At 64.8% G+C, this 82,928-nt stretch carries 68 protein-coding genes, 1 tRNA gene, 1 pseudogene and 1 riboswitch (1 of these 71 running past the window's edge); of the genes and pseudogenes, 60 read left to right on the plus strand and 10 right to left on the minus strand.

The annotated features are described in order from the left end of the window. Positions 1-1,106, plus strand: partial view of a branched-chain amino acid transport system II carrier protein gene (brnQ, locus tag CAP13_RS07740; RefSeq protein WP_245798959.1) — the 3' portion only. It extends 223 nt beyond the left edge of the window; the window shows 1,106 of its 1,329 coding nt (coding positions 224-1,329); its start codon lies off the left edge, out of view; the stop codon is at positions 1,104-1,106. A gap of 65 nt (positions 1,107-1,171) precedes the next feature. Here brnQ and CAP13_RS07745 read toward each other — a convergent pair whose 3' ends face one another. Then, on the minus strand, positions 1,172-2,035 hold the full coding sequence (locus tag CAP13_RS07745; RefSeq protein ID WP_085831026.1) for a MurR/RpiR family transcriptional regulator: 864 nt from the start codon (positions 2,033-2,035) through the stop codon (positions 1,172-1,174). Between the two features lie 561 nt (positions 2,036-2,596). On the opposite strand from CAP13_RS07745, the gene CAP13_RS07750 reads away from it, so the two are divergent. The 12 genes from CAP13_RS07750 (at position 2,597) to CAP13_RS07805 (ending at position 14,056) form a co-directional block, all read left to right on the plus strand. Then, positions 2,597-3,148, plus strand: a complete 552-nt coding sequence (locus CAP13_RS07750) for a hypothetical protein (RefSeq protein ID WP_085831027.1) — start codon at positions 2,597-2,599, stop codon at positions 3,146-3,148. Between the two features lie 203 nt (positions 3,149-3,351). Next, positions 3,352-4,179 (plus strand): PRD domain-containing protein, encoded by an 828-nt coding sequence (locus CAP13_RS07755; protein ID WP_085831028.1) that lies wholly within the window; start codon positions 3,352-3,354, stop codon positions 4,177-4,179. Between the two features lie 69 nt (positions 4,180-4,248). Further along, positions 4,249-5,694: a PTS transporter subunit EIIC gene (locus CAP13_RS07760; RefSeq protein ID WP_085831029.1), complete on the plus strand. Its 1,446-nt coding sequence runs from the start codon at positions 4,249-4,251 to the stop codon at positions 5,692-5,694. A 671-nt stretch (positions 5,695-6,365) separates the two neighbouring features. Further along, positions 6,366-7,808 (plus strand): glycoside hydrolase family 1 protein, encoded by a 1,443-nt coding sequence (locus CAP13_RS07765; protein ID WP_085831030.1) that lies wholly within the window; start codon positions 6,366-6,368, stop codon positions 7,806-7,808. A gap of 3 nt (positions 7,809-7,811) precedes the next feature. Next, positions 7,812-8,195 carry a VOC family protein gene (locus tag CAP13_RS07770; protein ID WP_085831031.1) on the plus strand — a complete coding sequence of 128 codons (384 nt, stop codon included), beginning with the start codon at positions 7,812-7,814 and terminating at the stop codon, positions 8,193-8,195. Positions 8,196-8,278: 83 nt separating this feature from the next. Beyond that, the gene (locus tag CAP13_RS07775) at positions 8,279-9,133 is read left to right on the plus strand and encodes a Cof-type HAD-IIB family hydrolase (RefSeq protein ID WP_085831032.1); all 855 of its coding nucleotides are present in this window, start codon (positions 8,279-8,281) and stop codon (positions 9,131-9,133) included. Between the two features lie 86 nt (positions 9,134-9,219). Beyond that, on the plus strand, positions 9,220-9,762 hold the full coding sequence (locus CAP13_RS07780; RefSeq protein WP_085831033.1) for a PTS sugar transporter subunit IIA: 543 nt from the start codon (positions 9,220-9,222) through the stop codon (positions 9,760-9,762). A gap of 640 nt (positions 9,763-10,402) precedes the next feature. Next, positions 10,403-10,654 carry an HPr family phosphocarrier protein gene (locus tag CAP13_RS07785; protein WP_085831034.1) on the plus strand — a complete coding sequence of 84 codons (252 nt, stop codon included), beginning with the start codon at positions 10,403-10,405 and terminating at the stop codon, positions 10,652-10,654. Between the two features lie 502 nt (positions 10,655-11,156). Next, complete coding sequence (locus CAP13_RS07790; protein ID WP_085831035.1) at positions 11,157-11,573, plus strand: hypothetical protein; 417 nt, start codon at positions 11,157-11,159, stop codon at positions 11,571-11,573. A gap of 84 nt (positions 11,574-11,657) precedes the next feature. Further along, positions 11,658-12,395 carry an Ig-like domain-containing protein gene (locus CAP13_RS07795; protein WP_218775332.1) on the plus strand — a complete coding sequence of 246 codons (738 nt, stop codon included), beginning with the start codon at positions 11,658-11,660 and terminating at the stop codon, positions 12,393-12,395. After that, the gene (locus tag CAP13_RS07800) at positions 12,396-13,445 is read left to right on the plus strand and encodes a Cna B-type domain-containing protein (RefSeq protein ID WP_085831037.1); all 1,050 of its coding nucleotides are present in this window, start codon (positions 12,396-12,398) and stop codon (positions 13,443-13,445) included. Continuing rightward, positions 13,424-14,056: a Cna B-type domain-containing protein gene (locus tag CAP13_RS07805; protein WP_245798960.1), complete on the plus strand. Its 633-nt coding sequence runs from the start codon at positions 13,424-13,426 to the stop codon at positions 14,054-14,056. The genes CAP13_RS07800 and CAP13_RS07805 overlap by 22 nt, the downstream gene beginning before the upstream one ends. Positions 14,057-14,351: 295 nt before the next feature. On the opposite strand, the gene CAP13_RS07810 is transcribed toward CAP13_RS07805, so the two are convergent. Next, the gene (locus CAP13_RS07810) at positions 14,352-15,296 is read right to left on the minus strand and encodes a type I phosphomannose isomerase catalytic subunit (RefSeq protein WP_085831039.1); all 945 of its coding nucleotides are present in this window, start codon (positions 15,294-15,296) and stop codon (positions 14,352-14,354) included. A gap of 85 nt (positions 15,297-15,381) precedes the next feature. Continuing rightward, the gene (locus tag CAP13_RS07815) at positions 15,382-16,104 is read right to left on the minus strand and encodes a GntR family transcriptional regulator (protein ID WP_085831040.1); all 723 of its coding nucleotides are present in this window, start codon (positions 16,102-16,104) and stop codon (positions 15,382-15,384) included. A gap of 163 nt (positions 16,105-16,267) precedes the next feature. On the opposite strand from CAP13_RS07815, the gene CAP13_RS07820 reads away from it, so the two are divergent. The 7 genes from CAP13_RS07820 to nhaA all read left to right on the plus strand — a co-directional run bounded on the left by CAP13_RS07820 (position 16,268) and on the right by nhaA (position 25,073). Beyond that, entirely contained in the window at positions 16,268-17,668 is a 1,401-nt protein-coding gene (locus CAP13_RS07820; protein ID WP_085831041.1) for a glycoside hydrolase family 1 protein, read from the plus strand. Between the two features lie 120 nt (positions 17,669-17,788). Further along, on the plus strand, positions 17,789-19,156 hold the full coding sequence (locus CAP13_RS07825) for a PTS sugar transporter subunit IIC (RefSeq protein ID WP_085831042.1): 1,368 nt from the start codon (positions 17,789-17,791) through the stop codon (positions 19,154-19,156). A 61-nt stretch (positions 19,157-19,217) separates the two neighbouring features. Continuing rightward, entirely contained in the window at positions 19,218-19,523 is a 306-nt protein-coding gene (locus CAP13_RS07830; RefSeq protein WP_085831043.1) for a PTS sugar transporter subunit IIB, read from the plus strand. 7 nt (positions 19,524-19,530) lie between these two features. After that, positions 19,531-19,869: a PTS sugar transporter subunit IIA gene (locus CAP13_RS07835; RefSeq protein WP_085831044.1), complete on the plus strand. Its 339-nt coding sequence runs from the start codon at positions 19,531-19,533 to the stop codon at positions 19,867-19,869. Between the two features lie 426 nt (positions 19,870-20,295). Beyond that, positions 20,296-22,464, plus strand: a complete 2,169-nt coding sequence (locus CAP13_RS07840; protein ID WP_097677698.1) for a C69 family dipeptidase — start codon at positions 20,296-20,298, stop codon at positions 22,462-22,464. A gap of 203 nt (positions 22,465-22,667) precedes the next feature. Further along, entirely contained in the window at positions 22,668-23,609 is a 942-nt protein-coding gene (locus tag CAP13_RS07845; RefSeq protein WP_085831046.1) for a DHH family phosphoesterase, read from the plus strand. A 111-nt stretch (positions 23,610-23,720) separates the two neighbouring features. Next, on the plus strand, positions 23,721-25,073 hold the full coding sequence (gene nhaA / locus CAP13_RS07850; RefSeq protein ID WP_085831047.1) for a Na+/H+ antiporter NhaA: 1,353 nt from the start codon (positions 23,721-23,723) through the stop codon (positions 25,071-25,073). 410 nt (positions 25,074-25,483) lie between these two features. On the opposite strand, the gene CAP13_RS07855 is transcribed toward nhaA, so the two are convergent. Continuing rightward, complete coding sequence (locus CAP13_RS07855) at positions 25,484-26,431, minus strand: helix-turn-helix transcriptional regulator (RefSeq protein ID WP_085831048.1); 948 nt, start codon at positions 26,429-26,431, stop codon at positions 25,484-25,486. Between the two features lie 324 nt (positions 26,432-26,755). After that, complete coding sequence (gene pyk, locus CAP13_RS07860; RefSeq protein WP_085831049.1) at positions 26,756-28,216, minus strand: pyruvate kinase; 1,461 nt, start codon at positions 28,214-28,216, stop codon at positions 26,756-26,758. 635 nt (positions 28,217-28,851) lie between these two features. Between pyk and CAP13_RS07865 the strand changes: the two genes are divergently transcribed. The 35 genes and pseudogenes from CAP13_RS07865 (at position 28,852) to CAP13_RS08030 (ending at position 72,616) form a co-directional block, all read left to right on the plus strand. Next, complete coding sequence (locus CAP13_RS07865) at positions 28,852-31,527, plus strand: cation-translocating P-type ATPase (protein ID WP_085831050.1); 2,676 nt, start codon at positions 28,852-28,854, stop codon at positions 31,525-31,527. Positions 31,528-31,786: 259 nt separating this feature from the next. Then, complete coding sequence (rsgA, locus tag CAP13_RS07870; protein WP_245798961.1) at positions 31,787-32,965, plus strand: ribosome small subunit-dependent GTPase A; 1,179 nt, start codon at positions 31,787-31,789, stop codon at positions 32,963-32,965. A 240-nt stretch (positions 32,966-33,205) separates the two neighbouring features. After that, positions 33,206-33,904 (plus strand): SAF domain-containing protein, encoded by a 699-nt coding sequence (locus tag CAP13_RS07875; RefSeq protein WP_085831051.1) that lies wholly within the window; start codon positions 33,206-33,208, stop codon positions 33,902-33,904. Beyond that, positions 33,904-35,418: a nucleotide-binding protein gene (locus CAP13_RS07880; RefSeq protein WP_085831052.1), complete on the plus strand. Its 1,515-nt coding sequence runs from the start codon at positions 33,904-33,906 to the stop codon at positions 35,416-35,418. Before CAP13_RS07875 ends, CAP13_RS07880 begins: the two co-directional genes overlap by 1 nt. Further along, on the plus strand, positions 35,415-36,737 hold the full coding sequence (locus tag CAP13_RS07885) for a TadA family conjugal transfer-associated ATPase (protein ID WP_085831053.1): 1,323 nt from the start codon (positions 35,415-35,417) through the stop codon (positions 36,735-36,737). The genes CAP13_RS07880 and CAP13_RS07885 overlap by 4 nt, the downstream gene beginning before the upstream one ends. 402 nt (positions 36,738-37,139) lie before the next feature. Further along, the gene (locus CAP13_RS07895; RefSeq protein ID WP_085831054.1) at positions 37,140-37,343 is read left to right on the plus strand and encodes a Flp family type IVb pilin; all 204 of its coding nucleotides are present in this window, start codon (positions 37,140-37,142) and stop codon (positions 37,341-37,343) included. A 317-nt stretch (positions 37,344-37,660) separates the two neighbouring features. Next, positions 37,661-37,840 carry a hypothetical protein gene (locus CAP13_RS09745; protein ID WP_143764930.1) on the plus strand — a complete coding sequence of 60 codons (180 nt, stop codon included), beginning with the start codon at positions 37,661-37,663 and terminating at the stop codon, positions 37,838-37,840. Between the two features lie 17 nt (positions 37,841-37,857). Next, positions 37,858-38,187 carry a hypothetical protein gene (locus CAP13_RS07905; protein ID WP_085831056.1) on the plus strand — a complete coding sequence of 110 codons (330 nt, stop codon included), beginning with the start codon at positions 37,858-37,860 and terminating at the stop codon, positions 38,185-38,187. A 31-nt stretch (positions 38,188-38,218) separates the two neighbouring features. Next, positions 38,219-38,686 carry a TadE/TadG family type IV pilus assembly protein gene (locus CAP13_RS07910; RefSeq protein ID WP_245798962.1) on the plus strand — a complete coding sequence of 156 codons (468 nt, stop codon included), beginning with the start codon at positions 38,219-38,221 and terminating at the stop codon, positions 38,684-38,686. Then, positions 38,655-40,784, plus strand: a pseudogene (locus CAP13_RS07915) (hypothetical protein); the annotation flags it as partial. The gene CAP13_RS07910 and the pseudogene CAP13_RS07915, both read left to right, overlap by 32 nt. Before the next feature lie 2 nt (positions 40,785-40,786). Then, positions 40,787-41,251 carry a hypothetical protein gene (locus tag CAP13_RS07920; RefSeq protein WP_245798973.1) on the plus strand — a complete coding sequence of 155 codons (465 nt, stop codon included), beginning with the start codon at positions 40,787-40,789 and terminating at the stop codon, positions 41,249-41,251. Next, positions 41,248-41,598 (plus strand): DUF192 domain-containing protein, encoded by a 351-nt coding sequence (locus CAP13_RS07925; protein WP_085831059.1) that lies wholly within the window; start codon positions 41,248-41,250, stop codon positions 41,596-41,598. Before CAP13_RS07920 ends, CAP13_RS07925 begins: the two co-directional genes overlap by 4 nt. Positions 41,599-41,883: 285 nt before the next feature. Beyond that, positions 41,884-41,956 (plus strand) — tRNA-Phe (locus tag CAP13_RS07930). A gap of 68 nt (positions 41,957-42,024) precedes the next feature. Further along, positions 42,025-43,143: a glycoside hydrolase family 5 protein gene (locus CAP13_RS07935; protein ID WP_085831060.1), complete on the plus strand. Its 1,119-nt coding sequence runs from the start codon at positions 42,025-42,027 to the stop codon at positions 43,141-43,143. Positions 43,144-43,379: 236 nt separating this feature from the next. Continuing rightward, positions 43,380-44,240, plus strand: a complete 861-nt coding sequence (gene rsmI, locus CAP13_RS07940; RefSeq protein WP_085831061.1) for a 16S rRNA (cytidine(1402)-2'-O)-methyltransferase — start codon at positions 43,380-43,382, stop codon at positions 44,238-44,240. 149 nt (positions 44,241-44,389) lie between these two features. Further along, a complete protein-coding gene (locus CAP13_RS07945) occupies positions 44,390-45,577 on the plus strand; it encodes a BglG family transcription antiterminator (RefSeq protein WP_085831062.1) in 1,188 nt (395 codons plus the stop codon). Further along, entirely contained in the window at positions 45,574-46,395 is an 822-nt protein-coding gene (locus tag CAP13_RS07950; RefSeq protein WP_085831063.1) for a BglG family transcription antiterminator, read from the plus strand. Before CAP13_RS07945 ends, CAP13_RS07950 begins: the two co-directional genes overlap by 4 nt. Before the next feature lie 50 nt (positions 46,396-46,445). Next, complete coding sequence (locus CAP13_RS07955) at positions 46,446-46,754, plus strand: PTS lactose/cellobiose transporter subunit IIA (RefSeq protein ID WP_085831064.1); 309 nt, start codon at positions 46,446-46,448, stop codon at positions 46,752-46,754. Between the two features lie 47 nt (positions 46,755-46,801). Next, positions 46,802-47,122 carry a PTS sugar transporter subunit IIB gene (locus CAP13_RS07960; RefSeq protein ID WP_085831065.1) on the plus strand — a complete coding sequence of 107 codons (321 nt, stop codon included), beginning with the start codon at positions 46,802-46,804 and terminating at the stop codon, positions 47,120-47,122. Positions 47,123-47,136: 14 nt separating this feature from the next. After that, entirely contained in the window at positions 47,137-48,528 is a 1,392-nt protein-coding gene (locus tag CAP13_RS07965; RefSeq protein WP_245798964.1) for a PTS sugar transporter subunit IIC, read from the plus strand. A gap of 10 nt (positions 48,529-48,538) precedes the next feature. Then, positions 48,539-49,633: a DUF871 domain-containing protein gene (locus CAP13_RS07970; RefSeq protein ID WP_085831066.1), complete on the plus strand. Its 1,095-nt coding sequence runs from the start codon at positions 48,539-48,541 to the stop codon at positions 49,631-49,633. Between the two features lie 203 nt (positions 49,634-49,836). After that, positions 49,837-51,435, plus strand: a complete 1,599-nt coding sequence (metG, locus tag CAP13_RS07975; protein ID WP_085831067.1) for a methionine--tRNA ligase — start codon at positions 49,837-49,839, stop codon at positions 51,433-51,435. 9 nt (positions 51,436-51,444) lie between these two features. Further along, positions 51,445-52,326 (plus strand): 16S rRNA (adenine(1518)-N(6)/adenine(1519)-N(6))-dimethyltransferase RsmA, encoded by an 882-nt coding sequence (rsmA, locus tag CAP13_RS07980; RefSeq protein WP_085831068.1) that lies wholly within the window; start codon positions 51,445-51,447, stop codon positions 52,324-52,326. Between the two features lie 255 nt (positions 52,327-52,581). After that, positions 52,582-53,586 (plus strand): TatD family hydrolase, encoded by a 1,005-nt coding sequence (locus tag CAP13_RS07985; protein ID WP_085831069.1) that lies wholly within the window; start codon positions 52,582-52,584, stop codon positions 53,584-53,586. A gap of 952 nt (positions 53,587-54,538) precedes the next feature. Further along, positions 54,539-55,885 (plus strand): D-alanyl-D-alanine carboxypeptidase family protein, encoded by a 1,347-nt coding sequence (locus CAP13_RS07990; RefSeq protein ID WP_085831070.1) that lies wholly within the window; start codon positions 54,539-54,541, stop codon positions 55,883-55,885. A gap of 78 nt (positions 55,886-55,963) precedes the next feature. Beyond that, positions 55,964-56,674: a response regulator gene (locus CAP13_RS07995; protein ID WP_085831071.1), complete on the plus strand. Its 711-nt coding sequence runs from the start codon at positions 55,964-55,966 to the stop codon at positions 56,672-56,674. A gap of 817 nt (positions 56,675-57,491) precedes the next feature. Then, positions 57,492-58,805 (plus strand): sensor histidine kinase, encoded by a 1,314-nt coding sequence (locus CAP13_RS08000; protein ID WP_245798966.1) that lies wholly within the window; start codon positions 57,492-57,494, stop codon positions 58,803-58,805. Positions 58,806-59,083: 278 nt separating this feature from the next. Continuing rightward, positions 59,084-59,764 carry a winged helix-turn-helix domain-containing protein gene (locus CAP13_RS08005; RefSeq protein ID WP_085831072.1) on the plus strand — a complete coding sequence of 227 codons (681 nt, stop codon included), beginning with the start codon at positions 59,084-59,086 and terminating at the stop codon, positions 59,762-59,764. 1 nt (position 59,765) lies between these two features. Continuing rightward, entirely contained in the window at positions 59,766-61,214 is a 1,449-nt protein-coding gene (locus CAP13_RS08010) for a sensor histidine kinase (RefSeq protein WP_085831073.1), read from the plus strand. A gap of 691 nt (positions 61,215-61,905) precedes the next feature. Beyond that, entirely contained in the window at positions 61,906-63,471 is a 1,566-nt protein-coding gene (locus CAP13_RS08015) for a bacterial Ig-like domain-containing protein (protein WP_179185004.1), read from the plus strand. An 18-nt stretch (positions 63,472-63,489) separates the two neighbouring features. After that, entirely contained in the window at positions 63,490-63,657 is a 168-nt protein-coding gene (locus tag CAP13_RS10535; protein WP_143764932.1) for an LPXTG cell wall anchor domain-containing protein, read from the plus strand. Positions 63,658-64,247: 590 nt separating this feature from the next. Continuing rightward, positions 64,248-67,415, plus strand: coding sequence for an ATP-binding cassette domain-containing protein (locus CAP13_RS08020; protein WP_085831075.1), 3,168 nt, complete (start codon positions 64,248-64,250; stop codon positions 67,413-67,415). A gap of 757 nt (positions 67,416-68,172) precedes the next feature. Then, positions 68,173-70,095 (plus strand): molecular chaperone HtpG, encoded by a 1,923-nt coding sequence (htpG, locus tag CAP13_RS08025; RefSeq protein ID WP_085831076.1) that lies wholly within the window; start codon positions 68,173-68,175, stop codon positions 70,093-70,095. A gap of 348 nt (positions 70,096-70,443) precedes the next feature. Further along, a complete protein-coding gene (locus CAP13_RS10105; RefSeq protein WP_218775333.1) occupies positions 70,444-70,932 on the plus strand; it encodes a hypothetical protein in 489 nt (162 codons plus the stop codon). Between the two features lie 34 nt (positions 70,933-70,966). Beyond that, positions 70,967-72,616 (plus strand): hypothetical protein, encoded by a 1,650-nt coding sequence (locus CAP13_RS08030; RefSeq protein WP_281249008.1) that lies wholly within the window; start codon positions 70,967-70,969, stop codon positions 72,614-72,616. Between the two features lie 118 nt (positions 72,617-72,734). On the opposite strand, the gene CAP13_RS08035 is transcribed toward CAP13_RS08030, so the two are convergent. The 4 genes from CAP13_RS08035 to CAP13_RS08050 all read right to left on the minus strand — a co-directional run bounded on the left by CAP13_RS08035 (position 72,735) and on the right by CAP13_RS08050 (position 76,650). Further along, positions 72,735-73,079 carry an AEC family transporter gene (locus CAP13_RS08035; RefSeq protein ID WP_085831077.1) on the minus strand — a complete coding sequence of 115 codons (345 nt, stop codon included), beginning with the start codon at positions 73,077-73,079 and terminating at the stop codon, positions 72,735-72,737. Continuing rightward, positions 73,076-73,660: an AEC family transporter gene (locus CAP13_RS08040; protein ID WP_085831078.1), complete on the minus strand. Its 585-nt coding sequence runs from the start codon at positions 73,658-73,660 to the stop codon at positions 73,076-73,078. The genes CAP13_RS08035 and CAP13_RS08040 overlap by 4 nt, the downstream gene beginning before the upstream one ends. A 34-nt stretch (positions 73,661-73,694) precedes the next feature. Beyond that, the gene (locus CAP13_RS08045; protein ID WP_085831079.1) at positions 73,695-75,155 is read right to left on the minus strand and encodes a glycoside hydrolase family 1 protein; all 1,461 of its coding nucleotides are present in this window, start codon (positions 75,153-75,155) and stop codon (positions 73,695-73,697) included. Positions 75,156-75,240: 85 nt separating this feature from the next. Then, positions 75,241-76,650 carry a PTS transporter subunit EIIC gene (locus CAP13_RS08050; RefSeq protein ID WP_085831080.1) on the minus strand — a complete coding sequence of 470 codons (1,410 nt, stop codon included), beginning with the start codon at positions 76,648-76,650 and terminating at the stop codon, positions 75,241-75,243. A 164-nt stretch (positions 76,651-76,814) separates the two neighbouring features. On the opposite strand from CAP13_RS08050, the gene CAP13_RS08055 reads away from it, so the two are divergent. From CAP13_RS08055 to CAP13_RS08065, 3 genes are all read left to right on the plus strand, one after another. Then, complete coding sequence (locus tag CAP13_RS08055; RefSeq protein ID WP_085831081.1) at positions 76,815-77,684, plus strand: MurR/RpiR family transcriptional regulator; 870 nt, start codon at positions 76,815-76,817, stop codon at positions 77,682-77,684. A gap of 510 nt (positions 77,685-78,194) precedes the next feature. Beyond that, on the plus strand, positions 78,195-79,076 hold the full coding sequence (locus CAP13_RS08060; protein WP_097677699.1) for an aldo/keto reductase: 882 nt from the start codon (positions 78,195-78,197) through the stop codon (positions 79,074-79,076). 156 nt (positions 79,077-79,232) lie between these two features. Then, complete coding sequence (locus tag CAP13_RS08065; RefSeq protein ID WP_085831082.1) at positions 79,233-80,201, plus strand: SMP-30/gluconolactonase/LRE family protein; 969 nt, start codon at positions 79,233-79,235, stop codon at positions 80,199-80,201. Positions 80,202-80,254: 53 nt separating this feature from the next. On the opposite strand, the gene CAP13_RS08070 is transcribed toward CAP13_RS08065, so the two are convergent. Beyond that, on the minus strand, positions 80,255-80,833 hold the full coding sequence (locus CAP13_RS08070; protein WP_085831083.1) for a TetR/AcrR family transcriptional regulator: 579 nt from the start codon (positions 80,831-80,833) through the stop codon (positions 80,255-80,257). A gap of 181 nt (positions 80,834-81,014) precedes the next feature. Between CAP13_RS08070 and CAP13_RS08075 the strand changes: the two genes are divergently transcribed. Together CAP13_RS08075 and CAP13_RS08080 are read left to right on the plus strand one after the other, a co-directional pair. Further along, complete coding sequence (locus CAP13_RS08075) at positions 81,015-81,905, plus strand: tetratricopeptide repeat protein (protein WP_179185005.1); 891 nt, start codon at positions 81,015-81,017, stop codon at positions 81,903-81,905. Positions 81,906-82,228: 323 nt separating this feature from the next. Continuing rightward, a riboswitch (TPP riboswitch) is annotated at positions 82,229-82,340 on the plus strand. Between the two features lie 70 nt (positions 82,341-82,410). Beyond that, the gene (locus CAP13_RS08080; RefSeq protein ID WP_085831085.1) at positions 82,411-82,722 is read left to right on the plus strand and encodes a thiamine-binding protein; all 312 of its coding nucleotides are present in this window, start codon (positions 82,411-82,413) and stop codon (positions 82,720-82,722) included. Positions 82,723-82,928 lie beyond the last annotated feature (206 nt).

Below are 82,928 nucleotides of genomic sequence, written 5' to 3' on the forward strand. Positions count from 1 at the left end.
ATCGGGTGCATCCGCTGTACAGCCGCGTATTCGTGGCTGCGGTCTACCTGGCGATCGGCCCCTGTCTGGCGATCCCGCGCACCTCCTCGACCTCGTTCGAGATGCTCGTCCCCCTGCTGCCCGACGGCCTGCCCATCGAGGCCGCTCGCCTCGTCTTCTCGGTGCTCTTCTTCGGCGTCGCCTTCATGCTGGCGCTTCATCCCGGTCGGTTGACCAAGCTACTCGGTCGCGTGACCGGCCCCGCCCTCATTCTGCTCATCGTCGCGGTGACCGGTGCGGCCATCTTGGATCCCGGTGCCTCGGTCCTCGCTGCGCAGGCACCGTATGACAAGGGCCCCGTCCTGCAGGGCTTCCTGACGGGTTACCAGACGATGGACCTTTTGGCCTCGCTCACCTTCGGCATCGTCATCGCGACGAACATCCGGGCCCTCGGCGTGACCGACGGTCGCGGCCTCACCCGCGAGATCTGCCGTGCCGGCGTGGTGGCGGGCCTGCTCATCGGCATCATCTACATCGGCTTTGCATTCACGGGCATGCAGCTCTCCGCAGTGATACCCGACGCCACCAACGGCGCTTTGGTGCTCACTGAGTCGGCAACGCGCCATTTCGGCAGCGTCGGCGTGTCCATTGCCGCCGCGATCTTCCTGCTCGCCTGCCTGAACGTCTGCATCGGCCTCATCAGCTGCTGCGGGACCTACTTCTCCGAGGATATCCCACACACGAGCTATCGGGCCTGGGCGCTTGGCATCGCGATCTTCTCCTGCGTCGTATCGAACTTCGGGCTCGACGTGATCCTCGCGTTCTCCGTCCCGCTGCTGAACGCCCTCTACCCGGTTGCGATCTGCCTGGCCGTCATGGGCATGTTCCATCGCGTTTGTGATCGCGTGCCGGGGCTGTGGGCGTGGGTCATCGGCGTGGTGACGGTGGTGAGTGTGTCCATGAGTCTCCGCGACGCAGTGGCGCCTGAGCTCTGGCTCCCCTTCGATGCGCTCCCGCTTGCAGCCGAGCAGATGGCCTGGGTGGTTCCCGCGCTGGTAGCGGCGGTCGTCGCCGTGGTCCTCGGCCTCGTGCGTGGCGATCGCCCCGATACGGCTGCGGCTGCGTAAGGAAGTCGACTTCTCTTGCAGGCCTCCGCGTGGAGGCCTGATCTGGGATCGGCCTGCCGAGCCCTTCAGCCCTCGTCGGTGCCGGGCAGGCGCGTGTAGGGGAGGGATTTCACGAGGAAGGCGTAGCTGTCGTCGAAGGTGCGGGAGAAGACGCAGCTGAACAGGACGTCGAGGGTGTATTGGACGGAGAGGTGGCTTGCGAACTGGGTGAGCCGGTTCTGCAGGCTCTCGCCATCGCCCACGCAGAGGTATGCGGCAAGGCCCGGATGGCGCCGCGCCGAGCGGGGCGTTCCCACGAGGATGGTCGGCACACTGCGCTCGGCGAGGAGCGGCAGGGTGACGCTCAGGTTCTGCGCCAAGCCCGAATAGGAGATCGCGAGGCGCACGCGGCCGGGGCCGGACGCCATGGCGGTGCGCATCTGCCGCTCGACGCCCTCGTGGCAGGTGGCCGCGTGCCCGATGGACAGCAGCCGGTCGCAGAACATCTGCGCAGGATACAGGTTATGCGATTGCGTGTAGATGTCGACGACCTCGGCGTCCGCCAGCAGGGTGGCCGCTCGGTCGAGCGCACCGGCGTCGAGCGCCTCGCGCGTGGCCTCAAGGGTGGTTTCATACAGGAGCTCCATGCGCGGCGCGATGGCGGCGGCCTTCTCGCCGCCCATGAAGGGGAAGTTGATGTCCACGGGCTCGGGCCGTTCGAGCCGGGCCGCAGCGCTGCGCGCGAGCTCGACTTTGAGCTCCTTGAAACCGGTGAGGCCAAGTTTCTTGCAGAGCCGGTGGATGCTCGCGATCGAGGTGGTCGACGCATGGGCGAGTTCCTTGATCGAGGTGCTCCGGATGCGCTCACCCATGGCGATGATCGTGTGGGTCAGCTGCTGCTCCGTGGGCGTGAGGTTTTGCGCCTGCCGCATGCGCGTCTCGATATCCATGGGTCTCCTGACGTCTTGCCGCCGACGGGCCGGTGCCGGCGGACGTGGTCTCACTATGGTGGCATATCGAAGGGGTGCCCGCGCGGAAGGTCGCTCTGAAATGTCTACATCAAGGGGCGCGTGCATGGTGGGCTTCGGGGCCTTTTTGCATTTTTGCGAGCTATGAATAGACAAAACCCCGAACAGCGTGTATCGAAAATAAAACCGCAGGTCATGAGTGGTGCATTTTTGGCCGCTTTGCACAGTCGGGTCCAGATCTCGGCCATTTGACGGGCGAATCTATGCATAGCGTAGAAAAATGCAAAACGATTTTCCGTTCTGCTGGTATGGCGCTTGATAGTGACTCTCCGCACCACTAGCTCGGCGCTTGACAGCGGCTCCCGTCCCACTGACTCGGCGCTTGACAGCACGCTGGCGACACGTGCCGAGCCGAAGACGAACGGGGGAGGTGACGCCGCGCCGCCTACCGCGCATGTTGAACCGTCTGCGTCGCATGCCCCTGCAGTTTGCCGTATGCTCAAGCAACGCGTATCGAGCAAGTCAGCCAAGGAGGAGAGCGCCATGGGACACGGCAGCGGTTTCACACGCCCTGGCCGAATCCTGCGCCTCGCCTATCTTGGCCAGGATATCGATACCGCCCGCGCGCTCGCGGAAGCCCTGCCTGAGGTGACGCGAGCGCATGGCCCGATGGAAGACGCCCTCGCATCACCTGCCCCCGCTCCCGTAGCGGAGGTCACGGTGTTCGCGGATGACGGCGGCGTCGAGCTCGCCCAGGCGATCGCCTGCGTTTGTGAGACGGCCTGGGCATCAGGCCGGTTCGCGGGCCTTGCCCATGCGGTATCCGAGCGCCATAAGGCCCTCATCGGCGCCGATATCGTGGTGGACGCGACCGAGCTGGATGGAGGGCCCGGCCCAGCGCGCTGCGACGACCCCGCCCAGGCCGACCCATCTGCCAGCTCCCTGCCGCCTGACACCGACCGCGGCATCCTCATCCTCGACATGACCCTCCTCGCCCCCGATGCCGTACTCGTAGGGCTGCATGCGGGCGCCCCGGTGGCGGACGCGCTCAGCCGGGCCCTCGATGACCGCCTGCGCAAGGAACCGTCCCTCTGAGTCGTACGCGCCGCCCAGGACCGGTGAACGGTCGCGAATTCCCGTTGAACGGTCATGCCTGCCCGATCTTCCAGGCGCCCCGGTCCCCGGTGCTATGATTTTCACAGCAAGGTTGTTACTCCTCTGGAGGCATTACTTGTGAATGCAGAGACGTTCGTCAGAATGCCTCCGCAGGATCATGGGGATGCCGGGGGAGTTTTTTCATGCTCATTACCAAGAAGATCAACAACAACGTCGCCATGGCGCGGGATGACCGCGGCAACGAGTTGGTCGTCTTCGGCAAGGGCGTCGGCTTCCCCAAGACCCCGTACCTGCTCACCGATGAGTCGGCGGTCCAAGGCGTCTTCTCCAATGTCAACGACGGTATCCTCTCACTCGTGCGGAGCATCTCCGGCGAGGTGATCGACGCCTCCCTCGAGATCATGGACGCCGCCCGCACCGAGCTCGAGGTCGAGCTCAACCCCAACGCCTTCCTCACCCTCGCCGACCACCTGCAGTTCGCAGCTGAGCGCGTTGAGGGCGGTTACGAGATCGGCAATCCGCTCGCCGGCACCGTGAAGGTCGTCTACCCCCGCGAGTTCGCCCTCGGCGAGCGCGGCCTCGCCATCGTGCGCGACACGGCCGGCATCGAGCTGCCCGCATCGGAGGCGACCTCCATCGCGATGCACATCGTGAACGCCGAGGACGGGGCGGCCGCCGACATGGACGAGATCATGCGCACGCTCAAGACCATCGACGGGGTCACCGCCATCATCGAGCGCAGCTTCGAGACCGAGGTGGACCGCGGCTCGTACAGCTACGCCCGCTTCACCACGCACCTGCGCCTCCTGATCCGCCGCCTGCTCGACGGCGACATCAGCGACGCCTCAAACCCCGAGCTCCTCTCCCGCATCGCCGAGGATTTTCCCGCATTCAGCTCGTGCGCGGACGAGATCTGCCACTACCTGGGCGAGCGCTACGCGCGCCCGACCGGCGACGAGGAGAAGCTCTACCTCATGATGCACATCAACCGGTTCATCTCGAGCCGCTGATGGGCACGGCATCCAAGGCGCCGGATGCCGTGCGATACCGCAGACGACCATCTGAGAGGAAGGAACACGATGGCTGCAAAAGACTGTGACGATCTCAGCCGCGAGATCCTGGAGCATGTGGGCGGTACGTCCAACATCAGGTCGGTGGCGCACTGCATCACGCGCCTGCGCTTCAAGCTGAAGGACGTGTCGAAAGCTGATACCGAGGTCATCGAGGCCCTGCCCGGCGTCATCAAGGTCATGAACGCAAACGGCCAGTACCACGTGGTCGTGGGCAACAAGGTCGAGGACGTCTACGACAGCTTCCTCGCGGTCTCGGGTCTCACCGGCGGCGGCGAGGTCGCAGCCGACGATGGCGAGGACGAGCACAAGACCGTGGCCGCGATCGCCATCGACCTCATCTCCGGCATCTTCCAGCCCATGCTCGGAACCTTCGCGGCCGCCGGCATCATGAAGGGCATCCTCGCCTGCATCGTGCAGCTCTGGCCTGAGTTCCAAAACGACGGCGCCTACACGATGCTCTACACGGTGGCGGACGGCTTCTTCTACTTCCTGCCGGTGATCCTCGCCTACAACGCGGCGAAGAAGTTCAAGATGAGCGAGTTCAACGCCATGGCGATCGCGCTCTCGCTCGTCTACCCCACGATGGTGGGGCTCACCTCAGGTGAGGTGATAGGGAGCATCAGCCTGGGCTTCCTGGGCACCTTCTCCTGGTACGCGACCTTCCTCGGCATCCCCATCATCATGCCCGCTGCGGGCTACACGAGCTCGGTCATCCCCATCCTGCTGATGATCGCCTTCGCCGCGCAGCTCGAGCGCTGGGTGAAGTCGTGGATGCCGGCGTCGGTCCGGATGTTCTTCACCCCGCTCGTGGTGGTCACGGTGTCGGTGGTTCTGGGCTACCTCGTCATCGGCCCGGTGGCGACGGCCATCACCAACCTGCTCGGTGCCTTCTTCCAGCTTATCTTCAGCCTGCCGGTGGTCGGCAGCGTGCTCGGGTGCACGGTGGTCGCCGCGGTGTGGATGGGTCTCGTGATCTTCGGCTTCCACTGGAGCCTCGTGCCGATCGCGATCATGAACATCACGAACCCCGACCTCGGTCAGGACTTCATCCTCGCGTCCATCATCGCGCACTCCTTCGCGCTCGGAGCGGTGGTCTTCGCGATGTACCTCAAGAACAAGGACCCGAAGTTCCGTGCCATCGCCCTGCCGGCCATGATCTCGTCCTTCTTCTTCGGCGTGACCGAACCGGCCATCTACGGTGTCGCCCTGCCCGATAAGCGCGCCTTCGTCGTGGCCTCGATCGGCTCCGCCGTGGGCGGTCTGATCATCGGCCTCACGGGCTCGGTCATCTACGTGGTCGGCGGTCTCGGCGTGTTCAACTGGCTCAGCTTCGTGGGTGGCACCACCGGGTTCACCTACATGATCTGGGCGATCGTGGCCTCGCTCGTGGCGGCTGTCTTGGCTTTCGGCATCGAGTTCGCGATCTACAAGCCTGAGGAGTCCGCGCAGTAGCGCTTGGTGCTTGTGCGGGCAGCGGTGCCCGGTGTTTCGCATGTTTGGTTGCTTGAACGGCCGGCACGGCACGGGGTTTTGCATTTTTGGGCGCTGTGCATAGGCGAATCGCAGTAGGCGTTTATCTAATCGCAAAGATGCAGGTCAGATATGGTGTAAAAAGGGGCGCTGTGAATAGATGGGTTCACAGCGCCCCCGAAGCCTCCGGAAATCTATGCATAACGTCGCAAAACGGATTTTAGCGACGCGGAGTCTTGGCACCAGACGCCCCGGCCGTGCCCGTATCTGAACCCGATGGGCCCGCCTCGCGCGCGCCGTCCTGATGTTTCGAGCGTGTGCACGCCTGGGGAGCGTTCCCGCGCAGTCTGCTTATCTGGAGGGGCTTCCGCCTTGTGCGCCAGCATCCGAGTTACGCGCGGACATAGAGATACGTAGGCCATCCGCCAGACCTGCATGATAGGTATCAAAACATTCCAACTCGCGCAGGGCATGCTTGAAAAGAAGTGTCTGAACGTGCAGGTATTCTTGAGACCGTGAGAGCATACGGGCATACTGAATGTGTCAACAGGGGCAGGACCGGTATCTCGGCGCACGCGGGGTGACGGCCTAGGCTCCAAGGCAGACCGGCGGGCCCATCAAGGGGCTTGCAAGGAGCAAGGAAAGGATGAAGCATGACGAAGAGTTTCCCGGATGGCTTCTTCTGGGGCGGCGCCACCGCCGCCAACCAGTTCGAGGGCGCATGGAACATCGACGGCCGCGGCCCGAGTGTCGACGACCACTTCACGGGCGGCACCCATGAGCGCGCCCGTGAGATCACCATCGACATCAAGCCCGACCTGCTCTACCCGAACCACGACGGCATCGACTTCTACCACCGCTACGAGGAGGACATCGCGCTCTTCGCCGAGATGGGCTTCACGATGTTCCGCATGTCGATCTCCTGGAGCCGTATCTTCCCCAACGGCGACGATGAGACCCCCAACGAGGCCGGCCTCGTCTTCTACGACCGCGTGTTCGACTGCCTGCGCTCGCATAACATCGAGCCGCTCGTGACCCTCTCGCACTATGAGATGCCCTACCACCTCGTCGAGAAGTACAACGGCTGGGCCTCGCGCGAGCTCATCGGCTTCTTCGAGCGCTACTGCGCCACGGTCTTCGAGCGCTACCAGGACAAGGTCCGCTACTGGCTCACCTTCAACGAGATCAACTGCGGCACCATGCCGTTCGGCGCCATGCTGGAGACGGGTCTCATCCAGGGCTTCGAGGGTCCGGCCACGGCGATCGAGACCTCTCTGCAGGACCGCTACCAGGCCCTGCACCATCAGTTCGTGGCCGCGGGCCGCGTCACGCGCCTCGCGCACGAGCGTTATCCGCAGTTCAAGATCGGTAACATGGACTGCTTCATCCTCTCCTACGCAGCCACCTGCGACCCGGCCGACATCATCCTGAACCAGCAGGCCATGCGGCAGATGAACTGGTTCTGCTCCGACATCCAGGTGCGCGGGGCTTACCCGAGCTATGCCGCCCGTTTCTTCGAGGAGAACGGCGTTTCCCTCGCGATGGAGGACACCGACCTCGCCGATATCGCCGACGGCAAGGTGGACTTCTACACGTTCAGCTACTACATGAGCAACGTGGTGAGCACGCACGAGCTCGAGCAGACCTCGGGCAACATGACCCGGGGCGGCAAGAACCCCTACCTCAAGGCCACCGACTGGGGTTGGCAGATCGATCCGGAGGGCCTGCGCTTCAGCCTGAACGAGATCTACGACCGCTACCAGATCCCGCTCATGGTGGTTGAGAACGGCATGGGCGCCTACGACACCGTGGAGGAGGACGGCTCCATTCACGACCAGTACCGCATCGACTACCTGCGCTCCCATGTGCTCGCCATGCGCGAGGCCGTGGCGGACGGCGTCGACCTCATCGGCTACACCTGGTGGGGTCCGATCGACCTCGTCTCGGCCGGCACCGGTGAGATGCGCAAGCGCTACGGCTTCATCCACGTGGACAAGCACGACGACGGCAGCGGCACCTATGAGCGCCGTCGCAAGGACAGCTTCTTCGCGTACCAGAAGATCATCGCGAGCAACGGCGCCGAGGGCCTGGAGTAACCCATGCGTATCGAGCACGCAGCCGTCTACGTGCGCGATCTCGCGGCGGCGCGGGCGTTCTTCGTCGAGCGCCTGGGCGCTGTGGCGGGGCCTGAGTACCACAACCCGCGCACGGGCTTTCGGTCGCACTTCCTCACCTTCGAGGGCGGGGCGCGGCTCGAGATCATGGCGAAGCCCGGCGTGGAGGAGGCCGACCCGGCGCAGGAGCGGATCGGCTTCTCGCACCTCGCCTTCGCCGTCGGGAGCGCCGAGCGCGTTGATGCGCTCACCGCCGATCTCGCCTCAGCTGGCTACGAGGTGGTGAGCGGGCCCCGCACCACGGGGGACGGCTACTACGAGAGCTGCGTGCTCGGACCCGAGGGCATGCGGCTTGAGCTCACGGTTTAGGCGCGCACGCGCCATCTCATCACGCGGCCCCGGTTGCAGCCCCTTGAGCCGGACCAGGGTCGTATTCGTAGAAAGGGTTTGCCATGCCTGGCACCAAGGTCGTCTTCCTCGATGTGGACGGCACCATCACCACATACGAGAACGTGATCCCCGAGAGCGCCCGCGCTGCCATCCGCGCCGCTCGGAGGCGGGGGCACACGGTGCTCATGTGCACCGGTCGCAGCAAGGCGGAGAACCCGCCCGAGCTCGTGGAGATCGGCTTCGACGGCATGATCGGCGGCAACGGCAGCTACGTCGAGCTGCACGACGAGGTCGTCATGCATCAGCATCTCTCCCGCGAGCAGTGCGGCCGCATCGTCGACTGGCTGTACGCCCGGGGCCTGGAATTCTACATCGAGAGCAACAGCGGCCTCTTCGCGAGCGAGCACTTCCGCGAGCGCTCGCAGCCGGCGATGCGGGAGTACATGGCGCGCAAGGGCAAGGCGGTCGACAGCGACGAGGCGCTCGAGATGCACGGCATCGTGTACGGCGCCGAGCTCGTGCGCGACGATGTGAACAAGATCAGCTTCGTGCTCGACAGCTATGAGGATTACCTGGCCGCCCGCGAGATCTTCTCCGATATGAAGGTGGGGACCTGGGGCGGGGCGGGGGAGACCGCGCTCTTCGGCGACGTGGGTGTGGCCGGCATCGACAAGGCCCACGCCGTGCGCGTTGCCGTGGAGCACCTCGGGGCCAGCATGGACGATACCATCGCCGTCGGGGACGCGAAGGTCGATATCCCCATGCTCGTGTGCTGCGCGGTGGGCGTCGCCATGGGCAGCGGTGGCGATGAGATCCGCGCGATGGCCGACTACGTGACCACCGCCGTGGACGACGACGGCCTGATGAACGCCTTCCTCCACCTCGGCCTCATCGAGGCGGGGGAGGTTCCCGTGTAGCAGCGGGCCGCTCGGGCGCGCCGGAGTTCACATTGCTACAATAGACCTATCTCATGTTCAGTTTGGAACGTTAGGAGAGGACGCTCATGGGTCTGTTCGACATGTTCAAGAAGAAGGATGCGCCCGCCGCCTCCGCTGCGCCGGCAACGCCTGCGGATGTCAGCGCCGAGACCGGCGACGATGTGCTCAGCGCGCCGGTCGCGGGCCGTGTCATCAAGATGACCGACGTGCCCGACCCGGTCTTCTCCGGTGAGGTGCTCGGCCGCGGCTGCGCCATCTGGCCCGAGGACGACGTGGTGTACGCCCCCGTCTCGGGCACGGTGACCGTGTCCATGGGCCACGCGGCGGGCATCCAGGGCGACAACGGCATCGAGGTCCTCGTCCACGTGGGTGTCGATACCGTCAACCTGCAGGGCAAGGGCTTCACGGGCTTCGCGAAGCAGGGCGACACCGTGCGCGCGGGCCAGCCGCTGCTCAAGATGGACCGCAGCGTGATCGCGGACGCCGGCTACGCGGACTGCGTGGTCCTCGCGGTCTCCAACACCGCGGAGTTCTCGGACATCGAGCTCGCCGTCGAGCCCGATTCGACGATCCCCGCCGGTGCCCAGGTGCTGAAGGTCACGAAGTAACATCGGTTCGTCTGCTCCACGCGCCTTTCGCTTGTCGGCAGCCAGGCCAACCAGCGGGTTGAGGACGTGGAGCCAGCACAGCTTGGCCCCCCTCCTTATAGGTGAGTCGTCAACCCATATGGCGCGCATCGGGCGTTCGGCTTCAAGCCGGGCGCCCGTTCTCATGCGTCGAGTGCGGTAGCAGCCACCACCGTGCCAAGCCGGCGCGCTGACACATCGGGCATGCGGGCACATCGGTGCCCCGTAGTGCGTGGCCGCGCTGCGCAAGAGGCGAGTAAAACGTCATCTCGAGGCGCTCTCGAGGGCATTCTGCCTGAGAGCGTGGTTGAAAGTAGGTTTTCGAGCTCTTGCGAACCGGCGGGCCGGCGCACCGGGCACGCGAGATGCGGCGGCACGCGCACGACGCGCAGCCACGCGCGAGGAGCGGCCATGTGCGCAGAGCAGGGGCAAAACATCATCTCGAGGCGCTCTCAAAGGCATTCTGCCTGGAAGGGCAGTCGTGAATACGTTTTCTAGCCCATATCGACCAACGGCGCGGAGCGACGGGCGCCGGAAGGCGGGCTGTCGGCACCGACGAGGTGCAGCGCACGGTTCCGGCTACGGTAGTATGGAAGCCGGGATGGGTGCTGGAAGGGGCGATATGGTCGAGTTCACGTATGTTGTCCGCGGGGCCGAAGGCCTGCATGCGCGACCGGTTGCGACCATCGCCGCCGAGGCCCGCATGTGGGAGAGCGAGATCACTGTGACCTGCGGGGAGCGTCATGCATCCGCCCGCGACCTCATGGGCTTGATGGCCCTCGCCGCGCGGCACGGGGATGAGCTGACCGTATCCATAGCGGGCCGCGATGAGGATGCTGCGGCTGCAGCCTTGAGGACCGCCTTCGATTTCTAGGTCCGCTTCACGTCATCGCCGCGCGACTCAGGGGCGACATGACAAAACTGTCATGTCTCCGCATAATTCCTCAAGCGAGAGGTCATATTTATAGCTCTTATGGGACCGGAGGCAAATCTCATGTCCGGTTGTCATCTGCGCGCCTCCATGAGTCCAGTTCCCCCACCTTCTGCCAAACTCATCCTTATTTCCCCTGAGTAACCGTAAAGGGGGGGGCGAGCATCTGCTCAATGAGCAAACAGCACTTCACCCCTGCGGGGCAGCGTCATTCCCGTGCGATAGGGGGCTGTATCTTATTATCGATATATACGTTTGTTTTTTCGAATATAGATAAAAAACTACAAACCTATGTGAAAAATCAGTCCTCAGCAAATTCTATGAACAGAGCCATCCTATATGTCACACTCCTTTACATTTCCCTTACTTGCGACCTGGATCGCTATGTCGAGGGCCCTTATGCATGAACGAGCAAGTCGACGAGGGCCCTAGAAAAGGAGTGCACATGAAGAACAGACTGCGGTGGATCGTGAGCCTGCTGCCCATGGTCGGACTCTGCATGCCCACCGGCATGACGCAGGCGCTGACAAGCACGCAGCAGGCTACGGCGCCGTCGGCGACCGCAAGCTCGACAGGGACCGAGGAGGACTCCCGGTCCCGTGCCGCTGCGGTGAAGGAGGAGCAGGCCGAGGAATCCGCTCCTTCCTCGGACGATCAGTCCACTGCGACGTCTTCCAAGGAAGACCAACCATCCGGCGAGGCCGCGCGGGCGAACGCCACCAGGGGTAGCCCCGCCGAGGCTGCTTCCGAGGTCACCGCCGTGTCGACGGCGGCCTCCGCCACCGCCTCGACGGCCGCGGAGCCGGTCCTGCGCGCCCAGGCAGACGGCGCGTCTGCCCCGGCCGCCGATCAGGGGCCGTAGGCCCAGCGCGCCCCGGTGGTGGCCGCGAACGTCACAGTTACCAAATTCGAGATCCAAAACACCCGGAACCAGACCACGGACTCGATGTTCTACTCGGACACGTTCAACCTCGTGATGGATTGGGACGCGAGTTCGAACGGGATCAACATCCACGAGGGCGATTTCTTCGATATCACCCTGCCCGACAACATGAGGTTCCCGTCGGGGACCACGGCGCGCGACTTCGAGATCAAGGACTCCGAGGGCAACGTCGTGGCGCACGCGCATGTCACGCCGGGGCCCGGTGATGCGGGCGGCACCGTTCGCGTCACCTTCACGAACGCCATCGAGAACCGCTACAACGTGAAGGGCTCGATCCGTTTGGCTGCGAAATTCGCCATCCGACAGTCGGAGACGAACAAGAAGCACACTTTCAAGGTGACCGCGAACGGGAAGACCATCGAGAAGGACATCGAGGTCACAGGCCCGAAGGACCTCCATGACGAGCACATCGCGAAATGGGGCCAGGGGAATTTCGATCCTGAGGGTAACCCCGCTGAGCGCGAGGCGCGCTGGATCATGCGCATCAACCATGGGAAGGCGACGCTCTCAAACGTCGTGGTCGAAGATAAGCTCACCGGCGGCACGGGCACCGAGCGCTACATCTCCAACAGCTTCTCGCTCCGCCGCGTCGTGATGGACCAGAAGGGGAACGTGACCGACTGGGGCACGAGCATGGACATCGACGACAAGCTCGAGATCGCCCCGGACGGGCGCTCCTTCAAGCTCAAGCTCGGCAACATCAACGGTGAGCAGTACCGCCTGGAGTACGTGAGCACCTAAGTGCCTGGGTCGACGCTGCGCAACTCGGCGTCCATCACCTCCATCGGCTATGAGAAGAAGACCTTCACGAGCTGGTATCATGCCGCCTCCTCTGGTGGATCGGCCGAGAGCGACCTTGCGAGCAAGATCAAGCTCATCAAGCTCGATGAAGACGGTGTCACGCCGCTCGCCAACGCGGTGTTTGAGGTGACGCGCCCCGATGGCACCACCTTTGATCTCACCACCGGCGCCGACGGCACCGTGACCTCAGGCATTCTGGTTCAGGGCACCTACAAGGTCAAGGAGAAGACTCCGCCCCGCGGGTACCTGTTCAGCGAGGAGGAGCACACGCTCACGGTCACCCCAACCGGCGGAGCGGTCAAGACCATCACCAACAAGCCGATTCGGATCAAGATCGACGTCAACAAGGCGTGGGTGGGTCCGGCCCGAAACTCCGTGACCGTGCGCCTGATCGCCGACGGTGCCGACACCGGCAAGCGGCTCACCTTGAACGGCGACAACGACTGGTCAGGCTCGTTCGAGGATCTGCGCCTGTATCATCCGAACGGTACGGGGATCAAGTATGAGGTGGTGGAGGACGAGGTCCCCGGATATCGGAGTGAGGTTTCCGGCACCGCGGTCGGCGGCTTCACCATCACCAACACCAATATCGAGACCGTGCGGGTCGCGGGCAACAAGACCTGGGACGACGGCGGCAACCGCGATGGCAAGCGCCCGTCCGCCATCACCGTGAACCTCCTGCAGAACGGCCAGAAGATCGCGAGCAAGACCGTCACCGCCGCTGACAACTGGGAGTACAGCTTCGCGGGGCTCGCCCGGTACGATGCGCGCGGCAACGAGTACGTCTACACGGTGACCGAGGACGCGGTGCCGGATTACTCCACCGATATCGACGGGCCTTCGATCACCAACCGGTACACGCCGGGCAAGACGTCCGTCTCGGTGATGAAGGCTTGGGACGATGCCGACAACCAGGACGGTATCCGCCCACCTCGATCAAGGCGCAGCTCTACGCCGATGGGGAGGCCGTGGGGGCCCCGGTCACCCTGAGCGCCGAGAACGGATGGACGCACACCTGGTCTGATCTGTTCCAGACGAAGGACGGGCGGCGGATCGAGTACACCGTCCGCGAGGTGGGCGCGACTGCGGGCTACGAGTCCACGGTTACGGGCGATGCGACAGCCGGGTTCACGATCACCAACGCGTACACCCCCGAGGTGCGCTCCATTCCGGTGACCAAGACGTGGGTGGGCCCTGCGGCCGGTCCGGTTACCGTTCGCCTGCTCGCGGATGGTGTCGACACCGGCAAGACGCTCACGCTGGATGAGGCGGGCAACTGGACCGGGCCCTTCGAAGACCTGCCTCGCTACCGCAACGGCCAGGAGATCGCCTACACCGTGGTCGAGGACGCGGTGAGCGGTTACACCTCCGAGGTGTCCGGCGACGCCGCTTCCGGCTTCACGGTGAAAAACACGAAGAACGAGGACCCCCCGGCGCCGCCGCAGGAGAAGCCGAAGAAACCCAAGACCCATCGTAAGAAGCGCGCGGCCCTGCCGCAGACCGGCGATGGCGCGCCGGCGGCCATCGGCCTGCTCGCAGCTGCCATCGCGGCAGCTTCAGCCGGTGTCGTCATGCGCCGCAAGAAGGCCGCCGATCGATAAAGGGCACAAGGCCCGTCTGAGCTTGCGCCGCGGGCCTTCGCCCATACGGCTGCGAGATGGAGCCGGCGGCTGAAAACAAGACCGCCCGTCCGGATGCGAGGTGACCGCATTCTGGACGGGCGGTTTTTCATGCCGCATGCGTTTTCCAAAGACACCGCTCCGGGTTGCCCGACGGAGGAGACTGGCCTGTGGAGGTCTGGCCTTGAGGGTGCAGGGCGTCTCTGAGGCTCTCGATGCCCCGCTTAGAACGCGGGCTCAGGCCTGGCCCTAGGCGCGGTGCCCGGAAGGCGGGGCCCTACACGTGGCTGACGATCAACTCCATCTCGCCATCGAGCGCAAGCTCGCGCACGGCAGCGGGAGCGATCAGGTGCACGCCCTTCTCGACGGCCTCGCCGCAGATCGTGCCCTCGCCGGAGATCACCGAGACGCAGAGGAACGGGCTCTCGTTCCTCTGCGTCTTCGCGCCGGACACGCGGACGCGCTCAACGGTGTAGGAGTCGTTCTCCTCGAGCACGCAGACCCCGTCGACCTCGGGCGCCTGCACCGCGCCGGAGTCGGGCGCCGGCGCGTCGTAGTCGATCACATCGAGGCTCTGCTGCAGGTGCAGCTCGCGGAGGTTGCCGTTCTTGTCGGGGCGGTCGTAGTCGTACACGCGGTAGGTGATGTCACTCGACTGCTGGACCTCGAGGATGAGGGTCCCCGCCTTGATGGCGTGCACCGTGCCGGGGTTGATTTGGAAGAAATCGCCCGGATGAATGGGCAGCTCGTGCAAAAGCTCGCTCCACCGCCCCTCCTCGACCATGTGCGCGAACTCCTCGCGGGAGCGGGCGTTTTGGTTCACGATGATCGTGGCGCCCTCGTCGCAGTCGAGGACGTACCAGCATTCGCGCTTGCCCAGGCTGCCGTTCTCATGCTCGGCCGCGTAGGCGTCGTCGGGGTGCACCTGGATGGACAGGTCCTGTGCGGCGTCGATGACCTTGACCAGGAGGGGGAAGCGGTCGCCGCAGGCCCCGGGGAAGACCTCGTCGCGATGTTGGTCCCACAGCTCAGAGAGCAGCAGGCCGTCGAAGCGGCCGCCCTCGATGCGGCAGTCGCCGTGAGGGTGGGCCGAGATCGCCCAGCACTCGCCGATGGGGCCGTCGGGGATCTGGTAACCGAAGACGGTCTCGAGGCGCCTTCCGCCCCAGAGCATCTCGTGGAAGACCGGTTGCAGGTGGATCAGTTCATTCGACTCGCTCATGGATGCTCCTCATCGTTTGGTGGAAACGCTTGTTCCACGGTACCACGGTATGCGGACGGCCCGCAGGCCGATCCCTCCGGCGACATCACGCGAGCGTGATGTTGTTCAGCACGTAGCGCTCGCCGACGTTGCGCGAGCGCGAGTACTCGAACGGGATGCCGCTGTCGAGGTAGCCGACCTGCTCTAGCTCGAGCAGGGGCGCGCCCACCTCGGTGTCCAGGCGCTCGGCCTCGGACTCCGTGGCCGGCACCGCGCGGATCGCACGGTGGAAGCTCGACAGGGTCAGGCCGATCTCGTCACGCAGGTACCGGTAGACCGATCCGTAGAGGTGCTGGCGCTTCAGGCCGGGGATCAGGTCGAGCGGCATGTAGGTGTACTCGATGGCGATGGGCACGTCGTCTGAGAGGCGCACGCGGCAGTGGTAGTAGGCGAAGTCGTCGGGTTCGATGTTCAGCAGCTCGGCGATGTGCGCCGGCGGGGTCACCACGGAGAAGTCGTAGACCTTCGAGGTGACGCGCTCGCTGTGTTTGTAGTGCTGGGCGCTGAAGCCCTCGGCTCGCTCGTTCGAACCGGTGACCAGCGGGTTCTCCGGCAGGGTGATGGGCTTCTTCACGAAGGTGCCGCTGCCGCGCCGGCTCGCCACGAGCCCGTTCTCGACGAGCCACTCCATGGCGCGCCGGACGGTGATCTTGCTCACCCCGTACAGCTCGCACAGCTCGACCACGGTGGGCAGCTTCTCATTTGGCTTGAGCGCCCCGTCCTCGATGCTCTTCTGTATGTCTGCGGCGATCACTTCGTATTTCAGCATGATATCCCTCGCTATCGGTGCTCTTGAGAGTATAGCCGCTTCTGACACTGATATACCTGCATTTGAGAAAATAACGCTTTACAAGAAAAACTAGAGCGCTATACTTTTCTTAACAAAGCGGGACAATATAGATGTCCGCAGCTAAAGGAAGGAAGGGAAGCGCATGGGGAAGCACACGCTGCCAGAGGATTTCTTCTTCGGTGCGGCCATGTCCGGTCCTCAGACCGAGGGCGCCTGGCGTTCCGGCGGCAAGATCGAGAACCTTTGGGACACCTGGTCGAACGAGGATCTCGGCGATTTCTACAACCGCGTCGGGAGCTACGCGGGCAACGACTTCATGGCGCGCTATCGCGAGGACCTCGCGCTCATGGCCTCGCTCGGGCTCACCACCTACCGCACCTCGATTCAGTGGAGCCGGCTGCTCACCGCCGAGGGCGAGATCAACCCCGAGGGCGCAGCCTGGTACCACGAGCTGTTCCGCGCCTCACGCGAGGCCGGCCTCGAGTGCTTCGTCAACCTCTACCACTTCGACATGCCCACCTTCCTGTTCCGGCGCGGCGGCTGGGAGCGCCGTGAGGTCGTCGAGGCCTACGCGCATTACGCCGAGCTCGCCTTCCGCGAATTTGGTCAGGAGGTGCGCTACTGGTTCACCTTCAACGAGCCCACTGTCGAGCCCGAGCAACGTTATCAGGAGGGTGTCTGGTACCCCAAGCTGCACGACTTCGGTCGCGCGCGCACGGTCCAGTACCACATCTCGCTCGCCCACGCGCTCGGGGTGGCCGCCTTCCGCCGCGCCCAGGCTGCGGGCGAGGTGCGCGCCGACGCCAAGATCGGCCTCATCAACGCCTTCACCCCCACCTACACGCGTGAGGACCCCACGCCCGCGGACCTCGAGGCCGTGCGCATGATCGGCGGCATCAACAACCGCTGGTGGCTCGACCTCATCACCGCCGGCCACCTGCCTGAGGACGTCGTCGACACCCTCGGCGCGCGCGGGGTCAACCTTCCCGTCCGCCCGGACGACGACGCGATCCTCGCCGAGGGCGTCGTGGACTGGCTCGGTTGCAACTATTATCATCCCACGCGCGTCCAGGCGCCGGCAAGCGACCGCGACGAGTACGGCCTGCCGCGCTTCGCCGACGAGTACATCTGGCCCGAGGCGCGGATGAACGAGAGCCGTGGCTGGGAGATCTACCCGCAGGGCCTCTACGATTTCGGCATCGACGTGCGCGACAACTACCCCGGCCTCGAGTGGTTCGTGTCCGAGAGCGGCATGGGTGTGATGGACGAGTACAAGCACCGCGGGGAGGACGGCCGCATCGAGGATCCCTATCGCGTCGACTTCGTCCGCGATCACCTCGTGAGCGTCTCCGAGGCCATCGCTGCGGGCTCACCGTGCCGCGGATACCACTACTGGGGCCTCATCGACAACTGGAGCTGGTCGAACGCGTTCAAGAACCGCTACGGCTTTGTCGAGGTGGACCTCATGGACGGCTACCGCCGCCGCCTCAAGCGCTCGGCCGACTGGCTCGCCGAGGTCACCCGCACGCACGTGCTCGACTGACGTATGACGGCTCGGCCGCCATCGGGGGAGCCCGGTGCGAGCGAGGACGCGGGGGCGTGCGGCAAGCCTCCCGTGGATATAGGAACCAAGGGTTTTAACAGGAAAGGGATAGGAGAAACCATGGCTTCTGAGAAGGGACAGGCGCTCCTCGACGTGTTCGCCGAGAAGTCCGCCAAGATCGGCAACCAGGTGCACCTGCGGTCGCTGCGCGACGCGTTCGCCACCATCATGCCGCTGTTCATCCTCGCCGGCATCGGCGTGCTGGTGAACGCCGTCGTGTTCGACAAGATCTGGGGCGAGACCGGCTTCGCGCCCAACGCCGAGCTGCTCACCACGCTCCAGTACTGGGGCAACGCCATCACCACGGGCACGCTGAGCATCTCCGCGCTGCTGCTCGCCGGCATGATCGGCTACAGCTTCGCGAAGAACAAGCGCTTCGACAACGCGATCTCCTGCGTGGTCATCGCCATCGCGGCCTTCGTGATCATGATGCCGCAGACCGTCACGGCCAACCTCGCCGCGACCTCCGAGCTGCTGACTGATGAGATCACGACTGCCGAGGTCGGCGGCGTGCTCAGCACCGCCAACACCGGCACCCAGGGCATGTTCGGCGCCATCATCATCGGCCTGCTCGCCACCACGCTCTTCATCAAGCTCTCCGAGATCGATCGCCTCTCCATCCACCTCGGCGAGGGCGTGCCGCCCGCGGTTGAGAAGTCCTTCAATGTGCTGATCCCGATGATGCTCACCCTCGGCAGCTTCGCCGTCGTGGCCCTCATCCTGAACGCCGCCTTCTCGACCGACCTCATCACGCTCATCAACACCTGGATCCAGACGCCGCTGCGCTCCGTCGTCACGAGCCTGCCCGGCCTCGTCTTCGTGTACTGCCTCGGCACCTTCCTGTTCACCCTCGGTATCCACCAGACCACCATCAACGGCGTGCTCGTGGAGCCCATCCTCACCATCGTCCTGCTCGAGAACACGGCCCTCTTCCAGGCCGGCCAGGCGATCCCCGTTGAGAACTACATGAACATGGACATCATCAACGTGTTCGCCTTGACCGGTGGCTCCGGCTGCACCATCGCCCTCCTGATCGCAACGTTCATCTGGGGCAAGTACAAGCCGTCCCGCGAGGTTGCCAAGATGGCCCTGCTGCCCGGCATCTTCAACATCAACGAGCCGGTCATCTACGGCTACCCCGTGGTCTACAACGTGCCGCTGATGGTCCCGTTCGTGGGGTGCGTCGCGGTGAACATCATCGTGTCCTACCTCGCCACCGTCGCCGGCATCATCGCGCCCTGCGCGATCCAGGTGCCCTGGACGACCCCGCTGTTCCTGAACAGCTTCCTCGCCACGGGCGGCGATGTCGCCGCGGTGGTGCTGCAGGTCATCCTGCTCGTGGTCGACGTCCTGCTCTACCTGCCCTTCATGAAGGTTTCCGAGAGGTCCCTCATCAAGCAGGCTGAGCTCGAGGGCGAAACCGCGTAAGATATCGGTATGGTTTCCGGCGCGTCGGCTCGGGTCGGCGCGCCTTTCGAGAGGAGCTCTCATGAAGAAGATCCTGCTGTGCTGCAACGCGGGCATGTCAACGAGCCTGCTCGTGCAGAAGATGCAGAAGGAGGCCGCCAGCCGCGGGCTCGACGTCGAGATCGAGGCCCGCCCGCTGAACGAGGCCATGGACCATCTGGACGATGCCAACATCATCCTGCTCGGCCCGCAGATCGGCTACACCAAGGACGACTTCACGGCCGCGGTCGCCGGTAAGGACATCCCGGTCGAGGTCATCCCCATGGCCGATTACGGCCGCATGAACGCGGCCAAGATCATCGACACCGCCATCGAGAAGATTGGATAGGAGCGCCATGACCCCTGAGGAGACCGAGGAGCTGCAGCTCACCTGCTTTGAGATCATCAGCTACGTGGGCACGGCCAAGAGCGCGTTCGTGAACGCCGTGAAGGCCGCCAAGGCAGGTGACTTCGAGGGCGCCGAGAAGCTGATCGCCGAGGGCGACACCGCCTACAACGGCGGGCACGACGCGCACATGAAGCTCCTGCAGGCAGATGCCGCCGGCGAGCGCGAGCCTGTCGCGCCGCTCATCCTCCTGCACGCCGAGGACCAGATGGCGAGCACGGAGACGGTCCGCATCATGGCCGTCGAGCTCATCGACGTGCACCGCGCCCTGGCGGAGCTCAAGGCGTAGGCTCGCCGCACACTTCGGCGCATGGCCCCTCGATCGCGGCCGCGCCGCCTGTCAATGCGATCATTTTCGGGTCGACCTTCTGGTCGGCCCGATTTTTTGCCGGGGCAGATCTCCCTTCTGTATTTGGAGAATGAATATTCTCAGCGCTGCATCTGATAGCAGAAAAAGGGCTTATCGTGCATCATTTATCCCTAGGTACCAAACTGGCATTGCAGTTTATCTGATATGTTATTTAACAACCCCGCTATGGGACGGAATACGCGTCAGATTCTGCGCGAATGTTGCCGTTTCCGTCCACGGCAGACTTTCGACCGTCTGGGGGACCCGTCTCATCAAATTGAATAAAAACAGGCAGAAACTGAGTATCATCAGATCGCATGCAGCGTTGAGACTGAGGTGCTGGACACGGAAGAAAGGGAAGGCAAGATGAAACTACGTTCTGTCTTGGGGAAGGTCGCGGGAGGTGGCATGCTGGCCGCGTCGCTCATCATGGCGGCTCCGATCAACGCGCTCGCATGCACCCAGGTCTACATGGGCAGCGACCTGACCACGAACGGCTCCACCTTTGTCGGCCGGGCGGAGGACTGGAACCCCCGGTACCTCAAGGCCTTCGGCGTGCAGGAGCGCGTGGAGAACCCGCAGTTCCGCTCCTTCGAGAACGACTCCGTCATCGGTTCGGGTTTTGAGTACACCTATTCTGGTCCCGGGTACCGCTACACCTACGTGCGCGACCAGCCCGAGGAGTGGGGCGCTGAGAACGACCCCGTCGCCAAGCGTGTCTACTCCGAGGCGGGCATCAACGAGCACGGCGTTGCCGTCTCCGCCACGCTCTCGATGTACATGAACGACGCGATCAAGGCCGTCGATCCGCTCGTGCCCACGGGCATCGGCGAGTACAACCTCACCGACGTGGTGCTCTCCATCTCTGACAGCGCCCGCGACGGCGTCGAGAAGCTCGGCAAGATCGTCGACGAGCACGGCTCCTGCGAGGCCAACCAGATCATCATCGCCGACTCCAAGGAGACCTGGATCTTCAGCCAGCTCTCCGGCCACCAGTGGGTCGCCATCAAGATGAGCTCCGACGTGGTCTCGGCGAACCCCAACATCGGGCGCATCGAGTACAAGGTCGACCTGGACGACGCCAGTAACGTCGTGCACTCCGAGGGGGTCGTGTCCGTGCCCGAGGGTGCCAGCATCCTCAAGACCGACGAGGACGGCACCATCAACATCGGACAGACCTACGGCCGGGAGAATGCGGGGTCCGGTCAGTACATCCGCTATGTCCAGGCCCGCGCGTACTTCGGCGCCCCGCTCACCGAGGGTGTCGACTACACGCTGAAGGCGGACGGAAACGTCGAGACCGTCGTGTCCCCGCAGCTCATGTTCAAGCCCGGCCGTGAGATCGACACCTTCACCGCGCTGCGCTCCATCGCCGCCCGCGGCGAGCAGACCTCGAACCTCAACGCCAACCTGAACTCAGGCCTCTACTCCGTGGGCAACAAGAATACGGTTGAGGGCCATATCTTCGAGATCCGCCACAACCAGTCGCCCGACACCGCGATCATCCAGTGGACCTCCCTCTCCCGCACCGAGTTCAGCGTGGCCCTGCCGAGCTACTCCGCCCTGCTGACCGAGGTGCCCGAGGACCTCTATCCCAAGTGGGACAGCCTCGACGCCTCGCACCGCGGCGCTGATATCGAGGACGACAACCTCGACAAGGCCCTTGAGGACGATGAGAGCGGGATCCTGAACTACGCGCTGATGGACATCAACACCATCGCGTACAACAACCGCTCCTCCATGGCCGAGGGCACCCGCGCCTACCTCGATGCCATGCAGCGCTCGGTGATCGCCCAGCAGGAGATCGTCGACAAGATCATGCAGAACACGCCGGCAGGGGAGGAGCGCACCGCGCTCGCGAACGACCTCTTCGCCCGCGTCTCCCGCTCCGCCTACGAGAAGCTCCACGCCCTCGCTGACGAGATGCGCGCCTATGTGAAGGCTGGCGACTTCTCCGCGCCCTTCGTCCCGAGCGACTACGACCCTGCCACCCAGGGCCTCAAGACCCCGATCAGCTACGCCGGCTACTTCGTGGCCCCCACCATCACCGCCCATCCCGTCTCGGCCGCGTATGAGAAGGGTGCCGCTGCCACGCCGCTCACCGTTGCGGCCACCGTCGAGGATGGCGTTCAGGGCTCTGACGCCGGGCTCACTTTCCAGTGGTACCGCCGCGCCGCCGCCTCTACCGAGCGTGCCGCCGGTGACGAGGAGCTCACGGGTTACACGAGCAGCACGCTTCCGGTTGACACCTCGCAGGTCGGCGAGTTCCAGTACTACGCGGTCGCGACGAACGCCCAGGGCCTCTCCACCACCTCCGACGCGGCCACCATCACCGTGACCGAGCCCAAGGTCAAGGATCCCGAGCCCAAGACCCCCGAGCCCGGCACTGACGGGACGACCACGCAGGTCAAGAAGGGTGTCAAGGGCAAGCTGCCCAAGACCGGCGACGTCGCCCTGCTGCAGATGAGCGCCATCGCCCTCGCAGGTGTCGCCGCCACCGGTGCGGGCGTCGTGGCCATCCGCCGCCGCCGTTAGCAAGCCTGCAACGGGTGCCCAGGCGGTCTTTAAGGCCGCCGGGGTTTGACCCATGAGATCGATCGGGCCCCCTCCGCGCAGCTCTGTCAGCGCGGAGGGGCCCGCCGTGTTTTCCGCCTGCGTCACGGGCCCGGTCGGCATGCTTCGCATCGGGGACGTGCTAGGATAGATTGGCCTGTCAAGCACGTCAAAGGGGGAGACCCATGAGCAATATCCTCGTCCTCGGACACCAGAATCCCGATAACGACGCCATCATGTCGGCCGTCATGTTCGCGCAGCTCAAGAACGCGCTGAACGACGGCAACACCTACGAGCCCTGCCGTCTGGGGCCTCTGCCCAAGGAGACGGCCCTCGTCCTCGAGAAGTGGGGCATCGCCGAGCCCCGGCTCATCGAGGGCATCGAGCCCGCGGCGGAGGGTGAGGAGCGTCAGCAGATCATTCTCACCGACCACAACGAGAGCGGGCAGTCCGTGCCCGGTCGCGAGAACGCCAGCGTCATCGGCCTTGTCGACCACCACCGCATCGGTGACTTCGAGACCGCGCAGCCGCCCTTCGTCGTGGTGCTGCCCTGGGGCTCCAGCTGCACGGTCATTTCGTACCTGTTCGACGCCTACGGTATCGAGCCCACGGATGCGCAGGTCGCCTGCTTGCTCGCCGCGATGATGACCGACACGGTCATGCTCAAGAGCCCCACCACCACCGACGTTGACCGGCGCTTCGCCGCCCGTTGGGGCGAGCGCCTGGGCGTCGACCCGGTCGAGTACGGCAAGGAGATCTTCAAGAGCCGCGGCTCGGGCGACTTCACGCCTGAGCAGATGGTGACCCGCGACATAAAGCGCTTCACCGTGGACGGCAAGGACCTCTTCATCGGCCAGTACGAGACCGTGGACGGCGCCGCGGCCCTGAAGGAGCTTCCCGCCATCCGCGAGGCCATGGAGGCCTACCGCGTCGAGCACGATGCCGCCGGCGTGGTGCTCCTCATCACCGATATCCTGGAAGAGGGCTCGCAGGTCCTGCTCATGGGTGACACCGAGGCCGCCCAGCGCGGTCTCGGCATCGCCGACGAGCCTGAGGGCGTTTGGATGCCCGGTGTGCTCTCCCGCAAGAAGCAAGTCGCGGCCCCCATCATCGCCGCAGGGAACTAAGCGGGGCCGTCCCGGCAGATCCCGGGCTGAACCCGACGAAGACGCGCCCCTGAATCGAGCGGTTCAGGGGCGCGTCCGGTATTCCCCGTGCCACGGGGAGGAAAGGACGCCATGGACAACATCGAGCAGATCTTCACCGAGACCCAGCAGCGGCGCATGCGCCGCCGAACGACGTACGAGCGCATCACCGGAAGCGGCACCATCTCGGCCGCCGTCATGGTGGTCGCCGCGATACTTGCGGTGATCTGCGCGAACACCGACGCCTACGAGTCCATTCACGGTCTGCTCATGGCCCCCATCTTCTTCGGTGTCGGGGATCTCGCTGCGGCGCTCAGCGTCGAGGTCTTCGTCAACGACTTTCTCATGGCGATCTTCTTCCTGCTCGTGGGTATCGAGCTTAAGTACGAGATCTGCGTGGGCGAGCTTCGCCAGCCGCGTCGCGCCCTGCTGCCCATGCTCGCCGCCGTGGGCGGCGTGGTGGTGCCAGCCTGCATCTTCGCACTGGTGAACCGCGGTGGGGCCGTGCACGGCTGGGCCATCCCCATGGCGACCGACATCGCCTTCGCGCTCGGGGTGATGGCCCTCCTCGGCAATCGCGTGCCGGCGGGCGTGCGGGTGTTCTTCAGCACGCTCGCGATCGCCGACGACCTCATCGCGATCGTCGCGATCGCACTCTTCTACGGCCAGAGCCCCGATCTGCTCTGGCTGGTCGCCGCCGCTGCGGTGACCATCGCGCTCGCAGCACTCAACCGCACCCAGCACATCCGGCTCGCGCCCTATATCCTGCTGGGGCTCCTGCTGTGGTTCTGCCTGTTCCAATCCGGTGTCCACGCGACCCTTGCCGGCGTCATCCTCGCCTTCTGCGTGCCAGCAGGGTCCGGTCTCAAGCTCGAGAACCTGGCCGGGTGGCTCGAGGAGGAGGCCGCACCGGCCCTCGACGAGCAGTTCGATGAGGAGAGCCACGTGCTCGGTCAGCACGAGTTCACGCATGCGGCCGCCGGCGTTGAGCGGGTCATGCACCGGGCGACGCCGCCGCTCATTCGTCTGGAGCGCTACATCTCGACGCCGGTGAGCTTCGTGATCCTGCCGATCTTCGCGTTCGTGAACGCGCAGGTGCGGCTTGTGGGGGTCGATCTCGTGGCTCTGGCGCTGGATCCGGTGGCTATCGGCGTCTACCTCGGTATGCTCGTGGGCAAGCCCGTGGGCATCTTCAGCGTGACGGCGCTCATGGTGAGGTTCGGCCTCTCGGAGCTTCCCGAGCGGGTCACGCTCGGCCACATCATGGGGGTCGGCGTGCTCGGCGGCATTGGATTTACGATGTCGATCCTGATCTCCGGCCTCGCCTTCCCTGGCGATCCGTTCAACCTGCTGGCGGCCAAGGCGGCCATCCTCGCCGGTTCAGTGACGGCGGCCCTGCTTGGCCTGGCGGTCATGCACGTTGCGGCGCGGGGCCCGCGGAAGTAGGGCGCGGCAGGGGGAAATGACAGGGTAGTCTTGACCAGGCGGCGCACGGGGTCCTCAAGGGTGGGGCCATCGGCATGGTATCGCCAGATGATCGCCTGTCGGGCAGCCGTCAGACGGGCTCATGTCGCGAAGAATCGAGCGGCTGGTCAAAACATGCAACTTCTTGGGCAAATGGGGAAGAGTCCTCTGGGACGATAAGCTTGCGCAGCCTTAATTCGTGATCATTTAATCTAATATGACTACTATTTTTTCATCATGCTGCAGCGCGGAGCCTGATGAGGGCACGCAGAAACCTTCATCAGGCTCCTGCGTGCCCAAGAAGTTGCTAGTTTTGACCATCGGGCTGAAAATCCACGAGTTTGCGAAGCGATGGATCTGCCGCAGTCGGTGTTTGCAGCGCTTTGCCGTGACTACTTCGACTCGGGAAGCACGGAGAAGATGATGCTGACGATCGCGCAGAGGATCCCCCCGACGACCCAGGCAAGCCAGAAGTAGTCGTTCAGACCGCCTGGGCCGAAATAAAGCAAGAACATTGCGACAACGGATGCGATCAGCATAATGATGATGCAGATGGCGTCGACGAGCTTCTTTGCGCGCCCAGTCAGCTTGAAATCATCGGGATCCGCATCCGCGTCCTTTGAGTTGTTGTACGCGGCGATGTTGAACCGACTCTGCATGATGCCCGCATATGCCATCACGCTGGCACCCAAGCCGCCGAATCCGATCACCCAGGCGCCCGCGAGCTCGCCGGTGGCATCCGTGGTGGCGCTATCGAGGAAGGCGGCCCCGGCAACGCCGATGAAGATGATGCCGATGCCGATGATCAGCAGACGGGCAAGCAGGCTGGTGCCCAGGCGCCGGTCCTCGGGTGTGTAGAAGTCCTCGATGAACGGATGGGCGCGTTTGAACTCGCTGTAGTTGAGGCCGGTGGGGATCAGGATCGCCAGGCCGAGGAAGGCGCCTGCGAACAAGGCGACGGCTGTGGGCCCCTCCCCGGGGATGTAATGGCTGGTGAGGATGCCGCCGACCCCTCCGAGGCAGAGGACGAAGATTGCAAGTGCCACGGATCGTGCGCGTGAGCGCATGTGGGCGTCGTACCCGCAGATGTCCGATGCCGGCCCCGAGGCGACAACCTCGGTGGGTGCGGGGCTCGTGTCGGTGAGATCGCCCTTGACGAGGTCGTCGAGGGAGCAGCCGAAGATGTCGCAGAGCTTCATGAGCTTGTCCATCTCGGGGTAGGCGCGTTCGGCCTCCCACTTGGTGACGCTCTGACGGCTCACGCCGACGAGCATCGCGAGCTGCTCCTGGGTCATGTTGCGTGTGCGGCGGAGGTGCTGCAGGTTGTCTCGGAAGCCCATGGCGCTCCTTTGTTTTGAGAACCGCTGGGACAGCTCTCACCATAGGGTAGCAAAGGGGTCGCCTCCACCAACCGGGGGCTGCATTTTGGTTCGCAAATGGGGAGCGCCCCGGGCGCTCAATGGCTGCAAGCCGCAGGTAGAGCTCGGTGTAACGGATCGTATACGTCCGTAGAGGGAAAACGGTTTGGGTGCCGAGAGGGGTGGTGCAACAAGGCACCCTGTCGACAGCTGGAGCATGACGAACGAGAAGCGCGCGCAACGAAAAACCCCGGCCGCGCTGGGCGACCGGGGTTCCGAAGCCTCGTGTATGTGGATGCGTCTCGCTTAACGCACCTGGGCCACGTAGGCGACGTTGGTCGAGGAGATCTTGTCCTCGAGCTGCACGGACATGCGCGGATCGCCGGCGGTGGCGACGGTGATGTCACCCTTCTCGACGTAGCCGAGCTCCTTGGCGGTCTCGATCGCCTTCACGATCGTGCCGTTGACCGTGCCCTGCGTGATGGCGGCGAGGTGCGGCTCGACGCCCCAGTACATGATCATCTGCTGCACGGCCCACTCGTGGCGGGAGAACGCGATGATCGGCATGGCGGGACGGAAGTGCGACACGAGGCGGGCGGTGCGGCCCGTGGTGGTGGGAACGGTGATGCACTTGGCGCCGACAGCCGTGGCCATGTTCACCGCGGAGAGGCCGACCACGTTGTTGACGACGCGGGTGCCGTGAGAGCCGGCCGGGACCTCGAGCTTGCCGTGGGCGGGCAGGTGCTTCTCGGTCTCGTGCGCGATCTGGGCCTGCATGCGCACGGCCTCGACCGGGTACTGACCGGCAGCGGACTCGCCGGACAGCATCACGGCGTCGGTGCCGTCATAGATGGCGTTCGCGACGTCGGCGACCTCGGCGCGGGTTGGGCGCGGGTTGTGCTGCATGGAGTCGAGCATCTGCGTGGCGGTGATGACGGGCTTGTAGGCGTCGTTGCACTTCTTGATGATCTGCTTCTGGATGTGCGGCACGAGCTCCGGCGCGATCTCGATGCCCAGGTCGCCGCGGGCGACCATGATGCCGTCGGAGTGCTCGAGGATGTCGTCGAAGTTGTCGACACCGAGGGCGCACTCGATCTTCGGGAAGATCGTCACATGCTCGCCGCCGTTCTCACGGCAGAGGGTGCGGATCTCCTCGACGGCGGCGCCGTCGCGGATGAAGGAGGCGGCGATGTAGTCGATGTTCTGCGTGAGGCCGAAGAGGATGTCCTGGCGGTCGCGCTCGGTGATGGCGGGCAGCGAGATGTTGACGTTGGGCATGTTCACGCCCTTGCGCTCGCCGATGAGACCGTTGTTCAGCACGACGCAGTGGATGTCGGCGCCGTCGACGGACTCGACCTCGAGGCCGACGAGGCCGTCGTCGATCAGGATGCGGGAGCCGGGGACGACCTCGGAGGGGAGGGCGAGGTAATCGAGGGAGATGTGCTCGGCGGTGCCGGCGAAATCCTCGGAGGTGGGCTGGGCGGTCACGATGATCTTGTCGCCGGTATGGACCTCAACCTTCTGGTGGTCCTTGAGCAGGCCGGTGCGCACCTCGGGGCCCTTGGTGTCGAGCAGGATGCCGATGGGGCGACCAAGCTCGTTGGCGATGCGGCGGACGCGCTCGATGCGGCCCTTGTGCTCCTCATAGGAGCCGTGGGAGAAATTGAAGCGGGCGACGTTCATGCCCGCCTTCATCATCTCACGAAGGATGTTCTCGTCGTCACAAGCGGGACCCATCGTGCATACGATCTTGGTGCGTTTGTACATGCATACCTCCAGATATCCATACAATGCGTTCTAACAGCCGAAGTCATTATAGCCAACCCGCATTCCGCACTCCGACAAAAACCGACCGTCTGCCGAGTCCTTACAGGTGCACCACGGAAAAGATGCAGATACAAGGCCGTGTTGTGCTATGGGGGCCGGGCTGTGGCGGGGGAGCTGCGTGGAGGTGCGGTGTGATGCCGAGATGTGGTGTGCGGGCGGCGGTCACCCGTGTCTGCTCGGGACCTTGCGGTGACGGCGCTTGCATACTGGCAGGTCACAATCACGGCGGCAAAGCAGTGCAAAGCGCGGATCCTGCACGGTCACGTCGGGTCGAGATGCTGACAGGTCACAATTGCGTCATTAGGCCGGAGGAAAGCATAAATCCTGCACTGTCAGCAGGGGGTGCGATGCTGACAGTGCAGGATTCGACCTCAACACCGCTACAGATGCCGAATTTTGCACGGTCGGCAGAAACTCGGATGGAAGATGCGTTCCGCGTGCGCAATCAGGGTAGTATATCTACCGTTGCAAGCTGCCACTCAGCACGGCAGCCTTGATGGGCCCTTGCCCCTCTCCTGGGGAATTATGATCGGGCATCAATCTGCTGGGTGGCCAACGGATCCCAGGAGGGGAACATGCAAAAAGAATACTTGGCTTCGGCTGAGGACGTGCTCGAGGCTCAGGCTTCAAGCGCGGAGACGGGTCTTGCCGCCAACACCGCCGCCGAGCGGCTGGCGAGCTTCGGCCCCAACAAGCTCGAGGAGGAGGCGAAGACGCCGCTCTGGAAGCGCTTCTTCGAGCAGATGGCCGATCCGATGGTCATCATGCTGATCGTCGCCGCGGCCATCTCGGCCATCTCCGGTGCCGTTCAGGGCGAGGCCGACATCGCTGATGTCGTCATCATCCTCTTCGTCGTCGTCATCAACTCCGTCCTTGGTGTTGTGCAGGAGGCGAAGAGCGAGGAGGCCCTCGAGGCCCTACAGGAGATGAGCGCCGCGCAGTCCAAGGTGATCCGCGACGGCAAGCTCGTTCACCTGCCCAGCTCCGAGCTCGTCCCGGGCGACGTCATCCTGCTCGAGGCCGGCGACTCCGTCCCGGCCGACTGCCGCGTGCTCGAGTCCGCGAGCATGAAGATCGAGGAGGCGGCCCTCACGGGCGAGTCCGTGCCGGTTGAGAAGCACGCGGACGCCATCACACTCGCCGCCGACGCCGACGACGTCCCGCTCGGCGACCGTCGGAACATGGTCTACATGGGCTCCGTCGTGGTCTACGGCCGCGGCCGCGCCGTCGTGGTGGGCACGGGCATGCAGACCGAGATGGGCAAGATCGCCGACGCCCTCACCACCGCGAAGAAGGAGCTCACGCCGCTGCAGGTCAAGCTCGCTCAGCTCTCGCGCACCCTCACGGTCATGGTGATCGCCATCTGCGTCGTCATCTTCGCCGTCGACTTCCTGCGCCACGGCGGTGAGATGATCTCGAACCCGTCGATGCTGCTCGACACCTTCATGGTCGCCGTCTCCCTCGCTGTGGCCGCCATCCCCGAGGGCCTCGTCGCCGTTGTGACCATCGTGCTCTCCATGGGCGTCACGAAGATGTCGCGGCGCCAGGCCATCATCCGCAAGCTGACCGCGGTGGAGACGCTCGGCTCCACGCAGATCATCTGCTCGGATAAGACGGGCACGCTGACGCAGAACAAGATGACCGTCGTGAAGCACGTGCTGGCCGCACCCGAGGAGAAGTTCCTCGCCGGCATGGCGCTCGCCTCCGACGCCCAGTGGGACGAGGAGGCCGGTGAGGCCGTCGGCGAGCCCACCGAGTGCGCGCTGGTGAACGATGCGGCAAAGGCAGGCCTCACGGGGCTCACGGCCGAGCACCCGCGCGTGGGCGAGGCCCCGTTCGACTCCGGCCGCAAGATGATGTCCGTTGTCGTCGAGACCCTTGACGGCGAGTATGAGCAGTTCACCAAGGGCGCCCCCGACGTGGTCATCGGGCTGTGCACCCAGGTGTACGAGAACGGTGCGATCGTGCCGATCACCGAGGAGCGCCGCGCCGAGATCCTCGCCGCGAACAAGGGTATGGCCGACGAGGCCCTGCGCGTGCTCGCGCTCGCGAGCCGCAACCATGCCGAGCTGCCGGGCGACTTCTCACCCGAGGCCCTCGAGCATGACCTCGTGTTCTGCGGCCTCTCCGGCATGATCGACCCGGTCCGTCCCGAGGTCACGCAGGCCATCGTCGAGGCCCGCGAGGCCGGCATCCGGCCGGTCATGATCACGGGCGACCACATCGACACCGCCGTGGCCATCGCCAAGGAGCTCGGCATCGTGACCGACGCGAGCCAGGCCATCACCGGCGCTGAGCTCGACCGCATCTCCGACGAGGCCTTCCACGAGCGCGTCACCGAGTACAGCGTGTACGCGCGCGTGCAGCCCGAGCACAAGACCCGCATCGTGGACGCCTGGAAGAGCCGCGGCAACATCGTGGCCATGACCGGCGACGGCGTGAACGACGCCCCGTCCATCAAGCGCGCCGACATCGGCGTCGGCATGGGCATCACCGGCACGGACGTCACCAAGAACGTGGCCGACATGGTGCTCGCCGACGACAACTTCGCCACCATCATCAACGCGGTGGAGGAAGGGCGCCGGATCTACGACAACATCCGTAAGGTCATCCAGTTCCTGCTCTCCGCGAACCTCGCCGAGGTCTTCTCGGTGTTCGCCGCGACGCTCATCGGCTTCACGATCTTCCAGCCGGTCCAGCTGCTGTGGATCAACCTCATCACGGACAGCTTCCCGGCGCTCGCGCTCGGCATGGAGGAGGCCGAGGGCGACGTCATGAAGCGCAAGCCCCGCCGTGCCTCCGACGGCATGTTCGCCGACGGCATGGGCCTCGACTGCGTGGTCCAGGGCGTGATCATCACCCTGCTCGTGCTCGCGTCCTTCTTCGCGGGCGTCTACTTCGACCTCGGCCACATCGATATCGCCGAGATGATCGCCGGCACCGCAGACGACGAGGGCGTCACGATGGCCTTCATCACGCTCTCCATGGTCGAGATCTTCCACTGCTTCAACATGCGCAGCCGTCGCGCGTCGCTGTTCAGCATGAGGAAGCAGAACAAGTGGCTCTGGGGCGCGGCGATCCTCGCCTTTGTCCTGACCGTCGTCGTGGTGGAGTTCGATCCGCTGGCTCAGATGTTCGGCTTCATGCCGCTGCCGCCGGAGGCGCTCGCCACCGCGCTCGGCCTGGCCTTCCTGATCATCCCGCTGATGGAGGTCTACAAGGCGATCATGCGCGCCGTCGAGGCGAAGTGACGCCGATGATCTCCTGATGGCTGGCGCGCTTAGCCGACCGGTTGCGGGATCACGTTCTGATTGATGCACGGCCCTCCACCTCCCCATCCGCATGGGTGGGGAGGTGGAGGGCCTTTTTATCTCGATGCGCGGCGTCTGCGGCCTGCGCGCATCGACGTTTCTGGCGGTGCGCCTCGTGCGCCGCGGTTGCCAAGGTGCGTCCCCGCACTTGCCGCGGTATACTGACGCCGTTCATCGGGGCAAAGGGGAATGAGGCTGCGTGGGCAAAGGCAAGGGCGGCAAGGGATCACGGTCAGCGCGGCGGCATCGGACGTCGGCTGCGGACGCCACCGCGTTTGAGCTTCCCGCGATCGGCCTCATGAGCGACCTCCCTGCCTTCAGCGATCTGCGAGTTGACGATACCCAGACTGCGGCCTTCACGGATTTCCGCTCCCAGTTCGATCAGGCGTCAGGCGGGCAAGCCGCGTCGCATCTGCAGATTGGCGGTGTGATCAGACTCGACCGGGGCTTCCCGCTCGTCGCCACCCCTGACGTCACGCTCCGCTCCGAGCATGCGGTCGCATTCGCCAAACGCGGCGCCGATGAGGAGCCCCTGCTCCCCGCCATCGGCGATATCGTTGCCGTGCGGGTTGACCCCGGCCATGACAAAGGCGTGATCGAGGCGGTGCTGCCCCGTCGCACCGCGTTCGAGCGGTGGCGCGGCAAGAGCCGCGGCGAGTGCCAAGTGCTTGCCGCCAACGTCGACGTCATCCTCATCGTGCAGCCTCTCGGCTCCTCGCGCGACTCCGAATCACTCGTGCGCGACCGCATCGCCCGGTCGCTTGTGCTGGTGAATGACTGCGGGGCTGTGCCGGTGGTGGTCTTCACGAAAGCGGATCGCAGCGACCCCGCCGCACGGGATCGCGCGATTCGCGACGCATGCGCCCTTGCGGGGGAGGGGGTTCGGGTCATCGTAACCTCGTCGCGGGATGGCCTCGGCTTGGACGAGGTGCGCGCCTGCGTGCCCGCGGGGGCCTGCGGCATGATCCTCGGTGAGAGCGGGGCGGGGAAATCGACCCTGCTGAACGCCCTGCTCGGCCACGATGCGCTCGCAACAGGCGCGGTGCGCGAGCGCGATGACATGGGACGGCACACCACGGTCGCGCGCGTCATGTGCAAGCTCCCGGGACCCCACGGTGTCATCGCCGATGCACCGGGCCTCAGGAGCCTTCCCTTGGTGGGGCACGAGCTCGGCCTCGCCCGGACCTTCCCCGATGTGGCGCGCGCGTCGCGGGGATGCCGTTTCAGCGATTGCACGCACACGCACGAGCCGGGTTGCGCGGTCAGGGGCGCGGTCGACGCCGGCGAGATCGATGCGGTGCGCGTCGAGGCCTTCCTCGCGCTCGCCCGCGAGATGCGCGTCAGCGCCCAGAGCCTCGATCCCGATGTGAGGCTGTAGATACAACCTCTGACCTGCGGTGTATCTTTAGGTTGCGTGAACCCCTCGCAAGGAGGGGTCTTTTTATTTGCCAATCACCCCGCTGGAAACTTGGATGAGCTTCCCGTCGATCTTACGCGAGCGTCAGCTTGTGGGGAGGCGCCTGTAAGGTCGTGGGATTTGGTCCGGGACCTTTAGTCCTCCCGTCGCCTCGAGCCGTAAGAATGTGCTCATGGGCGGCGGATCGGAGGGAGGGGTCGTGTGAGACGGAGGACCAGACTCATCGTGAGTGCGGTGTCCGGTGTGGTGGCGGTCTTGGTTGCGCTCGGATACGGGTCGATGGTTCGCACGGAGGCCGTGCGTGAGCGCGAGCAGGCGCTGGAGCGCTTTGGCGGCGATCTGGTGCAGGTGTGCACCGCGATACGCGATATCGAGCCGGGTGAGGTCATCGACGAGGCGAACACCACGGTGATGGACTGGGTCGCGGGTTTGGCGCCGTTGGATGCGGAGACCGACTTATCCGCCGTTGCCGGGAAGGTCGCCACCTCCCGTATCCCCAAGCGGGCCGTGTTGTGCCCGTTGTACTTCGAGGCCCGTGAGAGCGCGGTGGAGGTGCCCGCGGGGACGGTGGCCGTATCGATTCCCAGCGACGAGGAGCACGCCGTGGGCGGTGCGGTCGGTCGCGGTGAGGCGGTCGACGTCTACGTGTCCCGCGACGGCGTGGCGGATCGCCTGTGCGCGGCGACGGTGGTGGACACGAGCTCCCTTTCCTCGAACGGGGCCGCGCTCACCTGGGTGACGCTGAGCGTCCGGCCCGAGCACGTGCAGGAACTGCTCATCGCGATGGCGCAGGCGCCGCTCTCGCTCGTGGTTCCCGGTGATCGAGGCTCTGATGTGCAGGAGACGGCGCGCGGGGACGCGGCGGGCGCGGAACCATCCACATCGAGGGGTGAACACTGATGGCGGCATTATGGCTCACCTGCTGCGGGGGTGCCGATTTCGGACAGCTCACCCGCGAGGTCAACTCCCGGGCGAGCGGGGCCCAGCTGCTCCGATTCAATAGCGTGGGGCAGCTCGCCCTCCTGGCTGCGGATCTGCCTCATGAGGTCGCGGGCGCGGCGGTGTCGGCGCGGGGGACCGCTTCGGCTGAGTTCGAGGTGGCCCTGGGTGACCTCGCTCGAAGCGGCCGCGCCCCGCAGATCCTCGTCTTGGTGGATCGACTTGAACCGGGTTTGATAGCCCGCATGTTCTACGCGGGGGCGACGGAGGTCATCGCGGCGGAGGATGCCGTCGTTGAAGATGGTGGGAAGGTGCGGGTCGCGCGTGTGGAGGGGGCTTCACAAGCGGCGGTCCCCAAAGCGGCCTCCGCCAGCGATGGCCGTGGGCAAAACGGGGGGCACCGGGATGGCGCTGCGACCCCTCGCCCAGCCTCACGTGAGGCCAACCTTGGCAAGCCGGCGGGTGCAGTCAGCGCAGATAAGGGAGGATCGGGGGGAGGGGATGTGGAGGCATCCATCTCGGCGCCGTCTGCCGGCCCCCGGTCTGATGAGCCCGTTCGCCCGGAAGTCGATGAGCGGGTTTCCGAGCCTCTTTCGCCCCCGCGGCGGAGACCGCAGCCTTCTGCTGCGGCAGGCAGCCCCTCGGCCCCGGTGATCGCCGCGATCTCCGGCCGGGGCGGTGTCGGCAAGACCACCTTGGTGACGGCGATGGCGTGCTGCGCCTCCCAACTCGGCCTCCGCACGGCCGTGCTCGACCTGGATCTCATGTTCGGCGACGCGTACGGTTTCCTCGGTGTCGACGAGCCGCAGGATCTCATGAGGATTGACCGAGTGGGTCAGCAGGACCTGGCGGATGAGGACATCGAGGCGACGGCGATGCGCGTCGCCCCCGGTCTGACGCTGTGGGGCCCGATCGAGCGCCCTGAATGCGCTGAGATGATGGGGGTGCCAGTGGAACGGCTCATCGCCGTGCTGAGGACCCTGTCAGATCTGATCCTGATCGACACCTCGGTGTTCTGGGGCGATGCCGTCGCGGCGGCGGTTGCCGCCTGCGATCGCTGCCTCATCGTGGGGGCGTCCGGCCCCGCATCATGCCCGTCCTCATCCCGGGCGGCCGATCTTGCCGGGCGCCTGGGGCTGCCGCGCACCAAGATGGTCAGTGTGCTCAACCGTTTCGGCGCGGTTGGCCGCGGTGAGGAGTTCGCGCTCAGGTTCGAGATGGCGATGTCGCTCAAGAACCGGGTCCGCATCGCGGACGGAGGCCCTGAGGTGGCGGAGCTCTCCTCATGCGGGCATATGGCTGATCTCGTCTTGGGCGGCGGCGAATTCGCGCGTGGCGTGCGGACGTTCACGACGGAGACCTTGCGCGAGCTCGGATGCGCGGTCCAGGGTCGCGGTGACGTGGCCCCACGGGAGCCCGCGGCAAAGCGTCGGCTGAGGCTCCCGTGGGGCCGACAGGGAGGTGGCGGGCAATGAGCGTCGCGGAGCGCGTACGGGCTGCCGGAGTGCGCGGCGAGCGCGCCGGCCAGCGGAGGGTCCGGGCGGTCAAAGCCGAGGCGAAGCGCGCCATGCTCGAGCGCGTGGGATTCGCCGAGGTCGCGCAGATCGCCGCGGCGGCGAGTGCGGATCGGGCCCGCGAGGAGCTCAGGCCTGCGGTCCTCGCCGTGCTGAACACCGGTGGGGCGCGGGACCTCTCACGGTTTGAGCGCGACACCCTGGCGGCGGAGATCCTCGATGACGTGGTTGGCCTGGGGCCCCTACAGCGGCTCCTTGAGGACGACTCCGTGACCGAGGTCATGGTCAACGGCACCGGTACCTCGTTTTTCGAGCGCGCGGGCACGCTCATCCCACTCGAGGGCCTCTTCGAGACGGACGAGCAGATCAGGATCATCATCGACCGGATCATCTCCCCGCTCGGGCGCCGGATCGACGAGTGCAGCCCGCTGGTGAACGCCCGGCTGCCGAGTGGGTTTCGCGTGAACGCCGTGATCCCGCCCATCGCGCTGGACGGGCCGCTGCTCACCATCAGGAAGTTCTCGGATCGCATCGGGACGCTGGACCAGCTCGTCTCCGCAGGTTCGCTGCCCGCATGGTACGCCCAGCTGCTCTCCTGGACGGTGCGGCTCCGGTGGGACCTCGCGGTCGCCGGGGGAACGGGTTCGGGGAAGACGACGCTCCTGAACGCGCTTTCCTGCGAGATCCCAACTGGCGAGCGCATCGTGACGATCGAGGACTCCGCCGAGCTCAAGTTTGCGCGCCATCCCCATGTGGTGCGGCTCGAGGCCCGCGAGGCGTCCATCGAGGGAGAGGGCGCGGTGAGCATCCGTGATCTGGTGGCCAACGCCTTGCGCATGCGGCCCGATCGGATCGTGGTGGGCGAGGTGCGCGGCCCTGAGTGCATCGACATGCTCCAGGCAATGAACACCGGGCACGATGGTTCGCTGACCACGCTGCACGCGGGCACGGCCGAGGAGGCGGTGGTGCGTCTCACGCTGCTGGCACGGTACGGCATCGATCTGCCCGGTCCGCTCATCGAGGAGCAGATCGCGATGGCGCTCGACGGGATCGTGATGTCGGTGCGCCGGCCGGATGGGCGGCGATTCGTCGCCGGTCTCGCCGGGGTGTCGCGCGCTCGCGACGGAGGCGTTCGGCTCACCGATCATGTCGTGTTCGATGCCGCGACGGCGAGTTGGTCGCTTGCTGCCGAGCCGGTGTTCATTGCCGAGGCCGTGCGCACCGGGGCGCTCGATGGAGAGGAGGTCACGCGATGGAGGCGGTCGTGCCCGGCGGAATAGGGTTGCTGGTGGCGTTGGGGGTGGCCGGGATTCTGCCCGTTGACAGCCAAGAACGGAAACCTCGCTCCGGCGGTTCATGGCAGCGGACGGCATTCGCTGCTTTGGCCAGGGTTGGCCAGGCGCTCTGCGCGCATGCGGGAATCCGTCCAGATGGCCCGCGGATCACCTGGCTTCGTGATGAGCTCNATCGGCCAGGCGCTCGCGCTGGGCGCTCCGCTCGCCGAGACGCTCGCTGGGCAGAGCCGGGAATGCCGGGCCGCCCATCGCGCCGATGTGGAGCGCCAGATCGAGCGCGCCCCCGTCAAGCTCCTGATTCCCACCGGGACGCTCATCCTTCCAGCTCTCTTGCTATCCATATTGGGCCCGCTGTTCTCCGCGGGCGGAATGATCTAGGAGGTCAACATGGTCGAGAAACTGCAGGGACGCCTATTTCATCTGCTGTCCGGTCTCAGGCCGCTCATCCGTGAGGAGCGGGCCCAGGGAACCACCGAGTACGCGATCCTCGTCGGGGTGCTGGTCGTCATCGCCATCATCGCGATCATCGCGTTTCGTGACAAGATCTCCGAGCTCTGGGACACGATCTCCTCGGGGATCAACAGCTTGTGAGCGGGCGGGGCCGCTGGCAGCTGCGTGTATGGGCACCGCCCCTTCTCTGCATCCTCCTCGTCCTCGCGTCGCCTGCGCTCATGCTGCGCCAGGGGGACGGACCTGCTGCCGAGGATGCCCCGGCATCGCCATCCGAAGTGGTCGGGCGCGTATTCCCAGCCGACCCCCATAGGTCGGCTGCGTCATCGTTCCTCGCCGACCTCGACAGCTTGGCCAGTCGGTCATCAGCTGTAGGCGCTAATCCCGCGGTGGTCTCATGGGATGACCCGGATGGACTCGCGGACGCAGCGGGGACAGTCCTCGAAACGTATCGAGATATGAAGACGTTCACCCTTATGACCAGCGGATACCTTGATATCAAGGGGAACGCATGGGGCGCCTTGCTGCGCGGTCCGGACGGGTCTGTCGATATCGCTTTGGCCCTTGCGGACGAATCCGGCGGCGCAACGGTGAGGGTGTCGCGGATCGGCGTGGAGGATGGGGAGGGGGTGCTGTGAGAAGGGGAGGATGCCATGTGGATGCAAGCGCTCGGGAGGGCCATGGGGGTTTCCTTTGGCTGGGAGGGATCCGTGGCGACAACAGGGGCGGAGTCGATTCGGACTTTCGTCTACGCGGTCCTGGCGGCGAGGAGGGTGCCCGAGATCACGGCGGCGGGCTCGCGCGGGAGGAGCGGGCCCAGGGCACGCTCGAGTACGCCCTCACCGTGCTGGCGTTCTTGGCGATCACCGTGGCATTCGCGGCGTTGTGGCGCGCGGGCGAGGATGGATCCCTCGCGGCGTTGGCGGAGCGCTCGGCATCGCATGCGCTCGACGGGTTCGGGGCGCTCGACCTCGTCCTGTTCTGATGGGCATGAGCCGTCCGGCGCCCATGGGCTCGTGCTGGAAGGACGCGCTCAATCGACGGTCGAGGCGGCGATTCTGATCCCCCTCTTCCTTCTCCTCCTGCTGTTGGCGGTGCAGCCCGTCTGCCTGCTCTACACGCGCTCCGTGATGGAGAGCGCCGCCGCGGCGACCGCACGGCTGATGATCACGGCGGAGGGAGAGGGGGACGACGCCTACCGGGCGTTCACGTTGAGGAGGCTCGGCGCGGTGCCGGACGTCAGCATCTTTCATGCGGGCGGGCCGCTTTCCTGGGAGATCGATCTCGTCCGCGCTGAAGGTGCTGTCACGGTGGCGGTGGCGGGGCGTGTGAGGCCCCTGCCGGTGATCGGTGCGTTCGCGGACGTGCTCGGGGAGCGCAATGCGCAGGGAGATGTGCGGCTGAGGGTTGAAGTTTCCTATGCGGGAAGGCCCGCGTGGTTGGAGGGGAGCTATGAGACGTGGATATCTGCATGGGACTCGTAACGGTGCCGAACGAGGCTGCGGCGTGTGCCGGAGCATCGCGCAGCGCCGCGTTCCGAGAACGGTTGCGTGCAGGGGCCGCAACCTGCTCTGGGGCGTCGACCTGTTTCTCGAGGACGGCGCCTACACCACGGTGACGACGGCCGTGTCCATCCTCCTCGTGCTCGCGCTCGTCTTCTCCGCCGCCTCGGCGGTGTGGAGCCTCTCGCGAGCGGGGGATACGCAGACAACGGCCGATGCGACGGCGCTCGCCGGCGCCAACGTGGTCTCTTCGTACCATACCGCGGCCACCGTGGTCGATGCGAGCATCCTGAGCCTCGGGCTCACGGGCCTGTGCGTCACCGGGGTCGGCATGGTCGGGCTGCTCGTTCCCGGCGCGAACGCCGCCGCCGGCGAGGCCGTCGACGCCGGGATCCGCATCCTGCGGACGCGCAACGAGTTCGCCACCTCGGCATCGCGGGGCCTCCAGGCGGTGGAGGGGGTGCTGCCCTATCTCATAGCGGCGAACGCCTCGCGGACATGCGCCGCGCAAGGCACCGAACGGGTGAGCTTCGCCGGCACGGCCCTCGCGGTCCCCTGGGAATCCGCCTCAGAGTTCCCTGCGCTCTCCGGCGACCAGATTCCGGTTGACGGGCTGGAATCGACGGCGGGTGACCTCGACGAGGTGGCACGCGAGCTCGCGAAGGCATCCGAGCGCTCGCAGGCGGATAAGCGTCGTGCGTGGATCGCCGACTGCGGGCGAGAGGGGATGAACATGCAGGAGCGGGCCGCACGGCTTTCGGGCTTGTCGGCGGTGGAGAACCCAGATTTCGCGTCGAGTGTCACCTGGAACCCGACGGTGGGGCTCGATCGGGCCCGGGCCTATTACCGGTGGAGGCGGGACAACGACGCTCCCGAGGGGGCCGGGGTCGAGGCGCGGGCCGACGCCGCGGCGCGCCATGCGTTCTACCGCTTCGCCTGTGCGGAGCTAGAGAGGGCCTCGATACGCGAGGAGGACGGGCGCGTGATCGCCGATCTTCCCTTGCTGCCCCGGAACACCGCGGAGGTGCGGCGGACCTCGCTCTACACGGAGGCTGTCTGGCCGAGCAGCTTGGAGGATGCAGAGCCCGTGCTGCACTTCGCCGCCGACTGCCCCGGTGCCCGCGGTGCCCCGGGCCAGGTGCTCTCTCTTGCCGATCTTGAGGGCGGTGGGGCGCGTGCTTGTGCGGTCTGCCAGTTCGACGTGGGTGATGTGGGCCGTGCGCCAGCCGCCTCGACAAGCATCGACAACGGCTTCGAATACCATCTGCGCGAGTTCACCGAGGCCCTGGGAGACTACGCGGATTCCCGAAACGAGGAGCTCGAACTTGAGCGTCAGGCGCAGGGGCGGGCCGAGCAGGCGGGAGACGCGTTCGAGGACGCCCTCGCCGCGCTTGCGGGCAAGCGGCCGCGTATCGCCCCGCCCGGTCGCGAGGGCTGTCTCGCCCTGGTCGCTGCGGGGGATGTTGAACCCCCGCCTGAGTTGGACAGTTCGTTCAACCAAGCTCCGCGCCTCCCGAGCCGCGCCGCCATCTCGGCGGCGGTTCTGGCCCGTGATCCCGCCACCGCGGACAACAACGCGCTCGGGTCGTTCTTCAGTTCATTGGAGGACCGTTCAGGCGGAACCCTCATCGGCGTCGTGGGTGACGTCATGGATCTCTGGGGGCGGCTGCTCATATCCTACGGCGACCTTTCCGAGGGCATCGACTCCCTGATGGACGGTCTGTTCCGGGGCCTTGATCTCTTGGGCGCCGGTCCCGTTGCGCGCTGGCTGGGAGATCGGGTGCAAGGGGTCATGGGAGGCCTGGGCCTCCACCCGGTCGACCTTAGCTATCGGAAGCCGGTGCTGACCGACACCTCGAACGTCATCGCCCGCTCGAAGCTGGGTGGGATCGCCGATGCCCAGGAGCTCTTGCGCTCCATCCCTCTGGGGACCACCGATCCCGGCGCGGTGCTCCAGGCGCTGGGCTACGAGGCGGGCGAGCTCATTGCGGCGGCTGAGTTCACGATAGCCGAGATACCTCTGCCCGGGGGTGGCTCCATCCCCCTGAAGATCCGCCTCCGCGATCTCATGGGGTCATCATGATGGGCGTGGCGGAGGAGCGGGCTCAAGCGACGGTCGAGATGGCGGTCATGGCCCCGGTGCTCATCATCGTCGCGCTCATCGTCTACAACCTCATGGTGTTCATCTCCGCGACAGCTCGGTTCGACCGGGTGGCGCCCGACATCGTGCTCGCGCATGGGGCGTCACCGGTTGGCGGGGAAGGGGCCGCTACGGCAGCCGTCGCCGCCACCGTGAAGACCGAGCTTGAGCGGGCGATGGGGACCTACGACATCGAGGTCGAGGTGTCCGTCGCCGAGGAGGAAGACGGTTCCCCCACAGCACTGCTCTCGCTGGTGGGAGGCCTCAGGACCTTCACCTGCACCATGAGGTTCACGCCATGGCCCCAGGGGCTCGCGCTTGCCGGCATCGCCTTGGGGGCACCGGTCAGACTCACGCATGAGCGGGCTGTCATCGTCGACCCCTGGCGCCCGGGAGTGATCATATGAGCATCGGCAGCTGGAGGACGTATGCCTTAATCCGTCGTGCCCTGAAAAACCTCGGATGGACTCCTGCGCGGCTCATCGTCGCCACGGGGTTCGTCGATCGCCTCTTCGGTATGGCGGGGCGTCCGACTGCAGCGCAGGAGGGGAAGGCGGTAGCCATGGCGTTCCCGCGATGCCGCGCGGTCCACACCTGCTTCATGCGCGCGCCGATCGACATCGCCTTCATCGGGGCGGATGGAGAGGTGCTCGCCCTGCACCGGTCGGTGCCCCCGTGGCGGTTCCGATCCCGCCGCGGGGCGGCGGCGGTGCTTGAGCGCTTCGCGACGCAGGGGGAGGGCGGGGTCCGTTGAGGCATGCATGAGGCGCACATGGAGTGGGCGTGGCGCCTAGGGTACCTGAGGGTGCGCCGTTGGATTTGCCGTCACGCGCGCGGGGCAGGCCAGGTCGAGCGTGGTCCGTCGGAAAGCGGAGCGTCGGCCGCACCATCTCAATCCCGCGCCCGCGTCCTTCGATCAGGTTCTCAGACCGCGCAGTTCACCGACCCAAAGCCCCGTTCTCAGCACCTTGATTTTTTCCTTGACCGCATCGGGCGGTCTGGTATAGTGAACGAGCTGCCGTTCGACGGCGGGTATATTGGCTAGGTAGCTCAGTTGGTAGAGCAGCGGACTGAAAATCCGCGTGTCAGGGGTTCGACTCCCTTCCTAGCCACCCTTTGCACTGAGAGGCGCTCGGCGGGTCCGCTGAGCGCTTTTTCGTTTTGTTGGGAGGATGTCGTCATGCCCCTGGGTTTCAACGTCCCGCTCGCACGTTCGAGGAGGTCCTCCACCGACGCCCTGGGTCGGGTGCGCGGGGTCAATCTCGCCGGCTGGTTCATACCCGAACCCTGGGTGACCCCATCGCTCTTCGCCGCGACCGGTGCATCGAACGACACGGAGCTCCAGCAGGCCCTCGGTGCATCGGCGTACTGCGAGCGCATGCGTCATCACTACGAGACGTTCGTCTCGGAGGACGATTTCCGCCGCATGGCCGCCATCGGTTTGAACGCGGTGCGTCTCCCCGTCCCCTGGTATGCCTTCGGCTCCCAGTCGGCGGACGCCTGCCACGTCACCGTGGTCGACTACATAGACCGTGCGATGGAGTGGGGCGAGAAGCACGGGGTGAGCGTCCTGCTCGACCTCGCCACAGTGCCCGGCGGCCAGGGCGACTCGAACGAACCTGTGCCCATGCCGGACCTCATCGCCGAATGGCACTCGTCGACCAACGGCCGCCACGCCGCCCTGGAGGTCCTCGAGCGGCTGGCCACCCGGTACGGCAGCTCGGACATCCTCTCCGGCATCGAGCTCCTCGACTCGCCGGTCATGAGCGTGCGCCGGGGGCTCTTCTCGGTCACTGACGGCATCCCCATCCACTACCTGCGCAACTTCTACCGCGATGCCTACGAGCTCGTGCGCACCCACATGCCGGTGTCAAAGGCGGTCGTGTTCTCGGCGTCGGGCCATCCAGACCTCTGGCGCGGCTTCATGCGCGGTGCGCGCTACGAGAACGTCCTCATCGACCTGCATCTCTATCACTACCGTGACGAGACCGCGCAGGACATCACCTCGCCCCGGGGCATCCGTGACGCCATCGCCCGTGCCCGTCACGAGATCAGGGCGGCCCGGGCTGCCGGTTTCCCGGTGATCGTCGGCGAGTGGTCCGGCGCCGCCGTGCTCTCAAGCGCATCGATCACCCCTGAGGGCCGGGCAGCCTACGAGCGCGTCTTCGTGGCGAACCAGCTTGCCGCATTCGAGGGCGCCCAGGGCTGGTACTTCCAGACCTGGAAGACGGAGAAGCGCCTGCCCGCCTGGGATGCCCGCGTGGCGCTCGGCACGCTCGAGCGCGCGATGATCGAGTAGGGGGGCAGCTGATGAGCGCGGAAGCAGGCAGGCGGTCAGCGCGCGGCCGCGAGCAGAAGGCTCGGGCTGGAGGAACCAGGATCAGCGCCGGCGCCTTGCACCCCGGCCTCCGTACGGCCGCGCAGCTGGAGGCGCCCGCGCCCGCTGCGAGCGCCTCGACAGCCCCCGGATCCGCCGCCAGCTCTCCGGAAAAACCGACACCCGCTGCCAGCGCCTCGACGGCCCCATCCCCCGGCATGCTCAGCGTCGTGGGCACCCCCATCGGCAACCTCGGTGACTTCTCGCCCCGCGCCGCCGCCGCCTTCCGCGCCGCCGACCTCATCTGCTGCGAGGACACCCGGGTGACCGCGAAGCTCCTCGCGCACCTGGGCATCTCGAAACCGCTCATGCGCTGCGACGAGAACACCATCGCCGCCCGCGCCCCGGAGCTCATCGGCCGGATGCTCGGCGGCGAGCGCATCGCCTTCGCGTCAGACGCGGGCATGCCGAGCGTGTCTGATCCCGGCCAGGTGCTCGTGGACGCGGCCCGCGAGGCCGATGTCCCCGTCGAGGTGCTGCCGGGGCCATCGGCCTGCGTGACCGCGCTCGTGGCGAGCGGCATCCCCTGCGAGCACTTCTTCTTCGAGGGTTTCCTGCCGCGCAAGCACGGTGATCGGGTACGCCGCCTCGCAGCGCTCGCCCCGGTGCCGGGTGCGCTCATCTTCTACGAGTCCCCCCATCGCGTCATCGCCTCGCTCGAGGCGCTCTCCGAGGTGCTCCCGCGCCGCATGGTCGCGGTCTGCCGTGAGCTCACGAAGCTCCATGAGGAGGTCATCCGCGGAACCGCAGCTGAGGTGGGGGAGATCCTCGCGGCCCGCACGGAGATCAAGGGGGAGATAGCGATCGTCGTGGCCCCGCCCGCTGCAGATGAGCAGGGGCTCCCCACGACGGCTGCCCCCACAGCGGATCCCGAGGCGGCGCTCGCGCGCGATATCGAGGAGGCCCTCGATGCCGGCGAGTCCGCATCGGCCATCGCCAAACGCCTCGCCCAGCGCCACTCCATTAAGAGACGCATCGTCTACGAGCGCGTCCTCGCCGCGCAGCGGCGGCGGGGGTAGGCGCCCGCAACACGTTGCCGTCAATGGTGCAGCGATTCCGCATGCCGCTCCTGAAATCGTTTCATAGAATTCACTTTTCAGAGCTTCTAGACTTGAGCTCATTGGACGCCCTCCTGAGACGTCCCGCCTGAGGCTTTGGAGGTGACAAGGTGCTGCACGCATCGGAGCATCGCGCTCTCTTGCTCATTCAGCATGTCGATGAACATCCCTGTCAAACCGAGAGCGAGCTCGCCGAATGGCTCGATGTCGAGCTCGACGCCCTCGGTCCGCTGATCTCCGCCGCGGAGGCCCTTCTTCCACCCGGCGCGCACCTCGAGCAAGGCCCGACGGGCCTGCGCCTGAAAGCCGATGACCACGACGTCTTCTCCGCATGGCGGCGCGCGATGCTGGAGGAGGGCGCGTTTGGCGTGGTGCCCTCAACCCCAAGCGAGCGCGTCTCGTTCCTCTCAGGCGAGCTCCTCGCGCGTTCGACCTGGATCACGATAGAGGCCCTCGCCGACCTCATGTTCTGCTCCCGCAGAACCTTCTCCAACAACCTCAAGGCCGTCCAAGACAGGCTGGGCCATTTTGGTCTGGAGCTTGAGAGGAAACCCCATTACGGCATCAGGATCGCTGGGAATGAGATGGAGCGCCGCATCGCCCTCGGGAGCCTCCTGCTGGATCGCCTGGATCTCCACGATGATGAGACGACTCATATCCTCTCGGCAGAAGAGGGTCAAGGCGATCCTGCCGCCGATCCGTACGGCATCGAGCGCATCTCAGCTCTCATAGAGCGCATCACGGACCGCATGGGCTTTGCGATCCGCCCCATCGCCTCGCAAAACCTTGTTGTCCATATCGCGGTCGCCGTCGCGCGGCTGAAAAACGGCCATGTGCTGCCCGAGGACAACCTGGTTGGGTTCGAGGTCGAGGACGCGCATACGCGCGAGGTCGCCCACGCCCTCGCAGATGAGGTCGAGCGCGCGTTCGGCGTGAGCTTCCCCGCTGTGGAGGTTGACTATATCGCGCTGCACCTGGCGGGGAAAAACGCCAACCTCCCGCCGGTCCAGGGTACGGGCCCCTTGGCCCAGGGCGAGGCGGCGCTTGATGTGTCGGCGAACGCGGTGGCCCAGCGGATGGTCGACGTCATCTACCGGAGCTTCCATATCGATCTGCGCAGCGACCGGGTTCTGCGCCATAACCTCGCACGGCATATCGGACCGCTGTGCGTGCGCCTGAAATACCACATGAATCTCGAGAACCCCCTGCTGGAGGACGTGAAGAGCAGATACCCCTCGCGTTCTCCATCGCCCGCGAAGGAGCGCGCGTCCTATCGGATGAGCTTTCCTGCAAGGTGAGCGATGACGAGGTGGGATACCTGGCCCTCTCGTTCGCGTTGGCGCTCGAACAGCAGAGGAAGCGCGGTCGGCGGGCGAAGAGCGTGCTCATCGTCTGCGCCTCGGGCTTGGGCAGCGCTCAGCTTCTCGCCATGCGCTGCCGGGAGCAGCTGGGGGATTACCTGGGGGCCATCGGGACCTGTGACGTCGCCCAGCTTTCCCGCGTGGACTTCTCGGATATCGACTGCGTGTTCGCCACGGTCCCCATCAGCTCTGCGCTTCCCGTTCCCGTGTACGAGGTGAGCCTGTTCTTTGAGGAGGGGGACGCGGCCAACCTGAGACGCGTTCTTGAGACGGCAGATCAGGATACGGCAGAGCTCGAGCGGTATTTCGACAGGAGGCTGTTCTTCGCGCACATCGATGTCGAAAGCCGCGACGAGGTTCTCGACGTCCTGTGCGAGCGCGCCTGTAAGGTTCTCGATATCACCTCTGACCTGCGCGCGTCCGTTGCCGCGCGCGAGGAGGTCGCCTCAACGGCGTATGGCAACCGTGTGGCGATGCCCCATCCCCTGAAGGCCATCTCGAGCACGACGGCCGTGGCCGTGGGCCTGCTCGAGCGCCCCATCCGCTGGGGGTCGAAAGACGTCCAAGTCGTCTTCCTCGTCCTGGTCTCCCAGTCGACCGACGAGGACCTCAAGCCGTTTTACGAGGCGATGCTCAGCTTTTCCACATCGCGCGAGGACGTGGACGCGCTTCTCGCTGATCGAAGCTATGAGCAGCTTATAGCCCGTATTCGCCCTACGGCGCCGCATGACGGGAGAGGGGGCGGAAGGATCTAGACGGAACGGGCGCGTTCTATTCATTCCGGCATGTTGAAAGGAAGGCATCCATGACAGACGAAGAAGTGGTCTCGCATCTCATCGTCCCCACCGGACTCGCTCGCAGCTCGGCGATCCAGGCGATCGCGGCGGCGCGTGCGGGCAGGTTCGATGAGGCCGCAGAGAAGCTCAAGGCGGGCGATGACGCGATCAATGAGGCCCATGAGCACCAGAGTGATGAGATCAGGGCGATGCTGAACGGCGCAGACTCCGGGCCGGTCTCACTCATTATGGTTCACGGTCAAGACCATGTGATGAACGCCATCACCACGCTTGACCTCGCGCGTCAGATCGTCGCCCTGATTCAAGACGGTAAATAAGGGATTCAGGCGCCGAGGCGTGCCAAACGGACAGTAAGGAGAGCGATATGAAAAAGATCTACCTGTTCTGCAGCGCTGGCATGTCGACCAGCATGCTCGCGAAGAACATGCAGAAGGTGGCGGACGAGCACAGCCTTCCCGCGCGCATCGAGGCGTTCTCCTCGGGCAAGGTGGCCGACCTTGTGGAGCGCGACGAGCCGGACTGCCTGCTCCTCGGGCCCCAGGTCAGCTTCCTGTTCGACGAGGTGAACGAGAAGTTCGGCGACCGGATCCCGGTGGGGGTGATCGACGCCAACGATTACGGGAGCTTGGATGGTGAGCGCGTGCTCAAATACGCGGTCCTGCTCATGAAAACGCACGCGGCATAGGAAAGGGGAAGGAAATGGCAAACGTGGATTCCGGCTTCATGGGCGTGCTCGAGAAGCGCCTCATGCCCTTGGCGGAGATGGTCGGAAAGAACAAGTACCTGCTCACACTCAGAGATACCTTCGCGGCGATCATGCCGCTGCTCATCGTTGGCTCGATGTTCACGCTGATCGGCAGCTTCCCGATCCAAGCATGGACGGAGTTCCTCGCCAACACGACCATCGGCGCCGAGACGCTCGCGTCGCTGATCTCGGTCCCCGCCATGTGCACGGTCTCGATGATGGCGCTGTTCGTCGCCTTCCTCATGGGATACAACTTCGCGGAGCATGAGAAGCTGGATGACCGCCTGGCGGCCGGCATCGTCTCGCTCCTCGCGTGGCTGCTCCTGCTTCCGCTGTACACCGAGTTCACTCCCGAGGGTGCGACGGAGGCCTTCAAGGTTGCGAGCATGCCGCTGGGGTGGATCGGCTCGAAGGGCGTGTTCGTCGCGATCGTGTCGGGCTTCCTGTCCGTGAAGGTCTACGGCGCCCTGGTGCACAAGAACCTGATGATCAAGATGCCCGAGGGCGTTCCGCCAACCGTCTCGCGCGCGTTCTCCGCGCTGATCCCGATGAGCGTCACCGTGGTGTGCGTGTGGATCGTCCGCGTGCTCTTCACCATGACGCCCTGGGGCGACCTCTTCACCTTCCTGTACTCGTTCCTCCAGATCCCCCTGCAGAATCTCGGCGGCACGGTCTTCGCCCAGGCGTTCGTGTACCTCTTCGCCCACATCCTCTGGTTCTTCGGCATCCACGGGACGAATATCACCGACTCGGTCTACCAGCCGATCCTGCTCACGCTCTCCGCGCAGAACCAGGAGGCCATCGCCGCCGGGCTCGCGGCGCCCAACATCATCAACGCCCAGTTCCAGTCCCTGTTCGCCACGCTGGGCGGCGGCGGGTCGACGCTCTCGCTGCTCGTGGCGATGCTGTTCTTCTGCAGGTCCGACCGCATCCAGAAGCTGGCGAAGCTGTCGATCGGCCCCGGCATCTTCAACATCAACGAGCCGATCATCTTCGGCCTGCCTATCGTGCTGAACCCGGTGCTGCTCGTCCCCTTCATCCTCGTGCCGCTGTTCAACATCGTCACCACGTACGGGGTCATGGCGATAGGCCTGGTGCCGATCACAAACGGGGTGCTCGTGCCCTGGACGACGCCGGCCATCATCTCGGGCTTCTTGGTGAGCGGCTGGCAGGGCGCGGTCTGGCAGGCGGTTCTGCTCGTATGCGGCGTCCTGATCTACCTGCCCTTCATCAAGACCCTGGATCGGAAGTACCTCGCCGATCAGGAGCTCGCGAAGCTCGAGGAGTCGGGTACCTCCTCCGCGATCGACGAGATTGACCTGGACAACATCGACTTCGATTTTTAGGAGATGGGATATGAAGCGGCGACTTGGCGTTTCGGTCTACCCCGAGCACTCCACGCCTGAGCGTGATCGCGATTACCTGGAGCGCGCTGCCCGGTTGGGGTTCAGCAGGGTCTTCACCTGCCTGCTTTCAGTCAAGGGGAGCGCGGAGAAAACGATCGAGGAGTTCACGGCCTTCATTCGGATGGCCCACGAGTTGGGCTTCGAGGTTGCGGTCGATACGAATGAGGATGTGTTCAGGCGCCTCGGCGCGACTCCGGAGGGTATCGGCCCCTTTGCCAAGATGGGCGTGGACATCATCAGGTTGGACGGTCACTTTGGCGACCACGGCGACATCATGCTGACCAGAAATGCGGCCGGCATCGCGATCGAGTTCAACGCGAGCAGCAACCTGCCCCTCGACGTGCTGATAGAACGCGGTGCGGACCCCCGGAACATGGTGGTCTGCCATAACTTCTATCCTGAGCCGTACACGGGCCTCTCGGAGGAGACCTTCCAGGTGCTTTCCCGGAAGTACCGTGGGATGGGCTTGCCGATCGCGGCGTTCGTCACCAGCCGGGTGCACGGGGCGTTTGGGCCGTGGCCCGTGTTCGCCGGCCTCCCCACCTGCGAGGATGATCGCCGGCGTCCCATTGGGCTGCAGGCGCGCCACCTGGTTGCCTCGGGTCTGGTGGACGACATCTTGATCGGCAACTGCGAGGCGTCCGATGAGGAGCTCAAGGAGCTCTCCGAGGTCGACCGCTCGCGCGTGACCCTGTCGATCGAGCTCGAGCCCGGTGTGGGCGAGGAGGAGAGGCAGATCGTGTGGGGCTACCAGCATGTGACGCGGGGCGATGCCTCCGCATACATGCTCCGCTCCTCGTGGCCGCGCATTGATTACCGCGGGACGTCGATTCAGCCGCGTGACGCGGGCTGCGGGACCTTCACCCGCGGTGACGTGCTCGTGGTGAACGACAACATGCAACACTACCGCGGTGAGCTCGAGGTCGCCCTCAAGGAGATGCCCGACGACGGCACGCGCAACCTCGTCGGCCGCATCCCGGAGGACGAGCTGTTCTTGCTCGACTACGTGAAGCCCGAGCACCCCTTTGGGTTCATCAACTGCTAGCGAGCTCATCAGTCGATAACGCATGTCAGATGGGGGCGGCGTCCGTGCAGGGCGCCGCCCCTTTTGCATTCGGCTGGCTCGCCATCCTGGTATGAGCGGCTCAACTTGGCGGCCATCTGCCCGGATGCGCCCATGGCGTCCCTGCCCTTGCTCTTGCGCTAGAATGGCAGGTTGCAACCTGAACCTGCAAGGAGGACTGCCCCATGGCCGAGAAGCCGTCCTATTACATCACCACGCCGATCTACTACGTTAACGCCGCACCGCACCTGGGCACCGCGTACTCCACCATCATGGCCGACGTGCAGGCGCGCTTCCGCCGCTCGATGGGGTATGACGTCCGCTTTCTCACCGGCATGGACGAGCACGGCCAGAAGGTCGCCGAGGCCGCGGCCGCGCACGGCATGACCCCGCAGGAGTGGTGCGACTCCCAGGCCCCGCTCTTCCAGGACCTCTGGGCCGAGCTCGAGATCTCCAACGACGACTTCATCCGCACCACTGAGGATCGCCAGCGCGCGGCCGTCCAGTACCTCTGGGAGCGGATGCGCGAGTCGGGCTACCTCTACAAGGGGAGCTACGACGGCTGGTACTGCGTGCCCGACGAGACCTTCTTCACCGACACGCAGGTCGCGAAGGCGAACGAGGGCCATGAGGGTGATCCCCTCTGCCCCGATTGCCACCGCCCGCTCGAACGTATCAAGGAGGAGAGCTGGTTCTTCAAGCTCTCGGCCTTTCAGGACCGCCTGCTCGCCCTCTACGACGAGCACCCCGAGTTCGTCCAGCCGAGTTTCCGCATGAACGAGGTGCGGAGCTTCGTCGCCGGCGGCCTCAACGACCTCTCGGTCTCGCGCAACACCTTCGACTGGGGCATCCCCGTGCCCTTCGACGAGGGGCACGTCACCTACGTCTGGTTCGACGCCCTGCTGAACTACATGACCGCCGTCGGCTACGGCGTCGAAACACCCGAGGCCCAGGCCGAGCTCGCCCGCCGCTGGCCCGCCCAGGCGCATATCGTCGGCAAGGACATCATCCGCTTCCACTGCGTGATCTGGCCCGCCATGCTCATGGCCATCGGCGAGGCCCTGCCGGAGCACGTCTTCGCGCACGGCTTCCTCATGGTGCGAAACGAGGAGACCGGCCAGGGCGAGAAGATGTCGAAGAGCCGCGGCAACGCGATCGCGCCGCGCGAGGTCATCGACCTGCTCGGTGTTGAGGGCTACCGCTATTACTTCATGACCGACGTGGTGCCCGGCAGCGACGGGGCCATCTCATTCGCCCGCATGCGCCAGGTCTACAACGCCGACCTTGCGAACAGCTGGGGGAATCTCATCTCGCGCTCGCTCAACATGAGCGCGAAGTACTTCGACGGCGCCGCGCCGGCGCGCCCGGATGATCTCGCCGCGTTCGCGAACCCGCTGGCCGAGATAGCCGAGGGGCTTGTGGATCGCTACGCCGAGAAGATGGGGGCCTTCGCCTTCGGTGAGGCCGCCGCCGCGGCCATGGAGCTCATCCACACCGCCAACCACTACATCGAGGACGCCGAGCCGTGGTCCCTCGCGAAGGACCCCGCCCGCGCCGATGAGCTCGCGTTCGTCATCTACAACCTGCTTGAGGCCATTCGCATCTCGGCCCATCTGCTCGCCCCCTTCATGCCTGCCACCTCGGCCGAGGCCCTGCGCCGCATCTCCTGCGCCGACGAGGCGGGGGCGGATGATCTCGCCGCCGTCTGCACCTGGGGCGGGCTTGTTGGCGGCATGCCGGTGGAGAAGGGCGAGGCGCTGTTCCCCCGTATCGCGGAGGAGTAGGGAGGCCTTGTGACGTCTTCGCCGCTTGCGAGCCCCCGCGCCACGCGTGCCCTGCTCGAGGAGTACGGCCTCGCCACCAAGCACCGCCTGGGCCAGAACTTCCTCATCGACGGGCATGTGATCGAGCGCATCATGGCGCTCGCGGATCTCTCCGGCGCGGAGCGCGTGCTTGAGGTGGGTCCCGGTATCGGCACGCTCACCCTCGCCCTGCTCGAGGAGGCGGCCCACGTCACCTCGCTTGAGATGGACGCCGAGCTCGAGCCCGTGCTCGCTGCCCATGCGAGTGCGCACCCCACCTTCTCCTACCTCATGGGCGATGCGCTGAAGATTTCCGCGGAGGAGGTTCGGCGCGCCACCGGCGGGGATCCTGATATGCTCGTGGCGAACCTGCCTTACAACGTGGCGGCGACGATCATCCTCTCCTTCCTCGAGGAGCGGCCGTCGCTTGCTGCCGCGGTGGTCATGGTGCAGAAGGAGGTGGCCGACCGCATCGCGGCTGTTCCCGGGAGCCGCGCCTACGGAGCCTACACGGCCAAGCTCGCGCTCACAGGACGGGTAACCGGCCGGTTCGAGGTGCCGCCGCGGTGCTTCATGCCCGCACCGCACGTGGATTCCGCCGTGGTTCGGATCGACCGGCATGTCCCAGGGGAGGGCCCTCTTGAGGCGGGTGGGCCCACGCGCGCCGAGGTCTCGCGGGTGATCGATGCGGCGTTCACCCAGCGTCGCAAGACCGTGCGGAACTCCATGGCTGCGGCCGGCTTCGACAAGGGTGTGCTCGACGCGGCGTTTGCCGCTGTGGGGATCGCGCCGACGGTGCGGGGGGAGACGCTTGCGCCGGAGGATTTCGTGCGGCTTGCGGCGGCGTTGCGAGATGAAGGCGCTCTCGGCTGAGACGATGAGGCCCGCCCTTGGGAGTGGGCGCGGTTTTAGCTCGTCGGGTTGTCGGCTCGTACTGTTGGCGTAATCAGTGAGTTGCCCGTATCCTTAGGACCGTGTGCCGCCTGTTAGCCCGGTTGGTTTCGCACACGCCGGGGTCGATCGCCGTCCGGTTCTATCGCCGCTCTCGCCTGGCTATGCGCTCGTTTCTACCCGCGCCCTCGGGTCCGCTCGTTTTCCGCTCACACGTAGACGAAAGGTGAGTCATCCATGGAGGCAACCCCGCTCTCGCTCGTCTTCGAGAAGAAGGTCAAGAAGAAGGTCCGTGTCTACGAGGCTCCGGTGCCGCTGGCCCCCCTTGCCGACACCCACGCCCACCTCACCTGCTTCTGGGAAAAGGATCCGGCCTCGTGCCTGGCTCGAGCCGCGCTCGTTGGGGTGCGTCAGCTCACCACGATCTACGACCCGATCAGCGATTCCATGGGGCTGGGTGCCTTCCAACGCGATCTGCGTCGCTGGCTCGACGAGGCGGGAGGCCTCATCGAGGCGAATGCGGGTGCCGCCCTGGGCCAAGCAGGTGATACGCCGGGTCTCACCACGCCGCCGACGGATCTTATGGGTCGGGTGCGCTACCTCGTAGGCGTCCATCCGTATGGTGCACCGGCTTACACCGACACGGTTGAGGATGAGATCCGAGCTGCTCTCACGGACGACCTTTGTATCGGCATCGGTGAGATCGGACTCGACTACCACGTGGACTTCGAAGACGGGGTCGAACCCGCCCCGCATGATCTGCAGATCGAGGTGTTCTCCCGGCAACTGGCCATTGCAGTGCGAGAGAATGTTCCCATTGAACTCCATCTGCGGAATGACGCCGGTGATGCGTCGCGCGAGGCCCATGCGGACGCTTTCCGTGCGTTGGAAGAGGTGGGCGTGCCCGCCGCCGGCTGCGTGCTTCACTGCTTCGGCGAGGACCGCGCGACGATGGAGCGGGCTTGCGCGCTCGGCTGCCATATCGCCTATGGCGGCGCGGCGACGTTCAACCGTAATGAGGAGGTGCGCGAGGCCTTCGCGGCGACCCCGCTCGACCGGATTCTGTTTGAGACCGATTGCCCCTACATGGCGCCGATGCCCCTGCGCGGTGTGGAGTGCGAACCCGCGATGATCGCCTTCACGGCTGACGCCCTCGCCCGAGATCGCGCCGCGCGTACCGGCGAGGATCCCGTAGCGATCCAGCAGGCCGCCTGGGAGAATGCCGTGCGGCTGCTGGGTTAAGGGCAGACGCCTTTGCATCTGGTCGGGTGATGAGGCGGATCCGCCCTGATTCGGCAAATTGCTTGGGAAAGTACTGTGATGGCGCTGGGTTGAGACGGTTGCCGAGGAGAACGCGGTGCGACTGCTGGGGGTTGGGCTGGACTCGTTTGCAATGGTTCGCCCAATGATGCAGATCTCACTTTGATTCGGCGAACCACCTTGGAGAGCGTGGTGATAGCGCTGGGCTGAGGACGGCCGCGTGAGCTTGCTGTGCACAATGTCCCTTGGATGCTTGGTTTGTAGGGGGTTAATATCAAAAAGTCCTCTGGGTGCACGGTCATACAAGGGACTTCTTGCAGTACAGATCAACGTGCTGGCAAAAGCACAGGTAAGAATTGAGGTGTGCGTTGTCTATCGCATGCCAGGCCGCTTCAAACCGTGCATTCAGAGGACATCCTGCATTTTGGGCCGTGAAACCATGCATTCAGGGGACATCTGTCGGTCAGGGGGCCAATCAAACTCGATTCTCACGCGCGACCGTGCATCCAGGGGACATTCCGGATAGACTGGCGGACGCACGTGCTGGGGCAGTTCAAAACTCTGCATCTAGGGGATATCCCGAACTGATCGGTGGGCGCAAGTGCTGGGACAGTTCAGAGTCTTGCATCATGGGGACACCCGGTCTGCTCAGTCGAAATCGAAAGAGGGGCTCTGCCAAGAGCCGTGCGGCCGGAGAGTATGCGTCTCGGCAGCGGCCCTGGCAAGATTACTTGCCCTGCCCCAAACTAAACGCGCGCATGCCACCTCGTCCTCCCCGCCGCATGCCGGAGCAGTCCCCGCCCTCTCCAAGCCCGCCGCCAATGCTCCTACGCACCACAAATGCCCTGGTACAGCATGACGCGCACAAAAAATGCAAGGCGCTTGCTATAATAAAGAACGGTTTTGCTGATATGCCCCACACAAAGGAGCATCTATGTCCCGCGTTCGGCCCCGCTTCCTCCTCGCACCCCTCACCCTCGCGGTGGCGTTCCTCCTCTCCTTTTCAACGCCCGCTTGGGCGAGTCGCCTGGACACCGATGTCATCGTCGGCACCCCGGCGTCCTCGGGCGGCTTCGCCGAGGCCGACCGCCCCGATATCGAGGCCAAGGCGGCCATCGTCGTCGGGCAGGACGGCACGGTCTACTTTGAGCGCGACGCCGACACCGAGCTCAACATCGCATCCCTCACCAAGGTCATGACCGCGATCGTCGCCCTCGAGCACGCGTCGCTGGATGACACGGTCACCGTTGACCATGCGGCCGCCACCGTGGGGCAGTCCTCGGCCGACCTCAAGGAGGGCGACACCATGCCGCTCTCCACCGCCCTCAAAGCCCTCCTCATGACCTCGGGCAACGACGCCGCCATGGCGATCGCGACCACGGTGGGGGCCAAGATCGACTCGTCGAGCAACGATCCCTACCAGACCTTCGTCGACGCGATGAACGCGAAGGCGAAGGAGCTCGGCATGGAGCACACGCTGTTCGCGAACCCGCATGGCCTGGATTTCGACGGCTGGGAGGCCGACATGCACTCCACGGCCCGTGACGTCGCGACCATGTTCTCCTACGCGATGAAGAACGACGATTTCCGCAGCATCGACGCGGACGCCGACAACGTCATCACCGTCACAGGCGCCGACGGCGAGCGCCGCTCCATCACGATCCTCGACCGCAACCTCCTTCGCGGCCAGGACGGCAACATCGCCGGCAAGACCGGCGGCACCTACATCGCGCTGTCCTGCTATGTGGGCGCGTTCAAAAAGGACCTGGGCGGCGAGATCTACACCGTGACGCTCGGCAGCTCGGATGACAACCAGCGCTGGGCCGACACGCGGACGATCTCGTCGTGGTATTACAACCACATGGTGGCCTACCCGGTGGCGACGACCTCCCGAACGGCGACCGACGGCTCCCCCCTGATGGCACGGGCGACGAACGAGGCGTGGTCAGATCGAACGGTGGATGTCACCGTTGAGGACCCCACGGCGACGGTTTCGCTGTTCAGCCTGGCCGGCACCGTGGAGGAGACGGCTTCGCTCAAGCGCGTGGACGGCGGCGTGAACCGCGGCGACGATATGGGCACCTTGACGATCGAGCAGGCCGGCCGCGAGCTTGCGACCGTGAAGCTCGTGGCGGCTGAGGACCAGGCCGGCCCGAACCCGATCGAATGGCTGTTGGTGAACATCGACCGGATCGCGCGCTTCTTCACCGGCGAGTCCGGCTCGGCGGCGGGGGAGGAGTTCTTCGAGGTGCCGAAGGCGACGGACCTCGACGCGGTGTGACGGTGCCTCGGTGAGCCCCAGGTGATACGATGCCCGCAAGTGGCCGGCGCTTCCCGTAGGCGCTCGCAAGCGAAAGGAATGGCAGTGGAGACTCCGCACATTCTCGTGGTCGACGATGAGAAGACCATCACGGACCTCGTGGGAATCTACCTGAAGAACGAGGGGTTCGAGGTCACGTTGGCCTACAACGGGGCCGACGCCGCCCGCGCGATCCTGAAGGGCGGGTTTGACCTCGCGGTGCTCGATGTCATGCTGCCCGATATCGACGGCTTCGAGTTGCTGCGCACCATCCGCGCCGACTACACCTATCCCGTGATCATGCTCACCGCCAAAGGGGCGCAGGCCGATAAGATCGAGGGGCTCTCGCTCGGCGCCGACGACTACGTGGTGAAGCCGTTCCGGCCGCTCGAGCTCGTGGCGCGGGTGAAGGCCCAGCTCAGGCGCTACACCAGCTACGGCAGCCGCGACCAGGCCGAGGAGGACACCGCGGTGATCGCCTTCGACGGGCTCGTCATCAACCGCGATGCGCGCTCCGTCACGGTGGATGAGCGGGCGGTGCGCCTGACCCCGCTCGAGTATTCGATCCTGCTGTACCTCGCCGAGCACCGCGGTCACGTGGTGCCGGTGGAGGAGCTCTTCCGCGCGGTGTGGGGCGAGGAGTTCATGCAGGGGTCGAACAACACGGTCATGGTGCATATCCGTCATCTACGGGAGAAAGTGGGCGATGACGCCCAGAATCCGCGCTTCATCAAGAACATCTGGGGCGTCGGCTACACGATCGAGGGTTGAGCCGAGGTGGCCAGCCCCGCCGCGTGGCGCGCGAGGTAAACCTGGCCGCTTTGGTACAGGTTATGACGGGTGCCGGCCAAACCTCCTCAGTTTGGTACAGGTTTTTACGTGTCCACAGAGTAGACAGGTCTTGAACGCGTCGTGTACCTGGTATTTTGCATGCCAGAATGCGCGGTCTACTTCAGCGTGGGCAGAAAACCCGTACCAAACTGAGGAGGTTTGCCGCGCGTGTTTGGGAACCTGTACCAAACTGGGGATGTTTGTCAGGCGTGCTTGTGAATCCACGTCAAACCAGTGAACTTGCATGTTGCGAGCAGGATCGGGGCATGGGAACCCTACCCCGTTGCACGGGGTCGCATTTCCGATCACACCTGCAGCCCGATAAAACTTCCCGTCAAAGTGCTGATTCCACAACCAAGATTAAAACTTCCCGTCAAAGTGCTGATCCCACAACCAAGATGTGTCGGGGCAGCACTTGAGACGGCCATGCAGTTGTTCTTTGCCCACAGGCGGCTTCTTCCGGCGGGGCGGGCCGAGCATCGACCAGCGAACAGCTCGTCCACATCGCATCTGCGTTGCGGAAGCGCAACGTCCGTGCCGCACATTCCATCTCGCGATCTCACCCGTCAGCGGCTCCAGGCGATATTAAGCAAGTCTTTCATTCACGGGGTTGGCGTCCCTTTTTATACTGTGGGTATCGAAATACCTGCGCTTCGCACGCGCCCACGCCCCTTTTGCAGCAGTTGGGCCCGCGACGAAAGGAACCGCCCCATTGAACTATAGCGACTTGATCAAACCGAACCCCGACCACAAACCAGTGAGCCCGTTCGAGCACGGGGGGAAGGCGTCCGCCCCCGTTGCGGGCACCTCAAAACCCCAGGTGACGACCGCCGCTGAGACCGCCCACCCCACGGACGATTTCGACGCGCTCCTCGGCCACATGCGCACGGTCACCGACAGCCGCATCGTCGCCCTTGCCGTTCTGGGCTTCCTGCTCTTTCTGTTGCTTGGCTTTGAGAACCTGCCGGTTCTCGCGTTGTTCGTCTTCGGAGGCTACATTCTCTGCGACCGTTTCGTCCTGGTGCGGCGTTGCGTGACCATCGGAGGATCGATCTGGCTTCTCGTCATGCTCCTCGGGCACGCGCTCATGGCGTCCCTCGGGTACCTGCTCGTGACCGTGGATTACCTCTTCACCTTCTGCGGCTTCCTGCTCGGCTTCGCGGTCTGCCTGGCCATCCTCACCGGCCGCTCCTTCTACCGCATGGGCCGCGACCGCGGTCGTGCCGATGCCGACGCCGCCATCGCTGAGCACGTGGTGAACCGCCTGGTGGAGAACCCCGACGACTGGACTCAGATAGACGGGGACTTCCTCGCTGTCGAAGGTGCCCTCACCCGCGTGCGCGACCGCGAGCGCGCGAGCGCCCAGGCCCTGCGCGACGAGGCGCGGCGCAAGGACGATCTCGTCACCTACCTGGCCCATGACATCAAGACCCCGCTCGCGAGCGTGGTCGGCTACCTCTCGCTCCTCGAGGAGGCCCCCGACCTCCCTGTTGAGCAGCGCAGCCGTTTCACGGGCATCGCGCTCGACAAGGCCCACCGGCTCGACGCCCTGATCGAGGAGTTCTTCGACATCACGCGCTTCGACTTCCACGATATCGTGCTCACACGCGGCTACGTGAACCTCTCCCTCATGCTCTCGCAGGTGGGAGAGGAGTTCTACCCCACGCTCTCGTCGCAGGGGAAGTCCATTGAGGTTGTTGCTCCAACTGACCTCACCACCTTGATCGACGGTGACAAGATGGCGCGCGTCTTCAACAACGTCATCAAGAACGCGATCGCCTACAGCTACGAGGGGTCGGTGATCCGGGTCCACGCGGAGCGGGCGGATGGCCGGGTGCGCATCACCGTTGAGAACGAGGGCGATCCCATCCCGGAGCCCAAACTCAAACTGATCTTCGAGAAGTTCTACCGGCTGGATGCCGCCCGCGCCACGAATCACGGAGGCGCCGGTTTGGGCCTCGCCATCGCCCGGGAGATCGTGAACGCGCACGGCGGCGGGATCTCATGCACATCCACGCCGGAGCACACGGTGTTCACAATCGACCTACCGGACGAGGGGGCGCGGTCCTGAAGAAACGCGCGGGTAACCCCCTGACTGGTTGAGTGTCGGGCGCGGATCGGGGCACTGCGATAGACTAGATCTGTGCAGTATGAGCTGTTGTTTCTGAGACACCGGCCGCCTCAAGGTCTCAGTTGCCGGCGCTTCACCTCCGGCTGAGCAGCTCTGCAACGTGATTGATAAACACCCCGTTTGCCTGCTCAGGCTATCCGCTCGCCGGCGCGCTTACCGCAGCCTTACAAACGCGTTGTATCATAATGACAACCTGACCCGCCGAGACAGGGGACATTGTGATCTATTACGTCGAAGACGATGACAACATCCGAAAGCTGGCGCTCTACGCCCTGCATCAGCAAGGGATCGATGCTGAGGGGTTCAGCTGCGACAGCGAGTTCAAGGCCGCGGTTGAGAAGCGCGTCCCCGATGCCGTCCTCCTCGATATCATGCTTCCCGACACTGACGGCCTGGAGATCCTCCGTCGGCTCCGCGCCGATCAGGGAACCGCTCAGGTTCCCATCATGATGCTCACCGCCAAGGATGCCGAGCTCGACAAGGTGATCGCCCTCGATGGCGGCGCCGATGACTACCTCACCAAGCCCTTCTCGCTCATGGAGCTCACGAGCCGCTGCCGCGCCCTCCTGCGCCGCGGCGGCATGACGAAGCAGGTGTCTGACTCCCTGGAGCTTGCGGGCATCGTGCTCTCGCCGAGCCATCGCCGTGTCACGGTGGATGGCACCGAGCTCAAGCTCACCCTCCGCGAGTTCGATCTCCTCGAGTACCTGATGCGCAAGCCGGGCATCGTCTTCTCGCGCGAGGCCCTGCTCCAGAGCGTCTGGGGGTGGGATTTCGACGGCGGCTCGCGCACGGTCGACGTGCACGTCCAGACCCTGCGCCAGAAGCTCTCCGACCACGCCCACCTCATCGAGACGGTCCGCGGCGTGGGTTACCGATTCGCCGAGGCCGCGGAGTAGGATGCCGCGCACCAAACCCCCAAAGTCCCAGCGCTCCCTCTCCCAACGCGTGTTCTGGACGGTGTTCGCCGTCGCCCTCGCCACGATCGCGGTCTTCTCGCTGGCCGGCACCATCTACCTCCAGAGTTACCTGGCGGAGTCCACCCGTGAAGCGCTGGCCGATGAGGCCACGGTCACGGCTGCCGCCCTGAACGACGCGACGGATGACACCGCGCTCCTCGCGAAGCTCGGTTTGGACGACACCCGCATCACGCTCGTCGCCGCCGACGGCTCGGTGCTCTACGACAGCGTGGAGGATGTCTCGCGGCTCACCAACCATTCCCAGCGCCCCGAGATCTCCCAGGCGATGAACGAGGGGAAGGGCTCGTCGGAGCGTGCGAGCTCCACGCTCGGCGAGGCCATGATCTACGAGGCCGTGCGCCTGAACGACGGCACGGTGGTGCGCCTCTCAAAGGAGCAGGCGGGCCTCCTCTCCGTGTTCGGCACGCTCGTCGGTCCCATGGCGGCGCTCGCGGCGATCGCAGCCGTGGTGGCGCTCATCACCGCGCGCCGCGAGGCGCGTGCCATCATCGCGCCGCTGACCCTTGTGGACCTCGACCACCCCCGCCGCAGCGACGATATCGCCTACGTCGAGATGCGCCCCATGCTCGAGCGCATCGAGAAGCAGCGCCAGGAGCTCAAGCGTCAGATGGCCGTCCTCGCCGACAACGACCGCATGCGCCGCGAGTTCACGGCGAACGTCACCCACGAGCTCAAGACCCCGCTGACCACCATCTCGGGCTATGCGGAGCTCATCGCCGAGGGGATGGTGTACAGCGAGGAGGACCAGCGCGAGTTCGCGGGCCGCATTCACCATGAGGCGGGCCGGCTCACCTCGCTGGTCAACGACATCCTCACGCTTTCGAACCTCGATGAGTCTGAGCACGCGGAAGACGGGGTCAAGGCAATGGGCGACGTCCTCGGTGCCCATGAGAGCATCGATCTGCCGCATCTGGTGGAGACGGTCACGCAGCGGCTCGAAAGCGTGGCGGAGGACAACGAGGTCAAGCTCATGATCTGCATCGAGCCTGCGACGGTCTGCGGCGTGCCCCGCTTGATCGACGAGCTCGTCTATAACCTCGTGAGCAATGCGATCAGGTACAACAAGCCGTCCGGCTCGGTGGTGATCGCGTGCGGGCAGAACGATGAGGGCGCGCCGTATGTGAGCGTGCGGGACACGGGGCTGGGCATCGCGCCGGAGGAGCGGGACAAGATCTTCGAGCGGTTCTACCGGGTTGACAAGAGCCGGTCGAAGGCGCGCGGCGGCACGGGCCTGGGGCTCGCCATCGTCAAGCACGCGGCCCTCTACCATGGTGCCCATATCGATCTCGAAAGCGAGCTCAACCACGGCACGGCGATCACGGTGACCTTCCCGGTGCCTCAGGATCCGGAAACAACCGAGGGCGAGTAGCTGCCTGTTCGCGGTGGCGGGTGCTTGCTGGTCCCGCTTCGTGTGGGGGGCTGCAGGGGGAGGGTGACCCGTCCTGCATCGTTCGTGAAAAACCCAGCGTTGCAGACATTAGCGGAAACCGGCTGCCCCCCGATTCGTGCGCGGAAAACCAAGCAGAAAGGGGCCCCTGTCAAGCTACATGAGCAGGAAACCCTTACAAGAGAAAAGACGGGATCCCACCAAGGTTCATGCGGGGGTCTCGCCCCTTTCGTGGTGTGCTGTGCAGCGTGGGCGGCCTTTTGTTTTGCAATATTGCGAGCTATGAATAGTTCAACGCCGTACTTCGAGGTAGCAAAATAGAAACTCCTGGTCAAAGGTGGTGCAAAAACGCGAGCTATGAGCAGGTTGGGCCATAGCTCGCTGCTTTTTGCCGAAAACCTATGCATAGCTCAAAGAAATGCAAAATGCGGGATGACGTTCTGTTAACGATGCTCCGCCATGAACTTCGCCGGCCGTCATCCGATCCACGCCGGTCGCGCTTCAGCCTGCAGATAACCGCCATCACCTGCAGATAGCCACCACTACCTGCAGATATCCGCCACCAACCTTACCTATGCGAATATCATGTGCAGGTATTATTTTAAACATCATATATAAAGATACGATTACTATCTTTCAACGTTCTGTAAACGTAAGCGTTGGGAGACGTTACATGAATCGTGCCGCAAGGGTAGCCCATCTTCTCACAGCGATGTTCGCCATGCTCGTTCTCGTGCTCGCATCGCCGCGTCCGTCATATGCGGCACCGTCCACGAGGAGTTTCTACACGGGGAGCGGCACAGGTGCCGATACCCGTGCAACGGTGGTCAACGACGCCCCGGTGGTGGCTGACGGCATCTCGTATGCGCTGTACTACACTGACGAATCCGGTCAGACCTCGAATTTTGGTAACACCGTCGACACGGACGTCACCCGCATGAACAAGTCAATCGTCGATGTCGACAACGTCCGCGGTCTCACGCTCGTGCTCGCGGCGACGAACACGGCAGATGGCCCCCGGAACCTGGGTGGAAGCCTGAGCCTGCCGCTCGACCGCTACACCGGGCGCCACGACGACGAGGCCCTGATCACGGGTTCTGGCGCCGTTTCCATCACGTCCTCGAACACCGCCTCGACGGCGACTGCCATGCTCGCTGCCCCAGCGGGCCTCACCTCCGGGGTCCTGCCCATCGCGGACGTATCGGCTGCCTATGTGGCTAACGGCGGCACCTGGGCTGATCTGCGTGCCGTCAACCTCGCGGGCCAGCTTGCGCCGGGGGAGACGGTGACGGTGGCGGTCCCGCTCGAGGCGACGAACATCTCCGATGCGATCCTCCACGGCGTGACCTATTCGAACGCGCGCTACCGCAACAACGCCAAACGCTTTAACGATGGCAACCGTTACCTCAACGTCAACGTGCGCTTTGCGCGCCAGGTCACCTATGAGGACGCCGACGGTACCGCGCACGGCCTGTTCGAGAGCACGGGCAAGTACCTCGCCGGCACCCGCGATAACCCGGTCGAGTACCGCTACACCCAGGTTCCCGCCGATATTCAGGCCCTGTTGCCGAACATCACGAAATCGGACATCTATCTCAACAACATCCTCTATATGAACCGGCATGCGGCGACGGTGGACGATGTGCTCTACACAGGTGGCAACTACTACATCAATCTCGATCGGGTGAAAGCTGCGGTGCGCGACCGCGGTTACTCGGTGGCTACGGGCACCTCGGCCCGCAGACTGTACCTCGACCTTCCCGGTTGGGTGCAGTCGGTGGATGCCGATCTGACGGACGACCTGTACGGCGAGTACTCGTATATGACCACGGGCGCCGCCAACATCGCGAGCAACACCGGCGACGGCAGCGAGGTGCCGCTGAACACCGAGGATGCGAGCGGAGCCGAGATCGGCTCGCTCTACCTCGAGCTCCGTCCGGTCATCACCACGCGCGATCTCACGCTCAACGTGGGCGATAGCTGGACCGCCGCCGATAACCTGGTGAGCATGGTCGACCACGGCGGTGCCGCCGTGGACCCCGCCGATGCGGAGCGCGCCCGCGTGGTGCACAACGTCGACACCTCGAAACCCGGTGTCTACCAGGTGCGTTTCTACTATTATCACCGCGGGGACGCCGCGGCGGCCGGTGATGATTACGAGGCCTCGAACATCGCGACGGTGACGGTTAAGGGCGCGTCCGAGACCCCGTGCGACGACTCGGGCACTTCGGACAGCTAAGGCGATGGAACCAAGCCCATCGATGATCAGGGGTCTGGTGAGAAGACCGCTCCGCGCGCCTCGAAGCGCAGCGCCCGTACCACCCTGCCGCAGACCGGCGATTACATCCTCGCCGGCGTGGGCATCCTCGCGGGGATCGGTGTCGTGGCCGTGGTCGTGGCTGTCGTCCTCAAGCGCCGGAAATAGCTGGGCTCCATCGGGGTGCCTCCACACCGCCGGAAGGAGTGCGGGTGACATCTGGGGGTGGCATGGCCAGAAGTTACACGGGCTGCATCGGGGCGCCTCGGCATCGCCAGGTCTTCGGCTCGTTTTGCAATATTGCGAGCTATGAATAGGCGATCGGTTCCTTCCTTGATATCGAAATAAAAATCGCAGGTCAAAGCTGGTGTAAAAGCATGAGCTATGAATAGGTCAGGTCATAGCCCGACTGTTTTCAGCGAGAACCTATGCATAGCTCAAGAAAACGCACTACGGGCATCCGAATGCGACGGATGCCCGTATCGCATTGCGGCACCTGGGTGCAACGGGCAACAGGACAGAGTACCGCGAGTACCCGGGTGCAGCGGCGTACCGGCGTACAGGCCTGCACCGTAAACGTCCAAATACCGCAGGGCGCTTATGCGCCTCATGGCGCCCGCCCCGCTCTCCTTACGACACGGCACCACCCGAATTCAGCCAATCTCCGTTGCCGCACGCAGGAAATGGGTAGGAGACATCTGCCCATCAGGCGGCACCAGCCCGCCGCGCCACGAAAACGAGACGGTTAGCGAGAGCCCATGCTTCAACTCAAAGAGATCCGCAAGTCCTACACCACAGGTGACTTTACCCAGGTGGCGCTCGACGGCGTCACCATCAACTTTCGCGACAACGAGTTCGCGGCGATCCTGGGGCCGAGCGGTTCAGGCAAGACCACGCTCCTGAACATCGTCGGCGGCCTCGACCAGTACGACTCGGGTGATCTCACGATCGACGGTGTCTCGACGAGGGATTACAAAGACAGCGACTGGGACACCTACCGCAACAACCGCATCGGCTTCGTCTTCCAGAGCTACAACCTCATCCCGCACCAGACGGTGCTCGCAAACGTCGAGCTCGCCCTCACGCTGTCAGGCGTGGGCCGGGAGGAGCGCCATGAGCGCGCCCTCGCCGAGCTTGAGCGCGTGGGCCTGAGCGAGCACGCGCACAAACGGCCGAGCCAACTCTCCGGCGGCCAGATGCAGCGCGTCGCCATCGCCCGTGCCCTCATCAACAATCCCGAGATCCTGCTCGCCGACGAGCCGACCGGCGCGCTCGACAGCAAGACGAGCGTGCAGATCATGGACCTCTTGAGCGAGATCGCCAAGGATCGCCTGGTCATCATGGTCACGCACAACCCCGAGCTCGCTGCCGCCTACGCGACGCGCACGGTGAACTTCGCCGACGGGCACGTCGTGGACGATTCTGACCCGTTCGAGCCCACCCCGGCCGATCTCGCGCGCGTCGGCGAGAAGAAGATCCGCCGCGCGTCCATGAGCTTCCTGACGGCCCTCTCGCTCTCCTTCAACAACCTCATGACCAAGAAGGGCCGCACGATCATGACGGCCTTCGCAGGGAGCATCGGCATCATCGGCATCGCGGCGATCCTGGCGCTCGCGAACGGCGTGAACAACTACATCGCCTCGGTGGAGGAGGAGACGCTCTCCTCCTATCCGCTGCAGATCATGAACACCGGGTTCGACCTCACCTCGATGATGGCGTCGAGCATGGGCGCCGACACCTCCTCAGCGGACGGGGACGACGATTCTTCCTCGCAAGACGGAGTGGTGCACGAGCGGAGCGTCGTCAGTGAAATGTTCGACGATGTGGGCACCAACGACCTCGCCTCGCTCAAGACCTTTCTCGAGAGCAGCGACAGCGGCATCGACGCCGTGGCGAACGACGTGTCCTACAAGTACAACGTGACACCCCAGATCTACCTCGCCGACACCTCGAAAGGCGTCCAGCGGGTGAACCCCGATTCAACCTCGTCGATGCTCGGCCTCAGCAGCACGTCGGGTAACCCGATGATGTCGGGGATGATGAGCTCGGACATCTTCAATCAGCTGCCGGGCAACCTCGAGACGGTCGAGCAGGGCTACGACGTCAAGGCGGGGCGGTGGCCCGAGAAGGAGGACGAGACCGTGCTCGTGCTGTCGTCGTCCGGCAGCGTCACCGACTTCACCCTCTACATCCTGGGCCTGCGCGACCGGAGCGAGCTCGACGCGATGACGCGGGCGTTCGCCAACGGCGAGACCGTGGAGGTGAAGCCCGACGACGGGGCCACCTTCACCTACGATGACTTCCTGAACCTCAAGATGAAGGTCGTGCCATCCTCCGCGCTCTACCAGCACGATAACGGGTACGGCGTCTGGGTCGATAAATCGGGTGACGACCAGTTCGTCGCGGAGCGCATCGCGGAGGGTGAGGATCTCAAGATCACGGGCATCGTCCAGCCCAAGGAGGGTTCGAACTCTTCGGCGCTCACCCCGGGGATCTACTACACGCCGGCACTCACCCGCCATCTGATCGATGAGGCGGCCGCCTCGCAGATCGTGCAGGATCAGCTCGCGAATCCCGGGACCAACATCTTCACGGGCAAGTCGTTCGCCGATACGGATGCCGACAAGCCGAGCCTCGACATGGCGAACCTCTTCAGCGTCGACACCGGCGCCATCGAGGCTGCGTTCACCTTTGATGCGAGCAAGCTCCAGCTCGATCTCAGCGATCTCGACGTGGATCTGGGCTCGGCGACGCTGCCTCAACCCGATATCGACCTCTCCGGTATCATGCAGCTCGATGATGCGTCCCTGGGTACCGACCTGTCCCAGAGCCTGTCAAACCTCAAGATCAACCAAGATGTGGCGAGCGCCATGGGCAACGAGCTCATGCAGGGGTTCCGCGATGTCGTGGCATCCGGTGAGATCGAGTCCAGCGACGATATGGCGACGATGGTCCAGAGCTACCTCGCCACCCCCGCCGCACAGAAGATCATGAGCGACGCGACGCAGAACGGCCTCATCGACCTGAGCGGTATCGAGCAGCAGCAACAGGCCCTGGTCGCAGCTATCCAGCAGCGGTTGAACGAGGCGCTCTCCACGTATATGACGCAGGTCATGGATGCGCTTTCCGCCCAGCTCAAGACTGCTATGACCACGGCGATGGCACAGGTCACTGATCAGCTCGCCGCGAACATGTCGTCCGCGATGAGCATCGACGCGGACAAGTTCAAGGAGGCGTTCAAGGTCAATATGACCGACGAGGAGTTGACCTCGCTGATCATGTCGATGATGGGCACGACGCAGGCCACGCTCGACAGCAACCTCGCCAAGCTCGACTACGCCGATGTGAGCAAGCCGAGCGAGATCGACATCTACGCCAAGGATTTCGAGGCCAAGCAGGGGATCATCGACATCCTGGACGCCTACAACGCGCGGATGAACGAGAGCGGGCAGACGGATAAAGCCATCACGTACACCGATATCGTCGGGACGCTGATGAGCTCGGTCACCACGATCATCGACATGATCAGCTATGTGCTGATCGCCTTCGTGTCGATCAGCCTCGTGGTGAGCTCCATCATGATTGGCATCATCACGTACATCAGCGTGCTCGAGCGCAAGAAGGAGATCGGCATCCTGCGCGCGATCGGAGCGAGCAAGGGCAACGTGTCGCAGATCTTCAACGCCGAAACCGTCATCGAGGGCTTTGTCTCAGGGGTGCTTGGCGTCGGGATCACGCTGCTGGTGTCCATCCCGGTGAACGCGGTCGTGTACTCGCTGTTCGACGTGCCCTCGGTGGCGCTCCTGCCCTGGCAGGCGGGTTTCATCCTGATCGCGATCAGCGTTGCGCTGTCGTTCATCGCCGGCTTGATCCCGGCGGGCAGCGCGAGCCGGAAGGACCCGGTGGAGGCCCTGCGGTCTGAGTGAGGATGCGCCCCTTCCCAGGGCGGGCCCATATGGTGGGATATTCCGATGGGGCCGTGCGCGTTTCTGCGCATGGCACCGTTTGCTGCGCGATGGCGACCGCCCCCGTGTCTTCAGGGTTTTCAAGCGTGCGCGGACCGTCCCGATGAAACTATCGCACCTTTGGTACAGGTTTCAGATCATGCGGTTCAAACCTCTTCAGTTTGGTACAGGTTTTTGCCCACCAGCGAAGTAGCGAATGCATCGGCAACGCGTGTACCTGGTCTTGCACGAGGCGGAAACCGCTGTCTACTCGACCATCCCATCAAAACCTGTACCAAACTGAGGAGGTTTGTTCCTTGTAGGCGCAAACCTGTACCAACGGTGCGAGGTTTGGCTCGCGCATCTCGGGGCCGTGGGTTCAAGGGCCGCCGCGCGGCACTGCCCTGTACAGGCAGACGAGATCGGCGAGCTCGTACTTGCCGGGCTGCTTGATCAGGTACGGCCCTGTGCAGGCGGGTGAGATGCGGTCGGCCGCGCGCAGACATTCGATAAACAGCTTGGGCCCGGGGTTCCGACACAGGGCGCCACCCGCGCGCCATTCGACCAACAAAGGGGAGGCGCCCCCGCCTGCCCACGTTCTATCTACGTGAAAACCGCCATATACGGATTACCTGAGCGGAAACAGGTTATAAAATCTAAGTCAGTTTGTATTAGGTTTAGCCAGCTGGACTGCGTTTCGCACCAGTGCCGGCGCCGCAAGAGATAGGAAGGTCAGCGCATGCGCAAGTTCAAAACCGAGAGCAAGAAGCTCCTGGACCTCATGATCAACTCGATCTACACCAACAAGGAGATCTTCCTGCGCGAGCTCATCTCCAACGCGTCGGACGCGGTGGACAAGCTGAACTTCAAGGGCCTGACCGACGCGAGCGTGCAGGTGAGCCAGGATGACCTCGCAATCCGCATCGCCTTCGACGCCGACGCGCGCACCCTCACGGTCTCCGACAACGGCATCGGCATGACGGCCGAGGAGCTTGAGAAGAACCTCGGCACCATCGCGCACTCAGGCAGCCAGGAGTTCAAACAGGCCAACGCCGAGCACCAGGGCGAGGACGTGGACATCATCGGCCAGTTCGGCGTCGGCTTCTACTCGGCGTTCATGGTCGCCTCCAAGGTGCGCGTCGTCACCCGGGCTTTCGGCGAGGACATCGCACATGTCTGGGAGTCCGACGGCCTCGAGGGCTACACGATCGAGGAGGGGGAGCGCGCCGAGCACGGCACCGATGTCATCCTCACCATCCGCGAGAACCAGCCCGGGCAGGACGGCGAGCCCGGCGAGAGCTACGACACGTACCTCTCCGAGTGGGGCCTCAAGGATCTCGTTCATCGCTACAGCAACTACGTGCGCTACCCCATCCAGATGCTCGTGACCAAGAGCCGTCAGAAGCCCAAGCCCGAGGATGCGGGCGACGACTACAAGCCCGAGTACGAGGACTACCAGGAGCTCGAAACCCTGAACTCCATGACGCCCATCTGGAAGAAGCGCTCGTCGGACGTCACACCTGAGGAGTACAACGAGTTCTACAAGGCGACCTTCCACGATTGGGAGGCCCCGGCCCGCACAATCTCCTTCCACGCCGAGGGCACCCTCGAGTACGACGCCCTCCTGTTCATCCCGAGCAAGGTCCCCTTCGACCTCTACAGCAAGGACTACCAGAAGGGGCTCGCGCTCTACAGTTCCAACGTCATGATCATGGAGAAATGCGCCGAGCTCGTGCCCGACCACTTCAACTTCGTGCGCGGCATCGTCGACTCGGCCGACGTCTCGCTGAACATCAGCCGCGAGACCCTGCAGCACGACCGCCAGCTCCGCGCCATCGCGACGCGCGTGGAGAAGAAGATCGCGTCCGATCTCGCTGACATGCGCGACAACGACCGCGAGGCCTACGAGGCCTTCTTCGAGAACTTCGGTCGCGGCCTCAAGTACGGCATCTACTCGAGCTACGGCATGAAGAAGGACGACCTCGCCGACCTCCTGCTCTTTTACTCCGCGAAGCAGGGCAAGCTCGTCACCTTGAAGGAGTACCGTGAGGCGTCTCCGGAGGATCAGAAGGCCATCTATTACGCCGCCGGCGACTCGACCGAGCGCCTGGCGCACATGCCAATGGTCACGAGCGTGCTCGCCCGCGGCTACGATGTGATGCTCTGCACCCAGGACGTGGACGACTTCTGCTTCCAGGCCATGCAGACCTACGACGAGCAGGAGCTGAAGAACGTCGCCGGGGGCAACCTCGACCTCGAGACTGAGGAGGACAAGAAAGCCGCCGAGGAGGCCGCGAGCGAGAACGAGGCCCTGCTCAGCGCCATGAAGGAGGCGCTTGGAGACAAGGTTGTCCGCGTCGCGGTGTCCCCGGTGCTCACGGATGCCCCCTCGGCGCTGTCATCCGATGGTCCCATCAGCCTGGAGATGGAGAAGGTGATGGCCGGCCAGGCGGGTGCCGAGGGAATCAAGAGCCAGCGCGTGCTCGAACTCAACGCCGGCCACCCGATTTTCGCGACGCTGCGCGCCGCCGAGAAGGCGGGCGATACCGAGAAGATCGCCTCTTACACCGACCTGCTCTACAACCAGGCGCTGCTCGTGGCCGGTTTGCCGGTTGAGGACCCGGTGGCCTTCGCTCAGGCCGTCACGGAGCTCATGAAGTAGGCGGCCCGCCTGCTCGCAGAGTCCGGCCCTGCGATGTGAACCGCCTCCCGATCCATGGACTCGTTCATCGAGGCAAGGGTCGGGAGGCATTTCCATGCATCGTGGCCAGGCACGACGATATTTGGGCGCGGAGAAGGGCGCGCGGTGCCGTTTGGCAAGGGCGTAGGTTCGTGCCTCGACATGTCTTCGGCCGCGTCCCCTTGCATCAAACGGGCCTCAGCCGCAGCTGGCCAAGCGAGACCAACTCCCTTTGTTAATTTATCAGTAACCTATTGAAATAGTGGGTTTAAGATGTTGTACTCTGTCCACACCGACGAAGCCGCGTCGGTTGAGAGCAGGGGAGACACCATGGCACACACCCACCACCACGGGGACCACGGGGACGGAACGGCGGTCCACGTTCACCACCATCATGGAGACGGAACGGCGGCCCACGAGCATGGCGACGCCGCCACGTCGCATGAGGATCGCAGCTTCGCCCACATCCACACGCACCGCAACCTGATCGGGTTTGACGAGAACGACGTCTCGACCGTCATCGTCGCAGCGGATCACGGCGAGGACGACGACGATCCGCAGGCCTTCATCCGCGACTACAACGAGGCGATCCGCGCCTACCGCAAGACCTTCCCCACCAAGGACGAGGTCGCGGAGAAGACGCCCGACCCGGCGGTGTGCGAGATGATCCACCGCATGGACGAGCTCGGCCTCGAGACTACCTTCCATCGCTTCGACGCCCAGCAGCCCCAGTGCGGCTTCGGGCTCGCGGGCACCTGCTGCAAGATCTGCAACATGGGCCCCTGCCGCATCACGCCCAAGGCCCCACGCGGGGTCTGAGGCGCCGACGCCGACCTCATCGTGGCCAGGAAACCTGCTCCGCGCCGCGGTCGGCGGCGTCTCCCAGCACGGGATGCACGCCCGCGAGGTGATGCTCTCCCTCAAGTGGGCTGCCGAGGGCAAGCTTGATCTGCCGATCCTGGGCCAGCAGAAGATCCTGGGCACGGCCCGGGCCTTCGGCATCGAGACCGAGGGGCGCAGCGCTGAGGACGTGGCGATCGATCTCGCCGACACCCTGCTCGACGACCTCTCAGAGACCGATCCGCACCGCCCCTACCGGACCATCGACGCGATGGCGCCCGCCGAGCGCCGTCGCGTGTGGGAGGAGCTCGACATCCTTCCCATCAGCGCCTACCACGAGGTCTTCGACGCCATGCGCCGCACCGGCTGCGCGGTGGACGGCGACTGGCGCAGCGTCATGCAGGAGTTCCTACGCTGCGGCCTCGCCTTCACGTTCTCGGGCGTGGTGGGCGCGAGCATCGCCACCGACTCGCTCTTCGGCATCGGCGACCGCGTGACCTCCAAGGTTAACCTCGGCGCGCTGAAGGAGGGCTACGTCAACATCGCCGTCCACGGTCACCTGCCCACGCTCGTGAGCGAGGTCGTGAAGGTCGGGCGCGATGAGGCCTTCCTCGAGCGGGCGCGCGCGGCCGGGGCAAAGGGCATCCGCTTCTACGGCATCTGCTGCTCTGGCCTGGCCGCGATGTACCGCTACGGCGGCGTGATTCCGCTCTCCAACGCGGTCTCAGCCGAGCTGGTCCTTGGCACCGGCGCCCTCGACCTCTGGCTCGCCGACGTGCAGGACGTCTTCCCCGCGACCATGGATGTGGCGAAGTGCTTCCAGACGACCGTGGTCACCACGAGCGACAACGCGCGCCTGCCCGGTGCAGAGCGCATGGAGTACGACCACCACCATGCGAACATCGGCGAGACCCGGGCCCTGGCCGAGCGCATCGTCAACCGCGCCATCGAGAGCTTTGAGGCGCGCCGCGGTATCCCGGTGCACATTCCGCAGTTCGAGGTTAAGGCCGAGGTGGGCTTCTCGGTGGAGTACGTGCACCGCCGCTTCGGAGGGATGAGCCCGCTCGCTGAGGCGATCCGGGACGGTCGCATCACGGGCATCGTGAACCTGGTGGGTTGCAACAACCCCAAGGTGCCCTTCGAGCGCTGCATCGTGGACGTCGTGGACGTGCTCCTGCGCGAGAACGTCCTCGTGCTCACCAACGGCTGCGCCTCGTTCCCGCTCATGAAGCTCGGGTACTGCCAGGCTTCAGCGGCCGAGCGCTGCGGTGAGGGCCTCGCCTCCTTCCTCGAGGGCGACCTGCCGCCGGTGTGGCACGTGGGCGAGTGCATCGACAACACGCGGTCCTCGGGGATCCTCGCCGGGGTGGCCGGCGAGCTCGGTCAGCGCGTCGCCGACATGCCCTACGCGTTCTCGTCGCCGGAGTGGTCGAATGAGAAGGCGGTGGACGCCGCCCTCGGGTTCCGCCTCATGGGCGTGAGCTCCTATCACTGCGTCGAGCCGCAGATCTACGGGTCGAAGAACGTGATCGAGTTCCTGAAGCAGGGGACGCTCGAGACCCTGGGCAGCCGCATGGTGGTCGACGTGGACCCGGTGGCGCTGGGTGAGCGGATCGTCGCGGACATGCGTGCGGCGCGGCGGGAGCTCGGCTGGGACGCGTAAAGCCTGAGGCCTGAGGACCCGTTTGGAGCACGGCCCCGCGGCGATGCTGCTGCGGGGCCGTTGCGTTAGATATGGCATCGCCCATCCCCATGCGGTGCCGCGGCGGACGTATTCGGCGTCACGCCATGAGGAACGTGAGCGCAAGCGGCAGAGTCACCGCTGAGAGCAACGTCGTCGCCGCGACGACCCCGCTGGAGAAGGGCCCGTCGGTATCGTACTTGTGCGCGAAGAGCGAGGCCACGGTGGCGACGGGCATCGCCTGGTACAGCACGAGCGACGCCCAGACCGCGGCGTCGAGCTTCACCGAGCCGGACGCCGCCGCGAGTACCGCGAAGGTGAGCAGCGGCATCGCGACGAGTCTCAGGACCCCCACCTTGTAGATCTGCGTGCTCGACAGGATCCGCCCCACATCGCATCGATCGAGATGCGCCCCGAGCACGAGCATCACCAGGCCGGTGTTCATGGCGCCAAGCGCGTCGACCGCCTGTCAACAACAGCCGGCGGCTGCCACGAGGCGAGGAAGCACACGAATCCGGCGGCCATCGCTATGATCGCCGAATTGGTGAGCACACGCTTTGGCGAGGCCGCCGAATGGTCACCGGACGCGAGCGCGGTGCCGTAGGTCCACAGCAGAACCGTCTGCACCGTGTTGGCGATCGAGATGTAGAACACGCCGTCAGGGCCCACCGTCGCCATGGCAAGCGGAATGCCGATGAACCCCGCATTCGAGAAGGTCACGGCGAACCGACCCATCTGCCCATGCGGGCCGTTCGGCCGATACGCGACGGCGCCCAGGGCGCATGAGATCGCGAGCGTGACGACCGTGAAGAGGACGACCCATCCCGCGCCCACCAGGAGCGCGGGATCGAAGTCGCGCATGAGCGCTTGGGCTATCAGCGCCGGATTCGCCACGTAGAGCACGAGGTCGGAGAGCTGCGATGCCCCGTGGTCGTCGATGAAGCCCGTATGGTGCAGGGCGTAGCCCAGCGCCAAGATCATGAACATCATCGCGATCTGCCCGATGATGATGGATGTATCCGCCAACCGGGATACGCCTCCTCAAATGACGTCTAGGGGATCACACGGTCAAGTCGGACCCGTTGCTCGCGATGACCTTCTTGAACCAGTGGAACGAGTCCTTGGCGGAGCGCTTGAGGGTGCCGTTGCCCTTGTCGTCCATATCGACCGCCACGAACCCGTAGCGCTTGGCCATCTCGCCGGTCGACCGGCTAACGAGGTCGGTTGACCCCCACATCGTGTATCCGAGGCAGGGCACGCCGTCGATCGCAATGGCATCGCGGATGGCGGCGAGGTGCTCGGCCAGGTACTCCATGCGGTAGGTGTCGTGGCAGCTGCCGTCCGGCTCGAACTCGTCCACCGCGCCCATGCCGTTCTCCACCACGAAGACCGGCTTCTGGTAGCGGTCGTACAGCTCGTTCAGGGTGTAGCGGAGTCCAAGGGGATCGATGGCCCAGCCCCAGGGGGTCTTCGGGCAGGTGGGGTTCGGCGTCCCGCCGAGGCGGTGGAACGTGTCCCCTTCGCTCACAACCGTGGAGCGGTAGTACGAGAAGCTCACGAAATCGAGGGTGTGCGCCGCCAGGAGCTCCGTGTCGCCCGGTTCCATGTGGACATCCGCCCCGCAGTCATCGAAGACCTGCTGTGCGAAATTCGGATACGCGCCGCGGCTCATCACATCGATGAGCAGGTACTGCTCGCGCCGCTTCTGGTATGCGGCGAAGATATCGCCCGGCTTGCTGCTCGCGGGGTAGAGGGCGCTCATGGCGAACATGGTCGAGAAGAGCGCATCGGGCATCATCTCGTGGCCGACCTTGACCGTCTTCGCGCTCGCCACGAACATATGGTGCATCGCCTGCCAGTACACGGGCTCGCTCTGGTTCGTCACGCCCAGCATGCACACGCCGCGGAGGGCGTTGGGCTCGTTGAACGTGAGCCAGTATTTCACCTTGGAGCCCAGGCGCTCAAAGAGCGCGGTGGCGTAGCACACATAGCAGTCGATGGTCTTGCGGCCCGCCCAGCCGTTGTACTTCTTCACGAGTTCCAAGGGCATCTCATCATGGCAGATGGTGATCATCGGCTCGATGCCGTGCGCCAGCAGCTCGTCGACGACCTGCTCGTAGAACGCCAGCCCCTCCTCATTGGGTTGGCTCTCCTCCCCAGTGGGGAAGATGCGCGTCCAGCACACGGAGAAGCGGAACATCCGGAAACCCATCTCGGCCATGAGCGCGATGTCCTCGCGCCAGTGGTGGTAGAAGTCGACGGCGCGGTGGCTGGGGTAGTACTCGTCATCGAAGATGGTGAGCGTTGCGCCCTCGGGCAGGGGCTCCTCCCAGTGGCTTTTGCCGCGGTTGCCCCGGGCGTCCAGCCAGGTGACCTGACGCGGGTTCGTCTGGTCGCCGTCGGTGGCGAAGTCGACGGATAGCAGGCCGCGGCCGCCCTTGCCGAAGCCGCCTTCGAATTGCCAGTCGGACACGGCACCGCCGAAGTAGAAGCCTTCAGGGAATGCGGAGGTGTTGCTCATAGGTGCTCCTCATGTAGACATGGTTGGGATAGGTGACGGTCCGGACAGCGAGGCGTCGCCCCACCGTCCGGCTTGGGTGCAGGTGCTACTGTTCCGCTACGGCTTTGTCGTCAAAGCCGAGTGCGAAGGTCACGGCCGCGGAGACCACGATCGCGGTCGCAACGGCTGCGATCGCCGCCACCACGGTGTTTTGGAAGATGGGCAGCGCCATGATGTTGGAGTAGCCCATGACGTAGGCGTGCATGCCCATGAGGCCGCCCACCAGGCCGCCTGCCGCGCCGCCGGCGACGACACCGTACAGGGGCTTCTTGAGCCGGAACGTGATGCCGTAGAGCGCGGGCTCGGTCACGCCGGCGAGGATGCAGCCCACGGCGAGCGACAGGGCCTCGCTGCGGAACTCCTTGTTGCGGGTGCGGAGCGCCACCGCCAGGCAGGCGCCGCCCTCGGCCATATTGTGGAGGAGGAGCGCAGGGCGGAAGAGGGCATCGTAGCCTGGGTTCTCAAGCAGCTGGAGCATGAAAGGGCCGAATACGGTGTGCACGCCCACCATGATGAGGAAGGGGAGGCTTCCGGCTAGCAGCGCGAGCGCGAGCGGGCCCGCGACGCCGTAGATGCCCATCAGCACGGTGACGATGAGTTCACCGATCCAGGTGCCGAGGGGCGCGAGTACGAGCATCGTGAGCACATAGGTGCACAGGATGGTCAGGCTGCCGACGAAGACGGACCTGAAGATCCCCGGGATGATCTTGTTCCACAGGCGCTCGAACTGGTAGGCCGTGAAGGACAACAGCAGGGCCGGGAACAGGCCGCTCGCATAGCTCTTGAGGAGGACGGGCAGGCCGAAGAGGTCCTGGGGCACCTGGGGGTCGGCTCCCACCAGGGCGAGGAACTCCGGGGCGAACATGGCCGCCGCGACCGCCATGGCGTAGATCCCCGTGCCGCCGAGCTTCTTCGACGCGCCGTAGGCGACCCAGATCGGGAGGAAGTAGAAGGGGGCGTTCGCCGCGATGGAGAGCAGGGCGTAGGTGGACGTCGCAGCGAGGTCCGGCATCACGAGAGTCGCGATCATCAGGAAGACCTTGAGCATGCCGCCGGCGATGAGGCCGGGGATGATGGGCGTGACCGTGGCGGTGATGTAGCCGATGATGCGGTTCCCCAGGGCCTGCGGCGTCCACGGGCTACCGGGCTGGCGCTTTGCGTCGGCCTGCGCGGCCGCGGCGTCCTCCACGGGAGCCGCCTCGGTGAAGCCGAATTGCTTGACGACCTCGTCATAGGTGCCCATGAGGTTCTTGCCCATGATGACCTGCAGCTGGTCAGCGGCGTACACGCAACCCAGCACGCCGTCCACCTGCTTGATAGTCTCCATATCGGCGGCATCCGGGTCCTTCACGGTGAAACGCAGGCGCGTCATGCAGTGCGTGACCGAGGTGATGTTCTGCGGCCCGCCCGCCCCTTCGACGATCTGGGCGGCGGTCTGTGCGAAATCGAGTGCCATGGGTTCTCCTTCCCGTGCGTCCATCAGGTTCAGTTTTCGACGCTTTGACGGAGGGTAGTGCGCACGCGGTCCGACCCATCTCGTCGATGCACATCTGGTAGTGTTTGTTCCAAGATATCGGTGCCAGGCGCACAAATCCGGTAGTTTTTGTTCTGGGAGGCCGCATGTCAGTGATCGAGGGGCTCAAGGCCCGGCAGAGGTTCACGGTAGCTGAGTCCGAGCTGGCCGATTACATCCTTGAACATGCCGACGCCGTGTCGCACCAGGGCATCGCCGAGCTGGCTGCGGCGGCGGGGAAGTCAAACTCCACGATCATCCGCCTGAGCCGCAAGGTCGGGTCCCGCGGGTGGCGCGACTTTCGCGTCGACCTCGCCGCCGACCTTGAGAAGCTCCGCCGCACGGCGGCAGACACCGATCCAAACACGCCGTTTCTGGGCAAATCAAGTACGGCGAGCATCATGAGCAGCATCCTGCGCCTCGAGAACGCCGCCCTGTCAGACTGCTACGCGGGCGTGCACCCAGAGTCGATCGGACGCCTGGCGCGTGCGGCCACGGGCGCACGGCGCATCATCTACTACGCGCTGGGCGACTCCTACGCCACGCTGTACGCGTTTGGCGCCCTGATGTCGAAGATCGGGGTGGAGTGCGTTGCCGCAGACCAGTACCGGCTTCATCATGAGGCGGCCTTTCATGCGTCGTCGCACGACATCGCGTTGATCGTGAGCTACAGCGGTGCCTACCTCGCAGATCTCGCCACGCAGATCGCGCGGCTGCGGGTCCAGCACTGCAAGATCGCCGTGATCACGTCAGATGCCAGCGCGCTTGATTCCGTGCCGCCCTTCGATTTTCCCGTCCTGCTGCCCTTCCGCGAGAACCGGTACGGCAAGGTCGCCACGTTCTACTCGCAGACCTGCATCCGGTTTGTGCTCAACTGCGTGTACAGCGTGGCATTCTCGCAGAACTTCGACGTGAACCTGCGCGACAAGGACCTGATCGAGATGCTCGAGCCGGGCCTGACGGGCACGCGGTTCTAGCTGGTGGTGCCGGCGGGCTTGGAGATCGCGGCGAGCGAAGTAAGACGGCGGGCCTTGTGCTCGTTGCCTGCCGCGGGGCCAGGCGATGATCCCGTGCCCATTGCTTGAAACGGGGGGCGGGTGAATCCTGCGCCCATTATTTGAGAGCGCGTTTTGCAATATCTCGAGCTATGCATAGATTCGCGGGCGAAAACACGCAGCTGTGAACCCTTCTGTGCATAGCTCAAGAAAACGCACCAGCGCCTACCTGGCCTTTCCCTGATGCTACTCAGACGCCCCGTCAACGCCTATGCACAGCTCCCAAAAATGCAAAAAGGCACACGCCGCGGTCGATCAGCCAGGCGCCAAAACCTACGCCCCACTTTTCGCATATCGGTGGCATAGGCCCCCGGCCGTGCGAACGCGTCCATTGGCGGTGCCCAGCATCGCCCGTACCATGCGTGTTGTCCACAGGAGGGGCGCCCACCGCGTCCCGTGAGCGCCCCGCGGGGCGCGGAGAAAGGAAACATCATGGCAAACATGAACACACTCACGACCACCCTCAACAACGGCATGACGGTGCCGCTGATCGGCCTCGGCACCTATGTTCTCACCCCCGACGAGGCTGAGTTCTCCGTCAAGACGGCGCTTCAGAGCGGCGCCCGCCTGATCGACACCGCGAACGTCTACATGAATGAGCGCGGCGTCGGCCGTGGCCTGGCCGCCCCGGGCGTTGCCCGCGACGAGGTTGTGCTCGGCACCAAGCTCTGGCCGAGCGAGTACCCCTACCAGGAGACCCGTCGCGCCATCGATGCGACGCTTCGCCGCCTTGGTGTCGACTACCTCGATTACCTGCTGCTTCACCAGCAGTACGGCGATTATATGGGCGCCTACGAGGCCATGGAGGACGCGGTCGATGCTGGTAAGGTGCGTGCCATTGGCCTCTCGAACTTCAACGTCGAGCGGTTCACCGAGGTCGCCGATCAGGCCCGCATCAAGCCGGCTATCCACCAGATCGAGACGCATCCGTTCTACCAGCAGGGCGAGCTCGAAGCCCTTGGCGCGCGTTTCGGCACCGTGGTCGAGTCGTGGTTCCCGCTGGGTGGCACGGCAAACAACGCCGACCTCTTCCAGAATGACGTGCTTCAGGGCATTGCGGCCAAGCACGGCAAGACCGTGGCACAGGTTGTGCTCCGCTGGCATGTGCAGAAGGGCTTCATCGCCATCCCGGGTTCGAAGAGCGCCGAGCACATTGCCGAGGACCTCGCGATCACGGACTTCGCGCTCGATGCCGACGAGATGGCGCGGATCGCGGACCTCGACGGTGCCCTTCCGCGCTTCTTCACGATGAGCGAGGAGGAGCAGGAGCGGAACTTCCTGGCCTTCGCCCCTGATTTCGACGCGCAGCACTAATAAGGGAATACGTTTGATACCGATGGGCCCCGTACTTTGCAGCGGGCCCATCGGGGGCACGTGCCGCATCAAAGGTGCCGGATTGGTATCGGTCTGCACGCGTTGGAGCTGTTTCAGGCAAACAGCTCGCGAGCGCAGGGTAAAGGAGCAGTCGCCATGGGCAATGAACAGCAGAAGGTTGACGGCGTCATCGACACCACGGGGTTCCCCGTTCCGCCAGCGGAGCAGAATCTGCCGGCTATGTGGGCTGAGCACGTGTGCGACGTGGGCGAGGGCGGCGGCATCCTGGAGGGCCTCTGCTTCGATCGCACGGGCATCCTCTGGTTCGTGGACTGCCCGCACGCGTTGATCTACCGGCTCGATTCCGCCGACCCAGCTCCAAAACCCGAGGTCGCGTTCAAGATGCCCGAAGGCGGGCTGCCGTCGGCCGTGAAGATCCACAAGGACGGGCGGTTGTTCATCACCTGCGTGATGTCGGACCGTGGGCCGGGCATCTTCGTCATGAGCACGGAGGGTGCGGTGCTGGACTGCATCAGCGCCGGGGAGCGCTGGGTGGACGACATGGTGTTCCTCTCCGATGGCAACCTGCTCTACACCACGCTTGACGGTACGATGGGCGCGCCAACGGCCGGTGTCTACCATGTCGATGTGCATACGCGTGAGACCACCTGCCTGGCATCCGGCATGATCGCGACGAACGGCATCGCGCTCACGCCGGACGAACGGGGCCTGTGGATGACGGAGTACGGCCGGGGACTCCTGCATTTCTGGGAGCTTGCGGATGACAAGCGCTCCATCAGCACTTGTGGCTCTTGGGTCGCCTACCACTTCACCGGGTTGGAAGGACCCGATTCAGCCTGCATCGACGCAGACGGCAACCTCTATGTGGCCGTCTGCGGTCAGGGCCGGTATCTGGCGTTTAACAGCCAGGGGATTCCGGTGCGGCAGTACCTGATCCCCGGTCGCGAGCTCTACCAGATGGACAAGTCGACGCATCCACAGGTGAGGCCCGGTACCGACGAGCTGTGGATGTGCGCGTCGGACACCCGGGGAGGCACCGGCCGCATGGCGCTCTACAAGGAGCCGGCGCTTGCGGGGGCCTATAGGAACTACCAGTTCCAGTAGGGGCTCGGGCACAGCGCCGACGTTCGGACACCGCACCTGCCTGAGCCGGCGAATCAGAGGCCGAGGCCGGAGGTCCCCCGCACCACGAGGGCGGCCCCGATCTCGGCCAGGCGCTCCGGGGTCACGAGCTTGCCGTCGGCGACCCACTGCCGGTAGAGCACGAGCGCGACGTTCGTGAAGGCGATGACGAGGCTTCGTTCGGCGAGTGGCAGGGCTCCGAAGGCGGCCGATTGGCTGCTGCGGCCGCCGCTGCCCATCACATAGTCGATCATCTGGTCGCGGATGATGTCGTAGGCGCTGTCGCAGGTGATCCGCTCGTACATCTTGTCCTGCTCGCAGGAGAACAGAAGGAACGTGCGGGTGATGGCGCCGGCGTCCTCGGGCTGCCGGAGGTTGCGGATGCGCTTCACATAGGCGGCCACATATTCGAGCTGCGCGCGGCGCAGCAGGTCATCCATGGTGGGGAAGTGGCGGTAGAACGTCTTCTTGTTGATCTGCGCGCGCCTGGCGAGCTCCGCCACCGTCATCTTGGCGTAGGGCATCTCGAGGATCATCTGGTTGAAAGCCGTGCGTATGGCCGCGAGCGTCTTCGTGACACGCAGGTCCTGCGACGCATCGTTCGATTGCTCCATGGCCCCTCCAACCGACGGCGGATGATAGCCAGATTATACGGCGTCCCCGCAGGGTGCTTGCGCCATGGACGGGGGATCCGGAGTACATGGTGCAACGGAACGGGCTCCATTTGCATCCCCGTCTGCGGCAGACGGCACTTGTACAATGGGGCCACTGGCGCCTGATGGGGAGGGGACTGCAATGAGTGACACATCGTTCTATGCAACGGAAGACGATTTCAAGCAGATAGGGAAGCTTGTCGGGATCGACCCCGTGTTCATCAGCCGCGATGAAGTGCTGGAGTACTCGAAAGACGAATCCGAAGGGGAGAAGGGGAGCTCCGGCGTCTCTGCGCTCCTCAAGGAGATGGGCGAGGCGGCGTTCTCGCCTGACCCGGACGCGTTCGCGGTGTTCGCGGCAGAGAACCGCCGCCGTATTCGTGAGGCTGCCCTGTTGGACGAGAGCGTCGTGCAGACGCTCATCCTCGGCTACAGGATCGGGATCTCAGGAGGGAGCGGCTCCTGCATGAATGATCTCGGGGCCCTCTACTACATGGGGGAGCTTGTCGAGCAGGACTACAGCAAAGCGGTCGAGCTCTACGAGATGGCTATGGATCACGGCTGCTATCAGTCCATCGTGAACTTGGGCTACATCTGGGAGTATGGGAGGACCGGGACGCGCGATTACCAGAAGGCGTATCAGTATTATGCTCTCGCCGCCGCGCTCGTGAACTCCAGTGAGGGCCTATACAAACTCGGCGACATGTACAGCCGCGGCAAGGCGGTCGATCGCGATATGGCGAAGGCGCTTCAGCTGTGGTCACGCAGCCTCGAGCTCGCAAAAGGGATCGTGGCGATCGCGCAACCTGCGATTCGAATCGCGCAGCTGCTCATCTCGGATGAAGATTGCGCGTCAGCGGGTGTCGAGCCCGACCCGCTGCACGCGCTCTCGCTGTTCCAGCAGGCGGAGATCGGCCTCCGCATCGACATCGAAGACGGTCAGACCTACTACGAGCGGCGTCTTGAGGAGGCCATCGAAGGCCAGGAGAGGGCACGGGAGATCCTGGGCATGAAGTCTGCCTGGGCGGAGTAGCTGGGACGACGACAAACGGCGCGCCCGCGGGCGTGTTGTGCGCGCTTGCGCGTTCGCAAGCCACTGCTTTCCATTCCGATCGGCGGCTGCTTTTGCATTTTTGCGAGGTATGAATAGGTCGCGGGCGGGCTGCCGCGTATGAATCAAGAACGTGCAGGTCAGGCACGGTGCGTTTTCTTGCGTTATGCATAGGTGGGTTCATAGCTCGTCCTTTTCGGCTGCAAATCTATGCATAGCTCGAGAAAATGCAATGCGGACGGCGGCGGGGAAGTCTCAACCGCCCCGCACCCCACCGAACCCGGCACACCCGCGTGCTACAATGCCATGCGTACACGGGGAGCTGGGATACGGCCCGGCTGAGAGGAATGACCAGACTCATTCGACCCTGAACCTGATCCGGGTAATGCCGGCGTAGGGATGGAAAATCCTCCGCATCCGCCGAGGGCCCCTACGACATCGAGGGGCCCTTTTGCTGCGCTGTCGCAGCGGGCCCGGAAGGAGAGGTATGGAAGCAAGTGTAGCCATCCAGGTGCTGCCGCAGCGCGTGGGAGGAACCGCGGAGGTGGTGCGCATCGTCGACGAGGCGATCGCCTACATCCAGCAGGAGTTCCCCGACGCCTACGTGGGCCCGTTCGAGACCACCATCGAAGGCGAGTACGACCACTGCATGCAGGTGGTCGCCGAGGTCAACCGCATCGTGGTCGCTGCCGGCGCCCCTGAGGTTGCCACCTACGTCAAGATCTTCTTCGCGCCCGAGGAGGGCGTGCTCACCACCGAGGAGAAGATCAGCAAGTACCATGCGGACCCCACCGCCTAACATGCCGTCGAAGTCCGAGCCCAATCCCGATGCCTGGGGATCGACGTTGCTGACAGGACAAAACTCGCCTCAAAACGCTGAGAAAAGCGCGAATCCTGCACTGTCAGCATCGGGACGCGCAGAGGATGCGAGCGCAGCAGCGGATCACGCAGTGCCAGCGGGACCCACCCCGGCGGGCGCCGCGCCCGGTGCCGCCACTGGCGCGG

Source organism: Collinsella vaginalis (genome assembly GCF_900176655.1).
In the GTDB taxonomy this organism is placed as follows: domain Bacteria; phylum Actinomycetota; class Coriobacteriia; order Coriobacteriales; family Coriobacteriaceae; genus Collinsella; species Collinsella vaginalis.

Excerpts from the sequence above, each read along its gene's own strand:
- CAP13_RS07745 (WP_085831026.1), bottom strand. The coding sequence starts at position 2,035 with ATGGATATCGAGACGCGCATGCGGCAGGCGCAAAACCTCACGCCCACG.
- CAP13_RS07750 (WP_085831027.1), top strand. The coding sequence starts at position 2,597 with ATGGGACACGGCAGCGGTTTCACACGCCCTGGCCGAATCCTGCGCCTC.
- CAP13_RS07755 (WP_085831028.1), top strand. The coding sequence starts at position 3,352 with ATGCTCATTACCAAGAAGATCAACAACAACGTCGCCATGGCGCGGGAT.
- CAP13_RS07760 (WP_085831029.1), top strand. The coding sequence starts at position 4,249 with ATGGCTGCAAAAGACTGTGACGATCTCAGCCGCGAGATCCTGGAGCAT.
- CAP13_RS07765 (WP_085831030.1), top strand. The coding sequence starts at position 6,366 with ATGACGAAGAGTTTCCCGGATGGCTTCTTCTGGGGCGGCGCCACCGCC.
- CAP13_RS07770 (WP_085831031.1), top strand. The coding sequence starts at position 7,812 with ATGCGTATCGAGCACGCAGCCGTCTACGTGCGCGATCTCGCGGCGGCG.
- CAP13_RS07775 (WP_085831032.1), top strand. The coding sequence starts at position 8,279 with ATGCCTGGCACCAAGGTCGTCTTCCTCGATGTGGACGGCACCATCACC.
- CAP13_RS07780 (WP_085831033.1), top strand. The coding sequence starts at position 9,220 with ATGGGTCTGTTCGACATGTTCAAGAAGAAGGATGCGCCCGCCGCCTCC.
- CAP13_RS07785 (WP_085831034.1), top strand. The coding sequence starts at position 10,403 with ATGGTCGAGTTCACGTATGTTGTCCGCGGGGCCGAAGGCCTGCATGCG.
- CAP13_RS07790 (WP_085831035.1), top strand. The coding sequence starts at position 11,157 with ATGAAGAACAGACTGCGGTGGATCGTGAGCCTGCTGCCCATGGTCGGA.
- CAP13_RS07795 (WP_218775332.1), top strand. The coding sequence starts at position 11,658 with ATGTTCTACTCGGACACGTTCAACCTCGTGATGGATTGGGACGCGAGT.
- CAP13_RS07810 (WP_085831039.1), bottom strand. The coding sequence starts at position 15,296 with ATGAGCGAGTCGAATGAACTGATCCACCTGCAACCGGTCTTCCACGAG.
- CAP13_RS07815 (WP_085831040.1), bottom strand. The coding sequence starts at position 16,104 with ATGCTGAAATACGAAGTGATCGCCGCAGACATACAGAAGAGCATCGAG.
- CAP13_RS07820 (WP_085831041.1), top strand. The coding sequence starts at position 16,268 with ATGGGGAAGCACACGCTGCCAGAGGATTTCTTCTTCGGTGCGGCCATG.
- CAP13_RS07825 (WP_085831042.1), top strand. The coding sequence starts at position 17,789 with ATGGCTTCTGAGAAGGGACAGGCGCTCCTCGACGTGTTCGCCGAGAAG.
- CAP13_RS07830 (WP_085831043.1), top strand. The coding sequence starts at position 19,218 with ATGAAGAAGATCCTGCTGTGCTGCAACGCGGGCATGTCAACGAGCCTG.
- CAP13_RS07835 (WP_085831044.1), top strand. The coding sequence starts at position 19,531 with ATGACCCCTGAGGAGACCGAGGAGCTGCAGCTCACCTGCTTTGAGATC.
- CAP13_RS07840 (WP_097677698.1), top strand. The coding sequence starts at position 20,296 with ATGAAACTACGTTCTGTCTTGGGGAAGGTCGCGGGAGGTGGCATGCTG.
- CAP13_RS07845 (WP_085831046.1), top strand. The coding sequence starts at position 22,668 with ATGAGCAATATCCTCGTCCTCGGACACCAGAATCCCGATAACGACGCC.
- nhaA (WP_085831047.1), top strand. The coding sequence starts at position 23,721 with ATGGACAACATCGAGCAGATCTTCACCGAGACCCAGCAGCGGCGCATG.
- CAP13_RS07855 (WP_085831048.1), bottom strand. The coding sequence starts at position 26,431 with ATGGGCTTCCGAGACAACCTGCAGCACCTCCGCCGCACACGCAACATG.
- pyk (WP_085831049.1), bottom strand. The coding sequence starts at position 28,216 with ATGTACAAACGCACCAAGATCGTATGCACGATGGGTCCCGCTTGTGAC.
- CAP13_RS07865 (WP_085831050.1), top strand. The coding sequence starts at position 28,852 with ATGCAAAAAGAATACTTGGCTTCGGCTGAGGACGTGCTCGAGGCTCAG.
- CAP13_RS07880 (WP_085831052.1), top strand. The coding sequence starts at position 33,904 with ATGGCGGCATTATGGCTCACCTGCTGCGGGGGTGCCGATTTCGGACAG.
- CAP13_RS07885 (WP_085831053.1), top strand. The coding sequence starts at position 35,415 with ATGAGCGTCGCGGAGCGCGTACGGGCTGCCGGAGTGCGCGGCGAGCGC.
- CAP13_RS07895 (WP_085831054.1), top strand. The coding sequence starts at position 37,140 with ATGGTCGAGAAACTGCAGGGACGCCTATTTCATCTGCTGTCCGGTCTC.
- CAP13_RS09745 (WP_143764930.1), top strand. The coding sequence starts at position 37,661 with ATGAAGACGTTCACCCTTATGACCAGCGGATACCTTGATATCAAGGGG.
- CAP13_RS07920 (WP_245798973.1), top strand. The coding sequence starts at position 40,787 with ATGGGCGTGGCGGAGGAGCGGGCTCAAGCGACGGTCGAGATGGCGGTC.
- CAP13_RS07925 (WP_085831059.1), top strand. The coding sequence starts at position 41,248 with ATGAGCATCGGCAGCTGGAGGACGTATGCCTTAATCCGTCGTGCCCTG.
- CAP13_RS07935 (WP_085831060.1), top strand. The coding sequence starts at position 42,025 with ATGCCCCTGGGTTTCAACGTCCCGCTCGCACGTTCGAGGAGGTCCTCC.
- rsmI (WP_085831061.1), top strand. The coding sequence starts at position 43,380 with ATGCTCAGCGTCGTGGGCACCCCCATCGGCAACCTCGGTGACTTCTCG.
- CAP13_RS07955 (WP_085831064.1), top strand. The coding sequence starts at position 46,446 with ATGACAGACGAAGAAGTGGTCTCGCATCTCATCGTCCCCACCGGACTC.
- CAP13_RS07960 (WP_085831065.1), top strand. The coding sequence starts at position 46,802 with ATGAAAAAGATCTACCTGTTCTGCAGCGCTGGCATGTCGACCAGCATG.
- CAP13_RS07965 (WP_245798964.1), top strand. The coding sequence starts at position 47,137 with ATGGCAAACGTGGATTCCGGCTTCATGGGCGTGCTCGAGAAGCGCCTC.
- CAP13_RS07970 (WP_085831066.1), top strand. The coding sequence starts at position 48,539 with ATGAAGCGGCGACTTGGCGTTTCGGTCTACCCCGAGCACTCCACGCCT.
- metG (WP_085831067.1), top strand. The coding sequence starts at position 49,837 with ATGGCCGAGAAGCCGTCCTATTACATCACCACGCCGATCTACTACGTT.
- CAP13_RS07985 (WP_085831069.1), top strand. The coding sequence starts at position 52,582 with ATGGAGGCAACCCCGCTCTCGCTCGTCTTCGAGAAGAAGGTCAAGAAG.
- CAP13_RS07990 (WP_085831070.1), top strand. The coding sequence starts at position 54,539 with ATGTCCCGCGTTCGGCCCCGCTTCCTCCTCGCACCCCTCACCCTCGCG.
- CAP13_RS07995 (WP_085831071.1), top strand. The coding sequence starts at position 55,964 with ATGGCAGTGGAGACTCCGCACATTCTCGTGGTCGACGATGAGAAGACC.
- CAP13_RS08010 (WP_085831073.1), top strand. The coding sequence starts at position 59,766 with ATGCCGCGCACCAAACCCCCAAAGTCCCAGCGCTCCCTCTCCCAACGC.
- CAP13_RS08015 (WP_179185004.1), top strand. The coding sequence starts at position 61,906 with ATGAATCGTGCCGCAAGGGTAGCCCATCTTCTCACAGCGATGTTCGCC.
- CAP13_RS08020 (WP_085831075.1), top strand. The coding sequence starts at position 64,248 with ATGCTTCAACTCAAAGAGATCCGCAAGTCCTACACCACAGGTGACTTT.
- htpG (WP_085831076.1), top strand. The coding sequence starts at position 68,173 with ATGCGCAAGTTCAAAACCGAGAGCAAGAAGCTCCTGGACCTCATGATC.
- CAP13_RS10105 (WP_218775333.1), top strand. The coding sequence starts at position 70,444 with ATGGCACACACCCACCACCACGGGGACCACGGGGACGGAACGGCGGTC.
- CAP13_RS08035 (WP_085831077.1), bottom strand. The coding sequence starts at position 73,079 with ATGAACACCGGCCTGGTGATGCTCGTGCTCGGGGCGCATCTCGATCGA.
- CAP13_RS08045 (WP_085831079.1), bottom strand. The coding sequence starts at position 75,155 with ATGAGCAACACCTCCGCATTCCCTGAAGGCTTCTACTTCGGCGGTGCC.
- CAP13_RS08050 (WP_085831080.1), bottom strand. The coding sequence starts at position 76,650 with ATGGCACTCGATTTCGCACAGACCGCCGCCCAGATCGTCGAAGGGGCG.
- CAP13_RS08055 (WP_085831081.1), top strand. The coding sequence starts at position 76,815 with ATGTCAGTGATCGAGGGGCTCAAGGCCCGGCAGAGGTTCACGGTAGCT.
- CAP13_RS08060 (WP_097677699.1), top strand. The coding sequence starts at position 78,195 with ATGGCAAACATGAACACACTCACGACCACCCTCAACAACGGCATGACG.
- CAP13_RS08065 (WP_085831082.1), top strand. The coding sequence starts at position 79,233 with ATGGGCAATGAACAGCAGAAGGTTGACGGCGTCATCGACACCACGGGG.
- CAP13_RS08070 (WP_085831083.1), bottom strand. The coding sequence starts at position 80,833 with ATGGAGCAATCGAACGATGCGTCGCAGGACCTGCGTGTCACGAAGACG.
- CAP13_RS08075 (WP_179185005.1), top strand. The coding sequence starts at position 81,015 with ATGAGTGACACATCGTTCTATGCAACGGAAGACGATTTCAAGCAGATA.
- CAP13_RS08080 (WP_085831085.1), top strand. The coding sequence starts at position 82,411 with ATGGAAGCAAGTGTAGCCATCCAGGTGCTGCCGCAGCGCGTGGGAGGA.